The following is a 112,082-nucleotide window of genomic DNA, read 5'->3' on the forward strand; positions in this document are numbered from 1 at the left end:
GCCCACCGCATCCACTATGACCGCGACTATGCCCGCGACCGGGAGGGCTATCCGGGGCTCGTCGTCCATGGCCCGCTGATCGCGACGCTGCTGATCGACCATCATCTCCGGTCTCGACCGGCCAAACCGCTGCAAGCGTTCGGCTTTCGCGCGCTGCGCCCACTGTTCGACGGCGCACCCTTTACACTGGGTCTGAACGCCCGCGGCGACGAAACCGATCTGGTCGCGCTCGCACCAGACGGAGGCGTGGCGATGCGGGCGACCGCACGGACCTAACCCTTAGCACCTGCAGCATGCAATAAACACATAGGCCGCTGCGTATTGTTGCACCAATGTTGCTACGCCGATTGCCTGTGTTAGCTTCTTTCCGGCCCCGCAACGATGTCGTTGCACCGGGTGAAGAGGAGGACGCGCTATGAAAGCCGACCAGGAACTGCGTTCGCTGAAGCGCGGCCTCAAGGTGCTCGCGCTGCTCAACGAGACGGAGACGATCTCGATCACCGAGCTTGCCCGGCATCTGGCGCTACCGCGCACCACCGCCGAGCGCATCCTGCTGACGCTGCTGGCCGAGGGGTATGTCCAGCGCGTTCCCGATGACAAACGCTATCGGTTGAGCGCCAAGGTCTGCGGCCTCGCCGATGGTTTCTCCGAGGATTGCTGGATCGTCGAGACGGCCACGCCGCTGCTGTTCAGCCTCACCCGGCGGATCGGCTGGCCGCTCGCGATCGCCACCGCGTCGGGTGACCGTATGGTGCTGCGCTCGACCACCGATCCCGCCACGACGTTGTGGCTCCATCGCCGCCGCGTCGGCGCGTCGATCGCCATGCTCAATTCGTCCAGCGGCCTCGTCGCCTATGCCTTCGCCGAGGAGGCGGAGCGCGCGCGGCTCCGCACCATGTTGTGCACGTCGACCGACAGCTGGAATCGCCAGCGGGCGGAGAACGACTCGGCACTCGACCTGCTGATCGGCCCGGTGATCGAGAACGGCTTCGCCTTCCAGCCGCCGCCCGGCAACGCGCCCGAGCAAAGCATCGCCTTTCCGATCTTCATGGGCGGCCGCTGTGTCGCGAGCCTGATGATGATTTACATGACGCAGGCGATGACCAGCGCGCATGTCGTCGCGGAATATGCGCCGCACCTGCGGATGCTGGCGGCGCGGATCGGCGAGGCGGCGACGTCGCGCCAGCCGCTCGACGACGACGGCGAGATCCGGCTGCCCGACTTCCACGCGATGCGCGGGGCCGCGGAACTGCAGCGCGCGCTGTGACCGCGCCGGGCTATGCCGGCGACTATTCGGTCCTGGCCATGGCGCGGAGCGAGGCCGGCGTCCTTGAGATGCGCCTGCACAGCGATGGCGGGCCGTTCCGCTTCAGCGCGGTAGCGCGCGCGCAGCTGATCGATGCGTTCGGGCGGGTCGGTGCCGATCGCGCCAACCGGGTCGTGATCCTGACCGGGACCGGCGATGACTGGTGCGCGGAGTTCGATCGCTCGCCGGCGATGAGCCCCGATCCCGCGTTGACGCTGGCCGAGCGCTGGGGGGTCCAGTTCCGCGAGGGGCGCAGGCTGCTCGCCGCTCTGCTTGACGTGGATGTACCGATGATCGCCGCCGTCAACGGCCCGGCGCTGATCCACAGCGAGTATCTGTTGACCTGCGACATCATCCTCGCCGCCGAGGGTGCGGCGTTTCAGGACAAGCCGCATCTCGACAATGGCGTCAGCCCGACCGACGGCGTGCATGTGCTCTGGCCCGATGTGCTGGGGTCGGTGCGCGGACGCTACTTCCTGTTGACGCAGCAGCGGATCGAGGCGGCGGACGCGCTGGCGCTCGGCGTGTGCAACGAGGTGCTCGCGGCCGAAGCGCTGCTGCCCCGTGCGCATGCGATTGCGGAGCGACTCGCGCGCCAGCCGGACCAGACGCTGCGTGGCGCCAGGGTCGGGTTGACCCAGCGGCTCAAGCGGCTGGTCACCGCCGATCTGCCGATCGGCCTCGCGCTGGAGAGCGTGTCGGCGCTGGCGAAGGCCTAGCCGCGGACGCTACGCCCGCGCCTTCAACCCCGCCGCCTCGACCGCGGCGGTAATGACCGCGTGATCGACATCCGGCGCGCCGCCCGCGATCGCGGCCGCGCCGATGACGGTGTCCGCCGCGTCGACGATCACCACCCCACCGCCCAATGGCAGGAAGTCGCCGCCGACCGCACCGGCGAGCCCGGTCACCACCGCCGGCTTGTCGCCGAACACCGCGGCCAGCTTCGCCGAGGAGCGACCGAAACCCAAGGCGGTCCGCGCCTTGGCGGTCGCGATGCTGACGCCGAAAGTGCCTACGGCATCGCCGCGCTCCGCCGCGCGGACCGCCCCGCCGGCGTCGGTCACCACCACGCTGGCGCTGGCGATCCCCGCCTCGGCCGCGCCCGCATGCGCGGCGGCGATGATACCTCTAGCATGGGCGAGCGTGAGCTGGGTCATGGGTTCATCCTTGGCTGGTCGTGGTGAAGAGCGCGCCTGCGCCCTCGATCGTCGTTTCAACATCGAGCATCGCCAGCGCGCGCCAGAGCAGCGCCTGGGTGGCGCTCACCACCGGGCGTCCCCCGATCGCCTCGATCATCGCGATCGCTTCCATCGTCTGGATCGCGGTACACGGGATCCACAGCCCATCGGCGTCGGGCAGCGCGGCGAGCCCGGCCAGCGCCACCGCCGCGACTTCCGCCGTGTGCAGGTCGCCCACCGTGGCGATGCCGACCGGCATCGGGACGAAGCCCGCGACCGCCATTCCAGCGGCGGCGACGTAGTCCGCGACCCATCGGTTGGTTTCGGCAAGATATGGGGTCATCACGGCCGGCCGCCGGACGCCGAGCGCGGCCAGCGCCATAAGCGATGTTTCCGCAAGGCTGAGAGCGGGCTTGCCTGAGGCCTGCGCCATCCCCGCCACCAGCGCCGCTTCGGCCGCCGGTCCGTCGAACAGGCTGCCAACGGTGCAGGCATAGGCGACGATGTCCGCGCCCGCGCTGGCCAGATCCCGCGCGGCGTCCGGCGCGGCGGCGGCGAGCGCGCGATAGCCGGGCTTGTCGACGCCGCTCATCCGCAGGCGCTGCACGGGAAAGAGCATGCCCGAAGGCAGCCAGCGCGGCCATTCATGTTCCAGCATCACGCCGGGTGCCGGCTGGATCACTCCGATCCGCCCCCGCGCGCCGGGGCGCCGGCGGGGAGGGACCACCGCCGCGGGCTCCGCCGGCATCAATGAAAGGTCGCGAGCGAGAGCAGGGACGGTGGCGCACCGGACACCGCCGCCAAGGTTTCGCGCTGTGCCCGGACGATCAGCCGCGCGGTGCGGCGCATGGCCGGCAGGAGGTCGCCGGCGCGCGCGGCGGCGGAGTCGGCATGGACGGCAAGCACCGCCACGTCGTTCTGGTCGGTGACGACCGGCACCGCGACCGTGCCATGCGCGGCCATCGTCTGATCGATGCCCTCGCCCGCGCGCACGATGCTGAAACCGCCCGGATCCTCGGCGAGCGACCGCGCACAGGCGAGCTGCAGCAGCCCGATGGTGCCATCGTGCAACCCCTGCCCACCCCCGACCCGCAGGTGCGGCTCGGCCAGGGCCTGCGAGGCGGTGCAGCACAGCGTCCGGCCATCGCGCCGGATGCTCAGCGTCGCGGCGGCGCCGGTCTCCGCCGCCAGGGTCGCCACCGGTTCGATCGCGCAGGCCGCGAGCGCGCCGAGCGGGTTGGCATCGGCGAAGAGTTCGAGCGTTAGACGCGTCGGCACGTGCAGCGGGCCGTGCGGTACCTTCAACGCATAGCCGGTCTGCTCATAGACGTTGAGCAGCGTCGCGGCCCGGTCCGCGCCCAAGCCCGCCGCGCGGGCGAAACCGACCGCATCGACCGGCGCGGCGCGGGCGAACTCACCAAGTGCGCGAAGCCCGTGGACCAGCATCTTGAGTTCCATAATCTCGTGCATGGACTGTCACGCTCCGATCGGACGCGAACGGCTTGGCACGTCGGCGCGCCTCATCGCCACGGACTTGGCAGGGTGCGACCAGTATGCGGGCGAGCGTGGCGCGACGGCAGCGGGTCCCACCGCATGTTGGGCGTCGCCGCCGACCGCCTCGCCGGGCCGGGCGCGGCGCGCTAGCGTCGCCCCATGACGGACAGGACGGCCGTAGCGGAACGCTCTCCACGCCCACGGGTGGCGCGCGGGCCCCGACGTCCGGATTATCTCGGCGACCCCGATCTCGATCGCGTGATGATGATGCTCACCGCGCTGATGGCGGAGGTGAGCGCCGCGCGCGAACGCGTCGACACCGTTGAGAAACTCGTCGAGGCGGGCCTGCCGCCTACCGCACAGGCGATCGAGAACTACGATCCGACCGAGGCGGTGCTTGCCGAGCGGGCGGCGGTACGCGAAGCGATGCTGCGCCGGGTATACCGGGTCATGCTCGAAGAACTCGAGCCCGCCGCCGATCACCAAGCCCAGGAGTCGATCTGATGCCCCAGGCCCGCCACGCCGTGTTGCCCGATCAGACCCACGACGAAGCCGCGCGCGAGGCATTCTGCGGATCGCTGCGCAAGCTGTTCACCGAGACCCTCTGGCCCGGCGTACGCGACGTCTATGAGGATGTGCACCGTCCCGCGTTCGAGCGTCGCACCGGCCACGCGCCGACCGATGTCCGCGAGGTGCGCGAGGCGCTGGAGCCTAGTTTCTTCTACCGCGCCGCGAACCTGGTCGGCCGCAGCGCGCAGGAGCTGTTGTGGGACACGGTCGGCGAATCGGTCGAGCGCCAGCTGGACGGGCTCGACCGGGCGGCGGCGTCGATCGCCGATCCCAAGGGGTCGATGAGGCTGAACCCCGACGTGGCGGTGCCGCGCTACCTCGACATGGTCGACATCCACGTCATGCCGGGCAACTTTCATCGCGAGCTCGGGCCGGGCGACGTCTATGCCGCGGCGCTTTACGATCGCGGCGTCTATCAATTCGCGTACGGCGGCATGGGCGAGGACAATGAGGGGCTCGGCCGGGCGATGACCGGGTGGTTCGCGGAAAACTTCCCCGAATTCCGCCCGCGGCGCATCCTCGACATGGGCTGCGGCTGCGGCTTTTCCACGCTGCCATGGAAGCGTCTCTACCCGGACGCGGAGGTGCACGGCATCGACATCAGCGCGCCGATGGTCCGCTATGCCCATGCCCGCGCCGAGAGCATGGGGGTGGCGGTGCACCTGTCGCAGCAGGACGCCGCCCGCACCGACTTCCCGGACGGCCATTTCGACCTCGTGACCTCGTGCCTGCTGACCCACGAGAATCCGGTGCCGCAGATCCGCGCCATGTTCGCCGAAAGCCATCGGCTGCTCGGCGAAAGCGGCATGCTGTTGATCGACGGCGCGCATCCGCCGGCGGCCGATCACGAAGACGAGTTCTTCACTACCTGGTTCAACTACAACGCCAACGAGCCGTTCGCGGTCGGCCTGCGCAAGCTCGATCTGGCCGAGGCGTTCGCGACCGCAGGCTTCCCGCCCGAGGCGTATTTCACGTCCGGCGCGCGCGAGGCGGTGTATCTGAAGGGCATGGCCGGCCAGAAAAAGCGGCGCGCCGCTTCGGCCGGCTATCGCGGCACGACGAAGCCCGCGCGCACCGGATAATGGGCGCGCCCCGCTGACGGGCTGGCGCGCGTCCGTGGCGCGCCCATCGTCCATCGGCCGCCGGCTTCCACGGAGTTTCCCGATGTTCCATCTCGCCTGGTTCACCAATCCCCGCGCCCATGGCTGGACGGCGAACGGCGCGGATCGCTGGGCGGGCAACGACATCCATCCGGAACGGTGGCAGACCTTGTCCTTCCTCAAGGACATGGTCCGTCAGCTGGAGGGCGCGGGCTTCGACTTCATCATGATCGAGGATCACGTCGTCCTCACCAACGACAAGAACAACCTCGAACCCCGCATCGACCCGATGATCGTGATGCCGGTGCTGGCGGAGGCGACCCGCCGGCTGGGCATCATCGGCACTTTCTCCTCCAGCTTCTACCCGCCCTTCCTTCTTGCCCGGCAGATCAACTCGCTCGATCTCGTGTCGGGCGGGCGCTGTGGCTGGAACGTCGTCACCTCGTCGGAGGATTGGGCCGCGCAGGCATTCGGGCGCGACAAGCAGCCCCCGCACGACGAACGCTATGCGATCGCCGACGAGATGCTCGATCTCGTCAAGCAGCTGTGGGACGCCTGGGAGCCCGATCCGTGGGAGATGAGCGCTGAGACCGGCCGCTATGTCGACCCGACCAAGTTCCGCGAGTTCACATTCGAGGGCAAATACCACCGCTCGATCGGCCCCCTCAACGTCACCCGCTCGCCCCAGGGCCGGCCGGTGATCTGCCAGGCGGGCTCGTCACCCGCCGGTCGCGACTTCGCCGCCAAGCATTCCGAAGTGATCCTGTGCTCGACCTTCGGCCGCGACAGCGTGCCCGCGCTCAAGGAGTTCCGGGACGACATCCGCGAGCGGATGGTCGCGCACGGCCGCGACCCGGACGAGGCCAAGGTGATGTTCCTGATCTCGCCGGTGCTGGGCGACACCGAAGAGGCGGCACAGGCACGTTACGAGGAGGTCGTCGGCATGACGCCGACGATCCTCGCACAAAGGCTCGGACGCCTGACGCTGCACACCGGCCTCGACTGGACCAAGTTCGATCTCGACGCGCCCTTTCCCGATATCGATCCCGCCGACATTCAAGGCTTCCAGGGCTTCGTCGCGTCGATCAAGGCGAAGGCGAAGGGCGGCAAGAGCCTGCGTGAGGCGTTGTGCGAACAGGAGACGACCTCGCTCAAGCTGATCGGCACCCCCGAACAGGTCGCCGACAGGATGGAGGCGGCGATCGAGGAGATCGGCGGCGACGGCTTCCTGATGCATGCCCGGCCGCTCACCCGGCGCTATCTCGCCGAGGTGCTCGACGGCTTGGTGCCGATCCTCCAGCGCCGCGGGCTGGTGCGGCGCGAATACGCGGCCACCACGCTCAGGGGGCATCTGGCGGAGTTTTGATCCGGCAGGGCGTGAACATATCTCTGCCGTTCAGCCCCAAGTTGCCCTGTGGCTCTGTCCTACAACAGACCCACCGTGCCAAGACGATCGCGACTCGGCGCCGATCGGCGCCCGCTCTTTCTCAGACGTGGACAAACGGAATAGTCGATGGGTGATCGGCCATCCCGATGCACGGTACGAACGGCAACTTCGACAAGTTCGAGCGCGCGCCGGACCTCCTCCCCAATGGTGTGACCTTAGTGTAACTTTACGACGCCCTCGGCTCAGGTCGTCGGCATCCACTTGCCCCACGTGCGCCTGCTATTTGGCGGGTGCAACATCACTTGAGACATCCACCGGCCCTCTCAGCGTCAGGATCAGCGCCGCGGCCGTCGCGAACAGCGCGGCGCCGCCGTAAAGTGCCGGACGATAATCGCCGCTCTCGCCCACCGCCCAACCCGCGACGAACGGACCCAATCCCGCTCCGACGCCGTACAGCGTATAGAGCAGGCCATAGGTCTTGCCGTAGTGCTTGCGCCCGAAATAGCGCGCGCAGAAATAAGCGGCGATGTCATGCTCCGCGCCGGCGGCGAGGCCGACGATCGCGATCGCCAGTCCGCACAGCCACAGGTTGGTGCCCGCACCGACCAGCAACAGGCAGGCGAGCGCCGGCAGGCCGAACATCAGAAAGGCGAGCAACGGTCCCGACATCCGGTCGAGCAGGAAGCCGCTGACCAGCCGCCCGCCGGTCACCGCCAGGCCGATCAGCCCTGCCAGCGCCGCCGCCGCCGCCGGCGTGACGCCGCGATCGGTGAGCAGCGGCACCGCATGGACGTTGATCGCCGAGATCGCCACCGCGACGACGGTGAACGACAGCACCATCTGCCAAAAGCAGCGCGTCGCCAGCGCCTGGCGCAAGCTAAAGCCGCCCTCGTCCACCGCGGGTGCCGCCTCGCCGCGCGCGCCGGCCTCCTCCGGCTCGCGGAAGAAGGCGATCGTCAGCGGCATGCCCAGCAGCAGCGGCAGCGCGGCCAGGCCGATGAACGCGCCCTGCCAGCCATAGGCCTCGACCAGACGATTGACATAGGTCGGCAACAGCGCGCCGATCAGGCCGGTGCCGACCAGCGACAGCCCGAGTGCCAGTCCCCGCCCCGCGACGAACCAGCCGGTGATCGCGCGCGTCCAGGTCATGGTCATGGTGCCGGCGCCGAGCACCGCGATCATCGCATAACCGAAGTAGAACAACGGTAATGAGCGCGGCAGCAGCGCCATCGCCGCAAAGGCGAGCACCAGTGCGACTTGCGAGATCAGCACCACGCGCCGGGCGCCGTAACGGTCGGCGGCCGCGCCCGCGAAGATGCCCGCCACCAGCCCGCCGATCGTCAGGAACAGCGGCGCCGCCGTGATCTCCGCGCGGCTCCAGCCGAACGCGGCGGAGAGCGGACCGACCAGCGCGCCGAAACTGTAAAAGGCGATCGGCACCGCGCCGGTGCCGGCGCCCAGCGCGGCGGCGAGCACCACCCGCCACGCGCGTCGGAACTCCGCGACGCGCGCGCCCGGCGCGGGCTCGTGGAGAGCGACGGCCGTCATCCCGCCAGCACCGTGTCGAGCTCCGCCATGTCGGCATCGGTCGCGATCCAGTCGGACGCGGCGGCGTTGGCGACCACCTGTTCGGGTCGCGTCGCGCCGGCGATGACGCAGCCGACCGCCGGCCGGTGGAGCAGCGCGCCGATGGCGATGTCGACCATCGAGCGCCCCCTCGCGTCCGCAAACGCCGCGAGCGCCTCGATCACGTCATAGGTCCGCGCGTCGATCTCGCGTCCAGCCATGCGCGCGCCGGCGGGGGCGGGCCGGTCGCGCCGATACTTGCCGGTCAACCAGCCGTTCGCGAGCGGGAAATACGGCAGGAGCCCAACTCCGAACCGCTCGCATGCGGGGATCAGCTCGCGCTCGGCGTCCCGCGCGAGCAGGCTGTAGTGGTTCTGCGCGGAGACGAACCGGTTATGGCCGTTGGTCCGAGCGGTCCAATCCGCGTCGGCGAGTTCCCAGCCGGTGAAATGGGAATGACCGACATAGCGGACCAGCCCGGCCTGGACGAGCTCGTCGAGCGCGGCGATCGTCTCCTCCAGCGGCGTGCGCGGGCACTGCCAGTGCATCTGGTACAGGTCGATATAGTCGGTGCCCAGGCGCCGCAGGCTGCCCTCCACCGCCTGGCGGATGTAGCGGCGGGAACCCAGCGCGGTATCGTGCCGCGCCTCCATGCCCGAGCCCCATTTGGTCGCCAGCACGACCTGATGGCGCCGGTCCTTCAGGATCGCGCCCAGCTGCTCCTCCGACCCGCCATCGCCATAGACGTCGGCGGTGTCGAAGAAGGTCACGCCCGCGTCGAAGGCGGCGTCGACCACCGCGCGCGTGTCCTCGACCGGCATCAAGCCATAGACGGTGCCGCTTTCCGCGTTGACGGGCTTGCCGCCGAAATTGTTGCAGCCAAGGCCGACGACCGAGACCGTAAGACCGGAGCGACCGAGCTGGCGGTAGCGCATGACAATTCCTCAACGAGTGCGTCAGGCTATCAGCGGGCGGGGGCGTCCGGCGCATGGCGCGGCGGCTTACCCGACCTTCGGGCGGTGGGCCGCCGAACCCGCCCGCGGTCGCCACGCTTCACCCGCTAGATGGGTGGATGTGGCGGGCGGCTTGTTGGGGGGCGGCGCTGTCGGTCTTCTTCAACCCTCTCGACGCGCGACCCATAGCCCTGGGCTGGTCGTCGTCGAACCGACATTGGGGACACCGCCCGAACGGCGAAAAGGGAGCGAGACATGCGCAGGAACTTCAGGACCGCACTTTTGGGCGCCACGATCCTCAGCGCGGCGCTCGCCGCGCCCGTGGCCGCTCAGCAGCAGGAGCCGCAACCGCAGCCGATGGCGGACGCGCCGAACCCGCAGGTTCCCGCCGCCGAAGCGCAGCAGGCCGCGCCGACCGGTGAGATCACCGTCACCGCGCGCCGCCGGGACGAATCGATCACCGACGTGCCCCTGGCGATCACGGTGGTGACGTCGGCCAGGCTCGAACAGCTCGAGCTCACCAGCACCGCCGAGCTCGCGAACTTCGTTCCCGGCCTGCAGTTCAGCGACTTCACGCCGGGCAACTCGCGCAACGATCGCGGCGGCAACCGCCCGATCATCTTCCGCGGCCTCAACCTGGCGCGCAACGGCGGCGTCACCGGCGCCGGCTCGATGTTCCTCGACGGCGCCGCGGTGATCGGCAACGAGATCCCGGCCGGCATGGACATCGGCGCGGTCGAGGTGCTGCGCGGTCCGCAGAACGTCTATTTCGGCCGCGCGTCGATGACCGGCGCGATCTCCTATCGCACCAAGGCCATTCCGAACGAATGGACCTACGGCCTCGACATCACGGTGGCCGAACGCGAGACCCACCGCGTCGAAGCCAGCATCGCCGGCCCGATCGTCAGCGACCTGCTGGGCGTCCGCCTGACCGCGCTGGAGGAGTCGAACGACGGCTGGATCACCAACGCCTTCAACCCGGGCGGCCAGCGCCTGGGTGCGCGGTCGCGCCGTTCGCTGTCGGCGACCGTCGACTTCACCCCGGCGGAAGCGCTCGAGGTCAAGCTCTACGCCAACTACTTCCACGATGAGGACGGCCCGTCGGCGACCGTCAACATCTTCCCGGACGCGACGATCACCACCGCCGCGGGCCCCGGCGGCATACCGCCGGCGGGCACCGTGACGGCGCTGGGCGCGGTCACCAACTGTGTGCGCGGCATTCCGGTGCTGCTGCCGGGCGCGACCATCGCGTCACCGGCGCGGCCGACGATCTGCGGCGAGGTGCCCGGCCTCTCGCGCGCGATCGCCTATTCGCGGACGCTGATCCCCAACGACCATGCCGCGGCGACCTTCTCGGTCCCGTATCTCGCCGGCGAAGGCTTCAAGCGCAAAGCCGGCTTGCAGCGCAACGCGTTCAACAGCCACGGCATCGTCAACCTCACCATCAGCGACTATCTGAAGCTGCAGTCGATCACCGGCTATCATACCAATGCGGTGATCCAGGCGGTCGACGGCATCGGTCGCCCCCCGTCGCCGACCTCCGCCTTTTCGGTGCTGTTCTTCGGCCTGTCGAACAAGTTCACCGACTTCAGCCAGGAATTCCGTCTCAGCTCGGATCCGGAGCGGGCGTTCAGCTGGACGATCGGCGGCACCTACGTCAACGCCAAGAACCTCAGCAACGCGACCAACACGCGGACGTCGAATATCCAGCCGACGCTTGCGAACCCCAATCCCGTGCAGACCTTCGTGCCGCTGCTGCTCAACATCGGCGACGATCGGGCCAAGACCTATGGCGCCTTCGCCGGCGCGTATCTGAAGATGTTCGATGAGCGGCTGACGCTGAGCGCCGAGGGCCGCTACCAGGTCGACAAGCGCAGCAACGCGCAGATCGCCTTCCTGACCGGTCAGGTCATCAACTCCGTCCAGGACGACTTCAAGTCGTTCAATCCGCGTGTCTCGCTCGACTATGACGTCGGGGGCGGCCGCAAACTCTACGCGTCCTTCGCGCAGGGCAGTCGGCCCGGCGGCTTCAACAACGGCCTGCTCAGCTATTTCAATTCGAGCAACTCGATCTACGCAACCAACCCGGCGCTGACGGTGGCCGGCGTGACCACCGCGATCAACGATGTGTTCGGCGTCACCGACCCGACCTTTGCGGAAGAGAAGCTCAAGATCGGCGAGCTCGGCTTCAAGGGCAATTTCGCGGGCGGCGAAGGCTATTTCGACATCAACGCCTATTACGGCAAGCTGAGCGATCAGCAGATCACCTTCCAGGCGCTGGTGCCGCTGCTCGCCACCAGCCTGTCCGTGACCGCCAATCGCGGCGAGCTGGAGATCTATGGCGTCGAATTCACCGGCAACTACAACTTCACGCCGGCCCTGTCGGTGTCGACGACGTTCGCCTACAACAAGACGAACCGCACCAGGTATTTCGACCCCACCCCCGCCAACATCCGGCTCTTCGGCATCACCGACTATTCCGGCCTGGAAACGCCGAACACGCCGGAGATCACGGCCTCGGGCGTGCTGTCCTATGAGGGCGAAGCAGAGGGCGACGCCATCGTGCCGTTCGGGACGATCGCGGCGGTTTATCGCGGTCGGCAATGGGCCGACATCGCGAATTACGCGTACATCCCGGGGCGCACCACGGTGGACATCCGCGTCGGCGCCAAGAGCGGACCGCTGCGGCTGGAGGCGTTCGTGACCAACGTCACCAACAACAAGACCTATCCTGGCGGCAATGTTGCCCCGGACTTCGGCTCGCCGCCGGCGGGCAACGGTTCGGACCAGGGCTTCTTCGGCGCCTATGCCGAGCCCCGGACCTTCGGCGCACGGCTCAGCGCCCGCTTCTGAGCATCGGACAACGCGTGAAGGGCCCGCCGGAAACGGCGGGCCCTTTTCTGTTCGTGTGCTATGCGGCAGCGGCGAGGCGGGTCGTGGACTTCAGCCGCTCCTCGGTCAGTCCGTAGAACAACAACGCGACGATGCCGAGCACGCTGATCGCCGCCGGCAGCAGTCCCATGATGAGATAGATCGCGCGGATCGCGCTAGCGGGTTGCTCGACCGCCGTCCCCTGGGACTGAAGATAGCCCGCCGCCGACATGATCGCACCGACGACCGAGATGCCGATCGCACCCGACAGCTTCTCGACGGTCGTATAGACGCCCGCGAAGATGCCCTCGCGGCGCAGCCCGGTGCGGCGGCGATCATATTCCATCGTATCGGGCAGCAGCGATTGGCCCATCAGGATCGCCCCTCCCCCCGACACGCCGATCACCACCGCGCGCGCATAAAGATGCCACGATGGGTCGCCGGGCGCCGCGAGCAGCCAGCTGAGGAACGCCGGCAGCGACAGCGTGAGCGCGATGATATAGGTGTTGCGCTTGCTGCCGTTCCACCGGACCACGCGCAGCCACAGCGGCTGCGACGCGATCATCGCGATTGACGACGCCAGGAAATACTGTCCCAGCCAGGTGTCGGACAGCTGCAGCACATAGGTGAAGAAGAACGCGAACACCGCCTGCACACCCAGCGACAGCAGGGTCAGGAACTTGACGGTGATGAGCACCAGGAACGGCGTGTTCGCCGCGACCGAGCGGATCTGTTCGGCGACCGGATAATGGGTCTGGGGCGGCTTCTCCGCAAAGGGCGCGCTCCGCGTCGCGGCGAAGCAGATATATGCGGAACCGAGGATGATCGGCACGAAGGTGACGGACATGATCATGTGCGCGTCCGCGCCGCCACCGAGCCGCGCGAGCACGATCGGCCCCAGCACCGACGCAACGATCGTCGACAGACCCACCGCATAGACGCGGAAGCTCATCAGATACGACCGCTCGTGATAGTCGGTGGTCATCTCCGCCGGCATCGACAGGTAGGGAATGTTGAAGACGGTATACGCCATGGCGTAGAAGACGAGCACCGCACCGACATAGGTCGCCCGCAGCCCGTAATCGGCAATGTCGGGGATCGAGAACAGCCCGACCACTGACAACGCCAGCAGCACGCCGCCGATCAGCAGATAGGGCCGGCGGCGGCCCATCTTCGAATTGGTGCGGTCCGATACCCAGCCCATCGCGGGGTCGAGAAAGGCGTCTAGGATCTTGGAAAAGGCAATCAGCGTGGAGGCCAGCGCCGCGGCGATGCCGACGTGATCCGTCAGATAGCGCAGCAGCAGCACGTTGGACGCGGTCAGGACCGTGACCGGCCCCAGCGTGCCGAGCCCCCAGCCCAAACATACCGAGCGCGGGAGCTTCGGCGCCGCCTCTTCCGCATTCATGTCGCCGTCGCGATGCGCCGCCTGCGGGGTCATTTAGGCGCCGCGTCCTTGAACTGGAGATCGAGCGCGACATAGCCGCACGGACCGGAGCTGCCGCCGCGGCCGGTACTGCCCTGATCCTCCGACAACAGCATCGTGCCGGGGGTCAGCGCGTAGCGCTTGCCGTCCGGCAGCACGACCTCCGACGAGCCGCTGAGGATCAGGAAGATCTCGCGATAGGGCGACGGATGCGGCGGGATCACCATGTTCGGGTGGCCATAGACGATCACCACCTTGGTCGGATCGCCGAAGTCGAACTGCGTCAGCGAGACCTTGCCGCCGTAATAGACGCCGCCCTTTCCGGCCACGTCGACGGTCTCGATCTTCGACTTGCCGTCTGCCCCGGTATAGGCGCGGTACATCTTCAACACCTTGCCGGTCCGCGCGAAGTCCGCGTCGAGGCGCGCACAGGCGGCGCGCTGCTTGGGCGTCAGGACGCCGCGATCGGCCGTCGCCGGAACGGCCTGCGCCAGGGTCGCGGCGATCAGGGTGAAAAGGAACATCGCGTCGCAAACTCCTCGATGGGTGGCGCATGACGCCCGGCCGACTGCATGCGCGCAACCGGACGGGCGGAAGTCAACCGCAATGTGGTTGTTGGCTAGGGAGTCGGGACGGACGCGTCCCTCAGGTCAGCGCCTGGACATGAAGGGCGCGAAACTCTCCGCCTGGTCGGGATCGCCACGACCCTTGTACCGCGCCTGCACCGGATAGGGATAGACCGGCCGCGAAAAGGCGACATTGTCTGGAGTCAGGAACTCGGCATAGGTCACCGGCCCGGCGAAGCGCGCCAACCGCTTCATCTTCTCGGCATGGAGCACGTCGGGCGCCCGCCCCCGCTCGACCCAGGCTTCGAGGTAGCTGAGGTAATCAACCGTCTCGGCGCCGCCGCCGACCTGAGGTATGTGGCTCTGTCCCGGCACCATGAACAGCCTGAAGAAGTCCTGCGTCGCCCCCCGCCCGCCCATCAGCCGTTCCACGGTCTCGTAATACAGGACCGGGTGCAGCGGATAGGTCGCCTCGTCCGCCCAGCCTTGATAGAGGATGAGCTTGCCGCCGCGCGCCTTGAAAGCGCGCAGGTCGGGGTTGGTGGCGTCGTTGAAGATCCAGGCATAGGGATATTTGTACGGGTTCTTGAGCCGCCAGCGATAGCGACCAGGTGTCCCGTTCGGCCCGACATAGGCGCCGATCCAGCCCTTTTCGGACCCGGGCATCGCGCCATTGGCATAGACCTGATCGAGCCCCATGACTTGCCGAGGCGAGAGGCAGCCGCTCGTCCGCCCCGCCCGGCAGGCAAGCTGCGCCGGCCGAAAGCCGCAGCGGCGCGGGTCGGAGATGAAGCCGTCCTTCAGATTGTCGTCCATGTCGCAGGCCGCGACTGCTGCGGCGTGGACCATCATCACTTCGTCCGGACCGAGGATCGGCTTGCCGTCGTCATGCAGCGCCGCGACGCTCGCCCGCAGCGCGGGGCCAACCTCGGGCGGCGAAGCCCCCGGCCGGCCCATCGCCGGCTCGCCGGCGATGATACCGTCGAAATCGGCGGGAAAGCGCTGCGCTTCCACCAGCCCCTGCCGACCGCCGGTCGAGGCACCGAAATAATAGGCATAGCGCGGCTTCGTACCGTAAAACGCTTCGGTCACGGCGCGGCCGGTGATGTTCGACACATGCGTAGCGCGAAAGCCGAAGTCGATCTCGCCTGGCACGTTGTCGATCGCCCACAGGTCGTCGTAAAAGGTGCCCTTGTGACCCAGGTCCGCGGCGAGGCAGGCATAGCCGCGCGCGACGACGATCTGGCACCCGTCATCCAGGATGTCGCCACAGCGCCCGCCGCACCCGGTCTGCGCGAACTTGCCGTTCCACGTCGCGAGCGGCAGCCACATGCGATAGCCGATCGTCGGTGCGATCCGCCCGTTGACGAGGCAATGCGGGGGCATGTCCTTGTCGGCCGGTTTCGCAACCGCGCTGACGATCAGCGAGGGCGCGTCGGGCGTCAGCGAGAAGTCGACGTCCTTCAACTTGACGCAGGCGGCGGCAGGGTCGGCGCCCGGCGGCGCCCCGGTCCCGGGCGGCGTCGGCCGTGGTCTGACCTGCGCCGCCGCCGGTGGTACGGCGAGCGCGATCGCCGCCGCCAGCGCGACCGCGGCCCGGATCACTTGGCCGGCGCCTTCTTCACCGCCGCGTCCCGCTCGACCGGCCAGCCGGAGCCGAGGCCCTTGCCGTCCTCGACATGCGCGATGATCTCGATCTCCTCGATCAGACCGTTGCGAACCTTGAAGCGTTCGGCCTCATGCACCGTGTAGGTGCCGGCGGGCTTTGTCACCGCGACCTTGTATTCGGTATCGCCCGCCTTGGTTGTCGCATCGCCGCCGCCGCGGCCTTCCTTCAGGTCGACGTCGAGCCGGAAAAAGGCGACCACCTCGCCGTTGGGAACGTCGGTATAGAGGCGGATGTCGCGCGCGGCCTCCACCATGTCGGTGCGCACGAAGCTTTCGCGCACCTCGTTCTCGCCGCGCGCGTTGGTGAGCGCGTTTTCGGTACGGCGGACGTTGCGGGCAAGCGGCACCTTCGATCCGTCATGTGCCAACAGGCCGGCGATGTAGGCGCGCGCCGCCGCCTCCATGCAGGCCTTGGTGTTGGCGGTGCAGCTGGGCTTCACGCTTTGCCCAAAGGCGGAGGAGCCGGCGGCGAGCGCGAGCAGCGCCAGCGATACTCGTGGTAAGCCCATCATTCCTGCTCCTTCGGCTGAAGCGCCGAGAGTAGCGGCGAAGGCGCCGACGCGAGCGGCGGATCGGCCCGTCACCACTATCCGGTGAGCCCGAGCGGCCGCGCATCGGCCTCGGTCTCGCAGCGGCTAGCGGTGCGGCATGACCACGCTGCCCCCGATGCTGCGCCCGTTGTTCGATCTCACCGGGCGCGTGGCGATCGTGACCGGCGGATCGCGCGGGTTGGGGCTCCAGATCGCCACCGCCTCGGGTGAGTACGGCGCACGGGTGGCGTTGGTGGCGCGGCGGGCCGATGAGCTCGACGGTGCGGTCGCGGCGCTGAAGACGCGGGGCATCGCGGCACACGCCTTTGCCGCCGACCTCGGCAAGGCCGACGCCGCCGGCGAGCTTGTCGCGCGGATCGTCTCGTCGCTCGGACGGATCGACGTGCTGGTCAACAACGCCGGCGCAACTTGGGGGGCGCCCGCCGAAGACCACCCGCTCGATGGTTGGAACAAGGTCATCGACCTCAACGTGACCGGCCTGTTCGTGCTGACCCAGGCAGTCGCGCGCGCCGCGTTCCTGCCGCAGGGCGGCGGCAGCGTGATCAACGTCGCCTCGATCGAGGGTCTGCTCGGTCATCACCCGGAACGAACCGGAACCATCGCCTACAACACCGCCAAGGGTGCGGTTATCAACATGACGCGGGCGTTGGCCGCCGAATGGGGGCCGAGGAACATTCGCGTCAACGCGCTCGCGCCGGGCTTCTTCCCGTCCAAGATGGCCTCCGGCGAGATCGACCGGCACGGGGCGGAGATGATCCGCCAGACACCGCTCGGCAAACTCGGCGGCGAGACCGACCTGATGGGGCCGGCGCTGCTGCTCGCCTCCGACGCCGGCGGGCACATCACCGGCCAGGTGATCGTCGTCGACGGCGGAACGACGATCATCTGAGACGTGCCGCACCCGCTGATCCCCCGCCGCGAGCTCGATTTTCTGTTGCACGACTGGCTGCGCATCGGTGACCTGCCGGCGGTAGCCGAGCACGGGCGCGAGACGGTCGACGCGATCCTCGATCTCTCCGAACAGGTCGCAGCCGACCATTTCCTGCCGCACTACAAGGATGCCGACATGCACGAGCCGCGGCTGGAGACCGACGGCGTCCATGTCCTGCCGGCGATCGGCATGGCGTTGCGAGAATATGCGGCGCTTGGACTGTTCTCCGCTGGCTTCGCGCCCGAGCTCGGCGGCCTGGGTCTGCCTTATATCGTCTGCTCGGCATCGTTCGCGCAGTTCGCCGCCGCCAATATCGCGACCGCCGCCTACCCCATGCTCACGGTCGCTAATGCACGGCTGATCGCGACGTTCGGCACGGCCGTGCAGATCGACGCTTTTGCCCGGCCGCAGATCGCCGGACGATGGTTCGGGACGATGTGCCTGTCGGAGCCGCAGGCGGGATCGGGGCTGGCCGACGTTCGCACCCGCGCCGAGCGCGACGGAGAGGATGCGTTGGGCGTCCGCTATCGCCTCACCGGTAACAAGATGTGGATCTCCGGCGGCGATCACGACGTGTCGGAGAACATCGTCCACCTGGTCCTGGCGAAGGTGCCCGGCCCCGACGGAGCGCTGCCCGAGGGGACCGAAGGCCTGTCGCTGTTCATCGTTCCCAAGCTCTTGCCCGATGGCGCTCGCAACGACGTGCAGGTCGCCGGGCTCAATCACAAGATGGGCTATCGCGGCACGGTCAATTGCCTGCTCAACCTCGGCGAGGGCGGCGGTGCGGTCGGCTGGATGGTCGGCGATCCCGGACAGGGTCTGCGCCAGATGTTCCTGATGATGAACGAGGCGCGGATCGGGGTCGGCATCGGCGCGGCGGCACTGGCCTATCGCGGCTATCGCCATTCGGTCGCCTATGCGCGCGAGCGGCTGCAGGGCCGGCCCATCGGCGAGCGCGCCGGTCCGCCGATCGCGATCGCCGAGCACCCGGATGTTCAGCGCATGCTGCTCGCGCAAAAGGCCTACGCCGAGGGCGCGCTGGCGCTGTGCCTGTACTGCGCGATGCTGGTAGACCGGCACGGCGACGCGCCGAGCACCGCGCTGCTCGGACTGCTCACCCCGGTCGCCAAGACCTGGCCGTCGGAATGGGGGCTCGCGGCCAACGACCTCGCGATCCAGGTTCATGGCGGCTATGGCTATACGCGCGACTTCGACGTCGAGCAGCTCTACCGCGACAACCGGCTGAACGCGATCCACGAGGGCACTACGGGCATCCAGGCGTTGGACCTGCTCGGTCGCAAGCTGCTCCGCGACTCCGCCGGCTGGGCGGAGCTGCGGTGCCGGATCGGGCTGACGGTCGCCGCCGCGGCCAAGGATGTGACGCTGGCGCCCTTCGCGGTCACGCTTGCCCAGATGTGGGAGAACATTGCACTGACGCTCGAGCGCCTCCGTGCGGTGAAGCAACCGGAGAGTGCATTCGACAACGCCACGCCCTTCCTCTCCGCCTTCGGCCATGCCGTTATCGCCTGGCTCTGGCTCGACATGGCGCTGGTCCAAGCCGAGGACCTGGCCCTCACCGCCGCGAAGCGACGCACCTGCCGCCACTTCTTCGACCACGAGGTTCCAAAGATTGCGGCATGGCTGACGCCGGTCGACACCCGAGGCTCCGAGTCCAAGGTGTCGGCGGGGACCTTCGACTAGGCGATCAGTCGACCTCCCGCATCACCCGGAACCCCAGGCTGCTGCTGCGCATCGTCGGCGGCAGACTGAATCGCGTCGCGGCGCGTAGGACGGGCGGGCCATTATGCCACGAGCCGCCGCGGATCGACCGAGCCTTACACGCGCCCGCGGATTTCAGCGCACCCGGCACCGGGGTGAAGCAGTCGGCCACCCACTGCCACGCATTGCCGAGCATGTCGTGCAATCCGAACGGGTTGGGCGGAAAGGCGCGCCATCGGCTCGTATAGGCGAACCCATCCGAGCAGCTGAGGTTCGCAGTCTTGTCCCCCGGCATCACCGCCGCATACGCGCGGTCGCCGCCATTGGCGTGGGTGCACATGGCAGCGGGCGTGTCTCCCCACCAGCGTGCGGTCGTGGCGCCGGCGCGCGCGGCGTATTCCCACTCGGCCTCGGTCAGCAGGCGATAGCGAAAGCCGGTCCTTGCCGACAGCCATGCGGCATAGGCGCTCGCATCCGACCAGTCGATGCACACCGCCGGCTCATCGCGGCGCTGTCGGAAGCCGGGGTTTCGATAGGAGTGCGCCGGCAACGGCCCATCGCCCCATTTGCCGGCCACGGCCACGAGGCAGCCCGCCATCGGCCGCCGCGTTGCGCTCGCGAAGGCCTCGAACTCGGCCATGGTGACGTGTGCGCGGGCGACGGCAAACGGGCGTTCGAAGCGAACCTCGCGCCTCGGCCGCTCGGTCGCCGCAGCGGCGGGCGGGCGGCCCTCGCGCGTGGTTTCGGCCTCGTCGGAGCCCATCAGCACGCGTCCGGCCGGCACCACCACCATCACCGGCGTCTCCGGTCGATCGCGGAAGCTATGGCCCGGCAGCGTCGCGACAAGGGCGAGGAGGAGCGTCGGCATATGCGGATGGTGGGCAAAACCGCGCCTGCTGCCATGCAGGCTGCGACCCTCACCGCATAGCGGGAACCGGCGGCGGACGCCTAGGCAGCGTGTCCCGCATCACGCAGGATCACCGCGTGGTCGGCTCGCTTCTCCTCCTGCTCGCCCTCGCGGCCGAGCCGCGGCCGTTCAGGGACTGCGCGGATTGCCCAGAGATGGTGAGGATCCCCGCCGGCTCGGCGACCCTCGGCTCCACCAGCGAGGAGCGTGTGCGCGCCGGCATCATCCCGCTGTTCGGCGACCGTGAGGGGCCGACCTATCGCGTCATCTTCGCCAAACCTTATGCACTCGGCCGCACCGAGGTGACACGAGGCGCGTATCGCGCCTTTGTCGAGGCGACGCGTCGCCCTGACCCGCCTGCCTGCGGGGTGCATGAACCAAAGGGCGACACTTGGGGACCGCAGCCGGGCTATAATTGGCGCAAACCCAATTTCGCTCAGGACGACAGCCATCCGGCGGTGTGCATCGCCTATGACGACGCGCTCGCCTATACCCATTGGCTTGCGGCGAAGAGCGGCAAACCCTATCGCCTGCCCAGCGATGCCGAATGGGAATATGCCGCGCGCGCCGGCACCAGCACGCCTTGGTATTTCGGCGAAGCGCCCGATCGCGGCTGCAAGGCGGCGAACATCATGTCGGCGGGCACCGGCATGGCGCTGGGCTTCCCCAAGAGCATGGCGGGGTTCTTCCTCTGCTCCGACCGCCGCAGCTTCACCGTCCCCGTCGCGAGTTTCACCCCAAACCCCTGGGGGTTGCATGACATGATCGGCAACGCCTTCGAATGGTCGGCCGACTGCAACGCCCCCGACAACCGCACGGCGCGCGCCGACGGCGGGGCGCGGACGACCGGCGATTGTAGCCGCCGTTATTTGAAGGGGGGCGCGTTCCAGACCCCGTTCTGGCTCACGCGCCACGCCGTCCGTGGCGCGCCGCTCGCCGTCGATATCCGCATGTTCGCCGCCGGCTTCCGCGTCGCGCGGTCGCTCGACTGAAAGGACCAATACCCGATGCGCATCCTGCTCGGCCTGTCGCTCGCGATGCTCGCCTCGCCCGTCCTCGCGCAGGACGCGGCGGCCGGCAAGAAATCGGGCGCGACCTTCCAGGACTGCGCGCAATGCCAGACCATGGTCGTGATCCCGGCCGGCACGTTCAAGATCGGCTCGACGTCCGAGGAGCGCGCCCGCGAGGGGGTGCCGGCAAGCTTCGGCAACCATGAAGGCCCGGTCCGCGACATCAGCTTCGCCAAGCCGTTTGCGATCGCCACCGCCGAGACGACGCGCGCGCAATGGTCCCGCTTCGTCGCCGCCACCAAGCGGCCGGTGCCGACCGAGTGCCATGACTATAACGCCGAAGACGACAGCTGGGCGGGAACACCGGGCAAGGTCGTCAATTGGCAAAAGCCCGGTTTCGCGCAGACCGACGATCACCCGGCGGTCTGCATCAGCTATGACGACGCGGTCGACTACGCCGCGTGGATGGCGAAGAGCACGGGCAAGCGATACCGGCTGCCGAGCGAGGCGGAATGGGAATATGTCGCCCGCGCCGGTACACGGACCGCGCGGCCCTGGGGCGACAGCGTGACGCCGATCTGCACCAAGGCGGCGATCATGACGAGCGCTACCTATGCCGCAATCAAGAACGCCGACAGCTGGACGGATGAACTCCTCTGCTCGGGTCCGAACAGCTGGACCGTGCCGGTCTCCAGCTTCGACGCGAACCCCTGGGGCGTCCACGACATGCTCGGCAATGTCTGGGAATGGGTCAGCGACTGCGCCGCGTCCGATCACGCCAAGCTGCCCGCCGATGGGACGCCGCAGACGGCGGCGAATGGCGGCGACTGCGCCCACCGGCTTACCAAGGGCGGTGCCTTTCACAGCCGCGTATGGCTCGCCCGCCCGGCGACACGGGGCGGTGGGCAGGAGGGCAAGAACCGGCCGGTCGCCTCGGGCATCCGGCTGGTCCGAGAGATCGACTGAACCCCGTGCAAGGATCGATACGATGATGAAGCTGGTCTTGCTTGGCGGTCTCGCCATGCTGGGAAGTGGCTCTGCCGCACAGGCGCAAGCCGATGCCGTGGCCGGGCAGAAACAATTCGGTCAGTGCCGCGCATGTCATGCGGTCAGTGCGGCCGCGCGCGACGGGCTTGGCCCCAATCTGGTCGGCGTCGTCGGTGCGAAGGCCGCGACGCGGCGACCCAAGTTCAAATACTCGCCCGCGCTCAAATCCGCCAAGCTCACCTGGGATGACGCGACGCTCGATCGCTGGCTGACCGACCCCGCCGCGGTCGTTCCCGGCACGACGATGCATTTCGTCGGCCTCCCTCGCAAGCCGGTGCGAGCGAACGTCATCGCCTACCTCAAGACGCTGAAGTAGCGACCCGCCCCAGAGCGCGCGCCGCAGCCAGGTTCGCGGCGGCGGCGATGAGGAACACCGGGACCAACGCGAAGAACGCGACGCGCAGGGAGCCGGAGCCATGGGCCGGCATCGCCCAATCGCTGACCACGCCAAGGAATACCGGCCCGCCGCCGAGGCCGACGAGGTTGAGGCACAACAGCATGATGGCACTTGCCGTGCTGCGCTCCCCCGGCAGCGACAGCACCTGGATCGCGGCCACAGACGGGGCGAGATAGAAGATCGACAAACCGAGCGCCAGGCCGAAGAGCGGCAACGCCGCCGCCCAACTCTCCGCCAGCGTCGCGAGCACCAGCGCCGGCGCGCCGATCGCCAGGGCCACACCGGGGATGATCGCGTACATGCGCGGGTTCCGGTGCGCGAAGCGGTCTGCCAACGCGCCGCTTGCCCAGATGCCGAGCCCCAGGCCGATCGCGAGCGTGATGCTCAGCCAGGAGCCGATCTCGGTCAGCGTCATGCCCAGCACCCGGATCAGGTAGGCCGACAGCCACGCCATCAGCCCGTAACACGCAAAGGCGCCGAGCGACGCCGCCAGGGACACCAGCATCAGCGGTGGCGAGCGCAGGAAACGGCCGATGACGGCGCCGAGCGGCGGGGTCGCCTCCGCCTCGGCCTTGCCGCGCACCGGCTCGCGCACGAACAGGAGCAACAGCACCGACAACAGGATACCCGGCGCCGCGACCACGACGAACGCGGTGCGCCAGCCAAAGGCGTCGGCGATCCATCCGCCGACCGCGGTGCCGATGCCGATGCCGATCGGCACGCCCAGCGAATACAGCGCGAGCGCCCGTGCGCGGCTCGCCGGCGGGAACAGATCGGCGATCAGTGAATAGGACGGTGCGACGCCCCCAGCCTCGCCCACCGCGACCCCGATCCTCGCCGCTGCCATCGTCGCGAAACCCGTCGCCAGCCCGCAGGCGGCCGAGAAGCCGCTCCACAGCGTGCACGCGCCCGCGATCACCCAGGTACGGCGGGTGCGGTCGGCGAGCCACGCGACGGGCACGCCGACGGTGGTGTAGAAGATCGCGAACATGAAACCGGTGAGCAGGCCAAGCTGGCTGTCGGACAGCCCCAGCTCCGCCTTGATCGGTTCGGCCAACACACCGAGGATCTGGCGATCCATGAAGTTGAACACATAGATGAGCGTCAGGATCGCCAGCGTCAGGTTACGCTGCCCAGCGGTGGTCATGGCGCTCTCCCCCTTGATCGGAAGGTTGTCACCGGCGGCCGGCGACCGCGCCATCGCAGGACGCGCAGCGCACCGCTGTTCGGGCGGGAGGGGCCGCCGCGGCGACGCAACGCGGCCTGTCGGATAAGGCGGATTCGTACTCTAGGTGGAGAGGCGGCGATGCGACGCGTGGCACTGATAATCGCCGTTGCGGCCCTGGCGACGCCCGCGCCCTCGCAGACGAAGCCACAACTGGTAGCGATCCGGCACGGCGACGTGCCGTTGTACGACGTTTATGCCTGGGAGCGCTGGGGCAATTTCATCAACGCTCAGGCAGGTAGCAAAACGGAGATCCCCTATGACGCCGCGCGCCTCCAGGTGAAGGTGTATCCATTCCCCAGTGGTGAAATCCGCGCGATCCGGTTCAACAACGCCGTTCGGACGCATCGGCATATCAATCTGACGGATACCATCCTCTACAGTTGGCAGGCCCACCGTGTGCAGTTCGTCAACAAGCTTGCGGTGGTCGCCGGCCCCGGGGATTTCGCCCTGCACCAGAAAGGCGTCGACCATTCGGGCGAAGAAATCCGGCGCGGCGGCGGCATCGACTTGGAGTTCGCGCTGCCGTTCACCGGCATGCACAACGACCCGACCGGTCGCTGGTCCTTCGCCGCCGCCAATCCGATCCAACCCGCGGCGACCTGGATTCGGGACGGCAAACCGATCGAGGCGATCGGCGCCGAGGCTGCGGCCGCGCCCGCAGGGGCGATCCCTTACCAGGTTCGCGTCGCCAAGCTGGCCGGCTACACCGCGCGCGAGCTCTATTTGCCCGCCGGCGCGCGTCTGCCGATCCGGGACGACGCGCGCGATCGGCTGTTCTTCGTGCTCAAGGGCCGCGTAGTCTTCACGACGGCGGGCAAGGATCAGCCGATGGAGGTCGAGGACGCGGGCTGGCTCGCGAGCGGCACGGTGGGGACTCTCACGGCGGGCGAGGATGCGATGCTCGCCGAAGCCATGGTGCCGCCAGCGAAGGCTAGATAGCCGCCGTCAGCGGCCGCTCCACCGGTGCGAGCCACATCTCGACCTCGTCGGCAATTCCGCGAGCAGCGTTTTCGAGCACCGGTCCCTTCCAGTGGGGCCGCTCGACTACGACGCAGTCGGGGATCAACTCTGCGGCTGCGCGCGACGCGGGCGCCAGGTGCCCCGCCGGGTTCAGCACCAAGGTCGGGGATGGGACCAGGGGCAGGCGTGCGTCGCTGTCATAGGCGAACATCGCCTCGTGCGCCCACCAGCCGTGCGGCCATGCCTTCAGCTCGTCGACGAAGTTGGCGAAGCCGCGCGGCAGCGTCACCGACGCATCGCGATGAGTGATGAAGTAGCGCCAACGCTCGTCGAACTGATCGAGCCGATCCTCGAGCCGATGGCGGGTCGCGAGCTTGGCGCGCCAAGCTTCGAGATCAAGTGCCTGGAAATAAGGAATGCCGATCAGCACCAGCCGTTCGACCAGGTCCGGCCGGGCGATCGCCAGCTCGGCGGCGATATACGCGCCGGTATGATAGCCGAGCAGCGCCACCGGCTCGCCCGCGAGCTCCAGAGCGCGGACCAGCGCCGCCGCATAGGCTCCGATCGACGGCGCCGCCGGGGCTGCGTCCGAATCGCCATAGCCGGGAGCGTCGGGCGCGATCACCTGGCGCCTTCCGTGCAGCGCCGCCATCAGCGGCAGGAAGCTCTGCGACGAATAGGCGGTCGCGTGCAGACAGACGAGCGGCTGGGCGCCTGCCACCGGCACCGTGGTGCGCAGGTGCACCTGCCCGAAGCGGCCATCGACGAAGCTACGGCGCACCGTCACGGGATCACCACCTGACGGATCGCGGCGCCGCTGGCGAGTGTATCGAACAGCGCGTTGATCTCATTCAACGGACTGACGGATGTCAGCAGCCGTTCCACCGGCAGGCGGCCCGCCCGCCACAACGCGATGTAGCGCGGAATGTCGCGCGAGGGGATCGACGAACCCATATAGCTGCCCATCAGCGTCTTGCCGTCCGCGACCAGCGACACCGCCGGGATCGATAGCTGCTCGGCGGGGTTGGGCAAGCCGACGGTGACGATGCGTCCCCCGCGCCGCGCGAGCGCATAGGCTTGCGCGAGCACGGCGGCCTTGCCCACGGTCTCGATCACGACATCGGGCTTCACGCCACCCAGTGCCGCGACGATGGCATCGGGGCCATCGGCCGGATCGAGCGCCGCTGCCGCGCCGAGTTCGACCGCGAGCGCACGCTTGTGCGGCATCGGGTCCACCGCGACGACCGGCACCGCGCCGCCGGCCAGCGCACCGAGTAACGCCGCCAGTCCAACCCCGCCGAGGCCATACACCACCAGGCTCTCGCCGACCCGGAGCCGGGCGGTGTTCAGCACCGCGCCGACCCCGGTCAGCACCGCGCAACCGAACAGCGCCGCGATCTCGACCGGGATATCGGCCGGCACCTTCACCGCCGATCTGCGGTCCACCACCGCGTGGGTGGCGAAGGCGGAGGCGCCGAGATGATGGCGCACCTCCACGCCGCATTCGTGTAGGCGGATGTCCCCGTCCAGCAATGTCCCCGCACCATTGGCTGCGGCCCCGTTGGCGCAGAGATACCCCTCGCCAGCCAGGCACGCCGGGCATGTCCCGCACAGGGGGAGGAAGCTCAGCACGACGCGGTCACCAGCCATGAAGCTCGCCGCCGCCACCGCCCCAGCCTCGATCACCGTCGCCACCGCCTCGTGCCCGATCGCCATCGGGGTGGGGCGCGGGCGGTCCCCATTGATGACGGACAGATCGCTGTGGCACAGTCCCGCCGCCTCGACCTTCACCAGCAGCTCGTTGGCGCCGGGTGGATCGAGATCGACCTCCGCCAGCCGCAGCGGCCGCGTCTGGGCAAAGGGGCCGCTCTGACCGATGTGGTCGAGCACCGCCGCCGTGATCTTCATACCCTCGCCGGCTCCCCGTCGCGCGCCCATTGCCGCTCGAACGCCCAGACGTCCTCAAAGCCGATCAGCGAGCAGAACGCCTTGAAATCGAAAAGGGGCATGCCCGACGGCTCCCCCGTCCCCTCCGCCTTCATGCGACGCAAGGCTTGCTCCATCGCCGCCGCGGCGACCAGGCTGGTCATCGACGGGAAGATGCCAAAGGCATAGCCGATGTCCTCCATCTCGCCGGCGGTGCGCATCGGCGTCAGCCCGCCGTTCGACATGTTGGCCATCATCGGCGCGTCGACATGGGCGCACGCCGCGCGCATCTCGTCCTCGCTCGTCAATGCCTCGACGAACAGTATGTCGGCCCCCGCCGCGCGATAAGCGTCCGCCCGGGCGAGCGCGCCTTCCAATCCCTCGCTCTGGCGCGCATCGGTGCGCGCGATGACGAGCAGGTCGGGCGAGCGCCGCGCCGCGCACGCGACGCGGATTTTCTCGACCATGTCATCGGTGGAGATCAACCGCTTGAACGGCGTATGGCCGCATTTCTTGGGAAACTCCTGATCCTCCAGCTGGATGGCCGCCACGCCCGCCTCTTCATAGCCGCGCACAGTATGGTGGACGTTGAGCAGTCCGCCATAGCCAGTATCGGCATCGGCGATCACCGCACCGTTCGAGGTGCGCACCAGCGTCGCCATGCGGTCGAGCATCTGGGTAAAGGTCGCGATCCCGGCATCAGGCAGGCCATAGGCCGACGCCGTCAGCCAATAGCCGGAGCCATAGACGATCTCGACGCCGACATGATTGGCGATCACCGCGGTGATCATGTCCTGAATGCCCGGTGCGACAAAGAACTCTCTTCGTTCGATCTTCTCGGCAACGATGCTACGCGGCATGAGTCTCCTCCCCTTCCCAGAGCCATGGCTGGCTGCGGCGTTGTTGCCCCTCGAACGCCTCGATATCGGCCAGATGCCGCGCGACGATCATGTCGATCTCGTCCCAGCCGTTGAGCAGCGCGGCGCGGCGATCCGGATCAACTGAAAAAGGCACCACGCCGCCGTCGGCCCGGCGGACCTCGCCGGCGACGAGATCGACGGTCATGCTGCGCGCGGACATGGCATCCTCGAGCAGCGCGGCATGGTCGCCGGCTGCGACGACGATCGGCAGCAGGCCGTTCTTGAAGCAGTTGTTGTAGAAGATTTCCCCGAAGCTCGGCGCCAGGATGACGCGGATTCCCAATGCCGCGAGCGCCCAGGGGGCGTGCTCGCGGCTCGATCCGCAGCCGAAATTGGTGCCCGTCACGAGGATTCGCGCCCGCTCCCACCGCGGCTCCGCCAGCGGGAATCCGGGCTTCGCACACCCCTTTGCGTCGAAGCGCCAGTCGTGAAAGCCGTATCGGTCGAGACCGTTGCGGTCGGTGATCAGCAGGAAGCGCGCGGGGTAGATGATGTCGGTGTCGATATCGTCCTGCGGCAGCGGCGCCGCCACCGACGTGAGCGTGGTGAAGGGGATCATAGCGTCCGCACATCGGTGATCCGGCCGGTCACCGCCGCGGCCGCCGCCATCGCCGGGCTCATCAGGTGCGTGCGGGCGCCCGGCCCCTGCCGCCCCTCGAAGTTGCGGTTGGAGGTCGACGCGCAGCGCGACCCGGGCGCGAGCCGATCGTCGTTCATCGCTACGCACAGCGAGCAGCCGGCGTCGCGCCACTCGAACCCAGCCGCTTGGAACACGACATCGAGGCCCTCGGCCTCGGCCTGACGCTTCACCAGGCCAGAGCCAGGGACGACGAGCGCGATAACGCCGTTGGCCTTGCGGCGACCGCGCACGATCTCGGCGGCGGCGCGCAGGTCCTCGATGCGGCTGTTGGTGCAGCTGCCGATGAACACCGCGTCGATCGGCAGCCCCGCGAGCGGGCGGCCCGCCTCCAGACCCATATAGTCCAGCGCCGCCCGATCCTTGGCCGACACGGCAACCGGAATCGGCACATCGACGCCCGCCGCCTGGTCCGGGCTGGTGCCCCAGGTCGCCATCGGCGCGAGCGTCGCCGCGTCGATCGTCACGACCCGGTCGAACGACGCCGCGTCGTCGCTGCGCAGCGTCCGCCAGTAGGCGACCGCCCGGTCGAAAGCGGCGCCCTTCGGCGCCATCGGCCGCCCCGCCAGATAGGCGAAGGTGGTATCGTCGGGCGCGACCAGGCCGGTGCGCGATCCCGCCTCGATGCTCATGTTGCACAGCGTCATGCGAGCTTCGATCGACAGCGCGCGAACCGCGCCGCCGCGATACTCGATCGCGTGGCCGACCGCCCCCGAGGCGCCGATGCGCGCGATCAGAGCGAGCGCCAGATCCTTTGCGCCGACATGGGCGGCAAAGCGGCCCTCGATCTCGATTGCCATGCGTTTCGCGCGCTGTTGCACCAGCGTCTGCGTGGCCAGCACGCATTCCGCTTCGCTCGACCCGATGCCGAAGGCGAGCGCGCCGAAGGCGCCGTGGGTTGCGGTGTGGCTGTCGCCGCACACCAGGGTGACGCCGGGCAGCGTGAAGCCCTGCTCCGGTCCGACGACATGGACGATCCCCTGCCGCGCATCGTCGAGACCGAAAAAGGTGATGCCGCGCTCGGCACTGTTGCGCGCGTGCAACGCGACCTGCGCCCGCGCGGCCGGGTCCGCGATCGGTCGGTCGCGATGCCGCGTCGGTACTGCGTGGTCGACGAGCGCGAGCGCCGCCTGCGGGCGGCGGACAGCGCGCCCGGCGGCGGTGAGCCCGGCAAACGCCTGCGGACTGCTGACTTCGTGCAGGATCAGCCGATCGATATAGATCAGCGCGTTGTCGCCACCGCGCTCGGCGACGACGTGCGAGCTCCAGAGTCGGTCATACAAGGTGGGCATCACGCTGCGGGTGCGACCCCGCATGCCGGGCCTCAAGTCGCGGCCGGCTTGCTGCCCACCATGCGGTTGGGCAATCACGGTGGCATGCCGAACGACGCCACCACCTTGCTCCAGGGCCTGCGCACGGGCGAGACCACCGCCCGCGCCGCGACCGACCGCGCCCTCGCGCGCATCAGCGAACGCGAGCCGCTTATCGCCGCCTGGGCGCATGTCGATCCGGAAGCGCCGCGGGCGCAGGCGGATGCGTTGGACGCCGGCGCCGCGCGCGGCCCGCTCCACGGCCTGCCCATCGGGATCAAGGACGTGCTGCTCACCCGCGACATGCCGACCGGGTACAACAGTGCATTGTACCGCGATCAGCCGCTCTCAACTGACGCCGCCGCGGTGGCGCTGCTGCGAGGCGCTGGTGCGGTGGTGATCGGCAAGACCGCAACGGTCGAGCTCGCGTCGTTGGGCGCGCCGCCGCCGACCCGCAACCCGCATGCGCTGGAGCATACGCCTGGCGGCTCGTCGAGCGGATCGGCCGCCGCCGTGGCGGACGGCCATGTGCGACTGGCGCTGGGCACGCAGACCGGCGGGTCGATCATCCGTCCCGCCTCCTTCTGCGGCGTATGGGCGCTGAAGCCAAGCTGGGGCCTGGTGCCGACCGAAGGCGCCAAGCCCTTCGCGCCCAGCCTGGATACGGTCGGCTGGTTCGCAAGCAGCGCGCGCGACCTGAAGCTGCCGCTGCGCTTACTCGCGCCGTCAGAGGATTGCGCCGCGCCTGCCCGGCTGCGGATCGGGGTGTGGCGCACCGAGGCCTGGCCGCAAGCCGAGCGCGCGACCCACGCAGCGCTGGCATCTGCGATCGCGTTGTTGCAGGCAAACGGCGCGACGGTCGTCGACGTCGAGCTGCCCTGTGCGGGGCTGGTTGCGGCACACCGGGTAATCATGATCGCAGAAGGCGCGCGATCGTTCCTGCGGGAATATCGCGCGAGTCCCGACCAGCTCCACCCGCGCATCGCAGAGATGGTGCGCGACGGCGATCACATGCCCGGCGCGACACTGCGCGCCGCGCACGACCTCGCCGCGCAGGCACGCGCCGCCTTCGACCAGCTGGCCGGCGAATACGATGCGATCCTCTCTCCCAGCACGATCGGGCCTGCCCCGCGTGGGCTCTCCGCGACCGGTGACCTGGTCTTCAACGGCCTTTTCACGCTGCTCCATGTCCCTGTCGTCAACCTGCCGCTACACTGGACCCCTGAGGGCCTGCCGGTCGGACTGACGCTGTCGGCGGCACGCTACGACGATCACCGCCTGATCGCGGTCGCCGAGATCATCCAGGAGATTGCGCGCACGTCAGCGCACGGCGGCGATGATTGACGAAAGCTCGCGCTCATGGCTTGATGACCGAATGGAGATCCAGCAGCTGAGGCACCTGGTCGCCGCGGTCGAAGCGGGCAATCTGATCAAGGCCGCCGACGACTGCTATCTGTCGCAATCGGGGCTCAGCCGCAGCATCAAGAGCCTCGAGACGACGCTCGGCGTACCGCTGCTGATCCGCGGACCCAAGGGCGTGGAGCCGACGGTGTACGGCGTGTCGGTGCTGCGCCGGGCGCGCGTGATCCTGAACGAGGTGGTGAAGGCCCGCGAGGAGGTACGCGCGATCGCACAGGCGCGGATCGGCGAGGTGAAGCTCGGCATCACCCAGAATTATGCCGGCTATCTCGTCCCCGAACTGATCGCCGACCTGCGGCGCGAGCGGCCCGACCTCCGCTTCACCGTCGTCACCGACGGCTTCGTCGAGCTGCTGTCTCTCGTCAAAACAGAAGCGATCGACTTCGCGTTCGGACTGATCGGTCAGACCCATCGCAATGACGGCATCGTCATCGAACCGCTGCGCGCGCACCGCTCCCGCGTGTTCTGCGGCCGCAACCATCCGCTCGCCTCCCTCGGCAGCGCGACGTTGGAAGACCTCCACCACGCCCAATGGGCGATGCTGAACAGCGAAGGCGTGCAGCGCGGGTTCGGACTGTTTTTCGAATCACGCGGGCTGAGCGTGCCGCCTCAGGTACTCCGCACCAACAACCTCGACCTGCTGCGGCACCTGACCGACGACAGTGACCTGCTGACCGTGCTGCCGATCGAGGTCGTGGAACACGAAGTCGCCGCCGGCCGCATCGTGCCGCTGGAGTGCGAAACGCCCGTCGCGCAGACCAAGGTCGGCCTGTTCTATCGCGAAGGCGGGTTGCTGACGCCCCAGGCGCAGCTGGTCATCGACCGCTTCCGGCAGGCCTGATCCCATAACCGTATAGCAGGCGACCGGCCCGGTCTCGGTTGTCCTGCGCACGGCCGTCGATTGATTGGCCCCGACCAGATAAGGGACGTGGGGCGCGGATGCCGACAGCGGTGGAGATCGAGAACCAGGCGGGCATCTGCCGTGTCACCTGCGGATGGAAAAAGCCGGAGCTGCCGCTGGACAGCGTCCGGCGCTACTGGCGCGACGTCCACAGCCCCTCGATCGCGCGGCGCGCGGGCATTTGGGACTACCGGCACTTCCAGTACGATCCGGTCGTCACCGATCTGTTCGCGCCGGTAGACGGGATCGAGTTTTCGGCGCCGGCCGACAAGCAGCTGATGTGGACGTCGGACGTGCGCTACGCCGATGACGACGCGCTCGCCCGTTTCGGCCGGTCGCCGTCGCCCGACGTGCTGCCGGGGATCCTCGGTGACATCAACCTGATCGTCGATCAGTCCACGACCTACCGGGCGCTGGGGGCGAATGCACGGACGCTGAAGGACACGACCGGCTGGGCGACGCCGCAGGGCAAGCCCCGACTGCCAACCTTTCAGATCTTCTTCCGCCAGCGTGGGGCTGAAGCCCCGTTCCGCACGGCACTGTACGACTTAGCGAGAGCCTGGACGGAGGCAGTTGACGTCCGCCGGGTGCGGCTCAGCCTCTTCGAGGCCCCGGACATGGAGGCCGAGCGCAAGTCGGGCTATCCGATCAAGACCCACCCGGTCGAGCTGCAATATCAGGGTTGGATTGACCTCGTGCTGACCGATCCGCCCGCAGCCGCATCGCTGCTCGACCTGGTACCGGCGCTGCGTGAGCATGTGCAGGCGATCCATGCCTATCCGGTGACGACGCTGTGCACCTTCAACTACGCGGGCAAGCCGACGCTGGCGGGCTTGCGCGGCTATCCCGCCTGGGACGCTATGACCGCGCTCGGCGCCTTCCACCAGGCGCGGCCCGAGATCCTGGAGTGGATGTACGGGGACGTCGCCGACGGCGTGGTGCTGCACGGCGAGGACGCCGCGTGAGCGACTTCCGCCCGGACACGGTTTCGGGCAAGCTGGTCGCCTTCATGCGCGCCGCTCAGCGTGACGGGTTGCCCGATGAGGTGCGGCATGAGGCCAAGCGCCTGTTCCTCAACCAGCTGAAGGCGAGCGTCGCGGCGACCGAGCAGGATGCCGTGCGGCTGTTGCACGACTGGGCGTTGGACACCGCGCAGGGCGGGCGCGGCGCGCATGTCCATTGGTTCGGTACGGAGCTGCCGCCGGCATTGGCCGCCATGGTCAACGGCGCGCTGTACGAGGTGCTCGATTTTCACGACACCTACATTCCCTGCTTCATGCATGCCGTGTCCGGCGTACTGCCGGCGGTGCTCGCCCAGGCCGAGGTCGGTAGCGCGTCCGGGCGCGACCTTGTCACCGCACTCGCGATCGGGGTGGAGGTAGAACTCGCCGTCGCGCGGTTGCTGATGCCGACCGGCTATTATCGCGGCATGGTGCCCGCCGGGCTGACGGGCGGCGTCGGCGCGGCCGCGGGTTGCGCGCTGCTGCGCGGGCTCGACGACGCCCGCACCCAACACGCGATCGGCATCGCGATGTGCACGCCGGCCGGCATCTACGAGTCCGCGGGAAGCCACACGCTCGCCTATGTCACGTCGCTTGCCGCGCGCTCCGGCTACGACGCTGCGGCGCTGGCGGAGCGAGGCTTCACCGCGCCGCCGACCGCGTTCGAAGGCGATCAGGGGATGTTCAAGACCCATAGCGACGAGGACCGCGGCAAGATCGCCGGCGTAATCGACACGCTCGGACAGGAGTGGCGGATTCTCGGGCAGACGTACAAGGTCGTGCCCACCGAGACGATCACCCACGGCCCGGTCGAATGCGCGCTGGCGATCCTGCCGCGCGCCGCAGGCCGCTTGGTCGCCCGGATGGACTATCGCGTCCAGGCCATCGTCGTCTCGATCGCGGACGGCCGCCGCGAACGCTTCGGCCGACCCGGCAGCGTCGGCCAAGCGACCTTCGACCTGCGCCATTGCGCCGCGGCGGCATGGCTACGCGGCCGCTTCACCACGGCCGAGACACAGGTGGCATGCTATACCGACCCCGATGTCGTCGCGCTCAGCGACCGGGTGTTCCTGACCGCCGATCCCGACCGCCCGACCTTTGAGGGCTGTTCATTGCTCGTCACCTTCACCGACGGCAGTACCGAGGATCACAACGTGGATGCGTTCCTCGGCACGCCTGGCGCCCGCGTTCCCGACGCGACGCTGACCGACCTGCTGGAGCAATATGGCGCCGACCTGCCCGCCGGGCGTGCTCGCGCCATCGCCGACGCCATCTGGGCGCTGGACGACGCCGCTTCGATCGCGCCGCTCGCTGCACTCATCAGGAAGGATTGACCGATGCCCACCGTCACCATCGCCGGCGGCGAGTCGATCTGGTACAAGACCACCGGCAGCGGCAAACCGGTGCTCCAGATTCACGGTTCCGCGTTCGGGCACCGCAACTTCGCCCGCATGACGCCGCTGATGGCCGAGCGGTTCCAGGTCATCGACTTCGACCTGCCCGGCTATGGCGAGAGCAGCCCAATGACGCGGGAGGGCGGCATCCCCGCCATCGCCGAAGTGGTGTTCGAGTTCATTCAGGCGCTCGGCCACGACAAGGTGAGCCTGCACGGCACCTCGTTCGGCGCGATGATCGGCGTCACCCTCGCCGCCGCGCATCCCGACGTGATCGACCGCATCGTGTTCAGCTGCTTCCTCGCCAAATACGATCTCGCCGCGCGGATGATGCGCAAGACGTGGAAGCGCGCCGCCGCCGATTCGGGGATGACGGCAGTGACGGACCTCACCTCGGTCGCCGGCTTCGCGCGCGGCTATTACGAGCGGCCCGAGGCGCAGGCGCAGTTCGAGGAAATGTACGAGGCTTTCGCCGCGACCGCGCCCGAAGCGTTCATCAAGGGCACCGAGGCGATCGAAAAGACGGACCTGTCCCCCTTGCTCCCCGGGATCGCCGCGCCCACGCTGCTGCTCGCCGGCAAGGAGGACAACATGACCCCGTTCAACCCCGCGCCGAGCGGCGTCGGCTTTTCCCGGATCGTCGAGCTGTTGCCCGATTGCGAACTGCACATCCTCGACGATTGCGGTCACTATCTGGTGCTTGAGCAGCCGGAGGAGGCGACGCGGCTCGCCACCGAGTTCCTGTTGCGCGCATGATGCGCTTGCTTGCACTTCTCGCCCTGCTCCTCGCCGGGCCGCTGAGCGCCGCCGAAGTGCCCCCGCCTTCGCCGCCGACCGGTGTGCGGATGACGATCTATGCCATCCCCAGCGATCCGCCGGGCGAACGGCGCGTCGCGCCGGGTGGCGGGCGTGTACTGACACCGGTGGTCGAATTCACGCCCGAAGTGGGAGAGAACATCCACGGACCCGCCATCGTGATGCTGTCGAAGGGACCGGGGTCGAATCCGGGCTATGCCGACCAGGCGACGCGCTGGGCGGGCGAGCGCCTCGCAAAGATGGGTTACACGGTTCTCAGTCTGCAGAGCCACGCCGACCGCGGCTTTCCCTTCTTCCCGTTCGAAGAGACCAGCTTCGAGATCGACGCCGCACTCGATGCGCTCGAATTTCGCGGCTATGAGGACTTCATCCTGATCGGCGAGGGCTATGGCGCGGCCCAGGCCGCCTATTACCTGGCCAACGACCCCGATCCGTCGCTCGACAAGGCCGGCGCCCGGCGTGTGCGGGCGGCGGTGATGCTCGATCCGCTGACCGAGCTGCGCCACTATCCCGGCGTCGGCCTGTCGAACGATTACGACGTGGTGATCGCCCGCGCCCGCGCGGCCTTCGCGCGCGGGCGCAATGGCTACACCGCCAGCCGATCGGTGGAGGTCGCGGGCGGGCCCGACGCCGGCAACGAAAGCTGGCTCGGCACCGGCTTCTTCGTGGCGCCGGCGGAGGGCATCCTCAACTGGTGGAGCCCGGAGGCGAGCGCGCGCAATCAGAAGGCCTATCGCGCCAATCCGGTGCCCACGCTGGCGCTGGTGCAACGCGGATTGGCGACGGTCTCGCGGACCTCGCTGGCGGCGATCAAGCGCGACAAGAAGGGCGGCCTCGACCTCGCCGAGCGGGCGCGTGGCGGCGACTACGACGCGGCGGTCGCGCAGGTCGGCGACTGGCTGACGGCGCGAGGCTTGGGTCCCCGCCAGCGGGTGATCGAGCGGCTGGTCGACGTCACTACCAGTGATGGCACGGTGCTCACCGCCGCGCTGTACATGCCCGAACGAGCCGACCCGACCCGCCCGGCGATGCTGCTGGCGCACGGGCGCAGCGGCGAGCCGATCCAGTCCTCCACCCACTGGATGGGCTGGCGCTTCGCCCAGCAAGGCTATGTCGTGCTGGCGCCCGCCTTTCGCATCTCGGGCGTGGTCGGCATCTATACCCAGACCCGCAATACCGTCGTCGACGACATGCGCGCATGGATGGCGTGGCTCGCGCGGGCCGGTCACACCCGCGTCGTCGCCGCGGGTCATTCCAATGGCGGCATCTGGGTATCCGACTACAAGGCGCTGACGCGTGATCCCCGGATCGTGGCGATGGTCTATTTCGCGCCGACGGTGAACGTCGAGACCTGGGCCGAGCGGCAGGCGGACGCCAAGCAGATGGCGCAGATGCGCGAGGCCTGCGCCGCCGTGAAGGCAGGCAAGGGCACCGAGAAGATCTACGGCATCATGAGCGCAACGCTGGTGTGCGACAGCCTCAACCAAGGCGCGGTCTCGCACCCCGAGCGGCTGGCGGAGATCACCGTGCCGGGCCTGTTCATCACCGGCAGCACCGACGCGCTGTTCAAACGCCCTGGCGTGCTCGACCGGTTGAAGAAGGCTTATGCCGGTCCGCTCCAGTCGATCACGATCGAGGGCGGCACCCATGGCCTGCGCGAGAGCAAGGACAGGCTGGCGACGGACGTGGACGGCTGGCTGACCAAGACGCTGGCGATCCGGCGGTGAACGACGAGCGGCGGATCCTGCTGCGCGCGATCGCCGGGCTTGGCGCCGGCGCGATCGCCGCGCCGCTTGCGGCGGGGACCGGCGTAGCCGCCGATCGCCCCGCGCCGGCTCCCGGCCCGCGCGAGGCGCGCCTACTCTGGGCGCGACTGGTCGGCGACCTCACCGGCAAGCCCGTGTTCTTCTTCACGCAGGGCAGCGTGTGGGGGTTCAAGCCGCAGGCCGACCACCTCACCACCGCGGAGTTCGCGAAGCGGATCTACGGCTATTCCGGACTGGCGGCGCGGCGGATCGTGCCCACGGGCGACGGCTGGACGCTACATGCGGCTTATTGGGCCTTTTACCGCGACCCGGTCACCGACGCGATCACGGATCGCATTCCCAACCCGTATACGGGCCGGATCGACACCGCGAAGCCGCTGTCGGGCACACCCGCACCCAAGCCGCTCGACCTCCGCCCGGTGCCGGGCACCGCGACCCGCGTGCGGCGGCTGGGGACGAGCGCCATCGTCGAGACGAGCACGATCAGCCGCTTCCGCTCGCCCGACATCAGCTGGCACAAGCTGGAGGCGAACCTGGAAGACTATGTTTGCCGCGCCGCGGAGCTGGACGCCGGCGCCCCGCATCTTCCCAGCCACTACAGCCAGAGCTTGGTCGCGGAGTGGCAGACCTGGACGGGCATGCACGGCACACCCGGCCACATCTTGTTCAAGGGCAATGGCGAACCGCTCGGCGGCCTGGACTCGGTGCCCCGAGATCAGATTGCCGCAATCGAGCGGTTCTTTCCGGGAACGCTGGGGACGGTACGGGCATGGCGATGACGAGCGCGGCGATGGACCTGTTTATCTCGGGCCCGAATGGCTGTCTGGCAGTGCGGACGAAAGGGCTCGCCCCCAACTGCGCGGGCGTCGTGCTGCTGGTCCACGCGTCGAACATCACCGGCCAGCTCGCGTTCGATTTCAGCTTTCCCGGCGGCCAGGACTATTCGACGATGGACCCGCTGGTCGCGGCAGGGTTCGGCGCGGTGACCTTTTCGCTGAGCGGCTACGGCCTGTCCGATCCGCCGCCCGACCCGCTCGCCTATGACACCGAAGCCGCGATCCGCGATCTGGAAGCGGTGGCGACGTGGCTGGAGGCACAGGGCTGGCCGCGCTTTCACCTGCTCGGCTGGTCTTGGGGCGGGCGCATCGTCGGCCACTATGCAAGCCGCAATCCCGATCGTGTCGAGCGGCTCATCCTCATGGACCCGGCGCTCGGCGGCAACGCGCCCGTGCCGCCCGTGCCCACCGCCGGCGAGGAGTGGTGGACGAACCGCACCGTCGACTATCTGAAGCGGCTAGAGCCGGAATATACCGATCCCGATGGGCATCAGGCCTTCGCAGACGCCGTGGAGCGAGAGAGTCCGCGCGCGCCCAACGGCATCCGTGTCGAGAACGCGCTCGGCCGGACGGTTGCGGTGGAGCCGGCGGCGCTGACCATGCCGGTGCTGCTGATCTATGGGCATGCCGCCGCGCGGGCGCCGTATATGCGCGGCAAGTACACGCGGCAGGATTTTTTCGAGCTGCTCGCCACCGAGGACAAGCGGTTCGTGATCGTTCCGCGCAGCAGCGACTACGGCCACCTGCAGGGCACCCGCCGACTGTTCCACCGCGCGATCGTGGAGTTTCTGACGCTTTCGCCGTCACCCTCGCCCTCAGCCCTTGGATGAAACTGAGCAAAGTGGAAGTGGCCGCTTACTCCCGAATGGCTCCGATGAAGCTGGCAGGCGGCAAGTGGCCTTTCAGATAGACCGGCTCCTTCTGGCCGCGGAACAGCTTGTCCTGCTGGAAGCCGGCCGCGATCAGCTCCGCGTCCATGTCCATGCGCCGCATGCCGACTGCGAACGGCTCGTTCGCGTTCTCGTTGAACCAGTTGCTCATCACGCTGTCGATCGGCGTCACCGGCGGCGGATAACCGCCGTCGTGAAGGCAGATGCCACCCGGTGCGAGCACGCGATGGCACTCGGCGAACATGCCGCGGATATGGGGCGCCGGCATTTCATGGGTCACCAGCAGCGAACAGACCACGTCGAAATAGCCGTCCTCGAAGTCGAGGCTCGCGGCATCCTGTTGGCTGAAATGGACCTCATAGCCGAGCGACTCGGCCCGGCGGTGGGCGTAGCGCACCTGCGGCGCGCCGACATCGACCCCATGCACTTCGGCGTCGGGGTATGCGTCCTTCCACGGCAGCGTGGTGAAGCCCGGCCCGCAGCCGAGGTCGAGGATGCGGCGGGGACGCAGCGCGGGGAATTTCTCCTGCACGAAGGCCGCCGTGGTTGCGCCCAGGCCCTGGTTCTGGTCGCCCAATCCCCCGAACGCGAAAACATAGACGCCACGGTCGTACAGCGCGCCCGCGTAAACGTCGTCCTCCCTAATCTCGGTGTGGAAATTACCCGGCATGGCGTGGATGTCGACCGCGTCGATATAGCGCGGGATCGCGAGATCGGGATTGGTCCGCACCGTGCCTTGGTCGGTCGGGCGCGGTCTCGCCTCCTCGATCAAAGAATCGAGCTGGCGCTCGATCGACTCGCCGACATTGTCCCAGATCAGCTCCTGCGCGGCGCGGCCGACCAGGTTGCCGGCGCGGAAGTAGAAGGTGTCGTTGAGCGCGTCATACGCCTCGCGCGGCGTCTCCGGATCGCGCCCGTGCCGCGCGCGAAAGGCGGGCGCCGCCTTTTCCTCATAGAGTTTGCGGGTGCCCGGCCAGATGTCGGTCGTGAACCGCTTGCGCAGCGTCGCCACGAACTCCTGACGGGCATATTCGTCATGCGTCGCCTGCGGAAGGATGGCGTGCGGTTGTTGAAACATGGGTCGCTCCTCTCGTTCAGCCGGCCGTCGGCGCGGGGGTCGCGTCGCGCTCTTCGTACAAGACCCGCAGCACCCGATCCAGCATCGCGTCGCGTCGCCGGTCGCGCGCCTCTCGGCGGTCGGGATCGAGGACATAACGCTCGACCGCGTCGGTGGTCGCAACCTGTCCGACTTCTGCCAGCGCCTCGTGCGTGTCGAGCCGGTCGCGTAGCGCCGACACCTCCGCCATCAGCCCGACGAGCATGATCGTCACCCGGTCGAGGTCCGGATTATCGAGATAGACCGGGCGCTCCTGGCCGCGCGCCTTGCGCGGTCGTGGTCGCACCATCACCGTGTCCGCAGCGTCGGCCATCGCCGCAATCATCCTCGCAACTGTTTGCTGCTTATACCCTGAGCGCTGAAGGTTGCAGCCCGAAGTCGCACGGCGCTACGCAACCGAAGAGCGGTGGCGGCCCCGCCCACGCTTCGGTTGAGCTCGCCCGGTCGCCTATCGCCAGACCGGCGACGCTGGCATGGTCGGCGCTTGCCCAGGCTGGAGAGCGCCATGACGGATACCGCCAGCAACACGGGTAGCGAAAACGGCATCGGCGCGCGCATCGCGCAGCTCGTCGGCGCGGATCGGGTCAAGGATGGACTTGCCGAGCGCACCTTCTTCTCGACCGACCTGGCGAAGCGCGGCGAGACCGCCGACGCGGTGGTTCGTGTCACGTCCACGGAAGACCTGTCGCGGCTTCTCGCCCTGTGCTCGCGCGAAGGGCTGGTCGCCATCCCGCGCGGCGGCGGGTTCTCCTATACCGGCGGCTATACGCCGCCGCCCGGCCGCAGCGTCATCGTCGACATGCGCGGCCTCGACGAGATCATCGAGATCAACGAGACCGACCTCTATGTCCGCGTCGGCGCCGGCTGCACATGGCATCGGCTCTATGAGGCGCTCAAGGCAAAAGGCCTGCGCACGCCCTATTACGGGCCGATGTCGGGCTATAACGCGACGGTCGGCGGTGCATTGTCGCAAGGCTCGCTGTTTCTCGGCTCGACCGAATACGGCACCACCGCGGACTCCGTCCTCAGCCTGGAGGTCGTGCTCGCCAATGGCGACGTCATCCACACCGGCTCCGACAGCGCGCCCGGCACCCAGCCCTTCTTTCGCAATTACGGCCCCGATCTCACCGGGTTGTTCCTTGGCGACACCGGCGCCCTGGGCTTCAAGACCGTCGCCACGCTGAAGCTTATCCGCTTTCCGGAGCATCAGGCGTTCGGTAGCTTCGCCTTCGATCGCGGGCCGGACGCGATGGCTGCGCTGTCGGAGATCGGCCGCGCCGGGCTCGCCGCCGAAGCCTATTGCTGGGATCCCTACTTCGTCAACGCGATGTCGCAGGCGTCGACCGGGCTCCAGCAGGATTTGAGCTTCCTGTGGGCGGTGGTGCGTAACGGCGCTGGTCTTCGCGACGGGTTGTCGGCCGGCGCTAGGATCGCGCTCGCGGGCAAGTCGGTCTTCCGCAAGGGCAGCCACATCATCCAGATGACGATCGACGACCATAGCCGCGCCGGCGCCGCCGCGCGGTTGCGGAAGGCGCGCACGATCGCGCTGGCGCACGGTGCCAAGGAGCTTGCGCCTTCGGTCCCGATGGCGCTGCGGGCGACGCCGTTCACGAACTTCAACGTGCCCGAGCGGCGGACGACGCTGCGCAACCTGCCCACGAACAGCCTGTACCCGCACAGCCGCGCCCCCGCCGCGCTGGCCGCCATCCAGGCGCTGTTCGAAAGCGAGCGCGCCGAGATCGAGCGGCACGAGATGCAGATCGGCACGATCCTGTTCGCCGTCGGCCGCAGCGCGATGACGATCGAGCCGCTGTTCTATTGGCACGATCCCCAGCATTTCCATCACAACCGCATCGACCAGCGGAGCGACCTTGAAGGTCTCGGCGAACAGCACGACCCACCGCCCGCAACGGTTTACGCACTGGAGCTGCGCGAGAAGCTGAAGCGCGTCATGGAGGCGCATGGCGCGGTCCATGTCCAGATCGGGCGGTCGTATAATTACCTGACCACGCGCGAGCCCCGCGTCGCCGCCTTGCTCGCCGGCATCAAGGCGTCGGTCGACCCCGACAACCTCGTCAACCCCGGCTCGCTGGGGCTGGCGCGATGAACAGAGAAGACCTGGTGATACCGGGCCCGGCCGGGCGGCTGGCGGTCCGGGTCAAGCGCCCGGCGAGCACGCCGCGCGGCGCGGTGGTGCTGGTCCAGGGGGCCAACATCACCGGCCAGCTCGGCTATGACCTGCAGGTGCCGGGGCATCCCGACTACAGCTTCCTGGATGCACTGGTTGCCGGCGGCTATACTGCTGTCACCTTCTCGATCCGGGGTTATGGCCGATCGCAGCTGGCGGGCGATCCTCATGCGGTGCAGACCGACGCGGCGATCGAGGACCTGGCCGCGGTGATCGACTGGCTCGCGGGTCAGGGCATGGTCCGTCCCCACCTGATCGGCTGGTCCTGGGGCGGGCGTATCGCCGGCCGCTATGTCGAGCAGGCCGCCGATCGGATCGACCGGCTGGTGCTGCTCGACCCGGCGCTCGGCGGCGGCCAGCGCATTCCTTTCCCCGGTAAGGAACAGTGGTGGCTGAACAGCTATGATTACTTCTACAACCGGCTGGAGCCGGAATTCACCCACGAGGATGTGCGGATCGCGGTCGCCAATCAGGCCTCGATGAGCGAGCTGAAAGCCCCGAACGGCATCCGGGTCGAGAACGAAAACGGAAGCATCCCCGTGAGGGCAGAAGCCATCACCCGGCCGACGCTGATGCTTTACGGCGAGGCCGCCGGCGCGCAGGCCTATATGCACGGTGCCGCCGATCGCGACCAGTTTCTGGAACGGATCGCCAACGCCGACAAGGCGCTGGTGATCGTACCCGGCGGCGGCGACTATGCGCACCTGCAGAACCCGCGCCGGGCGATCCATCGCATCGTCATCGACTTTCTCGGCTGGGGAGCAGCGGCGTGAACCACCACATCGACCCGCTCGACGCCTATCGCCGCATGTTGGTGGGCGCCGAAGAGGGAGCGGAGAGCGCCTGGTGGTATCTCGGCACGACTATCGCCAGCCCGGAGGGCTTCGAGGACATCATCGTCAACCATGTGGAGACGGTGATGGTCTACCGCGCGCAGGAATTGGGCGAGGGCGCATTTCGGGTTCCCTGGTGGGAGATCGGCCTGTTTCGCGACGCGATCACGGGCGAAGTGGCGAGCGACTGGACCAACCCGTTGACCGGCACTCCGCTCAAAGCCGCGCGCCAGTTCGAGGAAGGGCCGTCTGGCTACTCGCTACGTCGTGGGGGGGATGGTGGGATCGAGATGTTCGATGCCGTGCAGGCCTTTGCGGTGCTCGATAGTGCGACGGTTGGGGCGCGGCGGGTGGGGGACAAGCTGTGCGTCACCCAAACGGAACTCAAGACCCGCTCCTTTCCCGGCCCCGATGGCCGCATCCCCGACATCACCGAGGGCAAAGCGGTCCGCTCGCGCACCGTGCTCCAGTTCCTCGCCGACGTCAGCGATCTCGCGTCGGGCGCGCCATCGGTGCCGGCGAGCGGCATGTACAGCTTCGAACTGGCGGTCCCGGCGTGGCTCGGCTTCGGCGCCATGCCCGTCCAGTTCGCGGTGCGCGGCCTGATGCACAAGGCGGCGATGCAGGACCCGCTCAATCCGCGCGGCTGGGCCGACCTGCAGCTCTTGTACCCGCAGTATTTTGCGGACGGTCGCCTGCAGCCGCAATGGGGTTAGGCGCGCGCTGATCGGCTGGTTGAACCGCTGCGCTCGCGTCCAGATATCGTGCAGCTGATCACGCGACAAGAAAGACGAATTTGCCATGACCACCTTGCTCGACGTCGTGACCCTGAAGCGCGAAGCGTGCCTGATCGACGGAGACTGGGTGACGGGCGAGGCCTGGATCGACGTCGACGATCCCAGCAGCGGCGCGGTGGTGGGCCGGGTGCCGCGGCTGGGCCGGGCCGAGACCGAGCGGGCGATCGCGGCGGCGGCGCGCGCCATGGTGCCCTGGGCCGCGCGCACCGCGCGCGAGCGCGCGCTCGTGCTGCGGCGCTACTTCGACCTGATCATGGCGCATCAGGAGTCGCTGGCGGCGATCCTTACGCAGGAGCAGGGCAAGCCGCTGGCCGAGGCGCGCGGCGAGATCGCCTATGCCGCGAGCTTCATCGAATGGTTCGCGGAGGAAGCCAAACGTGTCTATGGCGACGTCATCCCCGCTCACGCAGTCGACAAGCGCATCGTCGTTCTGAAACAGCCGATCGGGGTCGTCGCCGCGATCACGCCCTGGAACTTCCCGGCGGCGATGATCACCCGCAAGATCGCTCCCGCGCTCGCCGCCGGCTGCGGCGTGGTGGTCAAGCCCGCCACCCAGACGCCGTTCACCGCGCTGGCGCTGGGTGTCCTGGCGCAGCAGGCCGGACTGCCCGACGGGTTGCTCAATATCGTCACCGGCAGCTCGACGGAGATCGGCGCGGCGCTGACGGAGAGCGCGGTGGTGCGCAAGCTCAGCTTCACCGGATCGACCGAGGTCGGCGCGAAGCTGTTCGCCCAATGCGCGCCGACGATCAAGAAGCTCAGCCTGGAACTCGGCGGCAACGCGCCGTTCATCGTCTTCGACGACGCCGATCTCGACGCGGCGGTGGCGGGCGCGGTGCAATCGAAGTTCCGCAACGCCGGGCAGACCTGCGTCTGCGCCAACCGGCTGTATGTCCAGTCGGGCATCCACGACGCCTTTGTCGAAAAGTTCGCCGCCGCGGTCGACGCGTTGCGGATTGGCGCGGGGGCAGCGGAGAATGTCGACATCGGTCCCGTCATCGACGAGGCCGCCGTCCGCAAGGTGGAAGCCCACATCGCCGACGCGACCGCCAAGGGCGCGCAAGTGATCCTCGGCGGGCAGCGTCACCCGCTCGGGAAACGCTTCTTCCAGCCCACCGTGCTGACCGGCGTCACCCGCGAGATGATCGTGACGGAGGAGGAGACGTTCGGTCCCCTGGCGCCGATCATCCGCTTCGAGGACGAGAGCGACGTCATCACGGCCGCTAACGACAGCCCCTTCGGTCTCGCCGCGTATTTCTATGCGCGCGACATCGGCCGAATCTGGCGCGTGGGCGAGGCGCTCGAGGCGGGCATCGTCGGCGTGAACACCGGCCTCATCTCGACCGAAGTCGCCCCGTTCGGCGGCGTCAAGGCCTCCGGGCTCGGCCGCGAAGGCTCGCGCTACGGCATCGAAGATTATCTGGAGATCAAATACCTTTGCCTCGGCCTATGACCAAGCTGGCCGCTAGGATCGAACCCGCGCCGGCCGGGCGGAAACTGCAACTCCTCTTGCGTCGACGGGGAGCTACGCTGCGCCCTTGGCTTTCAACTGTCTGATCTGTGTCTCGGTCATCCCGAGCAGTTCGCCATAGACCTCGTGATTGTGCTCACCGACCGTGGCAGGCGCAAGTCGACGGACGGCGCTCGTGGTATCCGATAGGCGCGGGAAGGCGTTTTGCATCTGAAACGTGCCCCAGCGTGGGCTGTCCACCTCGATCAGCGCCTCGCGCGCCGCGAAGTGCGGATCGTTGAGCATATCCTTTGCGCCATAGATGCGTCCGGCCGGAACGCCATGCTCGATCATCAGCGCTTCCAGCGCATCCACCGTCAGCGTGGCCGTCCACGCGGCGATCCGTTCATCGAGCTCCACCTGGCGTTCGCCCCGCGCCCGATGAGTGGCGTAACGCGGGTCGCTTGCCAGCGCGGGCGCCCCCATCGCCGCACACAGTCGCGCGAACACCGCGTCCTGGTTCGCGCCGATCAGATATTCGCCGTCGCGACATGGGTAGACGTTCGATGGCGCGATCGCTTCCAGCACCGAGCCGCTGCGCTTACGGACATGCCCGGACACGACATATTCGGGCACCAGGCTCTCCATCACCTGCAACACCGCCTCGTACAGCGCGCTGTCGACGACCTGTCCCCTCCCCGTGCGCTCGCGCGCATGGAGTGCTGCGAGCGCGCCCATGCAGGCATAGCTGGCGGCGAGGCTGTCGCCGATCGAAACGCCCATCCGGCTCGGCGGCCGATCGGGGTCGCCGACGATCGCGCGCCAGCCGCCCATCGCCTCGCCGATCCCGCCAAAGCCGGCGCGGCTGCTGTACGGTCCGGTCTGGCCATAACCCGACACGCGCACGATGATGAGCCGTGGGTTGATCGCGTGCAGCGCCTCCGGCCCCAGCCCCCATTTCTCGAGCGTGCCCGGCCTGAAATTCTCGATCAGAATATCGGCGTGAGCGGCGAGCAGGCGAACGATCTCCTGCCCCTCGGGAACGCGCAGATTGGCCGACACCGAGCGTTTGTTGCGCGCGACCACCTCCCACCACAATTTGGCATCGCCATGGCCCCATTCGCGCATGGGATCGCCGGCGCCCGGCGGCTCGACCTTGATGACGTCGGCGCCCATATCGCCCAGCAACTGCCCGCAAAACGGCCCGGCAATGAGCTGACCCAGCTCGATGACCCGGATGTCGGCCAGCGCGCCCTTGTTTTCTGTCATGATGCCCTCATCGGAAACCCGCCAGCGCGGCTGACCAGACCGGGCAGCGCACGGCCCATCTCGTCCCCCAACCAGCGCGCGGCGGCGATCGTCCGCTCAAGGTCATGGCCGTGTGCGACGCCAGATCGATCGAGCAGATAGACCAGTTCCTCGGTGGCGATGTTGCCCGTGGCGTCGGGCGCGAACGGACAGCCGCCGATCCCGCCCAGCGAGGCGTCGAGTGTCGTCGCCCCGGCCTGTATCGCCGCCCAGGCGTTCGCGATGCCCATGCCGCGTGTGTTGTGCAGGTGGACCCGCACCGGCAGGCCGGTGGCCGAAGCCACGCGCCCGACCAGCGCGCCGACCTGTGCCGGCACCGCGACCCCGATCGTGTCGGCAAGCGCGATCTCGCGCGGTCCTGCCGCCGCCAGCATCTCGGCGAGCGCGACGACGCGATCGGGGAGCACCTCACCCTCGAACGGACAGCCGAACGCCGCCCCGATCGTCGCTTGCGCCCCCCGCCCCGCGCGCAAGGCGAGCCCGATCACCTCTGCCGCGACCGCTGCCGACTCCGCGGAGGTCTGGCCCTGGTTGCGCTGAGCGAAGGCGTCGGACGCGACGCACACCGCACCCAGTTCCTTCACCTGGGTCGCCAGGGCCCGCGCCGCGCCGCGCGCGTTTAGGACCAGCCCGATGGTCGTTACGTCCCACGGCAGGTCGAGCGCCGCGATGACCGCTTCGGCATCCGCCATCTGCGGCACCCGGTCGGCGCGCACGAAGCTCGCCACCTCGATCCGTCGCGCACCCGCAGCCACGGCCCGTTCGATCAGCGCGACCTTCTGCGCGGTCGAGAAACGTACGCTCTCGTTCTGCAATCCGTCGCGCGGACCGACCTCGACGATCTCGACCATCAGCGCCGTCCCTGGCAGCTGTCCTTGCGCACCGGCGATCGGGAACTGCATACCCCGGTTCTCCCGATCGTCCCCGCGCTCGGTCCTTTTCCTGCCTGGTGACCCTTGCCATCTTCCATCATCGAGACGTTCTTCAACACGGAATCGACCACCCCGTCGTACGATGCCTATGTCGTCAAATAGATTGACATATCGGCAGCGCAAGTGGTTTGCTTGATCACACCGCTAGCCGGTCGATGAACGGAGAGAGGCGGTGCAACATGGATTGGGGCGTCGCTGCCGTCCCGCGTCACGTCTGGCGATGACGGCTTGCGGGGAAGCCTCGCCTCGCGATGCGCGGTCTCGATCGGCGATACGCTCGCCGTGCGTGTTGCTGGGTTCTACGACGACACCTACGGCTTTGTGCGCAACGTCACGCTCAATCGTGACGAGCAGCGCGAGAAGCGCTGGCTGATCCGCGGCACCGTCGAGTGGTCACCGACCGAGACGTTCAACGCGTCGTTGAAGCTGCAGACCGGCAAGTTCCGCACGCTTGGCAACAGCTTCGAGTTACTAGACACGACGTCTCCGGCGACGCTCATCGCCCTGGGCGTCCTCGACGGCGGTACGCAAAACTATGTGAAGTACGAGAATTCGCAACCGCTTGGCGAACAGATCGACTGCCCGACGCGGGACAGGGATCGAGCTATCACTACATCGGTGCCGACCCGAAGCTGACCGGTCAATGGGACACGCTCGGCGATCTCGGCTGGCTCGACAAGGACGGCTATCTCTACATCGCCGATCGACGCGCCGACCTGATCCTGTCGGGCGGCGCGAACATCTACCCGGCCGAAGTGGAGGCGGCGCTGGACGGGCATCCAGACGTCGCGACCAGCGCCGTCGTCGACCTACCCGACGCCGATCTCGGCCATCGCGTCCACGCCATCGTCCAGCGCCGCGCCGGCGCGGTACTGGACGCCGAGGCACTGATCTCATGGGTGGCGACGCGGCCGGCCCGCTACAAGGTGCCGCGCGTGGTGGAGTTTGTGGACGAGCAGCTCCGCGATGACGCCGGCAAGACCCGGCGCAGCGCGCTACGCGACGCGCGTCGTTAGCGCCGCTTCTTACCCCCCTGGATCGTCACGGGCTCTCCCCAGTCGGCCGCGAACGCCTCGGCCAGTGCGCTGATGCGCTCCGCACCGATCCGCGCTTCCAGTTCGCGGGTGATGTCGTTGACCGCCCGCATGGCATCGACCTTGATCGCTTCGCCCATCGCGGTCAGCGTGACCATTTTGATGCGGCCGTCGTGCGGATCCGGTTCCAGTGCGAACAGCCCGCGCTCGACCAGCCCGGCGATTGTCGAATGCACCGCCTGGCGCGTTAACCGCAGCCGGCGCGCGATGTCGGCAGGGCGGACGAGATCAAGCTGAACGTGCGCGATCACCATTGATTCCGGCCGCGTCAGCGCCGGCCAGCCGGCTGCCTGCAGACTGCGTTGCAGGCTCTCGTCGAACCATTCGAACCCCTCCAGAAGAGGGATGATGAGATAATCGATGTGCTGCACGGCGACGGCTTCTCCTGCAAACAGGTATGGCCGATGGACGCCCCCCCGACCAGTCGCTCGGACGCGGAACGTTCGTAAACCTAATTGACATCTTTTTACGATTCTTGTCGGGTGATGCGGTTCTGAGGAGAGGTTGCCCGATGGCCGACATCGTTCCCGCCGCCGTCCAGCTCGGCGGTGTCCACCACGCCGCGTTTCGCTGCCGCGACGCCGAGCAGACCCGCTGGTTCTACGAGGAATGTGCTGGGCCTGAAGGCCGCGGCCGGACTGGTCGCGGAGACGGTGCCGGGCACCAACGCCGAAACACCGTTCATGCACATCTTCTTCGCGCTCGGCGACGGCAATTACATCGCCTTTTTCGACTCGCCGACCGACGCCGATCCTGCCTGGTTCGACCGCAAGAGCAGTTTCGACATGCACATCGCAATCGAGGCCGCGAACGAGGCCAGTGGCATCAGCGCGTTCGGGCCGCTCGACCACGATTCGTGCGCTCGATCTACATGTACGATCCGAACGGAATCCAGGTGGAGATCACCATCCGAACCCCCGACCATGCAACGATCATGGCCCATGAAAAGGCATCGCTGCCGGCGCTGTTGCGCGCGTGGACCGATCGTACCCGACCGCTGAAGGAGGCGAAGTTCGGGAGTGACGCGCTGGCCAAGCGCGAAGCACCCGCGGCCCTCTGATGGCGTCCGACCCCGAGCAACCGGCCGACCGGCGGATACCGGTCGGGATGATTTCCTGTCGGCGGACGAATTGGCCGCGATCACGCCCGAGCGGCTGGTGGAACAGACCACCGCGCTCAAGCCGATGATCGCACGATACGCCACCGAGGCCGAACGCCAGCGGCGTCCCGCCGACGCGGTGTGGCAGGCGCTCCGTGCGACCGGCTATTTCTATATGGTCGTGCCGCGGCGCTATGGCGGCCTGCAGTTCGATAGCGACACATACGATGCTGCCCAGCCTTTGCGTCGCGGCCGCGATCCCCGCGCTGGGCGCGGCACGCGGGGCGGTCGACAGTTGTCGCGAACGGCTGCGCAGCTATGTGAAGATCGGCGCCAACGGCGCCACGATCGACAAACCGGCCGCGCAGATGCGGCTTGCGCGGGCCGATCTCCTGCGCCGCTCCGCCGAGAGCACGGTGCGCCGCGCCGCCCGCGAGGCGGTGGCACTCGGCGCGCTCGACGAACCGGACCAGACCGGCGAGCGCATCCGTGTACGAGCGGAAATCGCCCATGCTGTCGCGCAATGCGTAGATGCCGTTCGGGGCTGCTGCGAGGCGGTCGGATCGAGCGTACACGCCTTGTCGCATCCTCTGCAGCGCGCGTTGCGCGACATACAGGTCATGCAGAGCCACGTCGTTTACGATCTTGACGGCGCCACCGAGCTCCATGGTCGCGCCTTGGTGGGTCTTCCGCCCAACTCCATGCTGACCTGACCACGGGTTATCGCCAGGCGTCTTTGCGTACCGCCGGCAGATAGATCGAGATGGTGCCCTCCTGATTGACGGGCCGATGAGATCCGGGGAGACATGGCAAGAGTGCTGATGGAACACCCCGGCGTGCTGGAGGTTGGCCAAGGCTGGTCTTTGCTCCGGGGGTTGCGTGTACGATTCGTTCGATGAGGAAGCCGGGCGCAGTGCGATGTCCCGGCGAACGCTCTTGCAACGGGTCGGCGCCACTGCCCTCGGGCTTGCGGCTATTCCGGCTTCCTCCCTCGCCCAGGCCCTGCCGGGCGACCTGGAGGCAGCGATCCGTGCCTCGGTACGGGGCGACCGCGACCTCGATCGGTTCTACGAGGAGCGGGACTACCGGCCATTGTGGGTGGCCGGCGGCAGGGTCGGTCCCGAGGCGGAGCAGTTGCACAGCCTGCTGGCCACGGCGGCCGCGGACGGCCTGTCCCCGCGCACCTACCGCCCCGACGCGCTGGTCGAAGCCGTGGAGCGCGCGGACGATGGACCGCCGCGAGCGCTGGCACGGGCGGAGGCGCTGCTATCCAGAACCTTTGCCAACTACGTCCGCGACGTCCGCCGTCATCGCGACATGGGCGTCGTCTATACCGAGGCGCATTTCGTGCCGATCGTTCCCTCCAGGACGGCCGTCCTGACCAGCGCGGCGCAGGCACCCAGCCTGCAGCGGTATCTGGAGACTGTCGGGTGGATGAACCCGCTTTACGCGAAGTTGCGCGGCGCACTTGCCGGCTATGGCGAGGAACAGGCCGGACCGGTGGCGCATATCCCCGCCGGCTCGATCCTGAAGCCGGGGTCTAAGGATCCGCGCGTCAGGCTGCTGCGCATACGCCTCGGCCTGACGCCGGACGGCGCCTACGACGCGGCGTTGGCCAGCGCGGTGCGTGCGCTGCAGCGTAGCCACGGGCAGCCGGCGGACGGCACTGCCGGACCGCTCACCTTGGCCCTGCTGAACCAGGGGTCGGCGGAGACGGGAGCGTTGCTTCGCCTCAACCTCGAACGGGCTCGGGCACTGCCGGCGCAGCTCGGCCGCCGGTATGTCCTGGTCGACGCGGCGGCCGCGCGGCTGTGGATGTACCAAGATGACCGCGCCGTGGGCTCGATGCGGGTCGCCGTCGGCAGGCCGACGGAGCCGACGCCGATGATGGCCGCCATGATCCGTCACCTGACGCTGAACCCCTATTGGAACGTCCCCCCCGATCTGGCCCGCAGCCGCATTGCCCCAGGGGTCGTCCGCGACGGACCGCAGCATCTGCGTAACCTGCGCTACGAGGTTCTGTCCGACTGGAGCGAGAATGCCACCAAGGTCGAGCCGGGCTCGATCGATTGGCAGGCGGTCGTCGCCGGCGAACGGGAAGTGCGTCTCCGCCAGCTGCCGGGCCCGGGCAATTCAATGGGACGGATGAAGTTCATGTTCCCGAACCAGCTCGGCATCTATCTGCACGACACGCCGGACCGCACGCTTTTGCGGGAAGAAACCCGCCTCGTGAGTGCCGGCTGCGTGCGCCTGGACGATGCCCCGCAGCTTGCGCGTTGGCTGTTCGGTCGCATGCCTGTCGCGCGCAACGCCGCTCCCGAGCAACAGCTCACGCTGCCGGAGCCGGTCCCGGTCTACATCACTTACCTGACCGCCGCGCCGGAGCCGCAGGGTGTTGCCCTGCGAGCGGACCTATACAAGCGCGATCCGGCTCAGCTGGCGGCACTCGCCGGCAGCAGGCGGAACCGTCGGCAGCGGTAAGGGCTGCCGACGGCGCTCACACCGAGAAGGCGCCGCAAGGAAGGGTGCATGCAGCGCCTGTCCGGTCGTGCTGCTCAAGCCTTAGCCGCGCTCACCGCGACGCGGGACGTAACCTGGCTGCTGGTACTGCTGCTGTGGCGCGCCGGGGTAGTAGCGGCCCTCACGCATATAGCCGTCGACACAGCCGTCATTGTTGCTGTCGGCCCACAGAGCGCCGGCGACGCCGCCGACCACGGCGCCCGCGAGCGCGCCTTCAAGCGTACCGAGACCGGTCGCGGCGCCAATGCCGGCACCACCGACCGCGCCCAGGGCCGCGCCGCCCGCGGCCGTGCCTGCGACATTGCTGCACGCGCGGCCGGTGGACGGATCGTAGCCGGCCGGGGTGCCGCGGTAATATTGACCGTTCCGGCTATAGCCGTCCGCATAGCCGTCGCCATTGGAGTCTGCCCAGACCGCCCCGGCGAGACCACCGATGCCGGCGCCGATAGCCGCGCCGGCGATCGTATCACCCGCGAGCGCTCCGACACCCGCGCCTACCGCGCCACCGACCAGAACCCCGGTTCCTGCACCTTCCAGCCGTGCTTCGTCGCGTCCGGTCGTGGCGCACGCGCCGAGTGAAAGGGAGCTTGCAGCCAGGAACACCATCAATGGTTTGCGCATATCATACTCCAACAAAAACGCAGTGACACGGGTCGACCGCGGGAATCGCGGGCGATGGAACTGCAATCCCGCAAACGAGGAGGAAGCCGCAACCGTTCCGCTGCGGCCGCCAGAGCCTGCCCCGATGCGCCTCGAACACACCGGCGATTGCCCCAACGTGGTTCCGGTGCTGAAGCGCAGTCCGAGGTGAGCGTGCCTTGGACATACCGATTGCCCGCGCCACCGCGCCTTCACGAAGCGGGATCTCGAAGGCTTCATGGGTCACGATGTGCCCGGGTCCACGGAGGTCTACGCGATCGGGCGTTTCGAAAGCGTCACGCGCGCTCTTACCGACATCCTGGAGGAGATCGACGCCCGCGCGCCGGGCGCCCTGCGCCGAAAGCGCGCCGAAGTGGCTCTTCCAGCCTCCATCGTCGGGAGGCTTGCAATGTCAGGATGTCGCCAGAAAAGATGGTGGGCGTGGCAAGGATTGAACTTGCGACCCCTGCGATGTCAACACAGTGCTCTACCACTGAGCTACACGCCCACTGCGGCCGCGCTTAGCCCCCCAGAGCGGGAGGCGCAACCCGGTTAGAGCTCGCCGAAACTGGCGCCCTGAAACATGCGATCCACCTCCAGCACCAGGTCGCGGAGGTGGAAGGGTTTGGAGAGGACGCGCGCGTTGGGGACGGCCTTGCCAGCCTTTAGCGTCACCGCGGCGAAGCCGGTGATGAACATCACTCGCATGTCCGCCGCCATCTCGCCCGCGCGCTGCGCCAGCTCGATCCCGTCCATCTCGGGCATGACGATGTCCGTCAGCAGCAGGTCGAAGCTCTCGGTCTCCAGCAGCGGGATCGCCGCCGTACCGCGATCGACCGCCGTCACCGCATAGCCGGACCGCTCGAGCGCGCGCGTGAGATATTCGCGCATGATCTGGTCGTCTTCGGCCAGCAGTATCCGGATCATGACAGCCCCTTGCTCACGCCCGACGACTATGCGCGCATCCGTTAACAAAGCCCAGAGCGTTGCGGCGCCGGACGCGCGCGCCTAGCGTCCCAGCAATGGACAGGAACGCGACGGCCGGCTTCGAATGCTGGGGCAGCGACCCGCCCGCGAGCCCGGTCGTGATCTCCGTCCCCCATGCCGGGCGCGAATACCCGCTGCCGCTGCGCGCGGCTTTGCGGGTGCCGTTGTCCGCCGTGACCGCGCTGGAGGATCGCCATGTCGACGCGGTGGCGCATGCGGCACGGACCGGCGAGACGATGCTAATCCAGCGCCGCGCGCGCGGCTGGATCGACCTCAATCGCGGCGAGGACGAGCGCGATCCCAAGGCGGACGAAGGCGCCCCGCCGGCGCCATCCGGAGCCAGTCCGACGGCCGGCAAGGTGGGCAGCGGGCTCGGCCTTATCCCCCGGCGCGTTTCGCCCGTGGGTGACTTGTGGAAACGACGCTGGAGCGACGTGGAAGTGCGCGCGCGGATCGACGGCGACCATCGATCCTACCATCGGGCACTCGCCGAGGCGCTGTTCGCCGCGCGCACGCGGTGGGGCATCGCGGTCCTGCTCGACCTCCATTCCATGCCGCCGCTGACGGGCGCGGCGAAGGGCACCCGGATCGTGGTGGGCGACCGCTTCGGCCGAGCGGCCGGCGCGCGGTTCGTGGCGCGCGCGGAAGCGGTGGCGGCGGCGCACGGCCTAACGACGGCGCTCAACAGCCCCTATGCCGGCGGTCACATCCTTGATCGCCACGGCCGTCCGGCGCAGGGCGTGCACGCCTTGCAGCTGGAACTCGACCGCTCGCTCTATCTGGATCGCGCCCTCGATCGCCCCGGCCCCGGGCTGGAGCGCACCGCGAGGATGGTGCGCGAGATGCTGGGGGCGCTGACCGACGAGGCGCTGGCCGGCGGCTGCGCCGTGGCGGCGGAATGACCCGAGCACATAAAAAACCACCCCGTGCTGGAAGCACGAGGTGGCCAAGGTTCAGGGAGGAGACGCGCCCGGGAGGGGGTCCACTGGGCGCGACATACGGTGTCGCGAAAGGGGGGAACACGAGCACCGTACACACCCTAAATGGGCGAACACGGGGAAGGTTCAACCCATCGCCGAACTTTTTGCCTAGACCGTGCCGAGCTGCGGCTGCGGCGTCTTGCCCTGCATCATCTGGCGGCCGAACACGTCGCGCATCAGGCTGAGCGAGAAGAGGTGCGCATAGAGCAGCGGCAGCATCCCCGACTGGGTGAGCTTGCGCAGCTGGTCACCCCGCATGCCGGTCAGCTTCTCCTCGTTGATCATCTGGAAGCCGCGATAGATAAACGGTTGCGCATTGCCGTCAGGCTGGATCGAGACCTCGCCGTCCATCAACAGCTCCAGCTCGCGCAGCTCGTTCATGAAGTTCTGCGTACGCTGACCGGCCTGCTCGAACTGCTCGTTGAACGACAGGATGTTCTTGGTCAGGTCGCTCGGGTCCTTGCCCGTGAACAGCGCCTCGCCCTCGTCGAACGCGCCGAGCGCATCGGCGGTCGGGTCGAAGCACAGCGACAGCTCCTCCGCCTCCGGGCGCAGCTTGGCGAGCATAAATGGGTAGCGGCGGACATAGGCGGGGACGTAGAAGTTGTTCTCCAGCAGCTTGCCTTCGTCATCGACGAAGACGTTGATGCCCTCGTTGAGCCCCATCAGCCCGAGCGGGATCGCGTCGGGACCGACCGAGAAGACGATCGGCATGTGGCGCTGGACCAACGGGAACTCGTCCACGGTGATCGGGATCGCGTGCTGCCCGGCCAGGAACGGCGCCCGGTCCTGGACCTTCAGCTTGAAGTCCGCGTGCGTCTCGCTCGAGAGCGGCTCGAGGCCCTTGTAGAACAGGGGAAGCTGGGGCGCGCTGGCCATGCGGTCTCTCCGAACAAAGAAACGGCGGACCGCAAGGCCCGCCGGTTGATCGCGCGTCTTTATTGATCGGGACTGGCGCGTGCAAGCAGCTTGCCTGGATTGAGCAGTCCGTGCGGGTCGAGCGCGCCCTTCACGCCGCGCAACACCGCCATGCGCGCCGGCGACGACAGCCGCGCGAGTTCGTCCCGCTTCATCTGCCCGATGCCGTGCTCCGCCGAGATCGAGCCGCCCGCCGCGACGACCAGGTCGTGGACGAAGCGGGTGACAATCGGCGCCTCGTCCGCATACCAGCGCTCCGCCGACACTCCGCCGGGCGCGCGGACATGGAAGTGGACATTGCCGTCGCCGAGATGGCCGAAGCCGGATGCATGGGTGCCGGGAAAGCGCGCCTTGCAGGCGGCGGCGGCGTCGAGCAGGAAATCGGGCATGGCGTCGACGGGGACGGAGATGTCGTGCTGTGTCGCCGGACCCTGCGCCCGCTCGGCGGCAGAGATTGAGTCGCGCAGCGTCCAGAACGCTTCCGCTTGCGCCTCGCTGGCGGCAATGGTCGCGTCCTGCGCCAGCTCCTGCTCGAACGCCTCGACCAGCAAGCGTTCGAGAAGCCTGGCGGGTTGCTCGTCCTCAGGTGCGGTCGCAACCGCCTCGATCAGGACGTGCCACCCGTGGCGCCCGGACAACGGCGTCCGCGCATCCCGCAGGTGCGCCAGCACGGCGGCCAACGAATCGTCGGGCATTAACTCGAAGCTCTCCACCGCCTCGGTCCGCCCCTCCACCAGCCGTAGCAGCCCCAGCGCCGCCGCCGGGGCCTCGACGCCGACCCAGGCGACCGCGCGGTCGAGCACGGCCGGCGCCAGCCGCAGCGTTGCGGCGGTGATAACCCCCAGCGTCCCCTCCGCCCCGACCAGCAGCTCCTTCAGGTCATAGCCGCGATTGTCCTTCTTCAGCGCCGCCAGTCCGTCATGTACCGATCCGTCCGGCAGCACCGCTTCGATACCCGCGACCAGCCCGCGCATCGTGCCGTGGCGCAGCACCTGCGTGCCGCCGGCGTTGGTGGAGACGAGCCCGCCCACGGTCGCCGAACCGCGTGCGCCGAGCGTCAGGGGAAAGCGCCTTCCCTTCGCGAGCGCCGCTGCATGCAGATCGGTCAGAATCACTCCTGCCTCGGCGACCGCCAGCCCAGCCACCGCGTCGACCGACCTCACCCGGTTCATTCGTCGCAGCGAAAGGATCAGCGCCGATCCGTCGGCCGGGGGTGTGGCGCCGCCGACCATCGACGTGTTGCCCCCCTGCGGCACCAGCGGCACACGGTGCGCCGTCGCGGCCGCGCAGATCGACGACACCTCCGCAGTCGAGTCCGGCTGCAGCAGCACGGCCGCCCGCCCCTGGTAGCGTCCGCGCCAGTCGGTCAGCCACGGCGCAATCAGCTCCGCGTCGGTGACGATCGTGCGCGGCCCCACGGAGGTTGCAAGTGCGTCCAGCATCCCACGCTGGGACGGGTCGATCGTTGCGGAAGCGTCAGGGTTCATCATCGGTTCAACGACCTTCCGTAAGCGCGCAAGCTGTTTCATGCCCCACCACGCCCCTCTCGTCACCTTGCTCGCGCTCGCCGCGCCCGCGCTCGCGGCGGATCGGGTCGCGCCTCCCGCGGGTGGGCAGATCGCGCGGCTGACGATCCAGCAGCGGGTGGTGATCCGTGTGCCCCGCGTGCCGGAGGCCAGGCTGCCATTGCCCAAGCCGGTCAAGTGGAAGGAAAAGAAGGGGCCGGAATGCGTGGCCGCGCAAACCATGGCCGGTGCGCTGATCTCGGCTCCCAACCAGGTCGATCTGGTGCTGATCGGCGGCAAGCGGGTTCGTGCAAAGCTCGATGGCGACTGCAAGCCGCTCGATTTCTATTCGGGCTTCTACGTCCGCCCATCGAAGGATGGGATGATCTGCCGCGACCGTGATGCAATTCGCGTGCGATCAGGCGCGAGCTGCCAGATCGACGATTTCAAGCTGCTCCAGGCGAGCAAATAGCGCTGCAAACTTGACTTTTGGCGGTCCTTGAGCGAGCGCCCGGGGCGCCTGGGGCAGCGCCGCCGCCCCTCCATCCGGACAGCTGCATGCTTTTCGCCGACCTCGGCCTCTCTCCCGAATTGCTCAAGGCGGTGACCGACGCTGGTTACACCGAGCCGACGCCGATCCAGGCGAGCGCGATCCCGTCGGTGCTGATGATGCGCGATATCATCGGCGTGGCGCAAACCGGCACCGGCAAGACGGCGAGCTTCGTGCTGCCGATGATCGACATCCTCGCGGAAGGACGCAGCCGGGCGCGAATGCCGCGCTCGCTGATCCTCGAGCCCACTCGCGAATTGGCGGCGCAGGTCGCCGAGAACTTCGTCAAATACGGCGTCAACCACAAGCTTTCGATGGCGCTGCTGATCGGCGGCGTGTCGATGGGCGATCAGGTCAAGGCGCTGGAGAAGGGCGTCGACGTGCTGATCGCCACGCCCGGCCGGCTGATGGACCTGTTCGGGCGCGGCAACATCCTGCTCACCGGCTGCTCGCTGCTGGTGATCGACGAGGCCGACCGGATGCTCGACATGGGGTTCATCCCCGACATCGAGGAAATCTGCACCAAACTGCCGAAGCAGCGCCAGACGCTGTTGTTCTCGGCGACGATGCCGGCGCCGATCAAGCGGCTGGCGGATAAATTCCTCGACAATCCCAAGATGATCGAGGTCTCGCGGCCCGCGTCGACCAACCTGAACATCAAGCAGATCCTGGTTCCCGTCGCCGGCGGCGCCTTTGCCAAGCGCGAGCGGCTGCGCGAATTGCTCCAGCAGGAGGAGGTGACCAACGCGATCATCTTCTGCAACCGCAAGACGACGGTGCGCGAGCTCAACAAGAGCCTCAAGAAGGATCGGTTCCGCTCGGGCGAGATCCACGGCGACATGGAGCAGTCGGAGCGGATCGCCGAACTCGACCGCTTCAAGGCCGGCGAGGTCACCATCCTGGTCGCCTCCGATGTCGCCGCGCGCGGGCTGGACATCAAGGGCGTGTCCCATGTCTTCAACTTCGACGCGCCCTGGCATCCCGACGATTACGTCCACCGCATCGGCCGCACCGGTCGCGCCGGCGCGACGGGTACCGCCTATACGCTGGTGGGCCCCGAGGACGCGGAGAACATCGCCAATATCGAGAAGCTGACCGGTCAGACGATCGAACGGTTGAGCAAGGCGGTCGCTCCGGCACCGGCGCGCGAAGAGGCGCCCGAGGAACGCGCGCCCCGCCGCGGGCGGGTACGCGTCGCCGCCAAGTCGGCCGAGCAGGAGCCTGCGGCGGTCGAGGCACCGCCGGAGGAAGAGCCGGCGGCACGCGAGGCCCGTCCTGCCCGCGAGGCCCGTCCTGCCCGCGAAGCCCGGCCGGCGCGCGAAGCCCGCCCGGCCAGAGAGGCCCGGCCGCCGCGCGGTGACGAACGCCCTCGGCGTGAGGAGCGACCGCAGCGGCGCGATGAGCGTGATGACGGACCCGACGAGGGCTGGAACGGTCCGGTCCCGGATTTCCTGTCGGCCGCCATCGCGCTCTGAATCGGCATGATCGAGTATGTCACGCCCGTTGACGTGGCGAGCCCGTGCATCGGCATATGCGTGATGGATGACGCGAGCGGCTGGTGCGAAGGTTGCGGCCGGACGCTGGACGAGATCGCCGGCTGGCTGACCATGACGCGGGCACAGCGCGATGCGGTCATGGCCGCGTTGGCGAGGCGGCAGGCCGCCTAGGCCGCCCCCCCCCCCCCGGAGGCGTGGAGCTCATCCGGCCTTTATCTCCGCGATCAGCGCGTCGTCGATCGCTTTCGCCTTCTGGTACGCCGGTCGCGCGGTGAGGCGTTCGACATAGGGCAGGAACGCGGCGCGCTTGGGCAGCGACCCGAACTGGACGCCCCAGATGATCTGCGACCCGAAATACACGTCCGCGGCGGTGAAACGGTCGCCGACGACATAGTCGCGCGCGGCGATCTCGCGCTCGAGCACATCGACCACCTGGTCATAACTGCCATAGCCGGCCATCGCGCGCTGATCCTCGGCGACCTCGACCTTAAGATAGTTGTTGGTGATCGCGGACTCGACCGGCCCGGCGGCGAAGAACAGCCAGCGATAATAGGCCGCGCGCTCCTCTGCCCCGGGGGCAAGCCCCGCGTCGGCATAGGCGTCGGCCAGATAGGCGCAGATCGCCGCGCCCTCGGTCACCACCTGCCCGCGATGCACGATCGCCGGCACCTTGCCCATCGGATTGACCGCCAGATACTCGGCCGCCTTCATCGACGAGCCATAGTCGAGGATAACCTGCTCATAATCGGCCTCGACCTCCTCCAGCATCCAGCGGGCGATCTGCCCGCGCGACATGGGGTTGGTGTAGAAAATGATGTCGGCCATCGCGCGCCTCCTCTTCCGACTCAGAACGTAAGTGGAACACGAGTGTTCGGCTCGGTCAAGTCGCCCGAAACCACCACACGCCGTCGCGCACGTCCCGCGCCGCGCGGCCTTCGACCTCCAGGTGCCGCAGGTGGGCCAAGGCTTCCCCGGTCGCCATGCCGATTACATCCGGGCCGATCGGGCGGCGGAACAGCTGCGTGAAGCAATCGACCGCGCGGCGCGGCGTCGCCAGGTGCGCCGCCACCGCGTCGAGACGCTGGCGATGCTCGGCGTCGAGTTGGTCGAGCCGCGTGTGCAGGCCCGTGAACGGCTCGCCATGCCCGGGCAGCACCAGCAGGTCCGCCGGCAGCGACTTCAGCTTGGCGATCGACGCGAGCCAATCGCCGAGCGGATCACCCTCGGGCTCGCTCACCCCCAGGCTGATGTTGGAGCTGATCCGCGGCAGCACCTGGTCGCCCGCGATCAGGATGCCGCGCTTGGCGTCGAGCAGGCAGGCATGTTCGGGGCTGTGGCCGTTGCCGGTCACCACCTCCCACGCCGCGCCGCCGATCCGCAGCACATCGCCCTCGGCGATGCGGCGAAAGCCCAGCGGCAGGCGCGCGACGATCCGCTCGAAATTGCCCCAGCCCCGCTCGGACGCACACGCGATCTGCGCGTCATCCCACCCGGCGCCGCGCCAGAAGGCGATCATCTCCTCGGGGATCTCGTCGCGACTGTCGGCGCACAGCATGCGCACCTGCAGCCATTCGGTCCGCGTCATCAGCAGCGGCGCGTCATGCTGCCGGCACAGCCAGCCCGCGAGCCCGACATGGTCGGGATGATAATGGGTGCAGAGCACCTGCGCGACCCGCTTCCCCGCGAGGGGGCCGCCCAGCAGCGCGCCCCAGGCCGCGACGCCCGTGTCGTTGTTGAAGCCCGTGTCGATCAGCGTCAGCCCCTCGGGTCCGTCGAGGACATAGCCGTTGACGTGCTTGAGCGGCCCCCACATCGGCAGCCGCCACCAGTGCAGGCCGGGCGCGATCTCGATCAGTTCGCCGGGTTGCGGCGAGCGGTCACCGAAGGGGTAGGTGAGACCGTCGCGCTCGAGTGGCGTATCGGCGAGCGGGGCAAGCGGTGCGGTGGCCATCGGGTTGCGGGTAGCAACGGATGCCGCATCCGTCATCTCAATCCTCCCCGTTCACGGGGAGGAGAACCGCTCGCCCACTTGGGCGAGTGGTGGATGGGGCGTGCCGCAAGCAAATCGCTCGCGGATAGGCGGCTGCCACCTCCCCGCGAACGGGCGGGGTTGGCGGAGAGCGCCGCGGCGAAGCCGCGTCGTGACGTCGAACGGGGTTGGCTCCGCCACCCGCCGGCCGAGCTTGTCGGTCTCGCACGCAGCTATGCTGCGTGCGTGCCGGCTGCGCTAGCGCCGGAACGGGTCGAACAGCGCGTCCGCTTGCGATTTCGGGACGATGCCCGCCTCCAGGTCGCGCGCCGCCTGCTCGCGCTCGGCGCGGAGCTGCCCGATCAGCGCCTCGCGGTCGCCGTCCAGCTTGGGGTCGAAGGTCGGCGCCTCGATGCCGGCCGCCTTCGCAGCCTTGGCCACCGCCGCGTCCAGCTCACGCTGCGTGGTCAGACCGAGCGTCACCGGATCCTTGGGCGTGATGTTCGCCATGTTCCAGTGGCTGCGGTCGCGGATCGCGGCGATCGTGGTCCGGGTGGTGCCGATCAGCAGGCCGATCTGGCCGTCGGTGATCTCGGGATGGTTGCGGATGATCCAGGCGATGCCGTCCGGCTTGTCCTGCCGCTTGGACACCGGCGTATAGCGCGGCCCCTTGGTGCGGCGGACCTGGTCGGGGCCCTTGGTGATCTGCATGCGATAGTTCGGGTCGGCCTGCGCCTTGTCGATCTCCTCCTGCGTCACCTCGTGCGCGCGGATCGGGTCGCGGCCGGTCAGCTTGGTGGCGGCCGTGTCGTCGGCGATCGCCTGCACCTCCAGGATGTGGAGACCGCAGAATTCGGCGATCTGCTCGAACGAAAGCGAGCTGTTGTCGACCAGCCAGCTGGCGGTCGCGTGAGGCATGAGCGGCTGGGCCATGCGGGGAACTCCAAAAAGAAACGGCCGCCCCTGTCCGGAGCGGCCCTGCATGTTTCCGGGTCTACCCGCACGGGGCGCATTGGGCAAGCGGCTGTCACCCGATAGCAACAGAGCGCCGCTATTCGGCCGTTCGCGAGAGGCCGGGATATGCAAGGCGGGTTGGGCCGGTCGGTCGGCGCCGCTAAGCGCAAGGCACGACCGCACCGTTCGAAGGAGTTAAACGATGAAGACGTTCAAGGCGCTGTTCGCCACCGCCGCCGCCGCGGCGATGCTGACCGCGACCACCGCCGCCGCCGCACCGCAGGCGGCAGGCCAGGGCTCTGTCACCCGCGCCGCGACGTCGCAGGCGAACGCCAGCGACATCGGCGCCGACGTGCCCTTTTCCACCGTCATCAACATCGGCATCCTCGCGGCTCTGGTCGTCATCGTGCTGCTCGCCACGCGCGGCGGCGACAATGATTCGCCGACCAGCCCATAACGACGGCAGCCGGCCCGTGTGCGCGGGCCGGCCCCTGGCTTAGATCAAGCCCATCGCCATGCGGCGCCGTGCCTGCCAGCGCAGCTCCAGCCAGATCCACGCGCCCACCGCCATCGGCGCGAGCAGGCCCCAGCAATATCGCCAGTATGCGGGCCACCAACTTCCCCAAAAGCGGCTCCCGGTCTGCTTGATGAGCTCGGCCTCGCCAGTCTTGCCCAGCGCAACCGCGCGGTAATGTCCGGGCCGATCGAGATAGACGGTGTAGCCACCCTCCTTCACCGCGAACATCGGCAATCCCAGGAACGTCCACGACCGCACCCAATAGCCCAGGCGCAGCCGCGCCATGGCCTGCGGCCGATCACGTTCCAGCAGCACGGCGACATCCGGGCGCCAGTCGGTCTTGGGGATGAACGCGCCATAGACCTGTGCGAAGGCCGCGAGCTGATCTTCATGCCGGTGTCGCGGCACCTCGGCGACAAAGGCGATGTGGGGCAGGCTCGCCAGCACCGGCGGCCGGCGGGACAGCGCCAGACTGGCGACGATCAGCAGCCCGACGAAGATCAACAGCGCGAAATGGCCGACCTGGCGGGGCGGCTCACGCCTGTCGTCGCTCAACCATCCACCTCGAGCACGATCTTGCCGACATGCTCGCCCGCCTCCATCCGCGCGTGCGCCGCCGCCGCTTCGGCCAGCGGATAGGTGCGGTCGATCACGGGCTTCAACCGCCCTGCCTCGACATGAGGCCAGACGGTGCGGTGGAGCTCGTCGGCGACCAGCGACTTCCAGGCCGTGTCGCGCGGGCGCAGCGTCGATCCGGTCAGCGTCAGGCGGCGGCGCATGACCTCGAAGATCGGAATCGTCGCCATCGCGCCGCCCTGCACCGCGATCGAGACGTGGCGGCCGTCATCGGCCAGGCATTGCAGGTTGCGCGGCACATAATCCCCGCCCACCATGTCGAGCACTGCCTGAACGCCCCGGCCACCGGTGATCTCTTTCACCTGCGCGACGAAGTCCCCGGTGCGATAATTGATCGCATGACCCGCGCCCAGTCCAAGCGCGGCCGCGCACTTCTCCTCCGAACCGGCGGTAACGATGCTGGTGATGCCGAACAGGCCGCACAGCGCCACCGCCATGGTGCCGATGCCGCTGGTGCCGCCGTGGATCAGCACCGTGTCGCCTTCGGTCGCATAGGCGCGCTCGAACAGGTTGGTCCAGACGGTGAACAGCGTCTCCGGGATCGCCGCCGCCTCGACCATCGACAGCGCGGCCGGGACCGGCAGGCACTGGCCATGGGGCGCCACGGCATATTCGGCATAGCCGCCGCCCGCCACCAGCGCGCAGACCGGCTGGCCCGCCAGCTCGTCGCCGACGTCGGCGCCCAGTGCCACGATCTCGCCCGCGACCTCCAGTCCAGGGATCGACGGCGCGCCCGGCGGCGGCGGATAGCCGCCCTTGCGCTGGAGGATGTCCGGCCGGTTGACCCCGGCGGCGGCGACCCGGATCAGCACCTCGCCCGCGGCCGGCACCGGCACGCGCCGCTCCACGAGCTGTAGCACCTCAGGCCCGCCCGGCGTCGCCGGGTCGATCGCCTGCATCGTTATGGGAATACTGCTCACAATCGACCCCCGTGTCGGCGCCAACATCCCCGTAAGAGGCACCAAGCTTCAATGGCGTTATTGACAGCCGCGCGGCCCCGGTCAACGTTGCACCATATGGAGCCCGATGACGCTCTTCCCCGCCCGAGCGACCTGCTGAGCCAGCTCGTGCGCCAGGACCTCGACCCGCTCTCCGTGGCGGAGCTGGAGGCGCGGGTCGCGGCACTTGAGGGCGAGATCGCGCGCTGTCGTCAAAGGATAGAACGCGCCGTTAACCATAAGGCAAGCGCCGACGCGCTATTCAGGCAATAGGCGTTGTATGAACCGGTCCGGCCCGCTGAAATACGGAACCGGCACTGGCTTGCGGCGCTTGATGCCGCACCGCGCAATCCCGACATGGGGTGAGACGGAGCCGCGTCCCGCAAGTTTTCCTTGGGCGGCCCGACAGGAGTAACACATGCCCTCTTTCGCCCCCGCGCTCGAGACCTCGCTCCACAAGGCGCTCGAAGCCGCGTCCACGCGCCGCCACGAATATGCGACGCTGGAGCACCTGCTGCTCGCGTTGATCGACGACGAGCACGCGTCGAAGGTGATGACTGCCTGCAACGTTGAGTTGCCCGACCTCAAGACCACGGTCGCGCACTATCTCGACACCGAGCTCGACGCGCTCAAGGTCCAGACGCAGACCGATCCATCGCCGACCAGCGGCTTTCAGCGCGTCGTGCAGCGCGCGATCCTGCACGTCCAGTCGTCGGGCCGCGACGAGGTGACCGGCGCCAACGTGCTGGTCGCCTTGTTTTCGGAGCGCGAGAGCTATGCCGTCTATTTCCTGCAACAGCAGGACATGAGCCGCCTCGACGCGGTCAGCTTCATCTCGCACGGCGTCGGCAAGGGCGGCGCTGCCGAGGCCAGCAGCCCCAAGGGCGCTGCCGAGGAGGAGAAGCCGGCCAAGGGCAGCGGCAAGGATAAGGGCGAGAGCGCGCTGAAGCAGTTTTGCGTCGACCTCAATGAAAAGGCGAAGATCGGCAAGGTCGACCCGCTGATCGGCCGCATGGCCGAGGTCGACCGGACCATCCAGATCCTGTGCCGCCGGTCCAAGAACAACCCGCTCTATGTGGGCGATCCCGGCGTCGGCAAGACCGCCATCGCCGAAGGGTTGGCGCGCAAGATCGTCGAGGGCGAGGTGCCCGACGTGCTCAAGCCCGCCGTCATCTACTCGCTCGATATGGGCGCGCTGCTCGCCGGCACGCGGTATCGCGGTGATTTCGAGGAGCGGCTGAAGGCGGTGGTCAACGAGCTGGAAAAGCTGCCCGACGCGGTGCTCTTCATCGACGAGATCCACACCGTCATCGGCGCGGGTGCCACCAGCGGCGGTGCGATGGACGCGTCCAACCTGCTCAAACCCGCGTTGTCGGGCGGCAGCATCCGCTGCATCGGCTCGACCACCTACAAGGAGTTCCGCAACCATTTCGAGAAGGACCGCGCGCTGCTGCGGCGCTTCCAGAAGATCGACGTCAACGAGCCGACCATCGAGGACACGATCAAGATCCTTGCCGGCCTGCGCTCGGCGTTCGAGGACCATCACTCGGTCAAGTACACACCGGACGCGATCAAGTCGGCGGTGGAGCTCAGCGCGCGCTACATCAACGATCGCAAGCTGCCCGACAAGGCGATCGACGTGATCGACGAGGTCGGCGCGATGCAGATGCTGGTGCCGCCCAACAAGCGCAAGAAGACGATCACGCCGCGTGAGATCGAGCAAGTCATCGCGACCATGGCCCGCATCCCGCCGAAGTCGGTCTCGACCGACGACAAGAAGGCACTGGCGACGCTCGACACCGACCTGAAGCGCGTCGTGTTCGGCCAGAACGCGGCGATCGAGAAGCTCAGCTCCGCGATCAAGCTGGCGCGGGCGGGCCTGCGCGAGCCGGAGAAGCCGATCGGCAACTATCTGTTCACCGGCCCGACCGGCGTCGGCAAGACCGAGGTCGCCAAGCAGCTCGCGCAGATCATGGGCATCCCGCTCCAGCGCTTCGACATGTCGGAATATATGGAGCGGCATTCGGTCAGCCGCCTGATCGGCGCGCCTCCGGGCTATGTCGGCTTCGATCAGGGTGGCCTGCTGACGGACGCGGTCGATCAGAACCCGCACTGCGTGCTCCTGCTCGATGAGATCGAGAAGGCGCATCCGGACCTGTTCAACATCCTGTTGCAGGTGATGGACAACGGCCGGCTTACCGACCAGCATGGCAAGACCGTCGACTTCCGCAATGTCATCCTCATCATGACGACTAATGCGGGCGCGTCCGACATGGCGCGCGAGACGCTCGGCTTCGGCACTCTCACCCGCGAGGGCGAGGACGAGCAGGCGGTGCAGAAGATGTTCACGCCGGAGTTCCGCAACCGGCTCGATGCGGTGGTGCCGTTCGGCTACCTGCCGCCGGAAGTGGTCGCGCGCGTCGTCGACAAGTTCGTGCTGCAGCTCGAGCTGCAGCTCGCCGACCGCAACGTCCACATCCAGTTGGACGACGAGTCGCGCAAGTGGCTGACCGACAAGGGCTATGACAAGCTGTACGGAGCGCGGCCGATGGGGCGCTTGATCCAGGAGAAGATCAAGCAGCCGCTGGCGGAGGAACTGCTGTTCGGCAAGCTTGTCCACGGCGGCGAGGTGACCGTCAAGATGAAGGACGGCGCTTTGAGCTTCGCGATCGAACCCGCCCCGCCCAAGAAGCCCAAGAAGAAGGGCGCGGTCGCCCGCACCGACACCGATCCGACGCCGGCGGACTGAATCGCCGTATGACGATTGGGCGTACCGGTCTCGACAGCGGGGCACAGCGTTATGAGCCGCTGCGCCCCGCTACGTCTCTAAGGCCGCCGATTGCGGGATGGCTTCACGTTCGCTATGATGACCGGTGGTTCGGGGGATAGGATCATGAATCGGCGTCGACTGGGGTTTGTTGTTGCAGCGTTGGTGCTGGTCGCGGTCAGCGCCCGCCAGCCGACCGCCAATATCCAGGTCCTGACCCATGATGCGACCGACGTCGATCCGCAGCGCGTCCAGGCTGCGGTCGACTTGGGGCTGATCGGCGTCAAGCTCCTCTATACCTGGACCTCACGCCAGCTGCGCTGAGCGGGTGGCCGCCGATCCTTGCCTCGCCCGCGCCCCTGTCGCATAGCTGGGGCATGGATACCCCCGTCGAGGACCTCTCCTTCGAGGACGCACTGAAGGAGCTGGAAAGCATCGTCCATCGATTGGAGACCGGCGAGGCCACACTGGATGGTTCGATCCAGCTGTACGAACGCGGCGACAAGCTCCGCCAACGCTGCGCCGAGCGGCTCGATCAGGCCCAGGCCAAGATCGAGGCCATAAGGCTGGACGCGGAGGGCAGACCCACGGGCACACGCCCCTTCGCTCCCGCCTGACTTGGCCGCCGCGGTGCCTCTCCCCCTGCCCCGTGCGATGGCGGACGTCGCGGCGGCGATCGATCGCCGCTTCGACCTGCTGCTGCCGGTGCCCGACGATGGCCGCGCCGAGCTTTACAGCTGCATGCGCCACGCCGCGATCGGCGGCGGCAAGCGGCTGCGGCCGCTGCTGGTCTGTGCCACCGCCGAGCTGTTGGCGGTCGATCGCGACGCGGCCGAGCGCGTGGCGGCGGCGGTCGAGGCGATCCACGTCTATTCGCTGATCCACGACGATCTGCCGGCGATGGACGACGACGACCTGCGCCACGGCAAGCCGACCGCGCACAAGGCGTTCGGCGAGGCGACCGCGATCCTGGCGGGCGACTGCCTCCACGCGCTCGCCTTCGAATGGCTGGCCGACCCCGACACGCATCCGGATCCCTTCGTCCGCGCCGAACTGGTGCTGGAGCTCGCCCGCGCCTCCGGCCCCACCGGCATGGCGGGCGGCCAGGCGCTGGACCTCGCCGCCGGGCGGACACCGTTCGACCTTTCGGGCGTGACCCGGCTGCAGCAGATGAAGACCGGCGCGCTGATCGCAGCGTCGGTGGAGCTCGGCGCCATTCTCGGCCGTGTCGCGCCCGAGGGCCGCACGGGTTTGCGCGGCTATGCGCACGATCTCGGCCTCGCCTTTCAGATCGCCGACGACCTGCTCGACGCCGAGGGCGATGAAACGGCGGCGGGCAAGCGGCTCCGCAAGGATGCGCAGGCCGGCAAGGCGACCTTCCTGTCGCTGCTCGGGCCGGAGCGCGCACGCGAACAGTGCCGCATGCTGACCGAACAGGCGGTGCAACACCTGCACAGCTTCGGCGCGGAAGCCGACCTGTTGCGCGCGCTCGCCCGCTTCGTCGTGGAGCGGGATCGGTGAGGGCCAGATAGATGAGAATCGGCGTTTATCCTGGCACGTTCGATCCCATCACGCTCGGCCATCTGTCCATCATCCGGCGCGGCGCGAAGCTGGTCGACCGGCTGGTGATCGGCGTCACCACCAACCCGTCCAAGTCACCCATGTTCACCGTCGAAGAGCGGCTCGCCGCCGTTCGCCGCGAGGTGGCGGGGCTGCCGGGGAACATAGATGTCGTCTCGTTCAATTCGCTGCTGATGGACTTCGCCGACCGCGAAGGCGCGTCGATCATCGTCCGCGGCCTGCGCGCGGTCGCCGACTTCGAATATGAATATCAGATGGCGGGCATGAACCAGCAGCTCAACGACCGGGTCGAGACGGTGTTCCTGATGGCCGATGCCGCTCTGCAGCCGATCGCGTCCAAGCTGGTCAAGGAGATCGCCCTGTTCGGCGGCGCGATCGACCGCTTCGTCACCCCGGCCGTGCGCGACGAGGTGCTCGCCCGCGTCGCGACGCTGGGCCGCAAGGGTGACAAATAGCGTCAGCTCCTCCGTTCACCTTGGCGCAAGCGCGCGTTCGCTCTAGGGGTCGGCGGTTCATCACAGGTATTCTGCCCATGCGCTTTCTCGCCGGTCTGTTTGCGCTTCTCGCCGCCTTTTTCCCTGGTGCCGCCCCGGCGCAGGTCGTCGACGGTGCGGTGCCCGGCCGCGCGGCGGCCGCGTCGGTCACCGATCCCGAGAACATCCTGGTGCTGGACCTGTCGACCGGCGGCCGGGTCAGGATCTGGCTGCGGCCTGATGTCGCACCCAAGATGGTCGAGCGGGTCAAGACGCTGGCGCGCCAGCGCTTCTATGACGGGCTCGCCTTTCACCGCGTGATCGACGGCTTCATGGCGCAGGGCGGCGACCCCAAGGGCGATGGCACCGGCGGCTCGCCGCTGCCCGACCTGCCGGCCGAGTTCAACTACCTGCCCCATGTCCGCGGTGCGGTGTCGGCGGCGCGGGCCGAGGCGGAGAACAGCGCCAACTCGCAGTTCTTCATCGTTTTCCAGCCGCGCTTCGCACTCGACAAGAAGTACACGGTGTTCGGCCGGGTGATCGACGGCATGCAATATGTCGATGCGATCGAGCGCGGCGAGCCGCCTGCCAGCCCGAGCCGCATCCTGCGCGCCTATGTGCTGGCGGACAACCCCCCGCCCTATGTGGCCCAGCCCAGCCTGCCGCTGCCGGCGCCTGCCTCGACGCTGCTGCCGCTGCCGACCGGCCCGGCTGCGGCGACCCCGAAATCCGCGCCGAGCCCCAAGCCGGTACGCCGTGCCGCACGCAAGGCGACCCGACGGTAAACGATCGCGCTGATCCCGTGGCGCTCGCGTCATGAAGGTCGATCTGTTCGATTTCGACTTGCCGCCCGAGCGGATCGCGCTGCGTCCGGCGAGCCCGCGCGATGCCGCGCGCCTGCTGGTGCTGGACGGCGCCACGACCCGCGATCGACATGTCCGCGATCTTGCCGACACGCTGCGGCCGGGCGACCTGCTGGTGTTCAACGACACCCGTGTCATTCCCGCGCAGTTGGATGGCCGACGCGGCGAGGCGAAGGTCGGCGCCACGCTACACCTTCGCGAAGGCCCGCGCCGCTGGCGCGCCTTTGTCCGCAACGGGCGCCGGCTGCGCGATGGCGACACGATCGACTTCGGTCAGGACGTGGCCGCCGTCGCGAGCGAACGGGGGGAAGATGGCAGCTGGGCCTTGACCTTCACCGGCCACGAGCGGGTCGAGCTATTGCTCGAGCGCGCCGGGCGAATGCCGCTGCCGCCCTATATCGCCGCGCGCCGGGCTGCCGACGCGCGCGACCTCGCGGACTATCAGACCATATTCGCAAGCGAGCCCGGCGCGGTCGCCGCCCCGACGGCGGCGCTGCACTTCACGCCCGAGCTGATGGCGGCGCTGTCGGGCGCGGGCATAGAGCACGAGACGCTGACGCTCCATGTCGGCGCCGGGACGTTCCTACCGGTCAAGGCGGAGGACACCGACGCGCACCGGATGCATGCCGAATGGGGCCGGCTCGACATCGCCACCGCGGAGCGCCTCAATGCCGTCCGCGCGGCGGGCGGACGGGTGATCGCGGTGGGCACGACGTCGCTTCGGTTGATCGAGAGCGCCACCGGCGAGGACGGCGTGGTCCGCCCGTGGGAGGGCAACACAGCCATCTTCATCACGCCCGGCTACCGCTTTCGCGGCATCGACGGACTGCTCACCAACTTCCATCTGCCGCGCTCGACGCTGTTCATGCTGGTCTCGGCGCTGATGGGCCTCGATCGGATGCAGGCGGCGTATGCGCATGCGGTGGAGAACGGCTACCGCTTCTATTCGTATGGCGACGCGTCGCTGCTGCTGCCGGAGACCGCATGATCCTCCTTTTGCTCGCGCTCGTCGGCGTCCAGGCCGATCCGGCCGAGGTCCGCGTCCTTGGGCCCGGCAAGGCCAATGCACAGACCCCCGCGACGTTGATGATCGAGCCCGCCGGCATGTTCGTCGCCACCTGCGATGCCGACGGTGACGGGCGCACCGGCCGCACGGAGCTGGACGGCTGCATCGCACGGAGCTTCGTCGTGATCGATCGGCCCGGCACAGGCAGCCTGGGCTATCTGGCCTATGCCGACTGGCAGTCGCGTTGGCTGGGCGATCAGGCCGCCCTGCCCAGCCCTTACGAGGTCGACCGCGACGGCGATGGCCGCGTCGCGCTCGCCGAGCTCCAGGCTCAGTTCTCACGACTGTTCTCGCGCTACGACCGGGACGGCGATGGCCAGGTGACGCGGGCGGAGGTGCTGACGTTCCGCGCCGCGCCGCTGGGTGGCCGACCCGTCCGGCGCGGACCGCCACCGGGCACGCAGCGGGTACCCGGCGGCAGCCCGGATCCGGCGCCGCAGCCGTGACGCGCTTCAGCTTCACCATCAAAGCGGCCGACGGTCGCGCCCGCACCGGTGAGATCGCGATGCGGCGGGGCGTGATCCGAACGCCGGCGTTCATGCCGGTCGGCACCGCCGCCACGGTCAAGGCGATGAAGCCCGTCGATGTCGCGGCGGCGGGCGCGGACATCATCCTGGGCAACACCTATCACCTGATGCTGCGACCTGGTGCCGAGCGGGTGGCGCGGCTGGGCGGGCTGCACAGGCTGATGGGCTGGTCGCGGCCGATCCTCACCGACTCCGGCGGCTATCAGGTGATGAGCCTCGCCGACCTCACCAAGCGGTCGGAGGACGGCGTTTCGTTCAAGTCGCATCTCGACGGGACGCGCCACTTGCTCAGCCCCGAGCGATCGATGGAGATCCAGCGGCTGCTCGGGTCCGATATCGTCATGGCGTTCGACGAGCTGGTACCCACGACCTCGACGCCGGAGGTGCAGGCGGCGGCAATGGCTCGGTCGATGCGCTGGGCGCGGCGGTCGCGCGATGCGTTCGACGCCGGCGGCGTCCATGCGGAGGGTGCGGCGCTGTTCGGCATCCAGCAGGGCGCGCTCGACGAAGGGCTCCGTGCCGCCAGCGCCGCCGCCCTGACTGCGATCGGCTTTGACGGCTATGCGATCGGGGGGCTTGCGGTCGGCGAGGGTCAGGCGGCGATGTTCGCCTGTCTCGACTTCGCGCCGGGACAGCTGCCGGCCGACAAGCCGCGATATCTGATGGGCGTAGGCAAGCCGACCGACATCGTCGGGGCGGTGGAGCGCGGGATCGACATGTTCGACTGCGTGCTGCCGACGCGATCGGGGCGGACGGGACAGGCGTTTACGCTGGACGGGCCGATCAACATCCGCAACGCGCGCTTCGCCGAGGATCTGGGCTCGCTCGACGCCGACTGTGCCTGCCCGGTGTGCACGACCTGGAGCCGGGCCTACCTGCATCATCTGGTACGCGCGGGCGAAATCCTGGGGGCGATGCTGATGACCGAGCATAACATCTGGTTCTACCAGACGCTGATGGCCGAGCTGCGCGCGGCGATCGCGGAGACGCGGCTCACCGCCTTCGCAAACGCGTTCCGGGCGCGCTATGCTGGCGAAAAGGGAGAAGCCTGAGTGACCGAGCAGACCGACGACGCGCCGAACGAGATCCTTGCCGCGGTGAAGGCCCATGCCCGCGTCGCCGAACAGGCGGTGGTGGAAAAGACCAAGAGCTGGAAGGTCGGGCGGATCGGCCTGGCGGCGGGGATTGGCTCGGCGGCCGTGGCGGCGGCGGTGCTGTTCTCGCGGCGCCGCGAGGGCAAGGACTGAAGGCATGCGCTTAGCAGCCCCGCGCGCAGGCTTGCTGCTGGCAAGATGAGCCCGAGACTATCCGGCGCGTCCGCAAGCGTGGAAGGGCTGTCCTACAGGCCTGTGAGCGTGGCAGGGAATGTCGCCATGGCAGCACTTTCTTTCCTGCAGCACGATTGCCGCGTCACGCAGCCGGCGCATCTCTGCCGCTCTGGATCGCATCGGCGACGCGCTGGTGGTGCACGGGTGGCGCGTCCCTGCCGCGTTTCTGCTGCTCCCGCGTCGTTGTGCGACGCAAAGCAGATGCGATCGGGCAAACCCGTCGGGGGCACTCAACATTCTCAACATTCGCGGTTCGCGCACGGCGTGCGGATGCGGGCAGGGATGACATGCCGATGCGGAGCCGTAGAGTAACGCCATGCTGACCCGCGCTCTTGCTCCATTCGCCCTGCTCGCCGCCTCGTCCGCCCTGGCGCAACCGGCCGTGCGGGCGCCCTCGGTAAAACCGCTCGCCTTTAGCGAACGCACGTTACCCAACGGCCTACGGGTGTTCGCGATGCGCGACACCGGCACCAGTAATGTGAGTGTGCAGGTCTGGTACAAGGTCGGGTCGAAGGACGATCCCGCCGGCCGCTCCGGCTTCGCGCACATGTTCGAGCATCTGATGTTCAAGGCGACCCGCAACCTGAAGCCCGAGCAGTTCGACCGACTGACCGAGGATGTCGGCGGCTACAACAACGCGTCGACGGCCGACGATTACACCAACTATTACGAGGTGGTTCCGGCCAACCACCTGCAACGCATCCTGTTCGCGGAAGCCGACCGGATGGCGAGCCTGGTGGTCGAGCCGACCGGCTTTGCCTCCGAGCGCGACGTGGTGAAGGAGGAGCTGCGCCAGCGTACGCTCGCCCAGCCCTATGGTCAGCTGCTGTCGGTCGCCTATCCGCAGGTAAGCTACTCGGTACATCCCTATGCAAGGCCCGGCATCGGCTCGCTCGAGGATTTGCAGGCGGCCTCGATCGAAGACGTGCGCGCCTTCCACGCGACCTATTACCGGCCCGACAACGCGGTGCTGGTGGTCGCGGGCAATTTCGATCCGGCGCAGCTCGACCGCTGGATCGACGGCTATTTCGGCCCGATCAAGCGCCCGACCACGCCCATCCCGCGCGTGACGGTCAGCGAGCCGCCGCGCACGGCCGCTGTGACGCGTACCGTCTACGCCGCCAACACGCCGCTCCCCGCGGTGCTGATGAGCTGGCATGTGCCACCCGACCGCGACGCCGACATTCCGGCGCTGACGGTGCTCAACGCGGTGCTGGCGACGGGCGAGAGCGCGCGGCTCAACCATGCGCTGGTCTATCGCGACCAGGTCGCGCAGTCGGCGGAGAGCTTCCTCGACACGCGCGAGGACACCGGCAACCTCGTCGCCTTCGCCATACTGGCGGGCGGCAAGACGGTGGCGGCGGGCGAGGCGGCGCTGCGGCGCGAGGTGGCGGCGCTGCGCGATGCGCCGGTCACGGCGGCGGAGCTGCAGCGCGCCAAGAACCAGATCCTGACATCGTCGCTGAGGAGCCGCGAGACGGCGGAGGGGCGCGCGTCGGCGCTGGCGGCGGCGGTGGTGGTGGACGGCGATCCGCGTGCCGCTGACCGGCAGCTTGCCGCGATTGCCCGCGTCACCCCGGCGGACGTGCAGCGGGTGGCGCGCAAGTATCTGGGTGAGAACCGGGCGGCGACGATCCGCTACCTCCCCGCCGATCAGCGCCCGGCAGGCGCGAAGGACGAGGTGGTGCTGGCGCCGACGGTGCGGGTCGCGCCCCTCGTCACCCCCGCCGACGTCCGGATCGTCACCCCGGCGGCGAACCCGATCGCGCCGCCGGCGCCGGGCAAGGCGCTCGCCGCCGCGCTGCCGCGTCCGGTAGAGACGCGGCTCGCCAACGGCTTGCGCGTCGTAACCGTCGAGAGGCGGGGTGTGCCGGTGGTCACCGCCACCTTGGTCGCAAGCGGCGGCGCGGCGACCGATCCGGGGCCGCAGGCCGGCGCGAGCAGCCTCGCCGCCGAGCTGTTGACCAAGGGCACGACGACGCGCTCGGCGACTGAGATCGCGCAAACGGTGGAGGCGCTGGGCGGCGCGATCGAAGCGGGCGCGGACCGCGACGGCAGCTCGGTCTCGCTGACGGTCAAGTCGGACCAGCTCGGCGCCGGCATGGCAGTCCTGGCCGACGTGTCACAGCGGCCAGCTTTCGCGGCGGAGGAGATCGAGCGCGCGCGGGCGCAGGCGATCGACGCGTTGACGGTGCAGCTCGCCGATCCGGCGCAGCTGGCGAGCCTGGTCGCCAGCCGGGCGGTGTTCGGCGCCCACCCATATGGCACGCCGCTGGCGGGCACACCGGCGTCGCTCAAGGCGATCGGCGCATCCGACCTCCGCCGGGCCTATGCGGGCACCTATCGCCCCGAGCAGGCGACGCTGTTGCTGGTCGGCGACGTGACCCCGGCGCAGTCCGCCAAGCTCGCGCAGGATCTGTTCGGCGGCTGGCGCGCAGGGCCGAGGCCGTCCGAGACCGTCATCAACCTGCCGGCCGTTCGCCCGCGCGTCGTCGTGATCGACGTGCCCGGCGCGGGGCAGGCAGGCGTGGTCGTGGCGCGGCCGGGGATCACGCGGGCGTCGGACCGTTATTATCCGCTGCTGGTCGCCAATGCGGTGCTCGGCGGCGGTTATTCGTCGCGGCTCAACCAGGAAATCCGCATCAAGCGTGGCCTCGCTTATGGCGCGGGCAGCGGGTTTTCCGCGCGGCGGCTGGGCGGCATGGTGTCGGCGCGCACGCAGACCAAGAACGAGACCGCCGCACAAGCCGCCGAACTGATCGTCGCCGAGATGCGTCGGCTGGGAACGACGCTGGTGCCCGCAGCGGAGCTGGAGACGCGCAAGACGACGACGCTGGGGAGTTTCGGCCGCACAGTGGAGACGACCGACGGCATCGCCGGCCTCCTGGCGGGCTATGTCCTGGAGGGGGTGCCGCTGTCCGAGCTCGACCGCTATGCCGGCGCGGTCCAAGCCGTCACGCCCGAGGCGGTGCGCAAGACTGCCGGCGAAGTCGTCGATCCGAGCGCGGCTTCGGTGGTGGTGGTCGGGGATGCAAAGGCCTTCCTGCCCGCGCTGCGAAAACTCTATCCGCAGGTGGAGGTGATTCCGGTCGCCGCTTTGAAGCTCGATGCAGCGGAGCTGCGATAGGTCTCACGCTTTCATTCCACGGCTCGATCGGCGCCGGCTCGGAGGTTGACGCCCTGCTCCCCTGTCCCAGCGCGGGACGCCGTCAAATCGACGGCGGATTTGTTCATGCGGGTGCGCTATGCGGCCTCCGTGCGGATCACTTCCCATCGGGCGCGGCTGTTGCTGCGCGGCTGGCTGTTGCTGGTGTTCGCCGGGCTGGGCGTCACGGGCGCGATGGCGACCAGCGCGGCATGGCAGGCGCTCTCCGATCATAGCGCCCCGCTGGCCGTAGCGGCGAGCGCGGGCGGGTTCGAGGCGGACGATCATTTTCCCGGCGCGGCGCTGCTCTACCTGGAGGATGCGTCCGCGCTTCCCATGCCTGGCACCACCGGGACGATCGCCTTGCCGCCGGTGCCGGTGCATGCCGCCGAGGCGCCGATCTTTGCCGAGCAGGGCATCGTCCCCGCGCGGCCGTTTTCGATGGCGGCGGCGAGCGGTCTCGATCGCGCGCGCGCGATGGAGTGCCTGACCACCGCGATCTATTACGAGGCAGCGAGCGAACCCGACAGCGGCCAGCTGGCCGTGGCGCAGGTGATCCTTAACCGCGCGCGGCATCCGGTGTTCCCGGAGACGGTCTGTGGGGTGGTATATCAGGGCTCGGGTGGGCCGGTGTGCCAGTTCTCCTTCGCCTGCGACGGAGCGATGACGCGGGTGCCATCCCGGACCGGCTGGATGCGCGCGGCGCGTAACGCCGCGGCGGCGCTGGGCGGCTATGTCCACCCCTCCGTCGGCCTGGCGACGCATTATCATACCTTTGCCGTGACGCCGTCGTGGAACCGGACGCTGGTGATGACCGACGTAATCGGGGCACATTTTTTCCATCGCTGGAAGGGCTATTGGGGCACGGGCGCAGCGTTCAGGCAAGGCTATCGCGGCGGTGAGCCGGTGCCCGGACCGGTAACGCGATCCACGGCAGCGCCGATGGCCGCGACCGCAGCCGCGACCACACCGGCGCCGATACCGGTCTCGGTGCCGTCTACGATCCTGCCTGTCTGGCGCGAGACCGGTGTCCTCGCGGCCCCCGCTCCGACGGAGGATCGTCTACCCCCCGCCTCCCAGGTGCTCGACCGGTGGAAGGATTCCGGAAAGCCGCTTTGATCCTGAAGGATTGGGCGAAATTATTCGGGCGCCGGGATCCAGTTCGTCTCGATCACGCCATGCCGGTCGACGAAGCCGGTCATCGCGATCATGTCGCGCTCTGCCAGTAGGCGTACACGGCGGCCGCTGCGTTCGATCAGCCCACGCTTTTCCATATCACCAAAGGTACGGCTGACATGGACCTTGGTCAGTCCCACTGCATCGCCGATGTCCTGTTGGGTCAGCGCGAGATCAAAGGAATCGACGACCCCGCCGGCGGTCACCCGCAGCCGCGCGATGATGTCGAGCAAGAGCAGGCTCAGCCGCTCGATCGCACCCATCCGGCCAATCGAGGTCAGCCGGTCGCCCATCGCGACGTAATCGGCGGCCGAGATCGCGTAGAGCGCTCCGGCGAGCCGGGGCTGGGCCTTGAAGATGCGCCCCAGCGCCCCCTTGCTAAGTTCGGATACGATACAGTCGCTGACCGCCGTCACGGTGTTCGTCGCTAGACTCCAAGCGATGCTCGAGGTACCGACGAGGTCGCCGGCATAGTGGAAACCGACTATCTGCCGGCTGCCGTTGACCAGGCGACGTGCGGAGTGAACCCAGCCCTGCTGGACGATGTAGAGCATGTCGTTCGGGCGATCCTGCTCCATCAGCAGCTGGCCGGGAGTGAAGCGCATCTCGCGCCGTTCCGCCCAATCGAGGGTATCGCGCTCTTCAGCGGTCATCGCCAGGTGCTGTTCCAGCCGGGTCACCAGCGCGCTACGCCGCATTGCTTCTCCCTTGCCCCAAGCTCTTGTCGGAGCCCGGTTTAGGGGAAGCGGCGGGACGCTGGCAAGGGCGGGGATCATTCGGCCGCCAGGGCGAGGCCCTCGTCGACGTCGGCCTCCTCGTCGGCGGCGACGCCCTGCTCCAGCCGCGTCTCGTCGGCGGCGAGCTGGGCCGCGTCCTTGTCGGTGATGCCGAAGCGCGCCGCGACGTCGGGGGCGAAGCGGAGCAGGTCGGGGCGCAGTCGCAGCAGCGACAGGTCCTTGGACTTGCCCTCCATCATCACGTCGAAGTCGAGGCCATCCGCCATGCGCATGAAGGTCGCGAACTCGAACGGGTTGGTGAAGTCGGAATGGCCGGTCCAGATCGGCGGCAGCAGCACGGTCTTGATGCGGGCGGTGGGTTTGACGGGTGCCTTGAGGAGCTCGCCCTTCTTGGGTTTGCCGGTGATCTTGCGCTTCACCTCGCGAAGCTCGGTGCGGGGGCTGGAGAAGTGGATCTTCGGGCGAACCCCGATCGGCCAACTCGCGACGAACCTCTCCAGCGTGCTACGCATATCGAGCCGCTCGGGGTTGAGGCACCAGAAATGCTGGTAGTCGAAAATCAGCCGCACACCGGTGCGCTCGTGAATCCACAGCACGTCGGCCGCGGAGAAGCGGATGTCGTCATTCTCGAGGACGAGGCGGCGACGGACATGGTCGGGGCATTGTTCGAACCCCTCGATCCAGCGGGCGCGGCTGGCGTCCTTGTCGTCATAGACGCCGCCGACATGCGTCACCATCACCGCCTCGTCATCCAGCGCCATGCGGTCGAGCATCTCGGCCTGGCTCGCCAAGTCCCAGATCGACTTGCGCGTCAGCTCCGGGTTGGGCGAGTTGAGCAGGACATATTGGGAGGGGTGGAAGGACAGGCGGATGTCGAGCGCCCTGGCCTTGGCGCCGAAGGCGCGCAGCTCTGCGTCTGAGTCAGCGACCATCGAATGGAACTGCGGCATGTCGGGATGGGTCGCGTAGGGGGCGATGTCCGACGACAGGCGGTACATGTCGAGCTTGTGCGCGGCGAGATAGTCGAGCACCGGATCGAGCAGCTCGAGCGAGCATTTGAGGTGCGGGTTCTTCTGCCAGCGGCGCGTGTCCTGCGTCTTTAGACCGGCTTGCCCCATCACCTTGACGGGAAAGCCCAAGCGGAGCGGTCGGGTCATGCGGGTACCTGTTGTTCGGGAAAGCCGAGCGCGGTGACGAACGCGTTCCAGTCGGCGGGGCGCAGCGCGCCGCCGGTCGCCTGGGCGTGGCCGTTGCCATAACGTGAGTCGGCGCCGGGCGGGCGATGGTCGGCGAGGAAGTCGACCAGGTTCTGCCCCCGCGCGGAGCGGGCGGCGAAGTGGACCCAACCGGGATTGTAGCCGGTGTTGGCGGCCAGCACGATCTTGTCCTTCAATCGTCCGCGCCACTGCTGGGCAATGAGCGGATGGATCTGCTGTTCGGCATGGAAGCGGATCAACGCCACGTCGCCGCGTACGGTGGGAGGCACACGGCGGGCGGCTTCGACCGCCTGGCGCACCTCGATCTTGGCGGCGACGAGCGCGTCGCTTTCCGGGCTCCGCTGTTTGGTGATCGCCTTTGGCCCGTCGCTGGTCATCAGCAGGTGCAGCGCCGGGCTGGCGTCGGCGGACGCGGTACGGCGCGGCGCGTTGACCAGGCTGACCGCATCGCGCAGCGCGGTCTTGCCCCAGCGCGCCTGCGCCTGCGCGAGCTCGGGGAAGCCGGCCTCGTCGGCCATGTCGCCGATCAGGCCCAGTGCGGCGAGCCAGAGCAGATCGGCCTGATCACCGAGCGCCGCGCACGCCCACCAGGCGAGAAGCGCGGAGCTCGGCTCGGGCGTCAGACCGTTGCCGCTGATCGTCGTCGCGTCGGGTGGCGTGCCGGTGGGGAGGTGATGGTCGATGACGATCGTCGGCACTCCCGGCAGGACGGCCTCGGCGCGCGTACCGAGGTCGGCGACGATCAGCCCCGCGGGCGTCCCGAGCGTTGCGGCGAAGGGCCGGTCCCAAGGTGCCTCACCTTTGCCGACGATGCGCGGCTCCGCCTGCCAACCCGCGGCGCGAAGCGCGCGGACGAGGATCGCAATGGCGGACAGGCCGTCGGCGTCGAAATGGCCCAGCACCAGCACCGGGCGCTCGCGATCGAAGCCGCCTAGCGCCGCGGTGAACGCGGCACGGGCATCTTCGCGCGGAGTGTCGTGGGAAAGCGCGCCGATCACCCCCGCTCAACGAGCCGGAGTGATCGGGGCTCCCGCCGCCGCGATGATCTAGGTTGCGGCGGGCATCCGGTGCAGCGCGCAGAGCTTGTTGCCGTCCGGATCGCGCAGATAAGCGAGGTAGAGCTGACCCATCGCTCCGGTGCGCACGCCGGGCGCGTCCTCGATCGCGGTGCCGCCCGCCTCGACGCCCGCCTGGTGCCATGCGTTCGCCTGCTCGGGCGTCATCGCGAGACCGATCGTGCCCCCATTGGCATGGGTCGCCGGCTCGCCGTCGATCGGCGGGGTCACCAGGAACAGGCCGCCATTGTGCATGTAGATCAGCCGCCCCTTGTCGTCCTGACGCCCAGGCTTGCCGCCCATCGCCTGGAAAGTGGCGTCGTAGAACTGCTTGGACTTCTGCACATCGTTGGTGCCGACCATGACATGACTGAACATAGGCTTCCTCTCTTGTTGGTCTTACCGGCCTGCCAGAACCGACTCGTATAGCGCCAGATACTCCGTCGTCATCCGTTCGACGCCGAACCTGCGCATAGCCGTGTCCCGGCAAGCAGCGCGGTCGATCTCGCCCACACGATCGATCGCAGCGACCGCTTCGTCGAAGCCGTCGACCAGGAAGCCGTTGACGCCATGGTCGATCAACTCCGGCATCGAGCCGCGATTGTACGCGATCACCGGTGTGCCGCAGGCCATCGCCTCGACGACCGACAGGCCGAACGGCTCGTCAAAGGCGATGAGGTGGAGCAACGCCTTGGCCGATCCCAGCGTACGCGCGCGATCTATGCCGCCGACAATCCCCAGGTGGCGGATGCGGTCGCCGTCGACATGTGGCGCGACCTCGCCATGGTGATAGCCCTCGTCCTGCACCAGCCCGGCCATGACCAGCCTGTGGTCGGTGGCCTGCGCCGCCCGGATCGCTTCGCCCGCGCCCTTGTCGGGGTGGATGCGGCCGAAGAACAGCAATTCGTCGCTGCCTGCCGCATCGAAGGGGAAGTCGTCGAGGCGGATGCCATGGTGGATGGTCGCGGCATAGGTCAGGTCCGGATGCCGGTCCGCGTCGCTGATCGCGACATAGTGTACGCGGTCGTCATACGCTCGATAGGCGGGCAGAATGCGCTCGGACGAGAAGCCGTGGATGGTCGTTACCACAGGCGTGTCGACAAGGCGCGAAAAGGCGAGCGGCACGAAATCGGCCTGGTTGTGGATCAGGTCGAACTCGCCCGCGCGTTCGAAGACGTTGGCAACGTGCAGCGCCTCCCAGACCTTAGCGTCGATCGAAGGATCTTCGGAATAGGCACGGGGAGCGACGCCCGCGAGCGTACCGGCGGTGTGCGAATCCAGGGTGGCGAACAGCGTCACGTCGATGCCGCGCGCGACCATGCCCTCGGTCAGCAGGCTGGTGACCAGCTCCCACGGACCATAGCCGTCCGGCGGAGTGCGCCAAGAGATGGGGGCGAGCATCGCGATCTTCACAGGGGTGGCGTGTAGGCGGTCGATCGCGCGCTGCCCACCCCGAAGCTACTGAGCGAGGATCAAGCCCTCGTCCGGGCGGAGGACGCCGGTTTCGGCGTTTGTCAGCGTGGACAGCAGCACCCTGCCCTTGCCCGGCAGCGGCCGCGGATGCGGGCCAAGGTTGACCGCCACGAGCACGCGCTCGTCGCCGTGACGGCGTTCGTAGGCGATGACGTCGTCAGCCGCTTCGACCAGCGTCAGGCTGCCGACCGACAAGGCGGCGCTGCCGCGTCTCAGCCTCAACAGCGCACGGTAAAGGGTAAGCATCGAGCCGGGATCGCCATCCTGCGCGGCGACGTTGCGGCTCGGCCAATCTGGATGCAGCGGCAGCCAGGGGTGGGCGCTCGAGAAGCCGGCATGGGCCGAACCTTCCCATGCCATCGGTGTGCGCGACGGATCGCGGCCAAGGCCAATGCCAGGCTGACGCAGCTCGCGCGGGTCCTGCACCCGATCGGACGACACCTCGACCAGCCCGATGCCGAGTTCGTCACCCTGATAAAGCGTGGGTGTGCCGCGCAGCGTCAGCAGCAGCATCGCCGCGACCCGGGCCTGCCCCTCGCCGACGCGACCGGCGATGCGCGGGGCGTCGTGGCTGCCGATCACCCAATTGGGCCAGCCATGCGATGGGATCGAGGCCTCATAGTCGGCGATGACCTGGCGCAGCACCGCCGCATTCCACGGGTTCTCCATCAGCGCGAAATTGAACGGCAGGTGCACCTCCGGACGGTCGGGCGTTCCGTACCATTGCGCCAGCCGGTCGTTGGGAAGGAAGATCTCGCCGATCAGCGCGCGGTCACCGTAGCCGTCCGCCAAGGCCCGGAACTCGGCAGCGATCGCGTGCGCCTCCGGCTGGTCGGTGGAGTGGCGCTGGAGCACGCGATCACGCTCGTTCATCCCGACGCGCCAGACGGGGTTGAGGGGGTTGTCGGGTAGGCCCTCCGCCTTGACGATGTGCCAGAGCACGTCGATCCGGAACCCGTCGACGCCGCGGTCGAACCAGAAGCGCAGCACATCGGTCATCGCCGCGCGCAGCTCGGGATTGCGCCAGTTGAGGTCCGGCTGCTGCGGCAGGAAGGCGTGGAGGTAGCATTGACCCGTCGCCTCGTCCCACTCCCAAGCGGAGCCGCCGAAGTCGCTGATCCAGTTGTTGGGCGGGCCGCCATCGGGTGCCGGATCGCGCCAGATGTACCAATCGCGCTTCGGGCTGTGGCGCGACGATCGGCTCTCGACGAACCAGGGATGCCGGTCCGACGAATGGTTGGGGACGAAATCGAGCAGCAGCTTCAGTCCGGCCGCATGGACCTTGGCGATCAGCCGGTCGAAATCCGCCAATGTGCCGAACAGCGGCGCGACGCCGCAGTAATCGGCCACGTCATAGCCGAAATCGGCCATCGGCGAGGGGAAAATCGGCGACAGCCAGATCGCGTCCACGCCCAAGGCGGCGATGTAGTCCACCCGCGCGGTGATGCCGGGGAGATCGCCGACGCCGTCGCCGTCGCTGTCCTGGAAGGAGCGCGGATAGACCTGGTAGACGACGCCGCGCTCCCACCACGGCCGTTCGCTCATCCCAGCGCGCCGAGGCTGGCGGCGAGTTCGTCGACGCGGAACGGCTTGGCGAGGCGCGGCAGGTCGGGCGGGATCGCGTCGAGCGCGGCATAGCCGGATACGACGAGCACCTTCAGCTCCGGCCGCTCCATCCGCGCCCGGCGGGCAAGGTCGGCGCCGGTCATGCCGGGCATCAGGTGATCGGTGACGAGGTAGTCCGGCCGGTCGGAGAGCATCAGCAGCGCCTCCTCGCCCGAGCCCGCGGTCGTCACGCTGAGGCCGAGGTCGCGCAGGATCGCAGCCGTCGCGTCGCGCACCGGCGTCTCGTCGTCGACTAGCAGCACCCGGCCGGTCAGGACGCCGGCTGCGGCCATATCCTCGCGGGGCTCGGTCGGTCCCTCTGGCGCCACCGGCAGCAGCAGCTCGATGCGCGTCCCCTGCCCCGGCGCGGTCTCGATCCGCATCGCGCCGCCCAGCTGCGAGGCCAGGCCGTGCACCATCGACAGGCCGAGCCCCGTACCCTTGCCGACGCCCTTGGTCGAGAAAAACGGCTCGATCGCGCGCGCCGCCGTGCCCGCGTCCATGCCGGTGCCGGTATCGCCGACGCTGAGCGTAACGTAGCGTCCGATCAGGCCGGCCGCCTCCGCGACGCTCGCGTCAGTGGCCGCGGCGATGAGGCGGAGGCGACCGCCGTCCGGCATCGCGTCCCGCGCGTTGACCGCGAGATTGAGGATCGCGAGCTCGAGCTGGTTCGCGTCGACAAAGGCAAAAGGCAGGTCCGGCGCGAACTCGGTGAACACTTCGACCTGCGGGCCGACGGTGCTCGCCACGAGCGTGACCATGTCGCCGAGCAGCGCCGCCAGATTGACCGGGCCGGGCTGCAACGGCTGCCGCCGCGCAAAGGCGAGCAGGCGCTGGACCAGCGTGCGCGCGCGCTCCGCCGATTCGAGCGCCCCACGGATCAGCCGCGCCTGGCGCTCGTCCTCTCCCGCGCGGCGACCGAGCAGGTCGAGATTGCCGATGATGGGAGTGAGCAGGTTGTTGAAGTCATGCGCGACACCGCCGGTCAGCTGGCCGAGCGACTCGACCTTCTGCGCCTGCCGCAACGCCTCCTGCGCCTGCGCGAGTTCGTCGCGGCGCTCGGTTTCGGCGGTCACGTCGCGGCCGATGACATAGGCCTCGCCCTCGCCCGGCGCGGCGCTCCACGCGAAGCGCCGGGCGCTGCCGTCGCTGGCCAGCAGCCGGGCGGTGAACTCGCCGATCGAGCGCTGGGCGGCGGCGCGGATCGCGGCGGTGGAGATCGCCAGATCGTCGGGGTGGATGAAGCTGGTAAGGCGGCGGCCGAGCACTTCTGCTTCGGCATAGCCCAGGCTGGCGATTGCCGGATTGACGGCGCGGATGCGGCGGCGGGTGTCGATCACCAACAGCAGGTCGCGCGACAGCCGCCACATCCGATCGCGCTCGGCGGTGCGTTCGGCGACCTGCTGTTCCAGCGTCTGGTTGAGTGCTTTCAAAGCTTCCTGGGCCTGGCGGCGTTCGGTGACGTCGCGCACCGTGCCGAGCGTATGAACCGCCACGCCGTTCTCATCGCGTATCACCACGCCGTGCGAGGCGACCCAGCGCAGCGCACCGTCGGGACGGATGACGCGGTGCTCGATTGCGAAGTCGTCGCCGCTGCGCGTCAGCCGCGCGGTGCCCCTCGCCATCCACTCGCGGTCATCGGGATGGATCAGCGCGATGCGCTGTTCGGGCGACAGCGGGCGATCGTGCGGCACGCCCATGATCTCCGCGGCACGCGGCGACCAGCGGCCGCGACCCGTGCGCAGATCCTGCTCCCAGGTGCCGATCCGGGCACCCTCGACCGCGAGGCGCAGCTGCCGCTCGCTGTCGCGCAGCGCCGCCTCCGCGCGGACCCGCTCGACATGCGCCCAGGAACGCTCGGTGACCTCGCGGACCAGCGACAGCTCAGGGTCGCTCCATTCGCGAGGCTTCATGTCGTGCACTGCCATCATCGCGGCGAAGCGATCGCCCTTGATGAAGGGCATGCAGATCGTCGCCTGGATGCCGATCGCGCGGAAGGCGGCGGCGCCGTCGCCTTCGATGTCGGCGATGTCGGTGATGATGAGCGGCCGGCCGGCGAACATGTCGGCGACCGCCTGGCTGCCGAAGGTCGCCAGGCTGTAAGTGCCGACGATCGAGGGCGCGCCCGGCGCGTTCCAGTCGCCGCGGATATGGAAGGTGTCGCCGTCCGGCTCGACATCGGCATAGGCGCAATCGGACGCGCCCAGATGCTGGCCCAGCAGGCGGGTGGTGATCGCCAACACCTGATCCGCGTCGGTGGCGGTCGCGGTCGCCCGTCCGAGCGTGTCGAGGAACTCCAGCCGCGCCTGATTTTCCTGCACCGCCGCTTCGGCTTCATGCCGCGCGGTGATGTCCAGCGTGACGGCGAGCACGCCATAGGGTGCACCGTCCGGGCCGCGAATGGCGGATACCGAGTTGCTGACCCAGACCACGCCGCCTTGGGGACAGAGGTAGCGCTTCTCGTGCGCGAAGGGTGTGCCGTCACGCACCGCGGCTTCGAACAGGGGCAGGTTGCGCGGCAGATCGTCGGGGTGCGTGATCGCCTGCATCGTGAGCTGCATGAGCTCGTCGCGGGAGCGGCCGGTGATCGTGCAGAAGCGGTCATTGACCAGGGTGAAGCGGCCAGTGAGGTCGGTCTGCGCCAGTCCGGCGCTGGTCTGATCGATCAGTGCCGATAACTGCCGCTCGCGCGCGCGGACCTCCTGCTCCGCCACTTTGGCCTCGGTGATGTCGTGCGCAACGCCGATATAGCCGCCGCGCTCGCCGATCGTGTCCAGCCGGGGCTGTGAAACCGAACGCAGCCAGCGCCACTCACCGTCCGCGCGGCGATAGCGGGCCTCGACGCTGAAGGTCGCGCCCGTGGCCAGCCCGGCCTCCGTCTCGGCACGAACGCGATCCGCATCCTCGCGGTGGAGACCTTCGCGCCAATCGATCAGCAGGGCCGTGGTATAATCGGCGCCCACGAAGGCGCAATAAGCGCGATTGACGAAGCCACGCTTGCCATCGGGGCGGGTCACCCACATCGGCACGGGCGCGGCATCGGCGATCAGCGCGAATTCGCCGACCGTCCCCTCGTCCCCGATTATGGGCCCTGCACCCGTCACGGATCGCGCCTTATCAGCGGCGCGATGCCTGTCCAACGCGTCTTAGCCGGAAATCTTCTCCTTGACCGCCTCCGCCGCCTTGGTCAGCCAGCTCTTCTCGATCTCTTCGGCATCCGCCTTCGTCTTGGCGGCGATACCATGGGGCTCGGCGGGCGGCGCATAAACGGAAAAAAGCTTCAGCGGTTCGCTGCCGGTGTTGACGATGTTGTGCTCCGCGCCCTGTGGAATGACGATCATGTGGTTCGCCGAGACGCTGCCCTTGGCGCCGTCGACGATCGCCTGGCCCTTGCCCGCCACGAAGAAGGTGGTCTGGTCGGCACGGTGAGTTTCCATGCCGATCTCCTCGCCGGGCGCCAGGCTCATCAGCACCACCTGCACGCGCTTGTCGAGGAACACCTCCTTCTGGAAGAAGTCGTTCTCGCCCGCGAGCTTCGCCATGTCCTTGTTGAAGAACGTCATCGTGTCGGTGCCTCCTGTTCGGTTCGCAGGCATAACGACGCGCGACCCGGTTCGATGCACCGCCGCCGCCACTAATCTGGGTGTCAGAAGCCGCCGCGTACGCTCAAGGAGAAGATCGGACCGATCAGCCGGTCGCGTCGCTCGACAAAGAGGATAGGCGTGGCGTCGCGGACGCCGGTGAAGACCGTCCGATCGCGGCGGCTGCGGGCGTTGAGCAGGTTGGTCACCGATGCGCGGACGGTCAGCCCGGCGATGTCCTTGTTCTCGACGAACAGGCTGTCGAACACCGGGCCTTCATAGATGCGGTCGACCTGGTCGCGGCGATAGCCGGGCTGATTGTGCGAATATTCCAGGCTGCCGCCATAGGCCCAGTCCGAGCCGGGCAGGTCGCGGCGGAACTGCGCTGACATCACCGTGTCGGTGAAGTTGCTGTACTGGCGCGTTTCGCCCGTGAACGGATCGCGCAGCCGCGAATGCTGGAGCAGAACGCGGGTATCTAGCCTGGCGCCCTTCCAGCCGATCGGATCGAACTGGATCGTGCTCGTCCAGTCGATTGCCGCGGCGCGCGCCTTGGCGATGTTCCCGACGCCCTGACCGGCAAGGCCGAGCGGCACGACGTCGACGAAGTCCTCCACATCGCGATAGATGACGCGGACCTTGGTCGATCCCCAGGCACCGAACCGACGATTGGCCTCCAGTTCCAGGGTCCAATCTTGTTGCGGCACCAGCTCGGCATTGCCGCTGTTCGCGTTCTCGTTGTCGAGGAAGACGCGCGCCAGGAAGTCGTAGAAAGAAAGCTGCAGCACCCGCCGCCGCAGCTTCGCCGACAGATCGAAAACCGCCGAAGGCTTCCACGCCAGCGACAGCGAGCCCTTGGGGCGCAGGAAGCTGCGCGTCAGCCCGCCCGGGCCGGTCTGCGCGATGGTGGAATGCTCCGCACCCGCGACGATCTGCAACGACAGCTTGGGGCTGAGCGGGCGGCTGAAGCTCAGCAGCCCCTCATAGCGGTCCTCGTCCACCCTGCCCGTTCCGTCGGAAAAGGGTAGCGGCACATACTGGCCTCCGCCATCGAGCGTGAACAGCGCCGCTTCGTTGTCGAGGCTGTTGTACGCCGCCTCGCCCGACAGCTGCCAGTCCGCGCCAAACAGCTTCCAGCTATATTCGCCACGCCCGATCCGCTCGCTGAGCTTGCCCGCCTGAGTATAGCGATCGCCGACGGTGGTGGCGCCGTCCGCGAATGCGGTGACGATAGTCTGCGAAAACGGCTCGAAGCTGAGGCGGTCGAGCCCGATCAGCTTGAGCCGTCCCGGTCCCAGCGTGAACTCGGCGTCGCCCCCAAACTCGCGATTCCAGCCATCGCCGCCCTGGGCGACGGTGCGCAGGCGATCGGCGGTGCCGGGCGCGGTGCGGACGCCGCGTTCGTTGTAGCGGTTGTATGTGCGCTGATACTGCGCGTTGACGTTGAAGACGGAGGTGCCTGGCCCGTCGATCGTTGCGCGGCCCGATATCTTCGGCTCGTTATTGGTGCTGTACCAGACGTCGCGCCGGCGCTCGATCACCGCGCCTGTGGGTCCGAAGATCAGCGTCGGTCCGCCCGCGCCACCCGAGCCGCCGTCATTGGCCAGCCCCGCCTCGTACTGCACGATGCCGCTGCGGCCGCTGATCGACACATCGCCGCGCGCCAGCACTGCCGGCGTGTGATGCGCCCGGACCTGCGGGCGCCAGGAGAACTGGCCCGAGAAGTTGTCGGCCTTGCGGATGATGTTCGCCACCTGACCGGACAGGCCCGGCAAGTCGAGCGTCGCGCCGTCGACGATCTCGATCCGCACGACGTTGGCGGCGGGGATGCGGGTAAGCTGGGTGGCGAGGTCGTCGGACTTGCTCGACAGCCGCTCGCCGTTGATCAGCACATTACCGGTGGCTTGACCAAGCCCGCGCAATTGCTCGTTCTCGCGGATGGAGAAGCCCGGCACCTGCAGCAGCATGTCATAAGCGTTACGCGGCGCGAAACGGGCGAAGTCGGCCGCGACATAGACCTGGCGATCCTTGACGGGCGCCGCGCCTGGCGCGGCGGGCACTTCGGTGGGCACCGGCGCGGGCGCGCTGCCGGTCGAAACGTCCTGCCCCCACGCGCTCGCGGGGGCGACCAACGCGGTGGCGGCGAGCAAAAAGCGCATCGGCCGTTGCATGCGCCGACGGGAAGACTGACGGGTACGCCTCATACCAAGTCCTTGGAGAAGGTGGATCACTAACCGCGCGTATCGACCGTCAAGGCCATACCGGCTTCGGCCTCGGCAACCGCTTCGATGCGCATTCCCTCGAAACCCATCGACACTGCGGTTCCCCGCCTCGGCGGGGAACCATCGGTGTCGATTGCGCGCGCGCTGACGGCATCCTTGGGATCGTCGAGGCGCTGCCCCGCAGCGCGGGTCGTGCGCACATAGTCTCCCGTCACCCCGACCGCGCGCATAGCGGTCAGCTGGTTCATCGTCACGTCCGGGAAGAGCCGCCGCATCTCGGCGTGATAGGCAGCCGGGATGCCGACCAGGTGCGCGCGCACGACGTCGCGCATGCTCAACGATGGATCGGCGGCGAGCAGCGCGCGTGCATAGCTTGCGTCGAGTCCGAGAGTGTGCGCCTTGACGATGCTATCCAACTCGCAGTCGGGGAAGACCGCGCGCATCGCGGCGACATAGGCCGGCTCGATGCCACTCGCGCGGGCATCGATGGCCTGCTCCACGGACAAGTCGTCGGCGATCGTCGTCAGCGACGGCCGAACGGACGGGAGAGATGCAAGCACCGGCGGCGAGGACGGCCGGGTCTGCGCAGCAACCAACGGCCGCGGAGCAGGCGCCGGGGGTGCCGCGAACACAGCCACCGTAAGCACGGGCGAGACGGCCGTCACGGCGGCGACCGGCACCCCGCGTGCCGTGGCGGCGAACGGATCAAGCGCGGCCAGCGGCGCCGTCGCGAGGAGTGCGAGAATGGCCCCGGCGGTGACGAAGCGTCCCGTCGCTGGAGCGCGTCGCCGCGTGCGGTCGAGCACCCGCGCGATACGCCGTTGCAGCGAGTGGCGGCCGGGCGCGACGCCATGCGCCGCCCGCAGCAAGGGGCCGTTGTCGTGGCGCGCGGCGGTGACCAGCAGCGCCGCATAGTCCGCGTCGCCGATCTCGGTGCGCAGCACCGCGTCGTCGGCCGCTTCCTCACGGCACTGGTGGCTCCCGCGCGCCAGCCACCAGACCAGCGGATTGAACCAGAACAGCGCACAGACGAGGTTCGCGAACAGGAGTTTGGCCGAGTCGCGGCGAACGATCTGGGCGAGCTCGTGCGCGATGATCGCCTCCGCCTCACCGGCCGCTTCGACGGCGCGCTCGTCCAGCACGATGGTCGGACGGATCACGCCCCAGCTGATCGGTGATCGTAGTTCGTCGCTGACCAGCAGCGCCGTGCCGTCCTTGAACCCCATGCGATGCTGGGCGCGGGCAAGTGCCGCGAGCCAGACGCCGTCGACCAGGACCGCAGCGCGCCGGCGCAGCCCGAACAAGCGGATGATCGACAACAGCATCGCCGCCAGCAGCAGCGTGAGCGGCACCAGGTACAGCGCGACGCCAATGTCCTTCAGATCATAGCCGGAGGTCAGGATCTGGGCGTAGGCGGGAGCCGCTATCCCGCTTCGGACTGCCGCCAATCCTGCATCGGGCGCGGCACCGGCCATCGGCAGCGGGTTCCAGCTTGGCAGCATCAGCGAACCGATCGGGATGACCGCGACCGCGAGCAACCCGAGGTGCGCAATCGCCGACCGCTCTCCCGCCGAGCGTCCGCGGCACAGGCCCAGCAGCGCGAGCACGGCGCCGGCGACCAGCGCCGATTTCCAGCCGATCGCCACCAGCATCGCAAGGTCGGGAAGCATCACTTGCTCTCCTCGCGCGCCTGGGCGACCAGCTTCTCCAACTCATCGAGTTCGTGCGGTTCCAGCCGGCGCTGCATGCCGAGCAGCGCGGTCGCGGCGCTGACCGGCGAACCGTTGAAGAAGACGCGGACGATCTGGCTCAACGCCGATCGGCGGGCCGTCTTTTCCGACACTCGAGGCAGGTAGACGAAGCCGCGCTCTGACTGTTCGCGGCCGACGAAACCCTTGTCCTCCAGCCGCTTCAGCATCGCGCGGACCGCCGAGCCGCTGACCGCGTCGGGCAGGGCGCCACAGATGTCGGCGACCGTGGACGCGCCGTTTTCATACAGGAGGTCGACGATCTGGCGCTCGCGCGGCGGCAAAGACGACAGCATCGAGCAACCCTCCCCGTTACATTTGTAGCGTGCTACATCTGTAGCGCTGAGTGCGCAAGAGGAAAATCGGGGTGCGACGACGCGCGCCGAGCTCCGCGGTCTGGGGATCTCCGGGGAAGATGGCGGCGGGCGATCTCGCGTCTACGCCCTCGGGCGGCCGCCGTTCGCCCGAGGTTCCGTGGTCAGAACCGCAGGCTGAGGCCGAAGTCGCCGTTCACCGAATAGATCTGCCGCGAATAGGTCTGCGTCGGCACACGCTGGTAATAGGTCAGCGGGGCGTTGGTGAGGTTGGAGAGCGATCCGAAGACCTCGATCGCGTCGTTGATCTTGTAGCTCAGCCGCGCGTCGAGCGTGGTCCGGGGCGATTGGTAGATGTCGGTATTGATCGTCGTGCCGACGTTCACGATCGCCTCGGAGCGATAGTTCAGCGCCAGCCTCGCCTCGAAGGCCCGGCGCTCGTAGAATAGTGCCGCGTTCGCGATCTTGTCCGACTGGCTGAAGAACGGGATGTCCTCGCTCTCGCGCCCGGGCACCGTCACGTCCGAGGTGACGTAGGTGCCGTTCACCGACGCGCCGAACCCGTCGAACGGCGCCGGCAGGAAGGTGAACCGGCGTTGCAGGTTCGCCTCGACGCCGAACAGCTTGCCGCGGTCGGCGTTCTGCGGCTGCGACAGGCTGGTCAGCGTCACGCCCGCGAAGCTGGTGTTCTGGAGCGTCCGGGTGAAGATCGGGTTCTTCACTTGCTTGTAGAAGACGCCCAGCGAGAAGATGCTGTCGGTGTCGGGGTAATATTCCGCCGACAGGTCCAGTCCCATCGCGGTGTAGGGCTCCAGGTCGGGATTGCCGGCGGAGCCGACGCCCGAGTCTTCGGTAAAGGTCGGCACCTGCGCGTCATAATTGGGGCGGCCGATCGTGTTGGTCCAGGCGGCCCGCAGCGTGAACCGCGTCGAAGGACGATAGTTGAGGTGTACGCTCGGCAGCACATGGGTGTAGTTCTGCTCAAAGGAGAGCGGCTGGATGTTGGTCCCGCCACCCCTGATGGCGAACGCATCGTAGCGTCCTTGCGTCCGCTCGACCCGGACGCCGCCGATCGCGGTCAGGTCGCCCAGCTTGACGCTGCCCATGGCATAACCCGCATAGATCTTCTCGCGGATAACATAGTCGAGCGCGCGTTCGTTGACCGCGGTCTGCACCACGTCGACGCTCGTCAGCGCCGGATTGGCCGCGTAGAAGGCCAATACCTTGGCATAGTCGATCGCGGGACCAAAGGCGAAGCGGCCGTTGTAGAAGTCGTCCGGCGTCGGCAGCGTGCCGCCGGTCTGAGTCAGGGTCGAGGTGCCGATCGCCAGCCGCTGGACCTGGGTGCTGTCGCGGTCCTTGTCGCGCGAGATGAACTTGCCGCCGACCTTGACGAAATGCTCGCCCGAGTCACCGAACGCGACCTTCAGGTCGGCGCGGATCGTGTGCAGATCCTCGACGATCGACTCGCGACGCTCGCGGATGCGGCGGAGCGGGAAGGCGCTCGGATCGAACAGTGACGGATCCTGAAAGGAGAATTGCGGCAGGCCCGGCGTCAATTCCAGGACGCTGACCTTGCCGGTCGCGGAACGGAACTCCAGGTCGTCGCGGATCGGCGTCTTCTCCTGCGCGCGCGCATAGGTGTAGTTGACGCCCAGCTCGGCCGCGCCGAACCGCAGCTCGGCGCCGGGCGAGAGGTTGAACAGCTTCTGCGTCTGGTTGTTCTGCCGGAACTGCCGCGTCGCGCGGCCATTGGGGAAGCGGATCGACGTCGCGGTCGGGAAGGTCGGCGTTCCCGCGGCGAAGGCGAAATTGTACTGGTCGCGCTCCTCTTCGTCGGTGAACTCGTTGTAGATCGATCGCACATAGAAGCGCGCCGCGTCGCTCGGTCGCCAGTCCAGATTGACGATCGCGCCGATCCGCTCGCGCATGATGCGATAATCGTAGAGCAGATACTGTAGCGGCGCGAAGACCTGTGCGCCGGCCGGGCCGAAGGCGGTGTAGCCGGTCGGCTCGGCCAGATCGCTGTCGATGAACCGCTTGAGATAGCTGCCTGCGACGACGATGCCGAACTGCTGGTCGGGGCCGAAGCGGCGGCCGTGCGTCGCACTGCCGCCGAAGCCGGTCTTGCCCGACTTGTCGTTATAGGCGCCGCGCACCGTCGCGAAGGTGAAGGGGTCGGCCCGGTCGAACGCGGTGGGCGTGACGAGGTTGATGCTGCCGCCGATCGCGTTGGCGTCGTAATCGGGCGTGACCGCCTTCACGACCTCGATCGCGGCGACGAGATCGGACGGGATGGTATCCAGCGCGACGCGGCGTCCTTCGGCCTCCGGGATGCCGACGATGTTGCCGTCGACGGTGACCTGGTTGAGGTTGGGGTCGATGCCGCGCACGACGACGTAGCGGGGCTCGCCCTGGTCAATCTCGACCGACACGCCCGGCAGGCGCTGCACCGCCTCGGCGGTGTTGAAGTCGGGCAGCTTACCGATATCGTCGGAGGCGACGACGTCGGCGATCACCGGCAGCGCCCGCTTGCGCTCGATTGCCTGTTCGCGCGAGGCGCGCGAGCCGGTGACGATGACGTCACCCGCTTCCGCTTCGGGCAGCTGCTGTGCCGCGCCGGGATCGGTGTCGACGGGGGCGGCGGTGTTCTGCGCCAGACCAGGCGTCGCGACACCCGCCAGCAGGGCCGCGAGCACGGCCAGGCGGCCGCTGCGAACTGGGTTGGTGCAAAGGCTGCGCATCTTGAAATCCCCGGGTGAACCTGTCGTCGAACGCCGCCCTAGGGGCGCCGCATGACAGATCGACGACTCCGCAGAGGCCGGCGGGTTACCGTGTCACGGCGTTGTCCCACAGCGCCGCTACCTAGATTTTCGGAGTGAAATCACGGGAGTGACGGTGTGCGACGATCGTCCGAGCTGTCGGAGCGCAGCGGTTCATGCCATGGTGGCGCGCGATGAGCACGATCGTCACCCGTCGCGCGATCCTGGAGGGCGGGCTCGCCGCACTCGGCCTGTTCGCCCTGCCGATGAGCGCCCGGGCGCAAGCGCCGGCCTTTACCCATGGCGTCGCCAGTGGCGATCCCAAGCAGAGCCGGGTGACGCTATGGACGCGGTTCCTTCCCGCCGACGGCGGCCTTGCCCGGGTGCGGGTGGAGGTGGCACTCGATCCCACGTTCCGTCGCATGGTCGCGCGGCATTGGGGCGTGGCCGGTCCGGACGGCGACCATACGGTAAAGGTCGTCGCGACGGGGCTGGAGCCGGGCCGGTGGTATCACTATCGCTTCGTAGGCCCCGACGGTAGCGTGTCGCCGGTGGGCCGGACGCGGACACTGCCGACGCGCGGCACCGATCCGTTCCGCATCGCCGTGCTGTCGTGCGCCAACATGGATTTCGGCTATTTCAACGCCTATCGCCATCTGGCCCAACGCGATGATATCGACCTGGTGCTGCATCTGGGCGACTACATCTACGAATGGGGCAACGGTAAGCACTCGCTTGCGGCCTTGGCGCTCAAGGAGCGCGTGATGCGCCCGGCGCAGGAGACGGTGACGCTGGACGACTACCGTACGCGTTATGCCTGGTATCGGGCCGATCCCGACCTCGCCGAGATGCACCGGCGGTTTCCCGTCATCTCGATCGTCGACGATCATGAGATCACCAACAACGCCTGGGTGAACGGGGCAGGCAACCACCAGCCGAATGAGGGGCCGTATCCGGTGCGCAAGGCGGCGGCGATGCGGGCTTATCACGAATGGCTGCCGATGCCGGCGACGCCATACGACCGCTACGATATCGGCGGACTGGCGGCGATCTTCCGGCTGGAGACGCGGCTGGTCGGGCGCGACGAACCGCTCGACCTCGGCGACGCGCTCAAGGGCGCGGCGGACCCGTTCAAGGCGATGGCGGCGTTCCGCGACGGGCCGCTGCAGGACCCCAAACGGACGATGATGGGTGCGGCGCAGGAGCGCTGGCTGGCCGACGGATTGCGCAGCTCGGTCCGGGCGGGTCAGCGCTGGCAGATCGCGGCCCAGCAGGTGGTGATGGGCCCGACCCGTCTGCCCGAGACGGCGACGGGCTGGTCCTCGCAAACGCCGGCCGCCGGCTCGCGCGCGGCGTTGCGGCAAATGGCGGCGGTGGCGGCATCGCGCGCCGGGCTGCCGCTGGGTTTCGACAATTGGAACGGCTATCCGGCGGCACGGGCGCGGCTGCTCGGCGCGGCGCAGGTGGCGGGCGCCAATCTGGTGGTGCTGTCGGGTGACAGTCACAATGCCTGGGCCTATGATCTCGCTCATGACGGCAAGCCCGCCGGCGTCGAATTCGCGGGCCAGTCGGTCGCTTCGTTCGGGTTCGAGGCACGGTTCGATGCCGATCCGAAGCGGATCGCGGCCGACATGGTCGCCGCCAATCCGGCGCTGAGATGGTGCGACACCAGCCGGAGGGGATATATGACGACGACTCTGACCCGGGACGAAGCGCGCAACGACTGGCTGTTCCTCGACACGGTGACGACCCGCTCGACCGCGCTGTCCGGGACCAGCACGGTCGCGGTCGGCCATGGCGAGCGTCGGTTGCAGCTGGCATGACGCTATCGCCGGCCGACTATGCCGCCGCCGACGGCCTGGCGCTTGCTGCAATGGTGCGCGTCGGCGAGGTGACCCCGCTCGAGCTCGTCGACGCCGCGATCGCACGGATCGAGCGGCTGGACGGCGAGATCAACGCCGTCGCCCATTGCGCCTTCGACGAGGCGCGGGCGCAGGCGCGGCAGCCGGCAGGCGACGGCCCGTTCGCGGGCGTGCCGTTCATGGTCAAGGATTTCGGCATCGGCGTCGCCGGCTGGCCGAACACCAGCGGCAGCCGCTTCTGCCGCGACCCGGTCGACGCCGCCGATACCGGGCTGATGGCGCGCTACCGGACAAGCGGCGTCATCCCGATCGGGCGCGGCGCAAGTTCCGAGTTCGGCATCGTCGGCAATGTCGAGACCGCCGCCGGCGGCGCGGTCCGCAATCCCTGGAACACCGACCGACTGGCAGGCGGCTCGTCGGGCGGATCGGCGGCGGCGGTCGCGGCCGGCTATGTCCCGATCGCCCATGCCAGCGACGGGCTGGGCTCCATCCGCATTCCCGCCGCCTGTTGCGGGCTGGTCGGCATGAAGCCGACGCGCGACCGCAACCCCAACCTTCCCGACGGCTTCGACTATGCGATGGGCTTCTGCGTCGATCATGTCGTCACCCGCTCGGTGCGCGACAGTGCGGCGATGCTGGACGTGACCGGCCGGCCCGAGCCCGGCTCGCCCTATGCCGTCCCCGCCAAGGCGGGACCGTATCTGGACGAGGTGACGCGCCCGCCCGGCCGGCTGCGCATCGCCTGGTCGACGGAGACGCCGAGCGGCGCGCCGATCGACCCGGAGGTACAGGCCGCGGTGGAGCGCGTGGCGGGCGACCTCGCCGCCTTGGGGCACGAGGTGTTCGCGCAGGGGCTCGGCGTCGACTATCGCGCGATCTACGCCGCGCGCGCGCCGGTCTCGGCGGCGAACTTCGCGGCCGGCATGCGGCGGGTGGTCGAGCGCGTCGGCCGCGAGCCGACCCAGAGCGAGCTCGAGCCGCTGACCTGGGCCGCCTACACCCTGTCGAAGAAGGTCACCGGCGAGCAGGCCTTTTGGGGCTATCAGGAGCTCAGGATGCTCGCGCGCGACGTGGTCCGGCGGTTCGAGGACTTCGACCTATACCTCTCGCCCGTGATGACCGCACCACCGCCGCCGATCGGCTTCATCGCCGGCGCCACCGTGGACGCGGGCGAACTGTCGAAGCGGCAGGCGGCGCTGTTCCCCTATGCCGCGCTGTTCAACTTCACGGGACAGCCGTCGGTCTCGCTGCCGCTGGCGATGTCGCGCGACGGGCTGCCGATCGGGCTCATGGTCACCGGCCGCTATGCCGACGAGGCGACGCTGTTCCGCCTCGCGGGTCAGCTGGAACGCGAGTGGGGCTGGCCCGACTTGCGCGACCTGTAAGCCGTGCAGCGCTGGCGCAACTGGTCGGGCAGCGTCGCCGCCGAGGTGCGCGCGGTCGTCTACCCGCGCGACGAGGGCGCGCTGTCGAGCGCCGTGGCGCGGGCGAGGCAGGTGCGCGCGACCGGTGCGGGGCACAGCTTCATGCCGCTGTGCGCGTCCGACGACCTGATCGTCTCGCTCGCGCACATGGAGGGCGAGCTGCACGTCGCCGCCGACCGCGCCAGCGCGCGTGTGCCCGCAGGCTGGAGCCTCAAGCGGCTGACGGCCGAGCTCTGGGAACATGGCCTGGCGCTCGCCAACCAAGGCGATGTCAATCCGCAGTCGGTGGCCGGGTCGATGGCGACCGGTACGCACGGCACCGGCCGCGACCTGGGATCGCTGTCGACCTTCGCGCGCGGCTTCCGGCTCGTGCTAGCGGACGGCGCGACGGTGTGGTGCGACCGCGACACCGACCTCGAACTGTTCGAGGCGCAGCGCCTGTCGCTGGGGCTGTTCGGGATCGCCACCGAGATCGAGCTGGCGGTGGTGCCCGCCTTTCACCTCCACGAACGCATCGAGAAGCGGCCCTGGGCGGAGGTGCGCGAGCAGTGGGACACGCTGGTCGAGCGGCATCGTCACGTCGAGTTCTTCCTCTTTCCGCATACCGACGACGTGATCCTGAAAACGCTGGACGAGACCGACGCCTGCGCGCCGCCGCCCGCGCGCAGGGCGGATGACGAGGCGGCGTTCCGGCGCGTGCTCGACATCGGCGCGAGGCTGCCGGTCGCGGTGCCGTGGCTGCAGCGGCGGATGATGAGCGCGCCGATGACGGGGCGCCGCCGCGGGCCCGCCCACGTCATCTTCCCGTCCGAGCGCGCCTTGCGCTTCGAGGAGATGGAGTCTGAGATGCCGCGCGCGGCCGGGCTGGAGACGTTGGAGGAGGTGGTGGGCTGGATCCGCCGCCGCCGCCTGCCGGTCGCGTTTCCGTTCGAGTTCCGCCTCGTCGCGGCCGACGACATCTGGATGAGCCCGATGAACGCCGGCCCGGTCGCGTCGATCTCGATGCACCAATATGTGAAGATGCCCTGGCAGGCGCTGTTCGCGGAGGCCGAGGCCATGTTCCGCGCCGGCGGCGGCCGCCCGCATTGGGCGAAGCGGCACCGGCTGACCCGCGACGATGTGGACACGCTGTACCCGCGGGCCGAGCAGTACCGCCAGGTCCGCCGGCGCGTCGACCCCACCGGCAAGTTCCTCAACGGCCATTTGCGGGAGCTGTTCGGCTGATGGACGACGTGACGCTGCACACCCACCTCATCGGCCAACAAGGCTCCCGCGCGGCGCTCAACACCCCCGTATTGGTGCTCGATCTCGACGCGCTGGACCGCAATATCGCAGCCCTGGCGACGCTGGTCGCGCGCTACGATATCGCGCTCCGCCCCCACGCCAAGACGCACAAAAGCGTCGATATCGCCCGGCGTCAGGTCGCGGCCGGGGCGGTGGGCTCGTGCTGCGCCAAGATCGGCGAAGCGGAGGTGCTGGCCGACGGCGGCATCGAGGGCCTGCTCATCACCTCCCCCGTCACCTCGCCCGCGGCGATCGCACGGCTGGCCGCGCTGGCGAAGCGGTCGCCCGGGCTGATGGCGGTGTTCGACCACCCGGGCGTCGCCGCCGCCACCGCCCGCGCGCTCGCTGCCGAGGGCGCCACGCTAGGAGCGGTCATCGACATCGATCCCGGTATCCGGCGCACCGGCGTCGCCTCTCCCGAGGCCGCCGTGGCGCTCGCGGCCGCCATCGCCGAGGCGCCGGAGCTGAGATACCAAGGTGTGCAATTCTATTGCGGCGCCCAGCAGCACATCGAGAGCTTCGCCGAGCGCCGCGCCGCGATCGAGGAGCGGACCGCCTATCTGCGCACCGTGATCGCCGCGCTGACGGAGGCGGGCTTCGCGCCGACCATCGTCACCGGGTCCGGCACGGGGACGCACCGCATCGATTTGGAACTCGGCATCTTTACTGAATTGCAGGCGGGGTCCTACGTCTTCATGGATCGCCAGTACCTCGATTGCGATCTCGCCGGCGACGCGATCGCGCCCTTCGAGACCTCGCTCGCCGTCGACACGCGGGTGGTGAGCGCCAACCATGCCGCGCTGGTGACGCTCGACGCCGGGTTCAAATCGCTTTCCACCGATGGCGGCAAGCCCAGCGTGCTGCGCGGCGCGCCCGCCGAGGCGACGTTCGCCTTCATGGGCGATGAACACGGCGCGCTGGTCGCCCCCGGCATCGGCGAGACGCTGCGCCCGGGCGACGCGGTCAGCCTGGTCGTCCCGCATTGCGACCCGACGGTGAACCTGTACGATTTCTACCATCTGGTCCGCGCCGACACGCTGGTCGACATCTGGCCGGTGAGCGCGCGCGGGCGGGCGCGCTAGAGGGTGATCCGGCTTGGATGACGCGCCGCCCGCACGGGAGGGCCGATCCGCGGGGTTGGATCAGGGTCTAAGGCGCCTTCACCGGCGGAATCCGGCTCGCCACGACCGTGCGGGTGGCGCGGTCGAGCGACCACAGGATGCGCGGCTGCGACCGATCCCAGGCGATGGCCTGGCCGTTGGTGGAAATCGCGACCGTGGCGAGGTGATCGAGCGTCGTCCCCGCCTCGGGCAAACGCAGCACGTACAGCTCGGGCCGGTCATGGCCGGTGACGTACAGCAGCCCGTCCTCGCCCCAGGACCCGCCCGAGTTGCTCATCGGCGCGAAACGGTCGAGCACGGTCTGCGGGAACAGCCACGACCCGGTCGCCCGGAACTGCGCGTCGAAGCGTATCAGGCGCGTCCAGCGGTGATCGCGGCCGGGCTCGCCGCCGCGCGCCTCGGGATAATTGGCGAACGCGCCGTACCAGTCGGCGCCACGCCGCTCGAGCCAGGTCAGCGACCCCGGCTGCGGTGGCAGCGTGATGCTGCGCTTGTGTCGCATGGTGGCGGTAGCGAAGACCTCGATCACACTGGCCATAGGTACGGCAGGGTAGTTAGATGCGGCGCAGACCAGCTCCGCGCGGTCGACGACGCACGAGTTCATGTGCGGAAAGCGCGCGCGCGGCCCCTCCCACCGCGCGACACGACGACCCGTCCGCTTGTCGTACTTGCCCACCATGTTGTTGCCGTTGACATAGAAGTATTGGGCATCAGCCGCGACGCCTTGACGCGCCTCCTCCGCTGGCCAGCGCGCGACGACGGTGGCCGGCGACGTGCTCGTCGGGGTTTGCTGCGCGGCCGCGTTGCCGCAGCTGATCGCCGTCACAGCCAGCATCCACGCCCGCATGCTCGCTCTCCCGCCATTGCGCGGCGGCACCGTCGCCGCGCACGGGCCCTTCGTCAATGCGCCGCCGGCTCGCCGCGCTCGCGCGCCTGGTGCTCGGCGTAAATTCGACGCCACCGCGCGACACCGATATCGGTCTTGATCAGCACCTGGCGGGTGCCGGCCGGCATGCTCTGCATCGACCGATGCTGGGCCAGGATCATGAGTTCGTCCTGCTCCTGGAATGCATATAGCCGAAGATCCGCCAGCTCGCGCCGGACGTCGTCAGCTTCCGACCCCGGCATGACGTTCCAGCGGCTGGCGCAGGTATGATAATGGGTGCTCGTCCCTGTTTCGGACGTCAGGATGTGGATGCCGTAATAGCCGGTGCCGTCAGCGCGGTCGCCACCCGGCGCGGTGATGCCGGTGTCGAGCAGCAGGCTGCTCGGCAGGTCCCAGCGAAAGTGGAGCCAGTGGTCGACCGGCGCGCCGTCGCCGCGGAACAGCCGGTCGTGCACGGCAGGCGGCGGCACGTCGCGCATGTGGCGCGTGACCGTCAGCGTCGCCGGCTTGCGTGACGGTGGTGCCAGCCGCGTTCATCGCCGCATTGCCGAGGATGCTGTCGTGGAGGAAGTTGACGCGGCTGCAGTCGACCAGATTGTCGACGATCAGATCGAACGGCACGCTCATCGTCATGTGATCGCGCCGAGACACAGTCGGACCCAGATCGCGCAGCACTGAATAATCGGGGATCAGGCTCTCGTCCGGGATGCCGTCGCCCGGCCACAGCCACAGGATATGGTCGCGTTCGACCACCGCGTAGCTGCGCACCTGCATCTGTTTGGGGACCAGGTTGCGGCCATGAGGATTGCGCAGGCACCGGCCGGTGGCGAGATCGAATTCGAGGCCGTGGTAGCCGCATCGCACCACCCCCGGCGCGATGATCTGTCCCATGGACAGCGGCGCGAAGCGGTGAGGACAGCGCTCGTCGACGGCCAGCACCCGGCCGTCATCGGACCGGCGATGAAGCAGGATCGGCAAGCCGATGATGGTGCGGGCCAGGCCCTCGCCTGTCGCGATCGCCTCGCTCCACACGGCCATGTACCAGCATTCGCGCAGGAACGGCGTCACCGCCTCAGCTGCCGTCGGTGATGAGGGTGCCACCGTCGATCGCCACCACCTGCCCAGTGATGAACCCAGCACCCGGGCCGGCCAGGAACAGCGCCGTCGCCGCCACCTCCCACGGTTCCCCGATGCGGCGCAGCGGCGTCATCTGTAGCCGCTTGGCGGCGGCGTCCGGGTTCGACAGGATGTTCTTGGCCCAGCTCGTCGCGATGACGCCCGGGGCGATGGCATTGGCGCGCACGCCCTGCGGTCCCCACTCGACCGCCAGATTGCGGGCGAGCTGGATCAGCGCCGCCTTGGTCAGGCCATAGGTGCCGACCCCCTGATTGCCACGCATACCGCCGATCGACGCGGTCAGCACGATGCTGCCGCCACCGCGCTTGGCCAGTCTGGGCGCGACCAGGTTCGACAGGTGCAGCGGATGCTCCAGGTTGATCGCGAACAGCGCCGTGCGCTCGGCGTCGGTCACCGCCGCCATCGGGCCCCACGGACCGGGAATGCCGGCGTTGCAGACCAGCACGTCGATGCCGCCGAACCGCGCTTCCGCCGCCGCCACCAGCGCCGCGAGCTGGGCGCGGTCCGTCACATCGGTGGGGACACCGATCGCGTCAGGCAGTTCGGCCGCGAGCGCGTGGCATTCCGCTTCCTCGTTGCTGGCGAGCACCAGCTTCGCGCCCGCGTCGGCAAAGGCGTGCGCCATGGCCAGGCCGATGCCCCTGGTCGCGCCGGTCAGCAGGACGGTCTTGCCAGCAAGGCCGAAATAGCGGTCGAGGGTCATCGGGTTTCCTTGATCGGCAGGGCCATCACCGCCCCCACATCCGGCGGAACATGGCGGAGTCGCGATCGACGGCGGCATGCTTGACCGCGCCGGCGACATGCAGCGCCAGGGCCGCGAACAGCGCCAGCTTGAAGACGACGGTGTGCATCACCCCGCCCGCGATCACCCAGGGGCTTTGCGGCAGCGGTACGCTCGCCTCGCAACTCGGACTCGCGAAAGCCGGGATCACCGTCAGAGTGCCTGCGTCGATCGTCCAGTTGATCTCCGCCGACACGCCCCAATAGCCGTTGTTGAGAAACGGATAGGCGAGCGGCTCGGGGTTGATCCGTGGCGCGGGGGTCGTGCGATGCGCGAAATACGCGCGCGCCGCGGGCGAGTGCAGGCCGCTGAACGGATCGAGATTGGCAGGCACGAAGACGTAGTTCGCCGGCGAGGTCGCGGTGGCGGGCGCCGGCGGTGAACAACTCATGTCCCAGATAGCTGCCGCCGGGCCCCGCCCCGTCCTGATGCGAGTAATCCGCCGCCAAGCGGATGTTCAGCCGGTCGGTCGGCTGGAACAGCAGCTGCGCGCGGACTCCGTGTCCGACGTCGTCCAGCGTGCCGTCCTGGTTGTAGCCGTCGCGATCGACAAGCTTGCCCGCGATGCGGAACGCCGCGAGCGGTCCCAGCGGCACGTTCACTACCGCCTCGAGATCGCTGGCGTTGTAATTGCCGTACCCGGCCGATGCGGCAACGGACAGTTCGTGGATCCGCGGTCGCACCGGGATGACGTTGACCGCGCCGCCCGTCGCATTGCGCCCGTACAGCGTGCCCTGCGGCCCCTTCAGCACCTCGATCCGTTCCAGATCGAAGAAGGTCGCCGTGGTGGAGGTCGGGCGACCCATGTAGACGCCGTCGAGATCGAAGGCGATCGCCGGGTCGGAATAGCCGTTCAGCGTGAAGTTGCCGACGCCGCGGATGAAGAAGACGTTGTTGGCGCCGCCGCCCTGCTGAACGCTGAGCGACGGCACCGCCGCGTTCAGCGTCGTGGCCGTAACCACCCCCGCTGCCGCCAGGTCGCCGGCGGTGACCACATCCACCGCGACAGCGGCGCGCTGCAGCGACTCGCTCCGGCGTTGCGCGGTGACGATGATGTCCTCCAACCCTTGGCTCGGCACCTGTGCGGTGGCATCGCCCGCCAGCGCGCCTGGCTCCGCAGTTTGGGCAAAAGCAGGCCATCCGATCGCCAGCGTCATCAGCGCGGTGCAGCCAGCAGCGTCATCTTGTGCATCGACTTATCCTCCCGTTGCGGCCACTTGCGCAGTTCTTGCATACGCTTGCACTAGCGACTTCCTGGTCGTGGTGTCAAGCGGCCGGACATCTGGTTTGCAGAGTGTTCACTTCGGAGGGAAACGAAGAAAAAGCATGTTTGCTGGATGCGGGTCTGAGCGGGCCGTCTGACTTACACAACAGGCCCTAACGCCTCGCAAGCTCCAGGAAAGTTCTCTGCATGCGCTTGCATACTCTAGCTGGTCCGTTTAGGGGCACTGCCGATCACAATGGTGACAACAGGCAAGGGAGAGTGACCATGGCTCAAATTCGGTGCGCAGGACGCCCTGGCTTCGGGACAGCCGGTGTTTGAGCCCTTTCCCGGGAACTACGTCTGGAACCTCGGGGTTAATCTGGCGATGCTCGGCGGCGGCAACCACGGCGAGGTCGATGCCGCTTGCCGGCCGGTCCGCGAGGCCGCCGCGCAAGGCGCGGACGCCGGCAGCGCGCAGTTTTTCGACAGCTGGATCGCCGTCGCCGACCAGATCGTCGCCAATGCCGCGAAGGACGAGGCGGCGGGCCGCAATTGGTCGGCCGCGCAGAAGCTGTTCCGCGCCAGCGGCTATTATCTCAGCGCCGAACGGCTGCAGTCGCGCGACTATGCGCCGCGCTGGGCCGCATACCGTAGCGGCCTGGATTGCTTCCGCCGCTTCGTCGAGCTGGACGGGGCCGCCGTCGAGTTCGTCGACATACCCTATGAGGGGTCCAGCTTCCCCGCTCTGTTCGTCAGGGCGCCCGCCACCGCCGACGGCCCTGCCCCGTGCGTGGTCAGCTGCAATGGCCTGGACAGCATGAAGGAGCAGATCTTCGGCAACGGCCTGGCCCAGGCATTCGCGCGGCGCGACATCTCGACGCTGCTCGTCGATCAGCCCGGCACGGGCGAGGCCCTGCGGCTGCGCGAGTTGGTCGGCACCCATGAAGCGGAGCGTTGGGCGACGCCTGCCTTCGATTATGTCGCCGGTCGCGCCGACGTCGACCCTGCACGGATCGGCATGTTCGGCCTCTCGCTCGGAGGCTATTACGCCCCGCGCGCCGCGGCGATGGAGCCGCGCTTCGCTTTATGCGCGGTGCAAGGTGCCAATCACGATTGGGGCGAGATGCAGAAGCGCCGCCGCATGCGCGAGGGAGAAAACCCGGTGCCCCATTATTGGGATCATGTCATGTGGGTGTTCGGCAAGCCCGACCTCGACACCTTCATGGATTGGGCACCGGCAATGTCGCTCGACGGCGTCGTCGAGCGCATCAAGGTGCCTTTTCTCGTCACCCATGGCGAGAACGATCGGCAGATCCCGGTGGAATACGCCCACCGCTCCTACGATCAGGCGGTCAACAGCGCCGAGCGCGAGTTGCGCATCTTCACCCACCGTGATTTCGAGGTCGAACATTGCGGCGCCGACAATGGCACGGTCGGCCGTGACTTCATCGCCGACTGGATCGCGCAGCGGTTCGGCGGCACCATCGCCTGACGGAGAGTGACAGCCATGACGGACCCGGATTTCAAGAGCTTCCGCCGTGTCGTCACGACGCATGACGAGGCCGGAAAGTCGATCATCAAGAGCATCGACACCCTCACCCCGACGATGATCCCCAGCGGCGACGCGGCGTTCCAGTTCGTTTGGACCACCGGCACGGTGCCGGCCGACCTCAACAATGGCTCGGATGGTCCGACCGCTGCCGGAGGGCTGATCAAGGGCGGATCGGTGATTCGTGTGGTCGACATGGTGCCGGGCAAGCCCTCGCCGATGCACCGGACGTTTTCGATCGACTATGGCGTGGTCATCGCGGGACGCCTCGAACTCACCCTCGACGGCGGCGAAACGGTCGAACTCGCGGCCGGCGACATCGTCGTCCAGCGCGGCACCAATCACCTTTGGCGCAACCCGTCCGAGACGGAAATCACGCGCGTCGCCTTTATCCTGATCGAGGCCGCGCCGGTGGTGGTGAACGGTCAGGTCATGGAAGAAGTCCACCCGTGAGCCTGGCAGGTCGACACATCGTGGTGACCGGCGCCGGCGGCTTCGTCGGCGGCCTGCTCGTCGATCGGCTGCTCGCCGAGCCGGCGTTTGCGGGCGCGCGGATCACCGTCAACGACCTGAGGCTTGGCGATTATCCGGCGCGGGTCCGGATGGTGGCCGGCGATCTCGCCGAGCCGGCGGTGCGCGCGAACTTGCTCGAAGGCGGCTGTGCGCTGCTGTACCACATCGGTGGCGTCCTCGGTGGAGCGGCGGAAGCGGATCCGGCGTTGGCGCGACGCGTCAATGTCGACGCGACACTCGCCCTGCTCGAAGCGGTGCGTGACGATACCGACCCTCCGCGCGTCGTCTTCGCCAGTTCGGTGGCGGTATTCAGCCCACCCTGGCCGGCGCACATCGACGACGACACGCGCCTCAACCCGACGATGATCTATGGCGCGCAAAAGGCGATGGCGGAGATCGCGGTCGAGCAGATGAGCGCGCGCCGGTGGATCGACGGGCTGGCGCTGCGCTTGCCCGGCATCGTTGTCAAACCCGGCGCCGACGCGCGGATGAAGTCTGCCTTTCTCAACCGCCTATTCGAGGTGTTCAGCGCGGGCGACGATCTGACGCTGCCGGTCTCTGCGGACGGCACCACCTGGCTGCTGTCCGCGCCGGCCTGTATCGACGCGCTGATCCATGCGGGAACGCTTGCTCCTGAGCGGATCGGCGCCAGGCGCGCGCTTAACCTGCCGTGCCAGACCGTGCGCTTCGCCGATCTGGTGCGGGCGCTGCATGCGCGCTGGCCGAACAGCCGGACGACGGTCAGTTACGCACCGGACCCGGCGCTCGAGGCGCAGTTCGGACGCCAGCCGCCGTTGATGACGGCGCTGGCAAATTCACTCGGCTTCCACCACGATGGTGACGTCACGACACTGGTTGCCCGAGCCCTCTAAACCACCACCCCAGACCGGCAGGAGTCGGCCTCAGGAGACGGATCCATGAAACTTGCAACCCTGGCCAATGGCACGCGCGACGGCCGTCTGGTGATCGTCTCTCACGATCACGCCCAGGCGGTGGCGGTTGAGGACATCGCAGCCACGCTGCAGGACGCCATCGAACGCTGGCCCGCGGTCCAGCCGGCGCTCAAGGCGCGCGCCGATCTTCTCGCCGCGGGCAAGGCGGACGGCGCGTTCGACTTCGCCACCGCGGACGTGCTCGCGCCCCTGCCGCGCGCCTGGCAGTGGCTCGACGGCTCTGTCTATGGCACCCACGGCGACCTCATGCAGAAGATGATGGGCCTGCCGCCGGTCACGCGCGAGCGGCCGCTGATGTACCAGGGTATCTCCGACCAGATCCTGCCGCCGACCGCCGACGTCGCCTTTCCGACCGAAGACGACGGCATCGACTTCGAGGGAGAGTTCGGCGTCATCATCGACGAGGTGCCGATGGGCGCCACACCGGCGGAGGCGGCAGAGCACATCCGCCTGGTCGTCCAGATCAACGACTGGTCGCTGCGCGTCCTCGGCAAGACCGAGATGCAGACCGGCTTCGGCTGGATCCAGGCCAAGCCACCGATCGCGATGGCGCCGGTCGCGGTAACGCCGGACGAGCTGGGCAATGGCTGGCGCGACGGTCGGGTCGACCTGCCCCTGCTGATCGATTGGAACGGCAAGCGCGTCGGCGCCGCCGAAGGCTATGCCATGGATTTCAACTTTCCGGAGCTGATCGCCCATGCCGCGCGGACGCGGACATTGTGCGCCGGCACGATCATCGGATCGGGAACTGTCTCCAACGAGAATTATGCCGAAGTCGGCTCGTCCTGCGTGGCGGAAGTCCGTGCGATCGAGATCATCGCCGCCGGCAAGCCGGCCACCGACTTCATGCGCTTTGGCGACACGATCCGCATGGAAGCCAGAACCTGGGATGGCTTGCCGGCTTTCGGCGCGATCGCGCAGACCGTCGTGCGCGCGTGAACGCCACGCTCGCCCGCGCGCTGGTCGTCGGCGGCGGAATCGGCGGCATGTCCGCCGCCATCGCGCTGCGGCAACGCGGGGTTGCGGTCGATCTGGTCGATATCGATCCGGAATGGCGGGTCTATGGCGCGGGCATCACCATCACTGGCCCGACGCTGCGCGCGTTCAATCGGCTGGGTCTCATCGACGCCATCGCGAGAGAAGGGTATTTCTCGGATCGGGTAGAGTTCTACAGCGCTGACGGCATCCTCATCAGCACGCTCGACTCGCCGGTGCTGGAGCCCGGCATCCCTGCCGCAGGCGGCATCCTGCGTCCGGTGCTGCACCGGATCATGTCCGAGCGCACCGTCGCCGACGGTACGCAGGTGCGGCTCGGAGTGACGGTCGACGGCTTCGTCGAGGATGACGACGGGGTGCACGTCACCTTCACGGACGGCACATCCGGCCGCTACGACGCGGTGATCGGCGCCGATGGCTCGCATTCGCGGCTGCGCGCGCGGCTGTTTCCGGGCGCGCCCAAGCTGGAGTTCACCGGCCAGGGCTGCTGGCGCATCCTCGCCCCCCGACCGGCGAACGTCACCTGCTCGCAGATCTGGTTCGGGCCGGAGTGCAAGCTGGGCATGAACCCCTGCTCGCCCGACAGCATGTACATGTTCGCGACGACACACATGCCGGGCAATCCACATGTCGCCGAGGACCAGCTGCTGCACGGCATGCGCGACATCCTCGCGCCGTTCGGCGGCGACGTCGCGGCGGTGCGGGCCGGGTTGGGGCCGGACTCGCAACCCAATTACCGTCCGCTGTTTGCGATGACACTGCCTGCGCCATGGAATATCGGCCGCATCGGGCTGATCGGCGACGCGGTTCATCCCACGACGCCGCACTTGGCAACAGGTGCGGGGCTGTCGGTCGAGGACGGGATCGTGCTTGCGGAGGAGTTGATGGCCGCCGACAGCGTCGCCGAAGGCTGGGTCCGCTTCACGGCGCGTCGGCTGGAGCGCGCGCGCCTGGTAGTCGAGAACAGCGTCCAGATCGGCCGCTTCGAGCAGGAGGGCGGGCGCGACAGCGACGTCCGCGACCTGATGCGGCTGACCACCCAGGCGCTGGCGGAGCCGGTATGACCCCGAGCCGGGAGGCCGGCCTGACGCAGGGGGTGATCCTGGTCGCGCAGGCGGTGCTGGCGACGATGGGCGCGGTGCTGCTGGTGCCGGTCGTGCCGCTGTTGTTCCAGGAATATGGCGGCATGCCGACGCCGAATACTTGATCCCGGCGCTGCTCACCGTTTCCGGACTGTGCATCACATTGCTGTCGCCGTAATTCGGATGGGTCTGTGACCGCGTTGGGCGACGGCCGCTGCTGATCGCGGCGCTGCTCTGCTTGGCCGGTCTCGCGCCGATGGTCCTGACGAGTTTCGCCGCCGTATTCGCCTCACGCGTCGTGTTGGGATCTGCGACGCGGCGGTGATCGTCGTCAGCGCGACGATGATCGGCGACTACTACCGGGGGCCGGCGCGCGCGAAGTGGCTGGCGATGATCAGCACGGTCGTCAGCCTGTCGGCCGCCGTCTTCCTGGGGCTGGGCAGCCTCCTCGGCGACGCGTTCGGCTGGCGCGGCGCGGTCGCGGTATCGCTGCTGTTCGTGCCCGCCATGCTGTTCTTCACCTGGGAGCCGGCGCCTGACGCAACCGGCGGCGGCGATGACGCTCCGCTCGCCAAGTATCTGTGGTTGACGGCGCTGTGCACCTGCTTCGGCGCGGTGCTGTTCTACACGCTCGTCTTGCAGCAAGGATTGGGCCTGGCCGCGCTCGGGACGCTCGATCCCGGGCGGATCGGTCTGCTGACCGCCGTCGCGAGCTTGGGCAATCCGATTGGCAAATTGGTTTTCGTCGGTTGACCGGCCTGTCGACGACGATGCTGCTCGGGCTGGCCTTTTCCGTCATCGCCATGGGGTTGGTCGCGATGGGCGGGACGAGTGATGTCGGCTATGCCGGCGCGGCGTTCGTGGGGCTGTTCGGCGCCGGGCTGCTGATGCCGACGCTGCTCACCTGGACCATGAACCCCCTGCCCTTCGAGGCGCGCGGCCTAAGAACGGCGGTGTTCCAGTCGATGTTCGGCTCGGCCAGTTCGGATCGACACTGTCGCTGCCGTTCCTCACCGCCTGGCTGACCGGCAGCGTGCTGGCGACCTTTGCAGTGCTCGGCGGCTGCTCGCTGGCGGTGGCGGCCAGCCTTCGCCTGGCCCATGCCGACCGTGTGCCGCCCGCAGAGCTACGGGCGTAATCGCCGCCGCCAGTCCTGACGGATAGGCTGTTCACACGTTGCAAGCGCATGCAACATCGATTACTGTGGTGGGAAGATGATGACGCGACGCCGCTGGAGAGGATCGATCGTCCTCCATTCGCCCGATCACAAGGCGATGGTCGCGTTCTTCATGGACGTGCTGGGCTTCCGCTTGTCTGACTGGCTGGGCGACTTCATAGCGTTCCTGCGCTGCAACGAATGGCACCATCGTCTCGCGGTCGCGCCCGGGCCGCCGTGCCTGAACCACGTTGCGTTCGACATGCTGACCGTCGACGACATGATGCGCGGCATCGGCTGGCTGAAGCGCGCCGGCACCGACCTGCGCTGGGCCCCGGGCGCCACACCGCCGGCAACAACACCTTCAGCTACTTCTCGAGGCCGGCGGGCTTCGCGGTCGAATACACGTCGGAGCTGGTGGCGGTCGATGACGAGACCCATGTCGCCGAGTTCCACGAAGCGAAGGACGACGCCGTCGACCAGTGGGGGATCGCGCAAGGAGGGCCGCACACCATGCCCAAGCCGGTCGCCGACAGCGGCCTGTTCGTCGCACCGCCGATCTGATCAGGGCATAGCTTCGGCGCCGGAAGACTGGCATAAGCGCGTCATGCTCGGACAGGTTGACCGCTCGCTTGTTCGGTAAAGGCGGAACAAGCACTCAGGATCAGGCGCTTGCTGAGGGTATCGTATGATGTCACCTAATCAACCGTCTTGGTCCACCGAAGCCTGGTACGTCGCGTGCACCCCTGACGAGATCGACGGCAAGCCGCTGGGGCGAACGATCTGTGCCGAGCGGATGGTGTTCTTCCGCGGCAATGACGGGCAGGCCGCGGCGGTGGAGGATTTCTGCCCCCATCGTGGCGCCCCCCTGTCCCTGGGGTTCGTGCGCGACGGTACGCTGGTCTGCGGCTATCATGGCCTGGAGGTCGGCTGCGACGGCCGGGCGCGCAGCATGCCCGGGCAGATGGTCCGCAACTTCCCGCCGATCCGCGCTTTCGCCGTCATCGAACGCTATGGCTTCATCTGGGTATGGCCAGGCGATCGAGCGACGGCCGACCCCACCGCGCTGCGCCACCAGCCTTGGGCCGAGGACCCGGCCTGCGCCTATGGTGGCGGCATGTTCCACATCGCGTGCGACTACCGGTTGATGATCGACAACCTCATGGACCTCACCCACGAGACCTATGTCCATGCCTCCAGCATCGGGCAGAAGGAGATCGACGAGGCTTCGGTCGCGACCACGACCACCGAAGACGAGGTGATCACCAAACGGGCGATGCACGGCATCCAGGCGCCGCCCTTCTATCGCATGGTGATGCGCGGCCTCGGGTTGGACGAGGACATGGCCGTCGACCGCTGGCAGATCTGTCGCTTCTCGCTGCCGAGCAGCGTGATGATCGATGTGGGCGTCGCGCCCGCAGGCCATGGCGGCATCGACGCCGATCCTGCCACGAAGATCGCCAGCACCGTCGTGGACTTCATCACGCCCGAGACCGACGGCTCGCACTGGTACTTCTGGGGCATGGCGCGCTACTACGCCGTCGATGATCCGGCGATGACCGACAGCATCCGCGCCGGCCAGCACAAGATTTTCAGCGAGGACCTGGAGATGCTGCAGCGGCAACAGGACAATCTGGCGCGCTATCCCGAACGCCGGCTGCTCAAGCTCAACATCGACGCCGGCGGAGTGCGGTCCCGCATGATGATCGACCGGGCCATTTCCGCCGAGCGGCGGCGAGCAGCCTCCTCAGTCGAAACCGCGGCGTAAGCGGTCAGGTCCAGCTTGCGACCTTCGGCGTGCGAGCGCTGTTCCGGACCACCAACGTGCCGGGAATGATCGTCTGGATCGGCTCCGCGCCACCGCGGACGGACTGGATGATTGCCACCGTTTCCTCGACCAGCCGCGCGGTCGATTGCGCATAGGTGGTCAGCGAGAAACTCGGCCACCGCGCCATCGCGATGTCGTCGAAACCGACGATCGAGATGTCGCGACCGACGGCCAGGCCGAACTCGGATCGCGCGACGTCGATCGCCGCCAGCGCCATCATGTCGTTCGCGCAGAAGATCGCATCGGGGCGATCGGCCCGCAGCAGCAACTGTCGCGCCGCCGCCGCTGCACCTTCATAGGTATGGAAGCCGCACTCGACGATCGGCGGCGCATGTCCTTGTTCGCTGACATAGGCGCCGAAGCTGCTGCCGCGCTGCTGACTTGCCAGTGACGCCGCGATACCGCTGATGAAGGCGAACCGGGAATGCCCGCTCGCGCACAGGAACGCGGCGAGCGATCGGCCACCCGTGATGTTGTCGCCGCTGACGCTCGAGACCGGCGCGCCCGCTTGTGCCTGACGATTGTAGAGAATCACCGGGACGCGTGCCCGCGCGCAATGGCCAGCCAATTCGTCGGACAGGGCGGATG

The 112,082-nt window shown here is 68.3% G+C and carries 107 protein-coding genes, 1 tRNA gene and 2 pseudogenes (1 of these 110 running past the window's edge); 62 read left to right on the top strand and 48 right to left on the bottom strand.

Features of this window, described 5'->3' with window-relative positions:
• The 3 genes and pseudogenes from VFQ64_RS02490 to VFQ64_RS02500 form a co-directional block, all read left to right on the top strand.
• A pseudogene (locus VFQ64_RS02490) lies at positions 1 to 276 on the top strand (hypothetical protein); the annotation flags it as partial.
• A gap of 139 nt (positions 277 to 415) precedes the next feature.
• A complete protein-coding gene (locus VFQ64_RS02495; protein ID WP_325101723.1) occupies positions 416 to 1,267 on the top strand; it encodes a helix-turn-helix domain-containing protein in 852 nt (283 codons plus the stop codon).
• Positions 1,264 to 2,025, top strand: coding sequence for an enoyl-CoA hydratase/isomerase family protein (locus VFQ64_RS02500; protein WP_325101724.1), 762 nt, complete (start codon positions 1,264 to 1,266; stop codon positions 2,023 to 2,025). The genes VFQ64_RS02495 and VFQ64_RS02500 overlap by 4 nt, the downstream gene beginning before the upstream one ends.
• Positions 2,026 to 2,034: 9 nt before the next feature.
• Here the strand turns inward: VFQ64_RS02500 and VFQ64_RS02505 are convergent, their stop codons facing one another.
• The 3 genes from VFQ64_RS02505 to VFQ64_RS02515 are packed head-to-tail and all read right to left on the bottom strand — an operon-like array spanning position 2,035 to position 3,954.
• On the bottom strand, positions 2,035 to 2,463 hold the full coding sequence (locus tag VFQ64_RS02505) for a heme-binding protein (RefSeq protein WP_325101725.1): 429 nt from the start codon (positions 2,461 to 2,463) through the stop codon (positions 2,035 to 2,037).
• Positions 2,464 to 2,467: 4 nt separating this feature from the next.
• Entirely contained in the window at positions 2,468 to 3,232 is a 765-nt protein-coding gene (locus VFQ64_RS02510; protein ID WP_325101726.1) for a hypothetical protein, read from the bottom strand.
• Positions 3,232 to 3,954: a hypothetical protein gene (locus tag VFQ64_RS02515; protein ID WP_325101727.1), complete on the bottom strand. Its 723-nt coding sequence runs from the start codon at positions 3,952 to 3,954 to the stop codon at positions 3,232 to 3,234. The genes VFQ64_RS02510 and VFQ64_RS02515 overlap by 1 nt, the downstream gene beginning before the upstream one ends.
• 183 nt (positions 3,955 to 4,137) lie before the next feature.
• On the opposite strand from VFQ64_RS02515, the gene VFQ64_RS02520 reads away from it, so the two are divergent.
• The 3 genes from VFQ64_RS02520 to VFQ64_RS02530 all read left to right on the top strand — a co-directional run bounded on the left by VFQ64_RS02520 (position 4,138) and on the right by VFQ64_RS02530 (position 7,014).
• Complete coding sequence (locus VFQ64_RS02520) at positions 4,138 to 4,482, top strand: hypothetical protein (protein ID WP_325101728.1); 345 nt, start codon at positions 4,138 to 4,140, stop codon at positions 4,480 to 4,482.
• Entirely contained in the window at positions 4,482 to 5,630 is a 1,149-nt protein-coding gene (locus VFQ64_RS02525; RefSeq protein ID WP_325101729.1) for a class I SAM-dependent methyltransferase, read from the top strand. Before VFQ64_RS02520 ends, VFQ64_RS02525 begins: the two co-directional genes overlap by 1 nt.
• An 82-nt stretch (positions 5,631 to 5,712) precedes the next feature.
• Positions 5,713 to 7,014, top strand: coding sequence for an NtaA/DmoA family FMN-dependent monooxygenase (locus VFQ64_RS02530; RefSeq protein WP_325101730.1), 1,302 nt, complete (start codon positions 5,713 to 5,715; stop codon positions 7,012 to 7,014).
• A 300-nt stretch (positions 7,015 to 7,314) separates the two neighbouring features.
• Here VFQ64_RS02530 and VFQ64_RS02535 read toward each other — a convergent pair whose 3' ends face one another.
• Together VFQ64_RS02535 and VFQ64_RS02540 are read right to left on the bottom strand one after the other, a co-directional pair.
• The gene (locus VFQ64_RS02535) at positions 7,315 to 8,583 is read right to left on the bottom strand and encodes an MFS transporter (RefSeq protein WP_325101731.1); all 1,269 of its coding nucleotides are present in this window, start codon (positions 8,581 to 8,583) and stop codon (positions 7,315 to 7,317) included.
• Positions 8,580 to 9,536: an aldo/keto reductase gene (locus VFQ64_RS02540; protein ID WP_325101732.1), complete on the bottom strand. Its 957-nt coding sequence runs from the start codon at positions 9,534 to 9,536 to the stop codon at positions 8,580 to 8,582. Before VFQ64_RS02540 ends, VFQ64_RS02535 begins: the two co-directional genes overlap by 4 nt.
• A 273-nt stretch (positions 9,537 to 9,809) precedes the next feature.
• Between VFQ64_RS02540 and VFQ64_RS02545 the strand changes: the two genes are divergently transcribed.
• On the top strand, positions 9,810 to 12,407 hold the full coding sequence (locus tag VFQ64_RS02545) for a TonB-dependent receptor (protein ID WP_325101733.1): 2,598 nt from the start codon (positions 9,810 to 9,812) through the stop codon (positions 12,405 to 12,407).
• Positions 12,408 to 12,465: 58 nt separating this feature from the next.
• Here VFQ64_RS02545 and VFQ64_RS02550 read toward each other — a convergent pair whose 3' ends face one another.
• From VFQ64_RS02550 to VFQ64_RS02565, 4 genes are all read right to left on the bottom strand, one after another.
• Positions 12,466 to 13,866: an MFS transporter gene (locus VFQ64_RS02550; protein WP_325101734.1), complete on the bottom strand. Its 1,401-nt coding sequence runs from the start codon at positions 13,864 to 13,866 to the stop codon at positions 12,466 to 12,468.
• On the bottom strand, positions 13,863 to 14,375 hold the full coding sequence (locus VFQ64_RS02555) for a cupin domain-containing protein (protein WP_325101735.1): 513 nt from the start codon (positions 14,373 to 14,375) through the stop codon (positions 13,863 to 13,865). Before VFQ64_RS02555 ends, VFQ64_RS02550 begins: the two co-directional genes overlap by 4 nt.
• 126 nt (positions 14,376 to 14,501) lie before the next feature.
• Positions 14,502 to 16,022: a tannase/feruloyl esterase family alpha/beta hydrolase gene (locus VFQ64_RS02560; protein WP_325101736.1), complete on the bottom strand. Its 1,521-nt coding sequence runs from the start codon at positions 16,020 to 16,022 to the stop codon at positions 14,502 to 14,504.
• The gene (locus VFQ64_RS02565; RefSeq protein ID WP_325101737.1) at positions 16,019 to 16,597 is read right to left on the bottom strand and encodes a hypothetical protein; all 579 of its coding nucleotides are present in this window, start codon (positions 16,595 to 16,597) and stop codon (positions 16,019 to 16,021) included. Before VFQ64_RS02565 ends, VFQ64_RS02560 begins: the two co-directional genes overlap by 4 nt.
• A gap of 136 nt (positions 16,598 to 16,733) precedes the next feature.
• Between VFQ64_RS02565 and VFQ64_RS02570 the strand changes: the two genes are divergently transcribed.
• Together VFQ64_RS02570 and VFQ64_RS02575 are read left to right on the top strand one after the other, a co-directional pair.
• Positions 16,734 to 17,525, top strand: coding sequence for an SDR family oxidoreductase (locus VFQ64_RS02570; protein ID WP_325101738.1), 792 nt, complete (start codon positions 16,734 to 16,736; stop codon positions 17,523 to 17,525).
• Positions 17,526 to 17,528: 3 nt separating this feature from the next.
• On the top strand, positions 17,529 to 19,268 hold the full coding sequence (locus VFQ64_RS02575; protein WP_325101739.1) for an acyl-CoA dehydrogenase: 1,740 nt from the start codon (positions 17,529 to 17,531) through the stop codon (positions 19,266 to 19,268).
• 4 nt (positions 19,269 to 19,272) lie between these two features.
• Here VFQ64_RS02575 and VFQ64_RS02580 read toward each other — a convergent pair whose 3' ends face one another.
• Complete coding sequence (locus VFQ64_RS02580) at positions 19,273 to 20,154, bottom strand: formylglycine-generating enzyme family protein (protein ID WP_325101740.1); 882 nt, start codon at positions 20,152 to 20,154, stop codon at positions 19,273 to 19,275.
• Between the two features lie 194 nt (positions 20,155 to 20,348).
• On the opposite strand from VFQ64_RS02580, the gene VFQ64_RS02585 reads away from it, so the two are divergent.
• From VFQ64_RS02585 to VFQ64_RS02595, 3 genes are read left to right on the top strand one after another with little or no spacing between them, the layout of a single operon-like run.
• Positions 20,349 to 21,185 carry a formylglycine-generating enzyme family protein gene (locus VFQ64_RS02585; RefSeq protein ID WP_325101741.1) on the top strand — a complete coding sequence of 279 codons (837 nt, stop codon included), beginning with the start codon at positions 20,349 to 20,351 and terminating at the stop codon, positions 21,183 to 21,185.
• 15 nt (positions 21,186 to 21,200) lie between these two features.
• Entirely contained in the window at positions 21,201 to 22,169 is a 969-nt protein-coding gene (locus tag VFQ64_RS02590; protein ID WP_325101742.1) for a formylglycine-generating enzyme family protein, read from the top strand.
• 22 nt (positions 22,170 to 22,191) lie between these two features.
• Positions 22,192 to 22,566 carry a hypothetical protein gene (locus VFQ64_RS02595; RefSeq protein ID WP_325101743.1) on the top strand — a complete coding sequence of 125 codons (375 nt, stop codon included), beginning with the start codon at positions 22,192 to 22,194 and terminating at the stop codon, positions 22,564 to 22,566.
• Here VFQ64_RS02595 and VFQ64_RS02600 read toward each other — a convergent pair.
• Entirely contained in the window at positions 22,550 to 23,794 is a 1,245-nt protein-coding gene (locus tag VFQ64_RS02600) for an MFS transporter (protein WP_325101744.1), read from the bottom strand. The two genes, VFQ64_RS02595 and VFQ64_RS02600, sit on opposite strands and share 17 nt — an antisense overlap.
• Positions 23,795 to 23,953: 159 nt before the next feature.
• On the opposite strand from VFQ64_RS02600, the gene VFQ64_RS02605 reads away from it, so the two are divergent.
• The gene (locus VFQ64_RS02605) at positions 23,954 to 24,814 is read left to right on the top strand and encodes a hypothetical protein (RefSeq protein WP_325101745.1); all 861 of its coding nucleotides are present in this window, start codon (positions 23,954 to 23,956) and stop codon (positions 24,812 to 24,814) included.
• On the opposite strand, the gene VFQ64_RS02610 is transcribed toward VFQ64_RS02605, so the two are convergent.
• Genes VFQ64_RS02610 through leuC form a run of 5 tightly spaced genes read right to left on the bottom strand, consistent with a single transcriptional unit; the run spans position 24,807 to position 29,634 of the window.
• Positions 24,807 to 25,622 carry an alpha/beta fold hydrolase gene (locus VFQ64_RS02610; protein ID WP_325101746.1) on the bottom strand — a complete coding sequence of 272 codons (816 nt, stop codon included), beginning with the start codon at positions 25,620 to 25,622 and terminating at the stop codon, positions 24,807 to 24,809. The genes VFQ64_RS02605 and VFQ64_RS02610 overlap by 8 nt on opposite strands.
• Positions 25,619 to 26,743: a zinc-binding dehydrogenase gene (locus VFQ64_RS02615; RefSeq protein ID WP_325101747.1), complete on the bottom strand. Its 1,125-nt coding sequence runs from the start codon at positions 26,741 to 26,743 to the stop codon at positions 25,619 to 25,621. Before VFQ64_RS02615 ends, VFQ64_RS02610 begins: the two co-directional genes overlap by 4 nt.
• Complete coding sequence (locus tag VFQ64_RS02620; RefSeq protein WP_325101748.1) at positions 26,740 to 27,621, bottom strand: isocitrate lyase/PEP mutase family protein; 882 nt, start codon at positions 27,619 to 27,621, stop codon at positions 26,740 to 26,742. Before VFQ64_RS02620 ends, VFQ64_RS02615 begins: the two co-directional genes overlap by 4 nt.
• Positions 27,611 to 28,240: a 3-isopropylmalate dehydratase small subunit gene (gene leuD, locus VFQ64_RS02625; RefSeq protein ID WP_325101749.1), complete on the bottom strand. Its 630-nt coding sequence runs from the start codon at positions 28,238 to 28,240 to the stop codon at positions 27,611 to 27,613. The genes VFQ64_RS02620 and leuD overlap by 11 nt, the downstream gene beginning before the upstream one ends.
• Complete coding sequence (gene leuC, locus VFQ64_RS02630) at positions 28,237 to 29,634, bottom strand: 3-isopropylmalate dehydratase large subunit (RefSeq protein WP_325101750.1); 1,398 nt, start codon at positions 29,632 to 29,634, stop codon at positions 28,237 to 28,239. Before leuC ends, leuD begins: the two co-directional genes overlap by 4 nt.
• Positions 29,635 to 29,694: 60 nt before the next feature.
• On the opposite strand from leuC, the gene VFQ64_RS02635 reads away from it, so the two are divergent.
• The 8 genes from VFQ64_RS02635 (at position 29,695) to VFQ64_RS02670 (ending at position 38,591) form a co-directional block, all read left to right on the top strand.
• Complete coding sequence (locus VFQ64_RS02635; protein ID WP_325101751.1) at positions 29,695 to 30,972, top strand: amidase; 1,278 nt, start codon at positions 29,695 to 29,697, stop codon at positions 30,970 to 30,972.
• A gap of 31 nt (positions 30,973 to 31,003) precedes the next feature.
• Entirely contained in the window at positions 31,004 to 31,888 is an 885-nt protein-coding gene (locus VFQ64_RS02640; protein WP_325101752.1) for a LysR family transcriptional regulator, read from the top strand.
• A gap of 98 nt (positions 31,889 to 31,986) precedes the next feature.
• Positions 31,987 to 32,913: a hypothetical protein gene (locus tag VFQ64_RS02645; protein ID WP_325101753.1), complete on the top strand. Its 927-nt coding sequence runs from the start codon at positions 31,987 to 31,989 to the stop codon at positions 32,911 to 32,913.
• The gene (locus tag VFQ64_RS02650) at positions 32,910 to 34,283 is read left to right on the top strand and encodes an MmgE/PrpD family protein (RefSeq protein ID WP_325101754.1); all 1,374 of its coding nucleotides are present in this window, start codon (positions 32,910 to 32,912) and stop codon (positions 34,281 to 34,283) included. The genes VFQ64_RS02645 and VFQ64_RS02650 overlap by 4 nt, the downstream gene beginning before the upstream one ends.
• A gap of 3 nt (positions 34,284 to 34,286) precedes the next feature.
• Positions 34,287 to 35,099, top strand: coding sequence for an alpha/beta hydrolase (locus tag VFQ64_RS02655; RefSeq protein ID WP_325101755.1), 813 nt, complete (start codon positions 34,287 to 34,289; stop codon positions 35,097 to 35,099).
• Complete coding sequence (locus VFQ64_RS02660) at positions 35,096 to 36,886, top strand: serine aminopeptidase domain-containing protein (RefSeq protein ID WP_325101756.1); 1,791 nt, start codon at positions 35,096 to 35,098, stop codon at positions 36,884 to 36,886. Before VFQ64_RS02655 ends, VFQ64_RS02660 begins: the two co-directional genes overlap by 4 nt.
• The gene (locus VFQ64_RS02665; RefSeq protein ID WP_325101757.1) at positions 36,883 to 37,704 is read left to right on the top strand and encodes a hypothetical protein; all 822 of its coding nucleotides are present in this window, start codon (positions 36,883 to 36,885) and stop codon (positions 37,702 to 37,704) included. The genes VFQ64_RS02660 and VFQ64_RS02665 overlap by 4 nt, the downstream gene beginning before the upstream one ends.
• Positions 37,705 to 37,715: 11 nt before the next feature.
• Complete coding sequence (locus VFQ64_RS02670; RefSeq protein WP_325101758.1) at positions 37,716 to 38,591, top strand: alpha/beta hydrolase; 876 nt, start codon at positions 37,716 to 37,718, stop codon at positions 38,589 to 38,591.
• A gap of 25 nt (positions 38,592 to 38,616) precedes the next feature.
• Here VFQ64_RS02670 and VFQ64_RS02675 read toward each other — a convergent pair whose 3' ends face one another.
• Complete coding sequence (locus VFQ64_RS02675) at positions 38,617 to 39,729, bottom strand: class I SAM-dependent methyltransferase (RefSeq protein ID WP_325101759.1); 1,113 nt, start codon at positions 39,727 to 39,729, stop codon at positions 38,617 to 38,619.
• A gap of 16 nt (positions 39,730 to 39,745) precedes the next feature.
• Complete coding sequence (locus VFQ64_RS02680) at positions 39,746 to 40,081, bottom strand: hypothetical protein (RefSeq protein ID WP_325101760.1); 336 nt, start codon at positions 40,079 to 40,081, stop codon at positions 39,746 to 39,748.
• Between the two features lie 192 nt (positions 40,082 to 40,273).
• Here VFQ64_RS02680 and VFQ64_RS02685 point away from each other — a divergent pair, with 192 nt between their 5' ends.
• The 4 genes from VFQ64_RS02685 to VFQ64_RS02700 all read left to right on the top strand — a co-directional run bounded on the left by VFQ64_RS02685 (position 40,274) and on the right by VFQ64_RS02700 (position 45,039).
• Positions 40,274 to 41,875, top strand: coding sequence for an FAD-binding oxidoreductase (locus VFQ64_RS02685; RefSeq protein ID WP_325101761.1), 1,602 nt, complete (start codon positions 40,274 to 40,276; stop codon positions 41,873 to 41,875).
• Positions 41,872 to 42,729: an alpha/beta fold hydrolase gene (locus VFQ64_RS02690; protein WP_325101762.1), complete on the top strand. Its 858-nt coding sequence runs from the start codon at positions 41,872 to 41,874 to the stop codon at positions 42,727 to 42,729. Before VFQ64_RS02685 ends, VFQ64_RS02690 begins: the two co-directional genes overlap by 4 nt.
• Positions 42,726 to 43,505: a hypothetical protein gene (locus VFQ64_RS02695; protein ID WP_325101763.1), complete on the top strand. Its 780-nt coding sequence runs from the start codon at positions 42,726 to 42,728 to the stop codon at positions 43,503 to 43,505. Before VFQ64_RS02690 ends, VFQ64_RS02695 begins: the two co-directional genes overlap by 4 nt.
• A gap of 85 nt (positions 43,506 to 43,590) precedes the next feature.
• Positions 43,591 to 45,039: an NAD-dependent succinate-semialdehyde dehydrogenase gene (locus tag VFQ64_RS02700; RefSeq protein ID WP_325101764.1), complete on the top strand. Its 1,449-nt coding sequence runs from the start codon at positions 43,591 to 43,593 to the stop codon at positions 45,037 to 45,039.
• A gap of 72 nt (positions 45,040 to 45,111) precedes the next feature.
• Here VFQ64_RS02700 and VFQ64_RS02705 read toward each other — a convergent pair whose 3' ends face one another.
• Complete coding sequence (locus VFQ64_RS02705) at positions 45,112 to 46,305, bottom strand: CoA transferase (protein WP_325101765.1); 1,194 nt, start codon at positions 46,303 to 46,305, stop codon at positions 45,112 to 45,114.
• On the bottom strand, positions 46,302 to 47,246 hold the full coding sequence (locus tag VFQ64_RS02710) for a hydroxymethylglutaryl-CoA lyase (RefSeq protein ID WP_325101766.1): 945 nt from the start codon (positions 47,244 to 47,246) through the stop codon (positions 46,302 to 46,304). Before VFQ64_RS02710 ends, VFQ64_RS02705 begins: the two co-directional genes overlap by 4 nt.
• A gap of 258 nt (positions 47,247 to 47,504) precedes the next feature.
• Between VFQ64_RS02710 and VFQ64_RS02715 the strand changes: the two genes are divergently transcribed.
• Positions 47,505 to 47,912: a hypothetical protein gene (locus VFQ64_RS02715; protein ID WP_325101767.1), complete on the top strand. Its 408-nt coding sequence runs from the start codon at positions 47,505 to 47,507 to the stop codon at positions 47,910 to 47,912.
• Positions 47,913 to 48,031: 119 nt separating this feature from the next.
• A complete protein-coding gene (locus tag VFQ64_RS02720; protein WP_325101768.1) occupies positions 48,032 to 48,292 on the top strand; it encodes an AMP-binding enzyme in 261 nt (86 codons plus the stop codon).
• Here VFQ64_RS02720 and VFQ64_RS02725 read toward each other — a convergent pair.
• Positions 48,289 to 48,741: a helix-turn-helix domain-containing protein gene (locus VFQ64_RS02725; protein WP_325101769.1), complete on the bottom strand. Its 453-nt coding sequence runs from the start codon at positions 48,739 to 48,741 to the stop codon at positions 48,289 to 48,291. The two genes, VFQ64_RS02720 and VFQ64_RS02725, sit on opposite strands and share 4 nt — an antisense overlap.
• 140 nt (positions 48,742 to 48,881) lie before the next feature.
• On the opposite strand from VFQ64_RS02725, the gene VFQ64_RS02730 reads away from it, so the two are divergent.
• The 3 genes from VFQ64_RS02730 (at position 48,882) to VFQ64_RS02740 (ending at position 51,950) form a co-directional block, all read left to right on the top strand.
• Positions 48,882 to 49,430: a VOC family protein gene (locus tag VFQ64_RS02730; RefSeq protein ID WP_325101770.1), complete on the top strand. Its 549-nt coding sequence runs from the start codon at positions 48,882 to 48,884 to the stop codon at positions 49,428 to 49,430.
• A 266-nt stretch (positions 49,431 to 49,696) separates the two neighbouring features.
• The gene (locus tag VFQ64_RS02735) at positions 49,697 to 50,182 is read left to right on the top strand and encodes an acyl-CoA dehydrogenase family protein (RefSeq protein WP_325101771.1); all 486 of its coding nucleotides are present in this window, start codon (positions 49,697 to 49,699) and stop codon (positions 50,180 to 50,182) included.
• Between the two features lie 205 nt (positions 50,183 to 50,387).
• Complete coding sequence (locus VFQ64_RS02740) at positions 50,388 to 51,950, top strand: L,D-transpeptidase family protein (RefSeq protein WP_325101772.1); 1,563 nt, start codon at positions 50,388 to 50,390, stop codon at positions 51,948 to 51,950.
• An 81-nt stretch (positions 51,951 to 52,031) separates the two neighbouring features.
• Here the strand turns inward: VFQ64_RS02740 and VFQ64_RS02745 are convergent, their stop codons facing one another.
• The 3 genes from VFQ64_RS02745 to cpdR form a co-directional block, all read right to left on the bottom strand.
• Positions 52,032 to 52,610 carry a glycine zipper domain-containing protein gene (locus VFQ64_RS02745; RefSeq protein WP_325101773.1) on the bottom strand — a complete coding sequence of 193 codons (579 nt, stop codon included), beginning with the start codon at positions 52,608 to 52,610 and terminating at the stop codon, positions 52,032 to 52,034.
• Positions 52,611 to 53,061: 451 nt separating this feature from the next.
• Positions 53,062 to 53,136 (bottom strand) — tRNA-Val (locus VFQ64_RS02750).
• A gap of 44 nt (positions 53,137 to 53,180) precedes the next feature.
• On the bottom strand, positions 53,181 to 53,555 hold the full coding sequence (cpdR, locus tag VFQ64_RS02755) for a cell cycle two-component system response regulator CpdR (protein WP_325101774.1): 375 nt from the start codon (positions 53,553 to 53,555) through the stop codon (positions 53,181 to 53,183).
• A gap of 95 nt (positions 53,556 to 53,650) precedes the next feature.
• Between cpdR and VFQ64_RS02760 the strand changes: the two genes are divergently transcribed.
• Positions 53,651 to 54,517 carry an N-formylglutamate amidohydrolase gene (locus tag VFQ64_RS02760; protein ID WP_325101775.1) on the top strand — a complete coding sequence of 289 codons (867 nt, stop codon included), beginning with the start codon at positions 53,651 to 53,653 and terminating at the stop codon, positions 54,515 to 54,517.
• 186 nt (positions 54,518 to 54,703) lie between these two features.
• Here the strand turns inward: VFQ64_RS02760 and VFQ64_RS02765 are convergent, their stop codons facing one another.
• Together VFQ64_RS02765 and VFQ64_RS02770 are read right to left on the bottom strand one after the other, a co-directional pair.
• Complete coding sequence (locus VFQ64_RS02765) at positions 54,704 to 55,474, bottom strand: SapC family protein (RefSeq protein ID WP_325101776.1); 771 nt, start codon at positions 55,472 to 55,474, stop codon at positions 54,704 to 54,706.
• A gap of 59 nt (positions 55,475 to 55,533) precedes the next feature.
• The gene (locus VFQ64_RS02770; protein ID WP_325101777.1) at positions 55,534 to 57,003 is read right to left on the bottom strand and encodes an FAD-binding oxidoreductase; all 1,470 of its coding nucleotides are present in this window, start codon (positions 57,001 to 57,003) and stop codon (positions 55,534 to 55,536) included.
• A gap of 37 nt (positions 57,004 to 57,040) precedes the next feature.
• Here VFQ64_RS02770 and VFQ64_RS02775 point away from each other — a divergent pair, with 37 nt between their 5' ends.
• The 3 genes from VFQ64_RS02775 to VFQ64_RS02785 all read left to right on the top strand — a co-directional run bounded on the left by VFQ64_RS02775 (position 57,041) and on the right by VFQ64_RS02785 (position 59,235).
• Entirely contained in the window at positions 57,041 to 57,490 is a 450-nt protein-coding gene (locus VFQ64_RS02775) for a hypothetical protein (protein ID WP_325101778.1), read from the top strand.
• 86 nt (positions 57,491 to 57,576) lie between these two features.
• Entirely contained in the window at positions 57,577 to 59,043 is a 1,467-nt protein-coding gene (locus VFQ64_RS02780) for a DEAD/DEAH box helicase (protein WP_325101779.1), read from the top strand.
• A 6-nt stretch (positions 59,044 to 59,049) separates the two neighbouring features.
• Complete coding sequence (locus tag VFQ64_RS02785; RefSeq protein WP_325101780.1) at positions 59,050 to 59,235, top strand: DUF1289 domain-containing protein; 186 nt, start codon at positions 59,050 to 59,052, stop codon at positions 59,233 to 59,235.
• Positions 59,236 to 59,265: 30 nt separating this feature from the next.
• On the opposite strand, the gene VFQ64_RS02790 is transcribed toward VFQ64_RS02785, so the two are convergent.
• The 3 genes from VFQ64_RS02790 to VFQ64_RS02800 form a co-directional block, all read right to left on the bottom strand.
• Positions 59,266 to 59,889 (bottom strand): glutathione S-transferase family protein, encoded by a 624-nt coding sequence (locus tag VFQ64_RS02790; RefSeq protein ID WP_325101781.1) that lies wholly within the window; start codon positions 59,887 to 59,889, stop codon positions 59,266 to 59,268.
• A 55-nt stretch (positions 59,890 to 59,944) separates the two neighbouring features.
• Positions 59,945 to 61,051: an MBL fold metallo-hydrolase gene (locus tag VFQ64_RS02795; protein ID WP_325101782.1), complete on the bottom strand. Its 1,107-nt coding sequence runs from the start codon at positions 61,049 to 61,051 to the stop codon at positions 59,945 to 59,947.
• Between the two features lie 240 nt (positions 61,052 to 61,291).
• Positions 61,292 to 61,966 (bottom strand): DUF1013 domain-containing protein, encoded by a 675-nt coding sequence (locus VFQ64_RS02800; protein WP_325101783.1) that lies wholly within the window; start codon positions 61,964 to 61,966, stop codon positions 61,292 to 61,294.
• 223 nt (positions 61,967 to 62,189) lie between these two features.
• Between VFQ64_RS02800 and VFQ64_RS02805 the strand changes: the two genes are divergently transcribed.
• Positions 62,190 to 62,444: a hypothetical protein gene (locus VFQ64_RS02805; protein WP_325101784.1), complete on the top strand. Its 255-nt coding sequence runs from the start codon at positions 62,190 to 62,192 to the stop codon at positions 62,442 to 62,444.
• A 39-nt stretch (positions 62,445 to 62,483) separates the two neighbouring features.
• On the opposite strand, the gene VFQ64_RS02810 is transcribed toward VFQ64_RS02805, so the two are convergent.
• Positions 62,484 to 63,059: a hypothetical protein gene (locus tag VFQ64_RS02810; protein WP_325101785.1), complete on the bottom strand. Its 576-nt coding sequence runs from the start codon at positions 63,057 to 63,059 to the stop codon at positions 62,484 to 62,486.
• Positions 63,056 to 64,039, bottom strand: a complete 984-nt coding sequence (locus VFQ64_RS02815; RefSeq protein WP_325101830.1) for an NAD(P)H-quinone oxidoreductase — start codon at positions 64,037 to 64,039, stop codon at positions 63,056 to 63,058. The genes VFQ64_RS02810 and VFQ64_RS02815 overlap by 4 nt, the downstream gene beginning before the upstream one ends.
• A 117-nt stretch (positions 64,040 to 64,156) precedes the next feature.
• On the opposite strand from VFQ64_RS02815, the gene VFQ64_RS02820 reads away from it, so the two are divergent.
• The 13 genes from VFQ64_RS02820 to VFQ64_RS02880 all read left to right on the top strand — a co-directional run bounded on the left by VFQ64_RS02820 (position 64,157) and on the right by VFQ64_RS02880 (position 76,947).
• Positions 64,157 to 64,351, top strand: a complete 195-nt coding sequence (locus tag VFQ64_RS02820) for a DUF1192 domain-containing protein (RefSeq protein WP_325101786.1) — start codon at positions 64,157 to 64,159, stop codon at positions 64,349 to 64,351.
• Positions 64,352 to 64,496: 145 nt separating this feature from the next.
• Positions 64,497 to 66,827: an ATP-dependent Clp protease ATP-binding subunit ClpA gene (gene clpA / locus VFQ64_RS02825; protein WP_325101787.1), complete on the top strand. Its 2,331-nt coding sequence runs from the start codon at positions 64,497 to 64,499 to the stop codon at positions 66,825 to 66,827.
• 144 nt (positions 66,828 to 66,971) lie between these two features.
• A complete protein-coding gene (locus VFQ64_RS02830; protein WP_325101788.1) occupies positions 66,972 to 67,169 on the top strand; it encodes a hypothetical protein in 198 nt (65 codons plus the stop codon).
• A gap of 53 nt (positions 67,170 to 67,222) precedes the next feature.
• Complete coding sequence (locus tag VFQ64_RS02835; RefSeq protein WP_325101789.1) at positions 67,223 to 67,462, top strand: exodeoxyribonuclease VII small subunit; 240 nt, start codon at positions 67,223 to 67,225, stop codon at positions 67,460 to 67,462.
• Positions 67,463 to 67,499: 37 nt separating this feature from the next.
• Positions 67,500 to 68,366, top strand: a complete 867-nt coding sequence (locus VFQ64_RS02840) for a farnesyl diphosphate synthase (RefSeq protein WP_325101790.1) — start codon at positions 67,500 to 67,502, stop codon at positions 68,364 to 68,366.
• An 11-nt stretch (positions 68,367 to 68,377) separates the two neighbouring features.
• Complete coding sequence (gene coaD / locus VFQ64_RS02845) at positions 68,378 to 68,881, top strand: pantetheine-phosphate adenylyltransferase (protein ID WP_325101791.1); 504 nt, start codon at positions 68,378 to 68,380, stop codon at positions 68,879 to 68,881.
• 77 nt (positions 68,882 to 68,958) lie between these two features.
• Positions 68,959 to 69,684, top strand: a complete 726-nt coding sequence (locus tag VFQ64_RS02850) for a peptidylprolyl isomerase (RefSeq protein WP_325101792.1) — start codon at positions 68,959 to 68,961, stop codon at positions 69,682 to 69,684.
• Between the two features lie 31 nt (positions 69,685 to 69,715).
• Positions 69,716 to 70,750: a tRNA preQ1(34) S-adenosylmethionine ribosyltransferase-isomerase QueA gene (gene queA, locus VFQ64_RS02855; RefSeq protein ID WP_325101793.1), complete on the top strand. Its 1,035-nt coding sequence runs from the start codon at positions 69,716 to 69,718 to the stop codon at positions 70,748 to 70,750.
• Positions 70,747 to 71,274 carry an EF-hand domain-containing protein gene (locus VFQ64_RS02860; RefSeq protein WP_325101794.1) on the top strand — a complete coding sequence of 176 codons (528 nt, stop codon included), beginning with the start codon at positions 70,747 to 70,749 and terminating at the stop codon, positions 71,272 to 71,274. The genes queA and VFQ64_RS02860 overlap by 4 nt, the downstream gene beginning before the upstream one ends.
• Positions 71,271 to 72,407, top strand: coding sequence for a tRNA guanosine(34) transglycosylase Tgt (tgt, locus tag VFQ64_RS02865; protein WP_325101795.1), 1,137 nt, complete (start codon positions 71,271 to 71,273; stop codon positions 72,405 to 72,407). The genes VFQ64_RS02860 and tgt overlap by 4 nt, the downstream gene beginning before the upstream one ends.
• Positions 72,408 to 72,602, top strand: coding sequence for a hypothetical protein (locus VFQ64_RS02870; protein ID WP_325101796.1), 195 nt, complete (start codon positions 72,408 to 72,410; stop codon positions 72,600 to 72,602). It begins immediately after the preceding gene.
• Positions 72,603 to 72,999: 397 nt separating this feature from the next.
• Complete coding sequence (locus VFQ64_RS02875) at positions 73,000 to 75,810, top strand: pitrilysin family protein (protein WP_325101797.1); 2,811 nt, start codon at positions 73,000 to 73,002, stop codon at positions 75,808 to 75,810.
• A gap of 129 nt (positions 75,811 to 75,939) precedes the next feature.
• On the top strand, positions 75,940 to 76,947 hold the full coding sequence (locus VFQ64_RS02880; RefSeq protein WP_325101798.1) for a cell wall hydrolase: 1,008 nt from the start codon (positions 75,940 to 75,942) through the stop codon (positions 76,945 to 76,947).
• A 20-nt stretch (positions 76,948 to 76,967) separates the two neighbouring features.
• On the opposite strand, the gene VFQ64_RS02885 is transcribed toward VFQ64_RS02880, so the two are convergent.
• The 12 genes from VFQ64_RS02885 to VFQ64_RS02940 all read right to left on the bottom strand — a co-directional run bounded on the left by VFQ64_RS02885 (position 76,968) and on the right by VFQ64_RS02940 (position 93,700).
• Positions 76,968 to 77,702 (bottom strand): Crp/Fnr family transcriptional regulator, encoded by a 735-nt coding sequence (locus tag VFQ64_RS02885; RefSeq protein WP_325101799.1) that lies wholly within the window; start codon positions 77,700 to 77,702, stop codon positions 76,968 to 76,970.
• A gap of 74 nt (positions 77,703 to 77,776) precedes the next feature.
• The gene (gene uvsE, locus VFQ64_RS02890; RefSeq protein ID WP_325101800.1) at positions 77,777 to 78,898 is read right to left on the bottom strand and encodes a UV DNA damage repair endonuclease UvsE; all 1,122 of its coding nucleotides are present in this window, start codon (positions 78,896 to 78,898) and stop codon (positions 77,777 to 77,779) included.
• Positions 78,895 to 79,956, bottom strand: a complete 1,062-nt coding sequence (locus VFQ64_RS02895) for a phosphoesterase (protein ID WP_325101801.1) — start codon at positions 79,954 to 79,956, stop codon at positions 78,895 to 78,897. Before VFQ64_RS02895 ends, uvsE begins: the two co-directional genes overlap by 4 nt.
• 48 nt (positions 79,957 to 80,004) lie before the next feature.
• On the bottom strand, positions 80,005 to 80,391 hold the full coding sequence (locus tag VFQ64_RS02900) for a VOC family protein (RefSeq protein WP_325101802.1): 387 nt from the start codon (positions 80,389 to 80,391) through the stop codon (positions 80,005 to 80,007).
• A 21-nt stretch (positions 80,392 to 80,412) separates the two neighbouring features.
• Positions 80,413 to 81,426: a glycosyltransferase family 4 protein gene (locus tag VFQ64_RS02905; protein WP_325101803.1), complete on the bottom strand. Its 1,014-nt coding sequence runs from the start codon at positions 81,424 to 81,426 to the stop codon at positions 80,413 to 80,415.
• Between the two features lie 45 nt (positions 81,427 to 81,471).
• Complete coding sequence (locus VFQ64_RS02910) at positions 81,472 to 83,031, bottom strand: alpha-amylase family glycosyl hydrolase (protein WP_325101804.1); 1,560 nt, start codon at positions 83,029 to 83,031, stop codon at positions 81,472 to 81,474.
• Positions 83,028 to 86,195, bottom strand: coding sequence for a PAS domain S-box protein (locus VFQ64_RS02915; protein ID WP_325101805.1), 3,168 nt, complete (start codon positions 86,193 to 86,195; stop codon positions 83,028 to 83,030). The genes VFQ64_RS02910 and VFQ64_RS02915 overlap by 4 nt, the downstream gene beginning before the upstream one ends.
• A gap of 42 nt (positions 86,196 to 86,237) precedes the next feature.
• Positions 86,238 to 86,654: a cupin domain-containing protein gene (locus tag VFQ64_RS02920; protein ID WP_325101806.1), complete on the bottom strand. Its 417-nt coding sequence runs from the start codon at positions 86,652 to 86,654 to the stop codon at positions 86,238 to 86,240.
• Between the two features lie 83 nt (positions 86,655 to 86,737).
• Positions 86,738 to 88,831 (bottom strand): TonB-dependent receptor plug domain-containing protein, encoded by a 2,094-nt coding sequence (locus VFQ64_RS02925; protein WP_325101807.1) that lies wholly within the window; start codon positions 88,829 to 88,831, stop codon positions 86,738 to 86,740.
• Positions 88,832 to 88,902: 71 nt separating this feature from the next.
• Positions 88,903 to 90,564, bottom strand: a complete 1,662-nt coding sequence (locus VFQ64_RS02930; RefSeq protein WP_325101808.1) for a M56 family metallopeptidase — start codon at positions 90,562 to 90,564, stop codon at positions 88,903 to 88,905.
• Positions 90,564 to 90,938, bottom strand: a complete 375-nt coding sequence (locus VFQ64_RS02935; RefSeq protein WP_325101809.1) for a BlaI/MecI/CopY family transcriptional regulator — start codon at positions 90,936 to 90,938, stop codon at positions 90,564 to 90,566. Before VFQ64_RS02935 ends, VFQ64_RS02930 begins: the two co-directional genes overlap by 1 nt.
• Positions 90,939 to 91,120: 182 nt before the next feature.
• Positions 91,121 to 93,700 (bottom strand): TonB-dependent receptor, encoded by a 2,580-nt coding sequence (locus VFQ64_RS02940; protein WP_325101810.1) that lies wholly within the window; start codon positions 93,698 to 93,700, stop codon positions 91,121 to 91,123.
• 212 nt (positions 93,701 to 93,912) lie between these two features.
• On the opposite strand from VFQ64_RS02940, the gene VFQ64_RS02945 reads away from it, so the two are divergent.
• From VFQ64_RS02945 to VFQ64_RS02960, 4 genes are read left to right on the top strand one after another with little or no spacing between them, the layout of a single operon-like run.
• Positions 93,913 to 95,541 (top strand): alkaline phosphatase D family protein, encoded by a 1,629-nt coding sequence (locus VFQ64_RS02945; RefSeq protein WP_325101811.1) that lies wholly within the window; start codon positions 93,913 to 93,915, stop codon positions 95,539 to 95,541.
• Positions 95,538 to 96,965: an amidase gene (locus VFQ64_RS02950; RefSeq protein ID WP_325101812.1), complete on the top strand. Its 1,428-nt coding sequence runs from the start codon at positions 95,538 to 95,540 to the stop codon at positions 96,963 to 96,965. Before VFQ64_RS02945 ends, VFQ64_RS02950 begins: the two co-directional genes overlap by 4 nt.
• Before the next feature lie 3 nt (positions 96,966 to 96,968).
• Positions 96,969 to 98,228, top strand: a complete 1,260-nt coding sequence (locus VFQ64_RS02955; protein WP_325101813.1) for a D-arabinono-1,4-lactone oxidase — start codon at positions 96,969 to 96,971, stop codon at positions 98,226 to 98,228.
• A complete protein-coding gene (locus VFQ64_RS02960; protein WP_325101814.1) occupies positions 98,228 to 99,370 on the top strand; it encodes a DSD1 family PLP-dependent enzyme in 1,143 nt (380 codons plus the stop codon). Before VFQ64_RS02955 ends, VFQ64_RS02960 begins: the two co-directional genes overlap by 1 nt.
• A gap of 67 nt (positions 99,371 to 99,437) precedes the next feature.
• Here VFQ64_RS02960 and VFQ64_RS02965 read toward each other — a convergent pair whose 3' ends face one another.
• The 4 genes and pseudogenes from VFQ64_RS02965 to VFQ64_RS02980 form a co-directional block, all read right to left on the bottom strand.
• A complete protein-coding gene (locus tag VFQ64_RS02965; protein WP_325101815.1) occupies positions 99,438 to 100,256 on the bottom strand; it encodes a hypothetical protein in 819 nt (272 codons plus the stop codon).
• Between the two features lie 53 nt (positions 100,257 to 100,309).
• Positions 100,310 to 101,333 (bottom strand): annotated as a pseudogene (locus VFQ64_RS02970) (aromatic ring-hydroxylating dioxygenase subunit alpha).
• Positions 101,334 to 101,367: 34 nt separating this feature from the next.
• Positions 101,368 to 102,135 carry a glucose 1-dehydrogenase gene (locus VFQ64_RS02975; protein WP_325101816.1) on the bottom strand — a complete coding sequence of 256 codons (768 nt, stop codon included), beginning with the start codon at positions 102,133 to 102,135 and terminating at the stop codon, positions 101,368 to 101,370.
• The gene (locus VFQ64_RS02980) at positions 102,132 to 103,370 is read right to left on the bottom strand and encodes a TonB-dependent receptor (RefSeq protein ID WP_325101817.1); all 1,239 of its coding nucleotides are present in this window, start codon (positions 103,368 to 103,370) and stop codon (positions 102,132 to 102,134) included. The genes VFQ64_RS02975 and VFQ64_RS02980 overlap by 4 nt, the downstream gene beginning before the upstream one ends.
• Before the next feature lie 378 nt (positions 103,371 to 103,748).
• Here VFQ64_RS02980 and VFQ64_RS02985 point away from each other — a divergent pair, with 378 nt between their 5' ends.
• From VFQ64_RS02985 to VFQ64_RS03030, 10 genes are all read left to right on the top strand, one after another.
• Positions 103,749 to 104,909 carry an alpha/beta hydrolase family protein gene (locus VFQ64_RS02985; RefSeq protein ID WP_325101818.1) on the top strand — a complete coding sequence of 387 codons (1,161 nt, stop codon included), beginning with the start codon at positions 103,749 to 103,751 and terminating at the stop codon, positions 104,907 to 104,909.
• A 15-nt stretch (positions 104,910 to 104,924) separates the two neighbouring features.
• The gene (locus tag VFQ64_RS02990) at positions 104,925 to 105,419 is read left to right on the top strand and encodes a cupin domain-containing protein (RefSeq protein WP_325101819.1); all 495 of its coding nucleotides are present in this window, start codon (positions 104,925 to 104,927) and stop codon (positions 105,417 to 105,419) included.
• Positions 105,416 to 106,351 carry an NAD-dependent epimerase/dehydratase family protein gene (locus tag VFQ64_RS02995; RefSeq protein WP_325101820.1) on the top strand — a complete coding sequence of 312 codons (936 nt, stop codon included), beginning with the start codon at positions 105,416 to 105,418 and terminating at the stop codon, positions 106,349 to 106,351. Before VFQ64_RS02990 ends, VFQ64_RS02995 begins: the two co-directional genes overlap by 4 nt.
• A 45-nt stretch (positions 106,352 to 106,396) precedes the next feature.
• Entirely contained in the window at positions 106,397 to 107,371 is a 975-nt protein-coding gene (locus VFQ64_RS03000) for a fumarylacetoacetate hydrolase family protein (protein ID WP_325101821.1), read from the top strand.
• Positions 107,368 to 108,492 carry an FAD-dependent oxidoreductase gene (locus VFQ64_RS03005; RefSeq protein WP_325101822.1) on the top strand — a complete coding sequence of 375 codons (1,125 nt, stop codon included), beginning with the start codon at positions 107,368 to 107,370 and terminating at the stop codon, positions 108,490 to 108,492. The genes VFQ64_RS03000 and VFQ64_RS03005 overlap by 4 nt, the downstream gene beginning before the upstream one ends.
• Entirely contained in the window at positions 108,489 to 108,635 is a 147-nt protein-coding gene (locus tag VFQ64_RS03010; RefSeq protein ID WP_325101823.1) for a hypothetical protein, read from the top strand. Before VFQ64_RS03005 ends, VFQ64_RS03010 begins: the two co-directional genes overlap by 4 nt.
• Before the next feature lie 181 nt (positions 108,636 to 108,816).
• Positions 108,817 to 109,263 carry an MFS transporter gene (locus VFQ64_RS03015; RefSeq protein WP_325101831.1) on the top strand — a complete coding sequence of 149 codons (447 nt, stop codon included), beginning with the start codon at positions 108,817 to 108,819 and terminating at the stop codon, positions 109,261 to 109,263.
• Positions 109,260 to 109,535 carry a hypothetical protein gene (locus VFQ64_RS03020; RefSeq protein ID WP_325101824.1) on the top strand — a complete coding sequence of 92 codons (276 nt, stop codon included), beginning with the start codon at positions 109,260 to 109,262 and terminating at the stop codon, positions 109,533 to 109,535. Before VFQ64_RS03015 ends, VFQ64_RS03020 begins: the two co-directional genes overlap by 4 nt.
• Positions 109,536 to 110,083: 548 nt before the next feature.
• On the top strand, positions 110,084 to 110,230 hold the full coding sequence (locus VFQ64_RS15580; RefSeq protein ID WP_414712854.1) for a hypothetical protein: 147 nt from the start codon (positions 110,084 to 110,086) through the stop codon (positions 110,228 to 110,230).
• 127 nt (positions 110,231 to 110,357) lie between these two features.
• Positions 110,358 to 111,434, top strand: coding sequence for an aromatic ring-hydroxylating dioxygenase subunit alpha (locus VFQ64_RS03030; protein WP_325101825.1), 1,077 nt, complete (start codon positions 110,358 to 110,360; stop codon positions 111,432 to 111,434).
• A gap of 4 nt (positions 111,435 to 111,438) precedes the next feature.
• On the opposite strand, the gene VFQ64_RS03035 is transcribed toward VFQ64_RS03030, so the two are convergent.
• A protein-coding gene (locus tag VFQ64_RS03035) for a substrate-binding domain-containing protein (protein WP_325101826.1) crosses the window boundary here: on the bottom strand, positions 111,439 to 112,082 show its 3' portion. It continues 394 nt past the right edge of the window; 644 of the gene's 1,038 nt are visible here — the last part of the coding sequence; its start codon lies beyond the right edge, outside the window; its stop codon occupies positions 111,439 to 111,441.

The organism is Sphingomonas sp. (genome assembly GCF_035714405.1).
Classification (GTDB): Bacteria; Pseudomonadota; Alphaproteobacteria; order Sphingomonadales; family Sphingomonadaceae; genus Sphingomonas.

Bases quoted from the DNA above. Each gene is read 5' to 3' on its own strand.
- VFQ64_RS02975 (WP_325101816.1), bottom strand. From the start codon at position 102,135: ATGACCCTCGACCGCTATTTCGGCCTTGCTGGCAAGACCGTCCTGCTG.
- VFQ64_RS02740 (WP_325101772.1), top strand. From the start codon at position 50,388: ATGTCCCGGCGAACGCTCTTGCAACGGGTCGGCGCCACTGCCCTCGGG.
- VFQ64_RS02785 (WP_325101780.1), top strand. From the start codon at position 59,050: ATGATCGAGTATGTCACGCCCGTTGACGTGGCGAGCCCGTGCATCGGC.
- VFQ64_RS02580 (WP_325101740.1), bottom strand. From the start codon at position 20,154: ATGCCGACGCTCCTCCTCGCCCTTGTCGCGACGCTGCCGGGCCATAGC.
- VFQ64_RS02570 (WP_325101738.1), top strand. From the start codon at position 16,734: ATGACCACGCTGCCCCCGATGCTGCGCCCGTTGTTCGATCTCACCGGG.
- VFQ64_RS02965 (WP_325101815.1), bottom strand. From the start codon at position 100,256: ATGCGGGCGTGGATGCTGGCTGTGACGGCGATCAGCTGCGGCAACGCG.
- VFQ64_RS02900 (WP_325101802.1), bottom strand. From the start codon at position 80,391: ATGTTCAGTCATGTCATGGTCGGCACCAACGATGTGCAGAAGTCCAAG.
- VFQ64_RS02640 (WP_325101752.1), top strand. From the start codon at position 31,004: ATGGAGATCCAGCAGCTGAGGCACCTGGTCGCCGCGGTCGAAGCGGGC.
- VFQ64_RS02510 (WP_325101726.1), bottom strand. From the start codon at position 3,232: ATGCCGGCGGAGCCCGCGGCGGTGGTCCCTCCCCGCCGGCGCCCCGGC.
- VFQ64_RS02935 (WP_325101809.1), bottom strand. From the start codon at position 90,938: ATGCTGTCGTCTTTGCCGCCGCGCGAGCGCCAGATCGTCGACCTCCTG.
- coaD (WP_325101791.1), top strand. From the start codon at position 68,378: ATGAGAATCGGCGTTTATCCTGGCACGTTCGATCCCATCACGCTCGGC.
- queA (WP_325101793.1), top strand. From the start codon at position 69,716: ATGAAGGTCGATCTGTTCGATTTCGACTTGCCGCCCGAGCGGATCGCG.
- VFQ64_RS02830 (WP_325101788.1), top strand. From the start codon at position 66,972: ATGAATCGGCGTCGACTGGGGTTTGTTGTTGCAGCGTTGGTGCTGGTC.
- clpA (WP_325101787.1), top strand. From the start codon at position 64,497: ATGCCCTCTTTCGCCCCCGCGCTCGAGACCTCGCTCCACAAGGCGCTC.
- VFQ64_RS02605 (WP_325101745.1), top strand. From the start codon at position 23,954: ATGCGACGCGTGGCACTGATAATCGCCGTTGCGGCCCTGGCGACGCCC.
- VFQ64_RS02790 (WP_325101781.1), bottom strand. From the start codon at position 59,889: ATGGCCGACATCATTTTCTACACCAACCCCATGTCGCGCGGGCAGATC.
- VFQ64_RS02945 (WP_325101811.1), top strand. From the start codon at position 93,913: ATGAGCACGATCGTCACCCGTCGCGCGATCCTGGAGGGCGGGCTCGCC.
- VFQ64_RS02635 (WP_325101751.1), top strand. From the start codon at position 29,695: ATGCCGAACGACGCCACCACCTTGCTCCAGGGCCTGCGCACGGGCGAG.
- VFQ64_RS02710 (WP_325101766.1), bottom strand. From the start codon at position 47,246: ATGCAGTTCCCGATCGCCGGTGCGCAAGGACAGCTGCCAGGGACGGCG.
- cpdR (WP_325101774.1), bottom strand. From the start codon at position 53,555: ATGATCCGGATACTGCTGGCCGAAGACGACCAGATCATGCGCGAATAT.
- uvsE (WP_325101800.1), bottom strand. From the start codon at position 78,898: ATGACCCGACCGCTCCGCTTGGGCTTTCCCGTCAAGGTGATGGGGCAA.
- VFQ64_RS02770 (WP_325101777.1), bottom strand. From the start codon at position 57,003: ATGATGAACCCTGACGCTTCCGCAACGATCGACCCGTCCCAGCGTGGG.
- VFQ64_RS02960 (WP_325101814.1), top strand. From the start codon at position 98,228: ATGGACGACGTGACGCTGCACACCCACCTCATCGGCCAACAAGGCTCC.
- VFQ64_RS02615 (WP_325101747.1), bottom strand. From the start codon at position 26,743: ATGAAGATCACGGCGGCGGTGCTCGACCACATCGGTCAGAGCGGCCCC.
- VFQ64_RS02550 (WP_325101734.1), bottom strand. From the start codon at position 13,866: ATGACCCCGCAGGCGGCGCATCGCGACGGCGACATGAATGCGGAAGAG.
- VFQ64_RS02835 (WP_325101789.1), top strand. From the start codon at position 67,223: ATGGATACCCCCGTCGAGGACCTCTCCTTCGAGGACGCACTGAAGGAG.
- VFQ64_RS02805 (WP_325101784.1), top strand. From the start codon at position 62,190: ATGAAGACGTTCAAGGCGCTGTTCGCCACCGCCGCCGCCGCGGCGATG.
- VFQ64_RS02540 (WP_325101732.1), bottom strand. From the start codon at position 9,536: ATGCGCTACCGCCAGCTCGGTCGCTCCGGTCTTACGGTCTCGGTCGTC.
- VFQ64_RS02795 (WP_325101782.1), bottom strand. From the start codon at position 61,051: ATGACGGATGCGGCATCCGTTGCTACCCGCAACCCGATGGCCACCGCA.
- VFQ64_RS02705 (WP_325101765.1), bottom strand. From the start codon at position 46,305: ATGACAGAAAACAAGGGCGCGCTGGCCGACATCCGGGTCATCGAGCTG.
- VFQ64_RS02920 (WP_325101806.1), bottom strand. From the start codon at position 86,654: ATGACGTTCTTCAACAAGGACATGGCGAAGCTCGCGGGCGAGAACGAC.
- VFQ64_RS02505 (WP_325101725.1), bottom strand. From the start codon at position 2,463: ATGACCCAGCTCACGCTCGCCCATGCTAGAGGTATCATCGCCGCCGCG.
- VFQ64_RS02590 (WP_325101742.1), top strand. From the start codon at position 21,201: ATGCGCATCCTGCTCGGCCTGTCGCTCGCGATGCTCGCCTCGCCCGTC.
- VFQ64_RS02815 (WP_325101830.1), bottom strand. From the start codon at position 64,039: ATGCAGGCGATCGACCCGGCGACGCCGGGCGGGCCTGAGGTGCTACAG.
- VFQ64_RS02515 (WP_325101727.1), bottom strand. From the start codon at position 3,954: ATGCACGAGATTATGGAACTCAAGATGCTGGTCCACGGGCTTCGCGCA.
- VFQ64_RS03010 (WP_325101823.1), top strand. From the start codon at position 108,489: ATGACCCCGAGCCGGGAGGCCGGCCTGACGCAGGGGGTGATCCTGGTC.
- VFQ64_RS02950 (WP_325101812.1), top strand. From the start codon at position 95,538: ATGACGCTATCGCCGGCCGACTATGCCGCCGCCGACGGCCTGGCGCTT.
- VFQ64_RS02545 (WP_325101733.1), top strand. From the start codon at position 9,810: ATGCGCAGGAACTTCAGGACCGCACTTTTGGGCGCCACGATCCTCAGC.
- VFQ64_RS02780 (WP_325101779.1), top strand. From the start codon at position 57,577: ATGCTTTTCGCCGACCTCGGCCTCTCTCCCGAATTGCTCAAGGCGGTG.
- VFQ64_RS02910 (WP_325101804.1), bottom strand. From the start codon at position 83,031: ATGAGCGAACGGCCGTGGTGGGAGCGCGGCGTCGTCTACCAGGTCTAT.
- VFQ64_RS02980 (WP_325101817.1), bottom strand. From the start codon at position 103,370: ATGACGCTGGCGATCGGATGGCCTGCTTTTGCCCAAACTGCGGAGCCA.
- VFQ64_RS02760 (WP_325101775.1), top strand. From the start codon at position 53,651: ATGGACAGGAACGCGACGGCCGGCTTCGAATGCTGGGGCAGCGACCCG.
- VFQ64_RS02730 (WP_325101770.1), top strand. From the start codon at position 48,882: ATGGCCGACATCGTTCCCGCCGCCGTCCAGCTCGGCGGTGTCCACCAC.
- VFQ64_RS03030 (WP_325101825.1), top strand. From the start codon at position 110,358: ATGTCACCTAATCAACCGTCTTGGTCCACCGAAGCCTGGTACGTCGCG.
- VFQ64_RS02535 (WP_325101731.1), bottom strand. From the start codon at position 8,583: ATGACGGCCGTCGCTCTCCACGAGCCCGCGCCGGGCGCGCGCGTCGCG.
- VFQ64_RS02585 (WP_325101741.1), top strand. From the start codon at position 20,349: ATGGTGAGGATCCCCGCCGGCTCGGCGACCCTCGGCTCCACCAGCGAG.
- VFQ64_RS02990 (WP_325101819.1), top strand. From the start codon at position 104,925: ATGACGGACCCGGATTTCAAGAGCTTCCGCCGTGTCGTCACGACGCAT.
- VFQ64_RS02685 (WP_325101761.1), top strand. From the start codon at position 40,274: ATGACGGATACCGCCAGCAACACGGGTAGCGAAAACGGCATCGGCGCG.
- VFQ64_RS02820 (WP_325101786.1), top strand. From the start codon at position 64,157: ATGGAGCCCGATGACGCTCTTCCCCGCCCGAGCGACCTGCTGAGCCAG.
- VFQ64_RS02670 (WP_325101758.1), top strand. From the start codon at position 37,716: ATGGACCTGTTTATCTCGGGCCCGAATGGCTGTCTGGCAGTGCGGACG.
- leuC (WP_325101750.1), bottom strand. From the start codon at position 29,634: ATGCGGGGTCGCACCCGCAGCGTGATGCCCACCTTGTATGACCGACTC.
- VFQ64_RS02840 (WP_325101790.1), top strand. From the start codon at position 67,500: ATGGCGGACGTCGCGGCGGCGATCGATCGCCGCTTCGACCTGCTGCTG.
- leuD (WP_325101749.1), bottom strand. From the start codon at position 28,240: ATGATCCCCTTCACCACGCTCACGTCGGTGGCGGCGCCGCTGCCGCAG.
- VFQ64_RS02530 (WP_325101730.1), top strand. From the start codon at position 5,713: ATGTTCCATCTCGCCTGGTTCACCAATCCCCGCGCCCATGGCTGGACG.
- VFQ64_RS02885 (WP_325101799.1), bottom strand. From the start codon at position 77,702: ATGCGGCGTAGCGCGCTGGTGACCCGGCTGGAACAGCACCTGGCGATG.
- VFQ64_RS02775 (WP_325101778.1), top strand. From the start codon at position 57,041: ATGCCCCACCACGCCCCTCTCGTCACCTTGCTCGCGCTCGCCGCGCCC.
- VFQ64_RS02660 (WP_325101756.1), top strand. From the start codon at position 35,096: ATGATGCGCTTGCTTGCACTTCTCGCCCTGCTCCTCGCCGGGCCGCTG.
- VFQ64_RS02860 (WP_325101794.1), top strand. From the start codon at position 70,747: ATGATCCTCCTTTTGCTCGCGCTCGTCGGCGTCCAGGCCGATCCGGCC.
- VFQ64_RS02765 (WP_325101776.1), bottom strand. From the start codon at position 55,474: ATGGCCAGCGCGCCCCAGCTTCCCCTGTTCTACAAGGGCCTCGAGCCG.
- VFQ64_RS02875 (WP_325101797.1), top strand. From the start codon at position 73,000: ATGCTGACCCGCGCTCTTGCTCCATTCGCCCTGCTCGCCGCCTCGTCC.
- VFQ64_RS02850 (WP_325101792.1), top strand. From the start codon at position 68,959: ATGCGCTTTCTCGCCGGTCTGTTTGCGCTTCTCGCCGCCTTTTTCCCT.
- VFQ64_RS02930 (WP_325101808.1), bottom strand. From the start codon at position 90,564: ATGCTTCCCGACCTTGCGATGCTGGTGGCGATCGGCTGGAAATCGGCG.
- VFQ64_RS02735 (WP_325101771.1), top strand. From the start codon at position 49,697: ATGCTGCCCAGCCTTTGCGTCGCGGCCGCGATCCCCGCGCTGGGCGCG.
- VFQ64_RS03000 (WP_325101821.1), top strand. From the start codon at position 106,397: ATGAAACTTGCAACCCTGGCCAATGGCACGCGCGACGGCCGTCTGGTG.
- VFQ64_RS02555 (WP_325101735.1), bottom strand. From the start codon at position 14,375: ATGTTCCTTTTCACCCTGATCGCCGCGACCCTGGCGCAGGCCGTTCCG.
- VFQ64_RS02940 (WP_325101810.1), bottom strand. From the start codon at position 93,700: ATGCGCAGCCTTTGCACCAACCCAGTTCGCAGCGGCCGCCTGGCCGTG.
- VFQ64_RS02800 (WP_325101783.1), bottom strand. From the start codon at position 61,966: ATGGCCCAGCCGCTCATGCCTCACGCGACCGCCAGCTGGCTGGTCGAC.
- VFQ64_RS02620 (WP_325101748.1), bottom strand. From the start codon at position 27,621: ATGCCGCGTAGCATCGTTGCCGAGAAGATCGAACGAAGAGAGTTCTTT.
- VFQ64_RS02520 (WP_325101728.1), top strand. From the start codon at position 4,138: ATGACGGACAGGACGGCCGTAGCGGAACGCTCTCCACGCCCACGGGTG.
- VFQ64_RS02690 (WP_325101762.1), top strand. From the start codon at position 41,872: ATGAACAGAGAAGACCTGGTGATACCGGGCCCGGCCGGGCGGCTGGCG.
- VFQ64_RS02495 (WP_325101723.1), top strand. From the start codon at position 416: ATGAAAGCCGACCAGGAACTGCGTTCGCTGAAGCGCGGCCTCAAGGTG.
- VFQ64_RS02700 (WP_325101764.1), top strand. From the start codon at position 43,591: ATGACCACCTTGCTCGACGTCGTGACCCTGAAGCGCGAAGCGTGCCTG.
- VFQ64_RS02655 (WP_325101755.1), top strand. From the start codon at position 34,287: ATGCCCACCGTCACCATCGCCGGCGGCGAGTCGATCTGGTACAAGACC.
- VFQ64_RS02745 (WP_325101773.1), bottom strand. From the start codon at position 52,610: ATGCGCAAACCATTGATGGTGTTCCTGGCTGCAAGCTCCCTTTCACTC.
- VFQ64_RS02595 (WP_325101743.1), top strand. From the start codon at position 22,192: ATGATGAAGCTGGTCTTGCTTGGCGGTCTCGCCATGCTGGGAAGTGGC.
- VFQ64_RS02600 (WP_325101744.1), bottom strand. From the start codon at position 23,794: ATGACCACCGCTGGGCAGCGTAACCTGACGCTGGCGATCCTGACGCTC.
- VFQ64_RS02525 (WP_325101729.1), top strand. From the start codon at position 4,482: ATGCCCCAGGCCCGCCACGCCGTGTTGCCCGATCAGACCCACGACGAA.
- VFQ64_RS02675 (WP_325101759.1), bottom strand. From the start codon at position 39,729: ATGTTTCAACAACCGCACGCCATCCTTCCGCAGGCGACGCATGACGAA.
- VFQ64_RS02680 (WP_325101760.1), bottom strand. From the start codon at position 40,081: ATGGCCGACGCTGCGGACACGGTGATGGTGCGACCACGACCGCGCAAG.
- VFQ64_RS02565 (WP_325101737.1), bottom strand. From the start codon at position 16,597: ATGATGGGCTTACCACGAGTATCGCTGGCGCTGCTCGCGCTCGCCGCC.
- VFQ64_RS02925 (WP_325101807.1), bottom strand. From the start codon at position 88,831: ATGCGCTTTTTGCTCGCCGCCACCGCGTTGGTCGCCCCCGCGAGCGCG.
- VFQ64_RS02645 (WP_325101753.1), top strand. From the start codon at position 31,987: ATGCCGACAGCGGTGGAGATCGAGAACCAGGCGGGCATCTGCCGTGTC.